We start from the raw sequence: 110,538 nt of genomic DNA, 5'->3' as shown, positions 1-110,538 counted from the left end.
GTCGAAGCCCCGAACCTGGGCTTCGTCTCCGTCGAGCCCACCGGATCCGTCGAGTTCCTGCTCGTCCTCGAGCGCGCGTAGGGGCGCGGCGAGCCTGGCCCGTCGGCCGGCTGGCCGACTCCCCCACCGCGCTCATCCGCTGACCAGCTTGCGTGACGAGACCGGCTCCTCCGGGCCAGACCCAGCCCAGAAGCCCAGATCGTCACGCAAGTTGGTCAGCCCGGTGTACGGTCCGGCGGGCTAGCTGTCTGGCTGTCCAGCAGCACTGTCTGCTTGGCCGGCCAGGCAGACGCGGGTGACGGCGTCGACCCCAGGCCGACGGCATTGTTCAGGTGCGGGTTTCGAGGGCGTCGATCTTGCCCTGCAACACATGACGCTGCTGCTCGTTTGCGGTGAGCTCGACCGCGACGCTCAGCTCCGATCTCGCCTCGTCGATCCTCCCGAGCTGCGCGAGCAGCTCACCGCGGACGCTCGCGAGGAGCGGGCCACGGGCGAGGGCACCGGATGCGCCGAGCCGGTCTACGATGGCGAGCGCGGTTGCCGGTCCGGTCGCCATCGAGACGGCGACGGCCCGGTTGAGTTCGACGATGGGGCTCGGGGCCAGGCGTCCGAGGACCTCGTAGAGCACGACGATCTGCGGCCAGTCGGTGTCCTGCACGGAACGGGCCACTGCGTGCCGCTCGGCGATGGCGGCCTGCAGGCAGTAAGTGCCGCGCCCCTTGCCGAGGGCGTCGGCTCTGGCCAGGAGGGCGCGACCGCGGAGGATCGCCGAGCGGTCCCAGCGTCGCCGATCCTGGTCGGCGAGCAGGATGGGGGTGCCGTCGGCCGACTCACGCGCCGCGAAGCGCGAGCTCTGGAACTCCATGAGTGCGACAAGTCCGAGCACCTCGGGCTCTCTGGGGAGCATGCTGGTGAGCGCCCGGCCGAGGCGGAGGGCTTCCGCAGCGAGGTCGGATCGCAGCCAGCGGTCTCCGGAACTGGCCGCGTAGCCCTCGGTGAAGATCAGGTAGATGACGGCGAGGACGCCGCCGAGGCGCGGGGTCCACTCGCTCGGGTCGGGCGTCTCGAAGGGCACCCTGGCGGCGGCGAGGCTCTTCTTGGCCCGCACGATGCGCTGCTGCACGGTCGCGACCGGGATGAGGAAGAGGCGCGCGATCTCGTCCGTCGTGAGGCCACCGACGATGCGCAGCGTGAGCGCGACTTGCGCCTCGCGGGAGAGCGCGGGGTGGCAGGCGACGAAGATGAGTCGGAGGACGTCGTCGCTGATGGGCACCCAGGGGTCGCTGGCGGTCGCATCCGCGTCGCTCAGGTCGCGTGCGATGGCGCTGTAGCGGTCGTCGAGTCGCTCGCGGCGCCGCCACCTGTCGATGGCCTTGCGTTTGGCGACGGCGGTGAGCCAGGCGCCCGGGTTGGCCGGGACGCCTGACTCTGGCCACTGGGTGAGCGCGTCGGCGACGGCTTCCTGTGCGAGGTCTTCGGCAACGCCGACGTCGCCGACCATCCTCGTGAGGGTCGAGACGATGCGGGCGCTCTCGATGCGCCAGACGGCGTCGATGGCGGCGGCGGTCGCGGGCTGGCCCGACGGTCGAGCGGCGACATCGTCGTTCTTCTCTCCGTGGCCGTCGCCGGGCCCTGCCGAGATCATCGCCGTATCCTCTGCCCGCGTCCGTGTTCGGGTGCGCTCAGGCGCCGGCCTGCTGCTCGCGCCAGCCCTCTTCCTTCTGGATGAATTCGTTGTCTTCGTGGCCGGCGAAGTCGCTCATGTCGGTGACGCGGCGCACTTCGAGCTTCGAACCCGGCCCCTGGAGTGGGGCTCGGGAGGCCCACTGGATGGCTTCGTCGCGGGTGGTGGTCTCGATGATCCAGAAGCCGTTGAAGAGCTCGTGGGTCTCGCCGTATGGGCCGTCGGTGACGACGGGCTGCTCGCCTGAGAAGTCGACGACGAAGGCGGTGCTGAGGTCGTCGGCGAGGCCCTCGCCTGCGAGGAGGACGCCGGCTTCCATCATGGACTCGTTGTACTTGCCCATGGCGTTGATGATCTCGGTGAAGTCGGTGTTCTCGTAGGCGGCCTTGGCGTCGTCGGTGGCACGCATGATGAGCATGAACTTCATGATGATTCTCCTTGTCTGCAGCCCCGCAGGGCCGGTTGCAGGGTGCCGATCAGCACCCGTCTACTATGGCGTCGAACGGCGGTCGAGGAAATCGACACGTGCCGTGAATTTTCTTGAGAATCTTTTCGGGAGGCCGGTCGGCGCATCTTCAAGTCGGCTTGCTAGCTTCCGGGCATGACGAGCGATTTCGAACCACGGGTCGACCGAGTCTCGAGAGTGCTGCCGGCGAGCGCATCCAAGATCTACGCGGCGCTTCTCGATCAGCGCGCGCTGGAGACCTGGCTGCCGCCGGCGGGGATGACGGGCAGGTACACGCGTTTCGAGCCGCGCGTGGGCGGGCGCAGTGTGCTTGAGCTCACGTATGCGGAGGTTCCGGTTGGTGGTGGGAAGACTGCTGAGTCGCGGGATGTGTCTGAGTCGGTGTTCGTGGAGCTGGTGGAGGACGAGCGGGTCTCGCAGCAGGTGGTGTTCGAGTCGGACGATGCGCGGTTTGCGGGGACGATGACGATGGTGTGGGAGTTGGCGGAGTTTCCGGGCGGCACTCTGGTGACGGTGTCGGCGTATGACGTGCCGAGTGGCATCAGTCAGGCGGATCACGTGGAGGGCATCTCGTCGTCGTTGGAGAACCTTTCGGCGTTTGTGGGTCGCTCGTGAAGCAGCAGGTGAACTTCGTGACGTTCGCGACTCGCGATCTCGACGATGCGCGGCGCTTCTACGTCGATGCGCTCGGGTGGGAACCGCTGCTCGATGTTGAGGGCGAGATCGTGTTCTTCCAGTTGGGGGCGGGGCAGGTGCTCGGGTTCTTCGATGCGGAGAAGTTCAACCGCGATCTGGGGACGGGTGAGGATCGTTCGCAGGTGTCGGGTGTGACGTTGGCGCACAACGTGGGGAGCCGCGAGGAGGTCGTCGCGGTGGTCTCGGCGATGGCGGCTGGTGGTGGGGTGACGTTGAAGGTGCCGCAGGAGGGTGATTTCGGCGGTGTGTTCCACGGTTTGGTCGAGGATCCGAATGGTGTCGTCTGGGAGGTGGCGCACAACCCTGGTTGGAGTGTGCTCCCCGACGGGTCGGTTGTGTTCGGGGAGGGCGAGTAGGGGTTCGGGGCGGTGGTCCACGGCTGGTGTGGTCTGCGTGGGCCGGGCGCTGGTTTGGCGAACTTGTCCGGTTGCGCGCGTCAACAGCGGGGCTGCTGGGGATGCTCGTTGCAGTCGCCGACGGTGATGACGGTGTCGGCGGTGAAGAGTTCGAGGGTGACGGTGGTCGAGGCGCGGTCGAGCGTTCCGGTGACGGGGATGTTCGTGCCGTTGGCGAGGGTCACGATGGCCGTGTAGACGACGGTGACGGATGCCTGAACGGACATCTTCTCGGTGTAGACGTGGCTCGTCTCGGTGGCGGTGAAGTCCTCTTGCCCGAGTGCTTCCCAGGGTGAGCCGGGTGTCGTCGTTTCCTGCGTGGTGCCGTCGCCGTAGTCCCACCGGTATGAAACTGGGGTGAAGGTCACGGTGATCGGGTGGCCGAGGACGCTCCCGGCCGCGCTGTGCTGGGCGGCCGCAGTGTAGAAGTTGGTGTGGGTACCGACGATGCTCCATGTCGAGGGCTCGGCCGTGAGGGTTACTGCGGCGGGCGCGAGGGTGAGCACGTCGCTGATCGTGAAACTCGTGGGTGGCCTCGGCGCGGTCGTGGTGGTGCCGCCTCCCCCGCCGCCACCGCACCCCCTGCACTGCACTGCCGCTGGCGCGACGAGGGAGCTCACAGGGGATGCGAGCGCGCTCGCGTTCGGTATGAACGGAGGCGGGCCGCCACCGCCGCTCGTATCGTCTCCTGAGCCTCCGCCGTCAACCCAGCTGTCGTCGGACGAGGAGTCATCCCCGGAGCCCCCGCCGTCGTACGAGTCGGAGGGACCCGGGTCACCCACGTACGTCTCCTCGACGTTGATGCTCACGCCGTTCCCGTCGTTGGAGACACTGCCGCAAGCACCCAGCAAGAGTTCGCTAGAGTCGCAGGCTGCACGGGGCAGAGCTCCTGAAGGGGCAGCTATGCCGTTGACGATTGCCGCGCTTATGAGCAGAAGCTGGCGCCAGACCATGGTGCACTCCCATTGGACTTAAAGCCGTCCTGGCTACTGACAATCTCGAACACGACAGAGAACCGGTCAGGAACGTCAGGCGCCCGGGCACTGATTCCAGCAGCGTCGACAATGTTGAAATGGGAAACGTCGTAGCACCCGTAGGCGGCGATAAGCACTGACCCGTCGGCGGCGCTCACGCTCTGGACGCCGAGGTTCGACACGGTCGCGGCACCCACGACTGTCTGCCCAGCACTTTTGATTTCGTCCGCCGACTCACCAATCGACGTTCGGTGCTCTTCGGTGGCGACCGGACTGAGGCTCTCGACTCCGGCTTGTCCTGACAGGACCGCCGCTTCCGCCGCCAGGAACTTCGGCACCAACTCTTCCACGATCGCGAGGGCTTCCTCGTTGCTGGGAAGGACCGGAGTTGAAGTCACAGTGATGGGGCTGGGAGGCGGGCTTGGTGCGGTGGCTTCGGGCTCGCATCCGCTTAGCCCGACGGTCGCCCCGAGGCTGAACATCATCAGCAGAACGGTGCCGATGGCCCGCCTGCGCTTCCCCCTTGGTTGCATGGCCGTCAAGGTAGCCGCTCTCGAAAATGTTCGCAGAAGTTATCCACAGATCGACGGTTTGGGCCGCGTGCTGGGTAGCATCGTCGCGTGACGAGCCCCAGCGATTGGATCGAGCATCGCCGTGGAGACGGTGAGCTCCTCGGTTGGATGCGCCCGCACGGCGATGGTTTCGTGGTCATCGACCTACTCGGACGGGAATGCTCCGGGGAACTCGACTGGTTCGAAGCTGAGACGCTTCTGGATGATCTGGGAATCGGGTATCTCGCCGACGCCTATGAGCTGCGCCTGGAGAACGGCGCGTGGCTGCGCGTGCGCATCACTGAAGTGTCGACGGTCAGCGTCCGCGTGAAGCGGGACGACTGGGGAGACATCACGGTGCCCAACGTCGAGTTCACGCTGTCGTTCCCACCGAACGACGAGCTCCGCCCGGTTCGCGCGACTCGCGACCAGCGCGGTCACGCAATGTAGATCTCAAAGATATAGACCCTCTTCGATCTCAGGCACCGTTCGTCGAGGATCTGGTCGTTCAGCATGTTGGAGACGAGATCGGAACCGCCACGTTCCGAGCGCGCGCGGTCAGCCTGTTCAGCGTTCGCCGTCGAGTTCCCTAGGCTGGCCCCATGCCCCGCACTCTGATCCTGCTCCGTCATGCCAAAGCCGAGCATCCGATGACGATCGACGACCGCCAGCGTTCGCTCGCTGACCGTGGCGTGCGTGAGGCCGCGGAGGCCGGGGATTGGCTGCGCGAGCATGCGCCGAAGGTGGACCGTGTGCTCTGCTCCCCCGCCGCGCGCACGCGGCAGACGCTGGAGACTGCTGAGATCCTGGCTCCGGCCGAGTTCCCGAGTGCCCTGTACATGGGTGGCGAGGACGACTACCTCGAGCAGGTCAAGGAGACCGGCGCCGAGGTGCAGACGCTGCTGGTCATCGGACACGAGCCGACCGTGTCGGGCACGGCGATCGCGTTGGCCGCCGACAAGGAGTCGGACCTGGCGCGGGAGATCCGCCATGGCTACCCGACATCAGGGATCACCGTGCTGACGTTCCACGGCGAATGGGAAGCCCTGCGCTGGAATTCGGCCAATATCACGGCGTTCCACGCACCCCACTAGGCGCGTCTCGCGCGGGGGCTCGCATCCACACGACGAACGCGGGTTCGTTCGCCACCGGAGCGTCATCTGCCGTGTGGATGCCCGGCCCCGCGCCGCGGGTCAGGTGGACGCGCGCGACGTTCGCCGTGCGTCCGCTGGCCGTAGCGTCATGCCGACGAGCGGAAAGAGCAGCACGGAGAGCATCCCGGCGCCCACGAGCGACGAGGCGAGGGCGGGGTCGAGGACCTTCTCGTCGACGCCGATGGCGGTCACCGCCACGATGATCGGAAGCGCCGTCGCACTGAGGAGCCCAAGGCTCGCCCGCTCGCTCGGCGCCGCGCCCTTCGGCGCCACCAGCTGCGCGGGAACACCTCTGATGACCAGCAGCAGCACGAGGAACACGGGGAGAAGGATGAGCGCCTGCGTGCTACCGAGCAGCGCGTCGAGGTTGAAGGTGACGCCCGTGTAGATGAAGAAGAGCGGCACGAGGAAGCCGAACGCGATCGCTTCGATCTTGCTCTCGACCTGCTCCAGGTCTTCCTCGGGCGCGCTGCGCATCACGATCTGCCACATGACGCCCGCGGCGAAGGCGCCGAGGAGGATGTCGAGGTCGAGGAGCGCGCTGAGGGCGACGAGGCTGGCGAGCGTGAAGATGACGACTCGCACGGCGAACTGCCCGGACGTGTGGAGGCTGGCGCTGACGAGCCTGTGCAGGTGCCCGTGCTGCATGCGGATGGCGACGAGGATGGCGGCACCCGTGATGACGACGAACAGCGTCAGCACCAGCACCGAGAGGCCGGGCGAGCGGGTGCCGAGGAAGACGGAGATGGCGACCAGGGGCCCGAATTCGCCGACCGCGCCCATAGCCGTCGTGGCCTTCCCGAACGGCGATCCGAGCTCGCCGGCATCCCGGAGGATGGGGATGAGCGCGCCGAGCGCCGTGGAGCTGAGTGCGATCGCGATGATCACGGCCGCTTCACCCGGCGCGATGAGGAACCCCGCGGCGAGCCCCATGGCGAGACTCCCCACCCAGGCGAGTGAGGCCCTGCCGAGGAGTCCGCTGCCGAGGCTGCGGAAGCGGATCTCGTTGCCGGCGACGAAGAACAGCGCGGCGAGCCCGAACTCGGAGAGCCAGTTGAGCAGGTCAGACTTGTCGACCCAGCCGAGGAGGCTCGGCCCGACGGCGATGCCGAGCAGCAGTTCGAACACGACGATGGGCACCTTGACCCAGGCGGAGATGCTGCGCGCGAAGAGGGGAGCCAGCACCGCGAGGGCCGGGATGAGGAAGACCCCGGGTTCCGACACGCGCTCAGCGTAACAGCGGCGCGGGAGGCGACCGGAGCGTCGCGGCGGACGTTTTTGTGCGTCGGGCGCGTAGCGTGAGATCGGGCCGCGCCCCGCGTCCATCGCCACGGCCCGCTGGGAAGGACCCCATGAAGCTGCACACGATCACCACCGGCGACGGCCCGAAGAAGGTCGCGTTGGTGCACGGCATCGGTGCGAGCGCTGAACTGTGGGGGTCGCTCGCCGAGCGGATCGCGGCGTCTGGCGAGTACACGGCGATCGCCGTCGACCTGCGCGGCCACGGGGAGAGCCCTCGGGCTCAGAGCTACCGTCTCGGCGAGTTCGTCGACGACCTCATCGAGACCCTGCCTGGCGACCTGCACAGCGCAGTGGGTCATTCGCTCGGTGGCGCACTGCTCGTGCGCGCCGTGCCCCGCCTGCTCCCGCACCGGGCGATCTACCTCGACCCTGGCTTCAAGCTCGGGCTGCCGAGCGAGGGCGCGGGTGCTCGCGTCTTCTGGGCACTCTCCGGGGTGACGCTGCCGCTCGTGATGCTGGCCAGCGCCGCGACGGGCACCGGGGACAGCAAGCGCTACTCGGAGGCGACGCGGGTGCTGGACAAGCGCGCGAAGCGGCGCTTCGACAAGAAGATGACGGTCGGGATCTTCGACCAGATCACCCACGCTCCCACCGCCTCGGCGGCCTCGGTCGTGCCGTCGACGCTGGTGCTCTCGGCGGAGGGCAAGGCGGTCGTGCCTGCGCCGATCCCGGCCGAGCTCGAGGCGCTGGGATGGGATGTGCGTCAGCTGCCGCAGGTCGGGCATCCGTTCTGGCTGCACGACGCCGATGCGACGCTCGGCGCGATTCGCGACGTGCTCTGAGGCACGACCGGCGGACGGGTGCCACCGTCACGATTGGCGGGATGCTTGCGACGGCACGGTGCGCACGACGACGGATGCGCGCGGCCAGTTCTCCTCGGAGCGAACTCGGAGTTACTGCGGACCGCTCCCCTAGGCTGAGCGGCACGTCGATGAAGGGGTGCGCATGCTGTCCATCGAGTTCCCGAGAGATGTCATCTTCACTGCGGCCATATTCGGCTTCGCGACGTTCGTCTGGGCCGGATGGGCGCAGGAGCGTCCGCGGCACTGGGCGTGGCGGATCGTGTTCGGCGTGCTGAGCCTCGCTGGCGTCGCTCTCGTCGGCATCACCTTGCCGACGGCGATCAGGAACTGGTCGAGCGCGACGGCGTTGCAGGTGGATTCGGTGCCCTTCATGATCTACATCGTGATGGTGGCCCTCGAGGTGATCGGCGGTCTGATCGCGGCGCTCATCCTGCTGAGGCGCAAGAAGGGCGAGCTGATGGCGCCCGTCATGCTGCTCATCGTCGGGCTGCACTGGGTGCCGATGATCTGGGTGTTCGAGCAGCCGTTCCTGGCGCCCGTCTCGGTCTGGACGATCGGCGTGGCGATCGCGACGTTCTTCCTGCCGAGCGAGAAGCAGGCGCCGAGCTTCTGGTGCGGCATCCTGACGGCCCCGATCTTTCTGGTGACTGGCATCATCTTCGCGATCGTGGGTCTCAACGAGTTCGCGAGCATGACCTGCGCCTGCTGAGTCGGCGGTGATTGCCCGTTCACGGCGCCTCTTTCGTGCCCGGCTGGTGCTCTAGCATCGGCCGTCATGGAGTTTCTTCCGCTATTCGCGCTGGCCGCGCTCTTCGCCGCCGCCGGAGTTTGGCAGGCCGGTTGGCCCGCATCCGCCGCTTCGACGGGGCAGCGGTGGATGTTCCGCGACCGCGAGCCGAACTGGAGCGACGCGTACCTCGGCTACATCCGGTTCGGCGGCGTGGTGCTGTGCGTGCTGGCGATTGTCGCGACGGGCATGGCGTTCACGTTCACGTTCCGGGCGACGCTCGCCGAGCGGTGCGAGTCGGAGCTGAAGCCTGCACTGGATGCGACGCGGAGCGACGTGGGTTGGACTGCGTCGTCGATGGAGGCGTTCGCGGCCGAGCACGATCTGGATCTGCAGACGGGCACCACGAAGGTGGACCTGCCGGAGCTGCCCGACTTCGGGGCGGTGTACGGGCTGGACACGGAGGCACCTTCGAAGCCGACGCCCCTGGTCACGACGACGTATACGTTCTCGACGATGGGGACGGCGGCCGTGGCCGCGTCGGTGCAGACGGGCGGATACGAGTCGTCGCTGCCGGAGCTGGAGGCGGACTCGGCGGTCTGCATGCCGTGAGCCGCGCATCCGGTGCCCCTCCCTCTGCGAGGTGCGCCGGTTTCGACCCGCTTCGTCGCGCGAACCGAGCGACTTGTTAACCTGGTGGTCAGTACTTCGTCATACGTAACTCGACCAGACATACAGAACCAGGGAACAACAGAACATGAGAATTGCGATCATCGGTGCGGGCCCGAGCGGCATGGCACAGCTTCGGGCGTTCGAGTCGGCGGCTGAGCAGGGGCGGGAGATCCCTGAGATCGTCTGCTTCGAGAAGCAGGCTGATTGGGGCGGCCAGTGGAACTACACGTGGATGACGGGCCTCGATGAGCACGGCGAGCCCGTCCATTCGAGCATGTATCGCAATCTCTGGTCGAACGGACCGAAGGAGGCCCTCGAGTTCGCTGACTACAGCTTCGATGAGCACTTCGGTCGACCAATCTCGTCGTATCCCCCGCGCCCCGCGCTGTGGGATTACATCTCGGGCCGCGTCGAGCGGGCGGGCGTGCGCAAGCACGTGCGTTTCAGCACGGTGGTGCGCTGGGTGGACTTCGATGAGGCGACGCAGCAGTTCACCCTGGTGAGCGAGGACCTGGAGTCGAAGAAGACGAGCCGTGAGGTGTTCGACCGCGTCATCGTCGGATCCGGGCATTTCTCGTTCCCGAAGATGCCGTCGTTCGAGGGCCTCGAGACGTTCCCAGGCCAGGTGAGCCACGCCCACGAGTTCCGTGGTGCGGAGAACCTGCGTGGCAAGGATGTACTGGTGATCGGGTCGAGCTATTCGGCGGAGGACATCGGCAGCCAGGCGCACAAGATGGGTGCGCGGTCGGTGACCGCGAGCTACCGGACGGCGCCGATGGGGTACGACTGGCCGCTGGGCTTCGAGGAACGTCCGCTGGTGACGAAGTTCGACGGCTCGACGGCCTTCTTCGCGGATGGCACCGAGAAGGAGTTCGACGCGGTGGTGCTGTGCACGGGGTATCTGCACAAGTACCCGTTCCTGCCGAACGAGCTGGCGCTCGACTCCCCCAACAACGTGTATCCGGAGGGCCTCTACAAGGGAGTCGTGTGGGAGCAGAACCCGCACCTGTTCTACCTTGGCGCGCAGGACCAGTGGTTCACGTTCAACATGTTCGACGCGCAGACGTGGTTCGTGCGCGACGTCATCCTGGGCGATGTCGTGCTGCCCGGGGTGGATGCGCGGCAGTCCGACATCGACGCGTGGCTCGAGCGTTTCCACGCGATCGGTGGGGCTGCGGATGAGATCCGCTTCCAGGCCGACTACGTGCGCGATCTCATCGAGGCGACGGACTACCCGATATTCGATCTGGACGAGGTCGTGGAGATCTTCCTCGAGTGGAAGCACGACAAGGCCGAGGACATCATGGGGTACCGCGACCGCGCGTACCGGTCCGTGATGACGGGCACGATCGCGTCCACGCACCACACGAAGTGGGTGGATGAACTCGACGACAGCCTTGCTCGGTACCTTGCGCCGCTGCCGCCTGCTGGTGCTGCTTCTGGCTCTGCCGCTGGCTCTGCCGCTGGCGCGACGGCGGATGCTGCTGGCGCGCCTGCTCTCTAGCCTGGCTTTAGGCTGTCGGGATGAAGCTCAGCCGACATGACGCCGCGATCCGTCTCGATATTCCGCTCGAGATGGCGAAGCGGAACGGCCTGCCCCCGTACATCGCCGAGGAGGCGTTGGCGGAGCTGGACGCGAATCCGCCGGCGTGGCTCGCTCAGTCGCGCGCGAACCGCACGGGCAAGCGTCCGGTGTGGGCGACGTTGACGTGCGAGGTGTGCGGGACGGTTGAGAAGGTGCGACCGAAGAAGTGGTGGCCGGAGTTCACGTATGTGTCGTGCGACAACCATGATCTCGACGAGTTGCCGGAGCCTGCGGCTGGAACGACGCGGGAGTTTTCGTACGGCATCGGCACTCGCTTCACGGGTGTCGTCGACGCGTAGGCATATCTGAATATTCAGATACTCGAGTAGTATCTGAATATTCAGATGGGAGTCCGCCATGACTGCACGCGCGCGGCTCACAGCACCCGCCGACTTCGGCTTGGCCGTGCAGCAGGCGCGCCTCGAGGCCGGTCTCAGCCAGGCTGAGCTCGCCGAGCGCCTGCAGTTGTCGCAGAGTGCGGTGAGCGAGATCGAGAGCGGGAAGACGACGATTTATCTGCGGCGCCTCTTCGATCTGATGCACGAGCTGGGCATTGAGTTGTCGGCGAGCTGGGAGCAGCGGGCAGACGAGTCGACGGGGCCGCGCTGATGCGATTGGCGGCCGACGCCGAGCGGACTACGACTCGCTGTTGGCCGGCCGCCACCCGCCGTTGGCGGAGAGCAGGTGCAGCTCTCGGCCGATGGAGGCGTACTGCGTGAACTTGGTCGCCGACATGTCGTTCCAGATGGACCCGATGATGCGGTCTTCCGCGGTGTAGTTGGCGATGAGTTCCATGAAGAACGTGTCGTGCTGGATGAAGTCGTCGTGGAAGTCGGAGGCGAGCCAGAACCGTTCGGTGTCTGCGGTCAGGCCGGGGCCCAGGCCGCAGGGTACGTCGGTGAACCAGTCGCGCTCGGGCAGGTACTCGGCCCACTGGTAGTGCGGTGCACCGGCAGCCAGGTCCGGGCCGCGGCCTGCAGCCGGGGCCTTAGACACGACCGCTTGTAGATACTCGGTCACCCAGACGGGCCGGTCTGTGCGGAGTTGGGTCTGGATGGTCATCGAGATCGCGTAGCTCACGCGACCACCCTACTGACCGGGGATTCGGCCGGATCTTCGCTGGTCTGCAGATCAGGCGCCGTGGTCTCGAGACCGGCCGGAGAACGGCTGGAGGCACGGGGACCCTTCTCTCGAAACCACTGAACGGTGTTCACGGCAAACGGTGCAGTGGTTTCGAGAGGGGCCGGTCGCCCAAAGTCCGCGTGCTGGGTCTCCGGCTCAGGTGCTCAAGGTTCCGGTCGCGCAGCCTGCCGTCGCCTCGTGGACCTTCGTCGCGGAAGGCGCGACGCTCGCGCTTCCGGGCGACGCAGGTCGCGCATTCGCTTGGGGTCTCCCCCGCTTTCGTCAGCCAGTGGCCGACTGCGTTGGCGAAGTCGCCGTTCTCGTAGGCGTCGGGAATCACTCTCCAGTCACCGGGGCGAAGATGACCTGCCCGGTAGCCGATCCTGCCCTGCTCGAAGCCGGCGCGTTTGAGTGCCTTCTTCGGTGAAGTGGTGTTCGGATCCTTCTCGTGCGCGTCCAGTTGTAGCCGCGCCAGGTTCTGCGCCGTGACGTTGAGCAGCAGGAACAGCATGGGTGAGAAGCCGAGCTGGAGCCATTGCCCCGCGTACTCCTGCCAGTCGGGTTTTGTGTCGAGCTGTCCCTTGCGGAACATGCCAGAGAGGAATGCCATTGCGAAGGTCGGGGTGGCGTGCGAGTGCGGCGGCCAGCGCAGCACGGCGAGCAGCCACTCGCGGCGCAGTTCGTGGGGCAGTTCTCGGAACGCGGCGAGGGCGTCCGGGGCGAGCTCCGCATCCCAATCGTGCTTCGCTTGGATCAGGGAGACGCCGCTCTGGTTGTGGCCGGTGTCGTCGGTTGGGGCTGATGTTTCGGGCATGGCTACGGTCCTCAGAGGTACGCCACGCGGCCAGCGGATGCGCGGCGCGGGGTTCCCCGAGCTCGGCACCGCTAGGTGCGTGAACTGACTTGTCGCACACCGGACGGTGTCGACCCGTTCTTCCCCTGGGGCACCCCACTCAGGTGGAGGGTTGCCGTGCAGCTAGCCAGGTACTTGACGCTGCAACTCGTGAACGTGGGATGGAGGTTAGCACGCGGGGCTCCAGCGCTCACGCAGACGAAACGGCCGCCCGAGTTCCTTCGAGGCAATCGCCCTGTGTCTAGATTCCCCTGATCTCCGGGGAGGTTTATCGATTCAATCAGGCAGTTCTAGGCTTATCGGACCCCCAATCTCTGGAGACCTGATGTCCTTCTATCCCGCCCCGACGCAGCGCCCTCAATCAACCTGGCGTTCTCGCATGACGACCTTCTCCTGGGTTGTGGCCGGCGTCATGGCGCTACTCCTGCTCGTCGCGGCGATCAACGGGGGCGTCGGAACATTCCTGGCGCTTGCCGGCCTGATCGGATTCCTTACAGGGCTCTACGTCTTGATCACACGAAGAAGCAGCTGGGCGGGCCTTCCGCGCTCACGCAAGATTGGCGCCATCGTCCTTGGTGCGGGACTCGTCGTGAGCATCGTCGGCAGTTCGATTGGAGGAGCGCAGACTCCTCGTGAGGCACCAGTTGCCGAGCCGGCCCCGACAGTCACCGTGACTTCGACCGTCCAGGCGCCCACGGAGACCGTGTTCGTCACTGTCACCGCCGAGCCGGTTGTCGCTCCCGTCGCCGAAGCAGCCCCCGTTGCCGATCCGGCTCCGGTGGCGGAGCCGGAGGCGGACGCGGCGCAGACTGCCCCCGCTCCGCTCTATGCAGCACCAGAGGCCGCTCCCGCGGCCCCCGAGCCTGCGCCCGAGCAAAGCGTCTCCTTTGCCAACTGCACCGAAGCACGGGCCGCAGGAGCCGCGCCCGTGTACGTGGGCGATCCAGGGTACGCCTCACACCTCGACCGCGATGGTGATGGCGTCGGTTGTGAAAACTGACCACTCGTTGGATCAGTAGGACACACTGTCTACGTGAAGTCCACACGCAAGCCACCGCTGATCGTTGTCGCTGGTGTCTTTCTGCGCGGTGACGAAGTCCTCGCTTGTCGACGCTCCCAGAACAAGAGCGCGGCCGGGCTCTGGGAGTTTCCGGGGGGAAAGGTGGAACTCGGGGAGGCGCCTGAAGCCGCACTCGTCCGTGAACTTCTCGAAGAACTGAAGATTCGCGTCCGTGTGTTGGAGTTGATCGATAGATCCGTTACGCGGCTCGATGACATGACCATCGATTTGAGCTGCTACCTGGTGGATGCGAGCGGAGTTGCACCGATCGACAGCACCGATCATGATCTTCTCCGCTGGGTTCGACGCGCTGACCTCGCCGCCCTGGACTGGGCAGGCCCAGATCTGCCGGCAGTTGAGGCCCTGATGTCTCGCTGTCCGTAGTGCCCTGTCCCGTCCCGCTTACCAAGCACTCTCACGGAACACGTTGCCATCTCTCGTATGAACTCGCACGTTGAGCCGCTGACAGAGGTCGTTGAGGTCGTCTTCGGTCCGTCCCGGAAGCAGAATCGCCGGCTTCGCATGAATGCCCACACGTCGTGCGTTGTTCGCGTAGTCGAGAGATTGCCCAATCGCCATTCGGACGTACGATCTCGCGGTTGACTTCTTCGCCTCGATGACTTCACCCGCCGTGCTGTCGTAGATGTCGGGGCGGATACGTGTGTTTCCTGCGGGCAACGACAAAGCGTGCACCACGTGGTGCTTCGACTTCAGCCAGTTGCCGAATGAAGCCTGCAAATCGAACTCGACTCGGGACATTTCGATCTCGCGCGGTTGGAGGTCGATCGTGAACCCTCCGCTGTCAGGCTGGATCCAATCAGCGATCACGGGTTGAAGAAGCTGTGGCCCGTCGCGCACGACGAGCCGAGCAACATCCGCATCGACTGGCGCCAGCAGGAAGATGATGCCTCGGCGCATGGCACCGTCAACGTCCGGAATCTCTTTGTACTCGAACGGAGGATCAGCGAGCGTGAAGGCTCCCACGTATGTCGCGTCCACGCCTTGGACGGTGAAGAGTCTGATCAGTCGACCGTCCTTGACAGAAGAAATGAGCGCAGCATTCCCTCGGAGGAACTGTTGGTCTCCGCGGGTCCCCTCGCCGGTGTACGCGTATATTCCGTCAGTTCTCAGGCCTTCGTGGAGGTCGTAGCCGTACCGCTGGCCCTTATGCGGGTCCGTGAAGATGAGGATGTTGGGGTTTCCCCTCGGCGTTGAGATCCCCTGTTGCTGCTGCCCGCCGATGAGTTCATGCACTCGTCGACGACGAAGAGTTCCGCCAATCGGTATCGGCCACGTCGAATCCATGTTTGCAGACTAGTGAAGCACCGGGTGTCCACCTGGATGCGAGGCCCAGTACCCGCGTACGGGTGCGTGCGGGTCTCCGGGGTGACGCCCTTGCGTCCGTTCCCCACTAGCGTCGTCCTCGACGAAAGGCGTTGACGCTCATGGACATCACGATCGACCAGATGGTTCGACGGCTGCGCGAATCACGAAACCCCGCGCCGAGGCCGCTGACGCGGCTCGAGTGGATTCTGCTCGCCGTCGCGACCGCCGCACTCTTCGCCGTGTCCGTGTCGATCCTCGGCGCCGTCTACGGAGTACACGTCGGATTCGCGTTTGGAATCTCCGCCCTCAGCACCGCCGGCCTGCTCCTCGCGCCAGTCCGACCGCGCCTCGCGATCCTCCTGCATTTCGCCGGAACAGCGCTCTTCCCGTTCCCCTACGCGATCTACGCCGAGGCTTGGCCGCTCCCGGTGCCCCAGCTCATCTCTCTCAGCCTCCTCCTCGCCATCATCGCGCTCCGCGAGACACTGACACTCTCGATCGCCGCCTGGCTCCTCAACCTCGCCGCGCCGGCACTCGCCCTCATCCTCCTGGGGCTCGCCGCCATGCAGGTCGGCGGCAACGTCATCCCGGAATCGTCGAGCCTCATCGCCATCACGATCTACACGGGCCTGATCGTCGCCACCGGTTACAACCTGAGCCGCCGAAACTGGTCAAAGCGCGAGCTCGTGCAAGCAAAGCGCACCGTTGAAATCGAGCAAGAACGTCGCATGGGGGCCGAAGAGCGCTCCCGCATCGCGCGCGAAATGCACGACGTCGTCGCCCACAGCATGAGCATCGTCCACATGCAGGCCAGTTCCGCCCCCTTCCGCGTCCCGAACCTCAGCGACGAGGCCAAAGTCGAGTTCGAATCCATAGCCGGATCCGCCCGCGCCGCGCTCAAGGAGATGCGGACCCTCCTCGGCGTCCTGCGCCTCGACGAAGACACGGCGCTCGCCCCGCAGCCGCACCTCAGCGACCTGCAAGCGCTTGTCGACGGCAGCGCCAATGGCGGCATCGAAGCCGCACTCCACCTCGACACCGACCGCGACCCGAGCACTCTCCCCGACACCGTGCAGCTCACGGCCTACCGCGTCGTTCAAGAAGCGCTCAGCAACGTCATCCGCCACGCGCCCGGCACCAACGCGGAGGTGTCCGTCATGCTCCTCGGCCCCGAGCTCACCGTGCGGGTGACGAACAGCGCACCACCCGTATCCACTGAAGATAGAAACGGGGCGGAATCAGACTCCAACGGCTCGGGTAGCGACCTGGCGTTGGGCGGTATGGGGATACTCGGGATGCGCGAACGCGTCACCACTCTCGGCGGGCACCTCACCGCGCGCCCGCAGTCGTTCGGCGGCTATGTGGTCGAAGCGCGCCTCCCCGTCGCCGAAGCCGCCCAAACACCCGAACCCACGCAGTCAGCACCCGAATCGGAGCACGCATGACCCGCATCCTGATCGTCGACGACCAGCCCATGTATCGCATCGGGCTCGCCGCGATTCTCGGTGCCCAACAGGACCTCACCATCGTCGGCGAAGCGGGCGACGGTCGGGAAGCCATCGCTCGAACCCGCAGCCTCCAACCCGACGTCGTGCTCATGGACGTCCGCATGCCGAATCTCAACGGCATCGAGGCGACCCGCGCCATCGCCGCAGCCGCCAACGGAGGCGGCCACCCCACCCGCGTCCTAATGCTCACCACGTTCGACATCGACGACTACGTCTTCGACGCCCTCCGCGCCGGCGCCAGCGGGTTCCTCCTCAAAGATGCGACACCGCAGGAGCTCGTGGATGCGGTGCGCACCGTCGCAGGCGGCGACGCACTCCTCGCCCCGAAAGTCACGCGCACCCTCATCGAAGCTTTCGCGCAAGCCCCCGCGAGGCGCAGCATCTCCCCCACCCGATTCAACGAGCTCACCGAACGAGAACGCGAGGTGTTCGAACTCGTCGCAAAGGGATACTCCAACTCGGAGATCTCGAAGACGCTCTTCATCGCCGAGCAAACCACGAAGTCTCACGTCAGCCGCATCATGGCGAAACTGCACCTTCGCGACCGCGTCCATGCGGTCGTGCTCGGCTACGAATCCGGGCTCATTACGCCGGGCGAAGCTCGCGAGCCCGAGGCGCGCTGAGGGTCTTTCAGTAGCAGGAGCGACGTCGCCCGCGTCACACTTACCCCTTGACCGCTCCGGCTGTCATGCCCTTCGCCAGGAACGGCTCCAGGAAGAGGAAGAGGACAACCATCGGGATCGTCGACAGGAGGCCAGTCGCCATCAGGCCGGACCAGTCGACGCTGAACTCCCCGATGAACGACGCAATGCCGACCGTGATGGTCCACCCGTCCGGGTTCGACATCAGCGTCCTCGCAAACAGGAAGTCTCCCCAAGTCAAAATCGCCGCGTAGGTGAACGTCGCAGCGATACCGGGAAGAAGAATCGGCAAAACAACGAGCCGGAGCGCTTCGAGCCGCGAGCACCCGTCGATCATCGCGGCCTGCTCAATCTCCACAGGCACCGAATCGATGAAGCCCTTCATGAGCCACGTCGTGAAAGGAACTGTCGCCGCGATGTTCACCAGAATGACCGACCACAGGTTATTGATCAGATGCGAGGTGGCGAACACCATGAACAGCGGGATGATGAGCAGAGTGCCCGGGAGCACGCGGCTCACGAGGAGGCTGAAGCCCATAGCCTGCTGCCCGCGCGTACGGAAACGCGACAAGCTGTAGCCGCCGAGCGTACTCACCAGCGTCGAAATGACGGCTGCCCCGAAAGTCGAAAGTGCTGAGTTACCGAGCCACGTCAGGATCGGGCGGCCGGCGATGACCTCTCCGTATGCATCGAATGAGACATCTCCGAGCGCGGGAAACAGCGGCGGGTTCTCGGTAAGCAGGGTGCGCGAGGGCACGAGGGACGTCATCACCATCCAGTAGATGGGAAAAAGAAGGATGCCGCTTGCGAGCAGTGCGATGGCAAGGAGCCCGTACCGCTGCGGACGTGAAAGCTGACGCATGGCCCGCTCCTAACTTTGCGTGCGCAATGAGCGCATGAAAACGGCCAACACTGCAGTGGCGATCAGCATGGTGATAACCCCGAGGGCAGCTGCTAGACCGAGTTGGAAATACTGGAAAGCCTCGTTGTAGATACGAATCGCCAACGTCTGGGTCGCGTTGTTCGGTCCTCCCCCAGTCAGCGGGTAGATGAAGTCGAACTCTCGGAAGATCCCGATCGCTGTGATCACGATGGAGAGCGCGGATGCGGTCCTTACTGCGGGCCAAGTGACGTACCGAAACTGCTGCCGAGCCTTGGCGCCATCAAGTTGTGCCGCTTCGTACAGCTCGCCTGGCACACTCTGTAACGCTGCCAAGAGCACCAGGGTGAAGAACGGGTAGTACTTCCAGATCGTCGGGATGATCACCGCAAGCATCGCGGAGTCCGGGTCGGCGAGCCAGGCGATGTTCTCCTGAATGAGGCCGAGGTGTCGAAGGACGGCATTTACGATGCCGTACGAGGCGTCAAGCATCCACGCGAAGGCGGCGCTCACCGCGATCCCCGGAACTGCCCACGGGAGCAGCACCAGCGGTCGAAAGATCCTTCGGCCGGGGAAGCTCCGGTTCAACAGAAGGGCGAGTCCGAGACCGATCAGGAATGCCGGGATGAGAACCCCGAGGGTGTAGACGACCGAACGCCCCAAATCCCCAAGAAGCTGCGGGTCCGTCAAGATGCTGACGTAGTTGTCCAAGGTGAGCGGCAGAGCGCCGACCTCGGTCAGCGACTGTACTCGCCCGCCTCGAAACGACAGGTCAATCGCGACGTAGAACGGGTAGGCCATGAGCAAGCCCACGACGACAAGCGTCGGTGAGAGCGTCAGGTAGGCGAAGAGCCCATCGCGCCGCCGTGATGGCGACCCCTTCTTCCCTGCACCGGCCGACTGCTTCCCCGACTGCTGACGGGCATTCGGTTTTTGCGAAACAGCGACTTCTCTGGTTTGCAGGTCGGTCATGATGCGTTCCCGAATTCCCGCTCAAGTTGCTCCTGGAGTCCACGTGCTATCTCCGCCGTGGGTGTCTCCGTCGTCGTGAGATTGATTGCCGCTTCAGAGACGATCTGACTGAGCCTCGTGAACTCCTCCTTCTGCTGCCCATCCTCGGGATAGATACTCACCGCCTCGTCGGCGAGCTCCTGGAACAGCTCCAACTCTGGACGGTCTTCGAGCGCCTCCTCAGTGATGGAACCAGCGCGGGGTGCCGGCACCGCGGCGAGTTCGGTGTATCGCTGCTGCCATTCGGGGCTCGCCGCCAGCTCTACGAACTTCCAGGCAGCGTCTTCCGTGCGCGGATCCAGGCCAGAAGGAAGGTGGATGCTATTGCTCACACCCCCTGGAATGGTCTCGAACGGTGCGGCGGCCGTCTTCAGCTTCCCCGCGACGCCATCTGCTGCTCCGTCGAGTTCCGCGACGAAGAACGGACCATCGAGAAGCATCGCGATGTTGCCGTTCAGGAAGAGCTCGTTGCGCTGCTGAGTCTGGATTCCGGCGGGTGCCTCACGCAGCGCGGCCCGATACTGCTCCATGCCGGCGATGGCTGCGGGCGTCTCCATGGTGAACTCCGCGCCCTCTGCGAGGGAGCCCCCGTTGCCGGTAATGAACGACATCAGCTCCGTGTAGTTGTCCGGACTCTGCTGTGTTGTCGCCCCGAACCCGTAGACGCCGCCGCCGGTGACTGCCTGCGCGGCCTTCACGACCTCTTCCCCTGTCGTCGGCACTGCGACCCCCGCCGATTCCAAGAGCTCGGCGTTGTAGTAGAGGGTGTAGCCGTATCCGAGGAGGAGTACGCCGTAGGTCTCTTCCTGCCAGTTCATTTCTGCCTGCAACGGTGTCCAGGTCTCCGCGATGTCCGTCGCCTCGAGCCTCGTGTTCAGCGGCGCGAGCCAGCCGCGGCTCGCGAACTCCGAGGCATTGCGTGCGGGCAGGTGCACGATCTCGGGCTGATCGTTCGCAGCGAATCGCGTCGTCAACTGATCAACGTAGCTGCCGAACGGGACCTGGTAGAAGTCAATCGTGACGTCGGAGTGCTGCGATTCGTACTCAGCAATAACCTCCTTCCACCACGCGCCGAACGCTGGATCCTCGGCCTGCCAACTCGGAAACTCCAAGGTGATGGGTGCGTTCGGGTCCGGTGGTGCGTCGGATACGCAGGCCGTCAACCCGAGTGCGGACGCGACCGCAAGGGCGAGAAGAGTGGTCTTTCGAGTGCGTTGCATACTGCGACACTTCCTTGTGTGCTGGTGTGAGTGGATCGGGCTTGGCGCCCACTAGTTGCGCTGCGGCAGTTGCGAGGAGCTTCGGGGACCGAGGTATCCCATGCCCGTGCTGATGGAATCGGCAACCTCGATCGCCCGCTGCGCGATCTCAAGTTCGCGTGAACTCAAATCCAGTGCGCTGAGCGGTCCAGAGATCGAGATCGCCGCCACGATGAGGCCGCCGGAGTCGCGGATGGGAGCGGCCACGCACGATCTACCGAGAGCGAGTTCTTCTCGCTCAGTTGCGTAGCCACTCCGGTCGACGGCCGTCACTGCGTCGTCGAGCGCCTCGTGGTCGACGATCGTTCGGACGGTGAAGGGTTCAAGGTCAGGGAGCAGTTCCCGGCGTTCCGGACCAGAAAGTTCCGCCAGGAGACATTTCCCGAGGGCGGTCGAGTGCAGCGGACTGCGCTGCCCCATGAGCGTGAAGTTCTTCGGCGCAAGCGTTCCTTCGAAGTTGCAGAGGTAATACAGCTCATTTCCGCGACGGATGGCCACATTCACTCCCAGTCCGAGGGCCGCTGCGAGCTGTTGGCCCGGCTGCCTTGCGTGACGGAACACCGACTGCTCGTTGAGGGCCGAGCCCGCCATCGCAAGGAAGATCAATCCGAGCCGATACGTTCCCGCATCCGGATCTCGGACCACGTACTCGAGGCGCTCGAGCGCCGTGAGCAGCCTCGACACCGTTGATTGGCTGAGGCCTGTCTCAGTGACGATGTCTGCGACGCGAGAGGGGCCGCGCCGAGTGATTGCCTCGAGCACGGACGCCGCCCGATCGAGCCCCTGGTTTGCTCCGTCTGCCGCCATGACTTCTCCGATCGCTGGACAACCTCATCGATTGTGGATAGCGTAATCCGCACAGTGCATGACCGCAACCACTGATTGGATAGATTCATGCAAATTGCGTCAGTCGAGGTCTTTGTCCTCAAGCTGGAGCACGCCGACAACTACCTTGGCGTCCTCCCGAACGGAGCGGAGATCCCCGCCGGGTACCACGTGCGCGATCCGTGGCGCAGCCTCTACTCGCCGCTGTTCGAGACCGTTCTCGTCAAAATCACCGCCGAAGACGGGACAGCCGGTTGGGGTGAAGGACTCGCGCCGGTCGGACCGGAGATACCTGCCACGATCATCCGTCGCCTCATCGCGCCTCAGCTCATCGGGAAAAGCGCAACCGCGCCAAGGCCCGCTTGGGAACTGACGAGTGCGCTTATGCGAGAGCGCGGACATCTCGTCGGCCATCAGGCGGATGCGCTTGCGGCAGTCGATATCGCACTCTGGGACCTCGCCGCACGCATCCACGACCTCCCGCTCGTCAGCCTCCTAGGAGGCGCCTTCCGAGATCAGGTGCCCGTCTACGTCTCGGGACTTCCGAGGTCGACAGACGATGAGCGCGCGGAACTCGCTCGAACGTGGCAGAACTCGGGCATGAAGGCGGTGAAGTTGCACCTGGGTTTCGGCGTCGACGAGGACCTCGCCACCGTCTCGGCGATACGCAGAGCTGCGCCCGAACTCCGAGTCGCCGTCGACGCCCATTGGGCCTACACGATGCACGAAGCCTTGCGCCTCTCTGCGGGCCTCACCGAACTTGGCGCTTGGTTCCTGGAAGCTCCACTCGTCCCGGAAGACGAACGAGGACACGCGGAGCTCGTGAGAAGAAGCCGGGTCCCCATCGGCATCGGTGAGACGCTCCGCACTCGCTACGAGTTCGAACAGTGGACCGAGAAGAAAGCGCTCGACATCGCTCAACCCGACCTTGGCCGCACCGGCCTCACCGAAGCGCTCGCTATCGCCACGCTCTGCTCGACACGCCACTTGCCGGTTGCACCGCATCACTCAGTGGGGCTCGGGGTGCTGCTTGCCGCGGGAATCCACTTCAGTGCAGCCACGCCCAACCTGCTCGCCTTCGAGTACCAGCCCACGAGCACTGAAATCGGACAGTCGATCCTGACAGGCCCTCTCCTCCCGGACGCTTCATCGTTCCGAATCCCAGGCGGTCCCGGGCTTGGGATCACCGTCAACGAACCATACGTACGCCAACACGCTAAGGAGATCAGCTGATGCCAGCACCCCAGGGACTCATTCCGATTCTCGCCACCCCGTTCGATGTTCACGGCGAGCTCGATCTTCCGAGCCTCCGCCGACTCACAGAGTTCTGCCTCGCGAGCGGAGTCGACGGCGTCGCGATCAACGGCAACGCGAGCGAGGCGTTCGCTCTTACCGCGACCGAGCGACGCACGGTACTCGCGGAGGTCCGCAACGTCACGGCCGGCGAAGTTCCGGTCGTTGTGGGCGTGAACGCTATGTCCACCGTCACAGCTGTCGAGCAGGCAAGCGAGTCGGCCGATCTCGGCGCCGACGTACTTATGGTCCTTCCGCCTTTTATGGTCAAGCCCTCGCCAGGGCAGCTCGTTGATTTCTTCGGAGAGGTGGCTCAAGCCTGTCGAGAGCGCGGAGCCGAGGTCATGCTCCAGGATGCGCCCGGACCTACCGGGGTGCAGTTCCCGGTGGAGACGATCACCGAATTGAGCCGCGTGCCTGGCATCACGTCGGTGAAGGTCGAAGCGCCACCGACCGCCGAGAAGATCGATGCGGTGGTTCGCACGTGCGCATCCGAGCACTTCACGATCCTCGGCGGCAACAACGCGCAGTTGTGCCTCGAGGAGTACGCGAGGGGATCAACGGGAACGATGCCCGCCAGCGAGTTCGTGGATCTCCTCAAGCCAGCGCTCGATGCATGGAACGCCGGAAATCACCACCAAGCGCGCGATCTGTTCGCCGGGTTCCTCCCCCTCATCCTGCTCGGCGTGCAACCCGGAATCGCCTGGAGCGTGCACAAAGAGGTACTGATGCTTCGGGGAATTATCGCTTCGTCCACGGTGCGGGCACCTGCGAAGCCGCTGACTCCGCGCTCGCGTGAGGCGCTGGCCGCCGTGCTCGCCGCGTTGCCATCACCCCTCCTCGTCTAGGTACCTCCACCGCATAGCGACCACCTGCAGGTGGACGGTGAGTCCCTAACCTCATGCAGGGGCTTTTGATACGCCCGTAGGGGTCGCGCGGGTCTGCGGGGTGAGGCTGCCGGGGTCGGTCTCTTTCTACGGTTCGGATTGTCCGAGCCAGTAGAAAGAAGGCCGCCCCGTGACTCAGTTCACCATCCCCCGCACCGCAGCTTCCCCCGAGCCGAGCGGGCGTCGGGGCGCCACCGCATCGCAGCGCGACGCTGCGGTCGACCTCGTCCGCGCCGTCTGCCTCGCCGTGGTCCTGCTGCTCCATATCTCTATGGCCGGCGTCGCGGTGGTCAGCGGCGACATCAGCATCACGAACGCCGTCGAAGACGAGGCCTGGTTCGCTCCCGTCACCTGGCTCCTTCAAGTGATGCCGCTGTTCTTTATCATCGGCGGCTTCGCGGCCCGCGCGCAGTGGATGCGGTTGCGAGCGCGCGGGGGCACTTCGCGTGAGTTCATCGTCAGCCGAACGCGGCGCCTGCTCGTGCCAGCGCTCGCCTTCACGGCCGTCGTGACGCTCACTCTCACGGTCGCCGCCCTGGCCGGCGTAGACACGGCGCTGCTTGCCGAGGCGTCCTTCCGCATGACGCAGCCGCTGTGGTTCCTCGCCGTCTACCTCGGCGTGACCGCGCTCGTACCGCTCATGCTGCGGGCCCACGAGACCGCGCCCCACGCCACGCTCATCGCGCTCGTCTCAGGCGCCGTGCTCGTCGACGCCCTCCGCAAGTTCAGCGGCATGGATGCGGTCGGCGTCGTCAACTACGCCTTCGTTTGGCTCGCAATCCAGCAGCTCGGGTTTTTCTTCTCCGAGTGGCGAACCGGAACGGCCACCGAATCGGCAACCTGGGACGCCGTCGCGAGAGCGCGACGCCGTCGACTGCCGATTGCCCTCATCGTCGGCGGCGCCCTGGCCGTCGTGGCGCTCGTGAACGTCGCCGGCTACTCCCCTGAGCTGCTCCTCGACAACAACAACCCGGCCAGCATCGCCCTCATTGCGCTCGGAGCAGCGCAACTCGGCGTACTCATGCTCGCCCACCCCCCTCTCACGCGCGTCGCTTCCGGTACACGCGGCTCCGCGTTCTCGCGCTTCGTCAACACCCACTCGATGCGCCTCTACCTTTGGCACATGCCGGTACTCGTCGTTGTCACGGCCGGGCTCCTCACCGCCGGGGCGTGGTGGCCAGAACCCCTCAGCCTGGAGTGGTTCGCGACACGACCGCTCCTGATCGCCACCGTCCTCTCCGCAACCGCATTGCTCATGCCCATCGCCGCGCGGCTGGAAGCGCCGACCGAGCGCCTCGTGGGGGTCGCCGCCCGTCGCATCCGAGGAGGACGCCCGAGCGCACCGGCCGCGGTTTGGCTCGGCATCGCGGGCGTCGTCACGCTGCTTGTCTTCGGATTTTGGCCGGCGTGGGCCGGGCTACTCGCCTGCGTGCTCATGATGCTGAGCCTGCGGGTCCGCACGTTCGCGTCGTGAGCATCCACCCGCGCACAGTACATGCCCGTGCCTCGGTTCGGTGCGAAGAGTCGACGACGCGCCCTTCAGCAAGGGCGTCAAGGACGTCGTTGATGTCCTCGAAGGCGGCCGTGGAGCCCACGTAGGAATCGAGCAGCCGTTTACCGGAACCCGCGAACTGCAGGGCCGGCACAACAAGTTGCTGCAGAGGGTGCGGACAACCGACCGAGACCACTGCTCCGCAACGAACGAGCATCTCGAGGCAGGCGCTCATCACATTGGCGTTCCCGACCGCCTCGACCGCGAGGTCAACGCCGCCTGGCACCAGCTCCGCAACAAGCGCGGCCGCGCCCTCCGGGGTGGTGACCGCGTCGGCCCCCGCCCTCAGTGCGAGCCCGTGCTTGTCGGAGTTCGGGTCCACGGCGATCACCACAGCTTCGGGAGCAGTGGCAGCAGACAAACACCCCGCAACCGCGTGTAGCTTTCTCTCACCCCGTGTGAAAAGTTGAGTCAACCAGTGCCGCAGCTTCGCCGGAATCCCCCGTCACGCTTCGCCTGAAGGAGCACCCGATGTCGTTCCCCGCACGCGCATGAGCGCCATCCTCGAGCTGCCGATCATCAACTCGCCGGCGATGTGGATCATCTACGCCGTCGCGGTCGCCTTCACGGTCACGCTGCTCATCCGCAAGGACAGCAAGAGCAAGCACGGCAAAACCAAGAGGTGGCTGCCGCGCGCACTCATCGGCATCGCCGCGGGCGCCATCGTGGGGTTCCTCATCTACCTCGCCGGCAACGCCCTCGACCTGTTCGGCGTGGAGCTGCCAGGCCCCGTCGGCACGTGGGCCGCCGCTACCTTCGCCGGCATCGGCCTCGCCATCGCGTCCTTCCCCCACTCGAAGCCCTGGCGCAAGATCGTCGCGAGCGTCTCGATCCTCGCCTACCTCGTCGCCGGCGCAACCGGCATCAACGCCCTCTACGGCCTCAACCCCACCCTGGGCTCCGTGTTCGGCATCGTCGAAGAAAATCAGATCACGCTCCCCGACTTCAACGCCGACAACCGAGCCGCCCCGACACAACCCCTCGCCTCGACCTGGCAGGCCCCCGCAGACATGCCCTCGGTCGGCGAACGCGGCTCCGTCCCCATCCCCGGCACCACATCGGGCTTCGTCGCCCGAGACGCGGGCATCTACCTGCCACCGGCGGCCCTCGTCGAGAACGCGCCCGCGCTCCCCGTCGTCATCATGATGATGGGCTACGTCGGCAACCCCGACCCCACGATCATCAGCGACGTCCTCGACCAGTTCGCCGCCGACCACAACGGCCTCGCCCCCATCGTCGTCGTCGCCGACCAGCTCGGCGGCCAAGGCGACGTCGACCCCGCCTGCGCCGACTCCGCCAAGTACGGCAACGCCGAAACCTACGTCACCACCGACGTCGTCAACTGGGTCAACGCGAACCTCAACGTCATCCAGGACCCCAAGTACTGGACCGTCGCCGGCTACTCCAACGGCGGCGGATGCGCAGCGAAGTACGGCGCGAAGGACCCGGGCACGTTCAAGAACATCATCAGCGTCTCCGGCGAGCAGTACCCGGGCTCCGAAACCCCCGACGCCGTCCAAGCGGACATCTACGGCGGCGACGCTGCAGCCTTCGAAGCATCGAAGCCCATCAACATCTTCCAGGCCGCCCCAGCCGGCACCTACGCGGGCATGACCGCGATCTTCACGGCAGGCAGCGAAGACCCCGACTTCGTGTCCATGGCCACCACCGTCTCCAACGCCACCCAAGCGCTCGGCATCAACACCACCCTCTTCATCGTGCAAGGCGCCGACCACGGCGGCGACGCCGTCAGCGGCGGCCTCACCGAAGGCTTCAACGTGCTCTACCCGGTGCTGGGACTGTCGACCGGAAGCTGAGTGAGCATCCGCAAAGCGCGGCAGGCTACGCGCGAGGCGTGCCCTCCGGGCCACCGGACGCCGCGACCCGACCCGCGCGACGTCGCACGAGCATCCAGGCGATGCCGAGGATCACGAACCACACCGGGGTCAGCAGTAGCGGGCCGCGAGTGTCCTCGAAGAGGCCGAGCACCACGAGCATGAACGCGAAGAACCCAAGCACCACCCACGTCAAGGGAACGCCGAAGCGTAACCGGTAGGCGGATGCGGCGTGCAGCTCAGGCCGTCGGCGCCGGTACACGAGGTACGACGCGAGGATCATCGACCACACGAAGATGAAGAGGATCGACGACACGGCCGTCACCAACTGGAAGGCGTCGTCGAAGATCAACCCGAGCGAGCCACCCAGCAGCACGACCCCGCACGACAGCAGCAGGGCGTTGCCCGGGACCGCGGTCCGCGTCAGCTTCCCGAAGACCGTCGGCGCCTGCCTCGTCGTCGCGAGGCCATACGCCATGCGGCTCGACGAGAAGAAGCCGCTGTTCGCCGCGGAGACCGCCGAGGTCATGACCACGGCGTTGATGAGCGCGGCCGCGCCACCCAACCCGATGAGCAGGAAGAGCGCAACGAAGGGGCTCTCGCTCGGGTCGATCTCGCTCCACGGCGTGACGCACATGATGACGCCGAGCGCGAGCACGTAGAAGAACAGGATGCGCAGCGGCACCTGATTGATGGCCCTCGGCAGGTTCTTCTCCGGGTCCTTCGCCTCGGCCGCGGTGGTGCCGACGAGCTCGATGCCGGCGAACGCGAAGATCGCGATCTGGAAGCCGCCCAGGAAGCCCATGAAGCCATTCGGGAAGAATCCACCGTCATCCCAGAGGTGCGTGACGCTCGCAGTGTCGCCGTTCGGAGCCGTGAACGACGTGACGATGAGGAAGAGGCCGACCACGATGAGCCCGAGAATCGTCACGACCTTGATGAGTGCAAACCAGAACTCGGCCTCGCCGAAGGCCTGCACCGCGATCAGATTCAAGGCGAGCACAAACGCGACCGCGACGAGCATCGGCACCCAACCCGGCAGGTCGGGCCACCAGAACCTCGCATACGTCTGCACACCGACCATATCCGCGGTCGCGATCGAGATGAGGCAAAGCCAATACGTCCAGCCGATGAAGAACCGCGCCCATTCGCCGAGATAGTCGGCCGCGAAATCCTGGAACGTGCGATATCCGAGATTGGAAAGCAGCAGCTCCCCCATCGCTCGCATCATCACGAACAGCATCGCGCCGACCACGACGTACACGAGCAGGATCGACGGGCCCGCCTTGTGGATGCCGATGCCAGACCCCAAGAACAGCCCGGTGCCGATCGCACCGCCTATAGCGATCAGCTGGATGTGCCGGTTGCTGAGGCCGCGCTCCAGCCCCGTCGCTGGCGGGGAGACGCTTCCGCCGGTGCCGTCTGCAGTTGCGGAAGCGGCGGGTTCTGCGGAGCCTGCGGCTGTCATCGAATCGACAACCGCGGAAGGGGGAAACAGCACACGGTGCTCATGGCCAGAGCTTAGAACTCGTCCGAAGAAAAAGCACCGAAAAAGAATTGGTGGAGGACACTGGAATCGCACCAGACAAGGCGTCTCAAGAACGCATCCCCCAAGGGTTCCGAGTGTATGCGTCGCTTCAGTGGAACGTCAAGGATTCGATCCCCGATTCCCGTGTCGTCCGCTCTCTCGGTGGCGGCGAGGGCGCGAGAGAACGGACGACACGGGTGCGGCTCAGGTCAGGGCCGGCGACGACGACTTGGCGCTGCGCCAGTCGATCGACTTCGCGAGCACGCCGGTCACCGCGATGAGAATCGCAACCGCAAGCGCGACGACGCCGACCAGCGTCGACTCGGGCGCATCCGAGAGCCGCCCGAAGCCGACCCAGGCGACACCCCAGATGATGGCGGCCGAGACGGCGAGGTTCTTCCAACGCCAGATGTAGAACGTCGCAAGACCGAGGACGGCGACCAGTGCGGCCGTCGTGGAGATCTCGCCGAGCGTGCTCTCGGCTTCCACTCCCGTCGAGACGATCGCGGCGCCCAGGTTCGCGAGCGTGGCGACCGACACCCAGCCCAGGTACAGGCCGAACGTGGTGTCGACGGCGAGGCGCTCACCCCAGTTCTCGGCCGGATGCGCGGCGATGCGACTCACGAGCACGATGCAGACGGCGAGCAGCGCCACGATGATGCCGACGCTCACCCAGATGAGGCCGAACTGCGTCACGAGCAGCCACCCGGCGTTGAGGAGCATGGAGAGGGCCGCCCACCAGCCGGTGGCCCGCGCCTTGGCGGAATGCGCCTGCTTCGGCAGCCACTGCCAGACGACGTACGCGAACAGGCCCAGGTAGATGACCGACCAGATCGAGAACGCGGTGCCAGCGGGGGCGATGAGGGTTGCGTCGGCGGAGAGGTTGCCGCTCGACGACTGGTTGACTTCGGTGCCGCCGAACAGGCCCACCCCGAAGAGGGTCCCGACGACGCAGAGGATTCCGGAGACGGTCACGAACAGACGACGAAGCAGATCGGAGGACATGCAAAGAAGCTAAACGATCTAACTGAATGGGCCGTGGGTGTTGACGAGCCCGTGCCCGCACAGACGAGTGGCCCGGCCCCGCTGAGCGCGGGACCGGGCCACCGAAGCCTGACGGAGTTCGACCTACAACTCGACCTTGCCGTTGTCACCCTCGAGCGGCTCGCCCGACACCTTCGACTTGATGAAGCTGAAGGCAGTCGCGATGCGGCCGCCCGGGCTGTCCCAGTACTCGGCGCCGCTCGCCGAGAACTTCAGCACGCCAACGTTCGGGTCCTCCGGTCCGTCCGGGAACCACGCCTCAGCCGCGGGGTTCCACAGCTCGCGCAGCTTCTCCGGCGCATCCACGAGTCCGGCAGTGCCCGACAGCGAGACCCACGAGTCGTTCGAGCTTAGCGACACCCCAGCACGCGAGTCCGCGCCCAGGTTGCGCACCGTGGTCGAGTCCTTCTGGATCAGGAACCACAGGTCGCCGTCGAACTCCGCCTCCTGGATCGTGAGCGGATGCGCGACCAGCGAGCCTGAGCCCTCGATCGTCGTGAGCATGGCGAAGCGGAAGTCCTTCACGAGCTTCGCGATCTTCGCGACCTCGTCGGACTGCGACGCGTTCGAGTGCGTGCCGTGGCCGTCGTGCGTGGTGTGGTCAGTCATGTACTGCTCCTCGGGGTCGGATCCTGCACGCTGAGACGCCCGCTCGGGGCGCTCCCGTTGCCGGGACCCCGCGAACGTACGCACGCGGCATCCGAAGATCCCTCGTGTCGCCCGAGCGCCCGCCGTGCACTCCCGGCGTGCCGCCTGGGAGGACCGCCCAAGCCGAGTGCTAGGGCTCGAGCTACCGCCGGACCCCGTAGCCGACGAGATCCCGCAACCATCCGACGCCGCGCACGCTGGCCCCGACCGCCACTGCACGTTCGCCCAGCGCCCGGTCGCTCGTCGCGACCGTCACGGACTCCCCCAGCGCCACGCGACGACGAGCCTCGTCGACGATCGCGTCATCCCCGGATGCTGTGGCTCGAACCACGCTGACCGCGGAGTTCTTCACCGATTCGCTGCTAGCCGGGCAGCGGGCATCCCGCGCGGCACCCTCGACGACGACAGCGAACTCGGGGAACCAGCGATCCCCGGCCAGCCCGAGGTCCGCGGCGGGGACGCCCACGCTGGTGGCACTTCGGGAGGCTTGCGAGGGAGCGCCCGAGGTCGCCTCGGAGGCAGCGGTCGGGACGCTGGACACTGCGGCTCGCGATCCGGCGAGCGCAAACGCGTGCACCTTCGCGAGCAGACGCTCGGCAGCTCCCGCTCGGTCCCGCCACCAGCCGTCCGGCACCGAGCCGACGACATTCGCCGCGTCGACGATGACCACCGGCCGCACCGCGAGCGCGGACCGCAGCTCGGGCCAGGCGCCAGCGAACCCGTGGTGGAGCGGCAGCTCATCCACGTCGTCGATGGGCACCCACCGCAGCTCGAGGCTCTCCGCGTCTGCGATGACGGGGTCGAACGGGTGGACGACGCGGGCGACGAGCGTCGTGTAGCGCCAGAAACCGAGCTCAAGCACGCTCATGAAGAGCGGAACCACGGCGCCCGCGGGAACTCCGGCCTCCTCGGCGGCCTCGCGCAGTGCGCCGACAGCTGGCAGCTCACCTTCGTGGAGGGCACCGCCCGGGATGCCCCAGGTGCCACCGTGGTGGCTCCACTCGGCGCGGTGCTGCAGGAGGATCCCGCGATGCGGGTCCACCGCAACAAGACCCGCCGCGCCGAACCTGCCCCAGTACCGCTGGCCGGTCTCGGAGTACACCCACGCGTCACCCGGATCGCGAGGGCCGCGCAGGCGTCGCGAGACCTGCTTGCCGGCGGGGGAAGTCGTCACCCAGTCAGCTTCACACGGCGCGGCCACCCTGCCAAGGCCCGCGAGTGACGGGCGTCACAGACCTCGGGCGCCCGTCCACCGCTTCGAACCCGCTTCCACCTACCTTCGCCCGAGCTCGTGCTGCAGACGCTCCGCTCCACTTCGCATGCACGTGGGCTGTGGATGCGGGCCCGTGCACAGCGGGCGAGCGAGGCGGCCGCGTCCCGAGTCGCCGAGCGCAGACTCGTCCCATGACAGCGATCCCAGCCCCGATGACCGAACCCATCACCACCGACGAGGAGGTCCTGCGTCACGTGACCGCTCTCGTCGGACAGGCCTATCGGCGCCAGCTCTGGCTCATGTTCCTCGACGCTGACGACCACGCGCTCCCCGTGCTCATGCCGATCGAGGCCTACCCGCAACGCCCGACCCACCCGCAGCTCGAGCGCATCGCCAGCGTCATCTCCCTCATGATCGACGAGCTGCAGGCCGCGAGCGTCCTGCTCACGTGGGAGAGACCCGGGCCCGGCGACTCGACGTCAGATGAGCGGCTCTGGGCTGCCGCGCTCGGCATCGTCTGCGAGGTGAGAGAGCTGTCCGTGCGGGCGCAGCTCCTCGCGTCCAGGGAGGGCGTGCGCCTGTTCGAGAAAGCCGAGTACTTCGCCGTCGCCGCGTGAGCTCCGCCCTGCAAGCAGGACCTGCCGCGGCGCCGTCATTCCGAGGTCAGCACCACCAGCTGCTGCGTCGCCCTCGTCATCGCGACGTAGCGGTCGACGGCCCCCTCGATGCCTCTTCCGAAGCGGTCAGGGTCGATGAGCACCACAAGATCGAACTCGAGCCCCTTGGCGGTCTCTGGAGTGAGCGAGCGCACCCGCCCGCGGTTGTCGAAATCGCGGAACGAGTCGCTGCCCACCGCTGTGATGACGCACGCGATCCCGTCGAGGTGCTCGTCGAGCCACGCATCCAGCACTCCCTGAAGCTCAGCGACATCGCCGTACATGACCGGAAGACCACTGCTGCGGACCGAGACCGGCACGTTCGCATCCGGGAGCGCCTCGAGGATGACGGGTGCGGCCTCGAGCATGACCTCTTCTGGCGTGCGGTAGTTGATCGTGAGCTGGGCGACCTCGACCTTCGGCAGACCGATGCGCCGCAGCCGCTCCTCCCACGTCTCGCGGAACCCGTGACGCGCCTGCGCCCGGTCCCCGACGATCGTGAAGCTCCTCGACGGGCACCTCGCGAGCAGCATGGCCCACTCCGCATCCGTCAGCTCCTGCGCCTCATCGATCACCACATGCGCGAACGGCCCCGCAAGTTCGTCGGAGTCGACGGGCGGCAGCGAGTCCTCGTCGATGAGCGAGTGCTGCGCATCCTCGACCCGCAGCATCGTGACCAGCCCCTCCCCGTCGTCGTCACCCTCGATGAGGTTGTCGACGACGTGCGACATGTTCTCCTGCTGCGATGCCAGCGCCTCAGCCCGTCGCGCCCGCTGCCGGAACTCGTTCGGGTCACCCGTGAGGCGCCTCGCCGCGTCGATGAGCGGGAGGTCCGAGGCAGTCCAGGCACGAGCGTCGGAGCGCTGCAGCCTGCGCACCTCATCGGCGCTCAGCTCGGGAGCGCACCACTGCAGGTACGCCGGCACCGACCACAGGTCGGCGATCACCGAGGCCGGGTCGAGCAGCGGCCAGGCCTTCGCGAACGCAACCCGCAGCCGCTCGTCGCGCACCAGCGACGCCCGCACCGAGTGCTCCGACGCGCTCGGCGAGCGCTTGTCGACGAGCAGGCGCAGCACCTCCTCCCACACCTGCTCCCGAGCCTCGTTGTGGGTGAGCCCAGGCTCGTACGCCACGAACGCCTCCGCCCAGTCGGCCGCGTCGAGCGTCAGCTCCTGCGAGTCGCTCGTCGTCACCGTGAACGGCGCACGGGGCGGACGCTGGTGGTAGCGCACGGCCTTGCCCACGGCCCGCACGAGATCGAGCGACGACTTCAGGCGCGCGACGGATGCGTCGGCCTCCTCACGCGCATCCGCCCCCTCAGGCAGCAGATCGCGCAGCGTGCACAGCTGCACGCTGTCCTCCCCCAGGCTCGGCAGCACGTTCGCCACATAGTTCAGATACGGGCGGCTCGGCCCCACGAAGAGCACCCCGCCACGGCCCTGCTTGAAACGCGGGTCAGAGTAGAGCAGGAACGCGGTGCGGTGCAGGGCGACCACCGTCTTGCCCGTTCCCGGTCCGCCATCGACGACCAGCGCGCCACGCGAACCCGCCCGGATGATCGCGTCCTGGTCGGCCTGGATCGTGCCGAGCACATCCCGCATCTCCCCAGACCGCGCAGAGCCGAGGCTCGCAATGAACGACGACTGGTCGTCGAGCGCCACGCGGCCGGCCATCTCCTCGGGAACGAACACCTCGTCCCAGTAGTCGACAACCCGCTCCACGTTCCACCGGTACCGCCGCCGACTCGCCAAGCCCAGCGGATTCGCGTGCGTCGCCGCGAAGAACGGCTCGGCCGCCGGCACCCGCCAGTCGATGAGCAGGCGCCGCCCATCCTCATCCGCCAGGCCGAAGCGCCCCACGTAGATATCCGGAGACCCGTCCGCCGGCGTCATACGCCCCAGGCACGCATCCACCCCGAACCGCTCGAGCCCGCGAAGCTGCCGCGACAGGCGGTGGATCTCAGTATCCCGATCAAGCGCCTGCTGCCCCGACCCACCATCGGTGAGCCGGAGCTCGTCAAGGCGCGCCGCCAGCTCACGCTTCTGGCGCGACAACGCCCCGGCGATCGCCGCGAACTGATTGACATCCTCACCGACGAGTTCCGGGTCCGATTTGAACGACAGGCGCGGCGGCAGGGCAAAGACTTCAGCAGGAGATGTCACGATCGCTCATTCTGGTGCCTCGACGGGGTCTTGCGGCAAGCCCCCTGGTGATCTCTACCTTGGAAGAGGCAGGTGACCCCGGTCTGCCAGGCAGTTCCTCGCCTCACACGTCGGCCCGTGGCTCCCGCTCCGCGGACAACACGCGCCCTCACCTGGCCTGCGTCTCGGTCGCCGGCTCGCGCGACCACGGCCGCCACTCGAGCACCACCGCGATGCCGATCGCGACCGCCACCCCGATGGCCGTCTCCACTCCGCGCTCCAGCAGCAGCTGGCCCGCAGAGACGTCACCCGCGAGCCGACCCATGACCAGCACAAGCGGCGTCAGGAACAGCAACCCGATCGTGTAGTTGCGCACGATGAAGAGCTCGACTCCGCCCTGCAGGACGATCACCAGCAGCACCACCACAAGCCCACTGGGCTCGAACGCCAGCAGCACCGCCGCCACGCCAAGACCCAGCACGGTGCCTACAAGTCGATGCGTGGCCCGCAGCACCCGGTGGAACCCAGTCGCCGCCGACAGCCCCGCGATCGCAGACACCATCGCCCAATACGGATGCCCGATGCCGATCAGCAACGGGATGGCGCCGGCGATCAGGGTGCCGACCGCGAACATCCCCGCCCGACCCACCGTCGTGGAACGCACGGGACGCACCGACCGAATCGAGCCCGTCGCCGGCGCCAGACCAGAACGCCCCGTACCCGCGGCACCAGCACCAGCATCCGCGGCCCCAGCGCGTGCAGGATCGACCCCAGCGACAGTGGTCCCAGCGGCGGCGGCTCTCGTCGGCCCCGACGTCTCGGCCCCGGTGCGCGCACGCGCCCGATCCACGACGACACCGACAGCGCCGAACGCGAGCCCGAGCAGCAGCGACCATGCTGCCGTCGCAACCGCGACACCGATGCCGACCAGCAGCACCTCGCCACCCACCGCGAGCGCCGCGATGGCGGCCAGCGCGAAGATCTGGAACATCGGCCCTGGCGGAGCCCACCGCACCCGGTCGCCGAGGAGCGACATGAGGAACGCCCAGACCGTCGCAGCGGGCAGCACGAGCAGAGCTCGCTCGGGCGACAACGCGATGACGGCGCCCACCCCGACCGACGCGAGGAGCGAACCCGCCGCGATCGACTGCATCCGGAACCGTCCGAACACGCTGAGCCCACGGCCGTAGACGCTCGTGAACGCCCCGAAGACGGCGAAGATCGCGAGCGGCATCGACCCGGTCGCCCACAGCAGCACAAGGGGCACCCCGATCGCCAAGGCGACTCGCAGCGCCACCCAGTGGTCTCGGCGGTAGGGGCCCATCGTCGTGAGGTCACGCCAACCGGGGATCATCGAAGGACGAGGAGAAGGCATTACCCCATTGTCTCGCGCCTGTCTCGCTCCGGGCACTTCTCCCCCGAACTCGGCTCAACCTCGCCCGACGCCGCCCCGGAACTTAAGATAGGCTCGCCTTACTCGAAGCCGAGTCGCGCTGGATGATCAGCACGATTCGCAGGCTTGGCCCGTCCGCCCCGAAGCGCCCGTGCGGCCCCTGCAGCGGCTTCACATCCGTGCCCGAAACACCACCTGTGCGCGAAGCACAGCCCATCCCCGAACCGAGGATCCGCCATGCCCAAAACGCTCACCGCCCCAACCCGGCGCACCGCCGCACGTATCCAGGGAGCCGGCCTCCTCGCCATCTCGGCGCTCCTGCTCGCCGGATGCGCCCCCGCCGACTCCGCACCGGCCGCCGACGCAGACGCGGCGGCAGCAGCATCCGGAACCGTCACGATCACCGACAACCACGGCGAGATCGAAGTGCCCGTGAACCCGGAGCGAGTCGTCGCCCTCGACAACACCACGTTCCAGACCCTCAGCGACTGGGGCATCGACGTCGTCGCAGCCCCCAAGCCGCTCATGGAGAGCGTCTGGCCGGACCTCGCAGGTGGCGACGAGGTGCTCGACGTCGGCCTCCACCGAGAGCCCGACCTCGAGGCCATCATCGAGGCAGACCCCGACCTCATCATCGGCGGCTACCGCTTCCAGGACTACTACGAGGACCTCAAGGCGATCCAGCCGACCACGATCGAGATCAACGCCCGCGACGGCGAAGAGGCGACCAGCGAGCTGAAGCGCCAGGTCGAGATCCTCGGCCAGATCTTCGACAAGGAAGAAGAAGCCGCCGAGACGATCGCCGCCTTCGACACGGCCATCGCAGACGCCAAGAGCGCCTACAACGGCACCGACACGGTCGTGGGCCTCATCACGTCCGGCGGCGAGATCGCCTACGCGGCACCGGGCGAGGGCCGCGGCGTCGGCCAGCTCTTCCCAACGATCGGCCTCACCCCGGCCATCGACCAGGCCGCTGAAGACGCCTCCCACGGCGACGACATCAGCGTCGAGGCCATCGCACAGGCCAACCCCGAGTGGATGATCGTGCTCGACCGCGACGCCGGCACCGGCGAAGAGGGCGCAACCGCGGCAGCCGACCTCATCGCAGGCGCCGAGGCCCTCCAGAACGTGCCGGCCGTGCAGAAGAACCAGATCGTCTACCTCGACCCGACGTTCTACCTCGACGAGGGCATCCAGGCCTACACCGGCCTCTACGCCGACGTCGCCGCGGCGTTCGCCGGAGCCAGCAGCTAGGCAGCGCACCCCGCCCTGTGCCCCGCCGCTCGGAAGGCGCCCCCACGTCGTCCGGGCGGCGGGGCACAGCGCAGCAGACCCAGCACAGCACAGCACCCAGCCCGCCAGCCCATGACAGCGAGCGAATGACAGCAACAGCCCCACCCCCGGCCGCATCGGCGCCGCGGGCCACTCCCGTACCCCGCGTGCCGCTCCTCAACCGCCGAGGCGCCCTCCCGGTTGGCATCGCGGTGGTCCTCGGCCTCGCCGTGCTCTCCCTCTTCGTGGGCGCCTACGACATCGCGGGCAACGAGTTCGGCGGCGAGATGATCTGGATCTCCCGCGTCCCCCGCACCGTCTCCCTCGTGCTGGCCGGATGCGCCATGAGCGTCTCCGGCCTCATCCTGCAGCTCCTCACCCAGAACCGCTTCGTCGAGCCCACCACGACGGGCACCACCGAGTGGTCGGCGCTCGGCCTGCTCGTGAGCTACATCCTCGTCCCGGCAGCCGGCCTCACGACGCGCATGGTCATGGCGAGCGCTTCCGCCTTCATCGGCACCATGGTGTTCCTCGCCGTGCTGCGCCGAGTCGCCCTCCGCTCGGCCCTCATCGTGCCCCTCATCGGCATCATGCTCGGCGCCGTCGTCTCCGCCTTCACCACCTGGCTCGCGATCGAGACAAACTACCTGCAGATGCTCGGCACCTGGTTCATGGGCAGCTTCACGAGCGTCGTGCGCGGCCGCTACGAGGTGCTGTGGATCGTCGCCATCATCGTCGTCATCGCCTACTTCGTCGCCGACCGCTTCACCGTCGCCGGCCTCGGCAAGGACATCGCCACGAACTTCGGCGTCAACTACAACCTCGTCATGTTCATCGGCACCGCGCTCGTCGCCATCGCGACCGGCGTCACGACCGTCGTCGTCGGCTTCCTTCCGTTCCTCGGGCTCATCGTGCCGAACCTCGTCTCCATGGCCCGCGGCGACAACCTCAGGTCGAACCTGCCGTGGGTGTGCGTGCTCGGCGTCGGCATCATCATCGTCTGCGACATCATCGGCCGCGTCATCCGCATGCCCTTCGAGCTGCCCGTCTCGATGATCCTCGGCATGGTCGGCGCCGCCGTCTTCATCACCCTCCTGCTCCGGATGCGGCGCGATGGCTGACACCGTGCCCCGCTTCCCGAGATCTACGTCCCGCCGCGTCGGCGACAAGGTCAGCGACGCCTCCAAGCCCGCCAAGCCTCCCCGCCCGTGGCTGCGGTTCAGCATCCTCGGCGCGCTCGTCGTGCTCTCGGCCGTCGGCGTGCTCACCTACGACATCGCCATGGAGCCGGGCAGCCGCGGCTTCTGGCTCGCCGTGAACCTGCGTGTCGTCACGGTCGCGACCGTCATCATCGTCGCCGCCTGCCAGGCCGTCGCCACGGTCCTCTTCCACACCGCGACCGGCAACCGCATCCTGACCCCCTCGATCATGGGGTTCGACGCGATCTACGTCGTCTTCCAGACCGCCCTCGTGTTCTTCCTCGGCGGTGCCGCACTCGCCTCGACCGACGGCCTCCCCAAGGTGTTCCTGCAGAGCTTCCTCATGGTCGGCTTCGCAACCGTGCTCTACACGTGGCTCTTCTCCGGCAAGCGCGGCAACCTGCACATCATGCTGCTCATCGGCGTCGTCTTCGGCGTGGGCTTCGGCTCGCTCTCGACGTTCATGCAGCGCCTCCTCACGCCGAGCGAGTTCGACGTGCTCTCAGCGAAGCTCTTCGGCAACCTCAGCAACTCGAACCCCGAGTACCTGCCGTGGGCGGCGATCATCATCGCGGTCGTGCTCGCCTTCATCTGGCGCACCAGGAACACCCTCGACGTGCTCGCCCTCGGCCGCGACACCGCCGTCAACCTCGGCGTCGCCTACAAGCGCAAGGTCACGGTGCTGCTCATCCTGACGGCCGTGCTCATCTCCATCTCGACGACCCTCGTCGGCCCCATGACGTTCTTCGGCTTCATCGTCGCGACCCTCGCCTACCAGCTGACCGGGTCGTCGCAGCACAAGCACGTCATCCCGTTCGCGATGCTCCTCGGCATGCTCACCCTGCTCGGCGGGTACTTCGTGCTGCGCCACGTGTTCTACGCGGCCGGCACCCTCTCGATCATCATCGAGTTCGTCGGCGGCCTCTTCTTCATCTGTTACCTATTACGTAAAGGTGCGCTGTGACTCCGCTTAGCTACCTGCTCCGAAAGGGCGCCCTGTGATCTCGCTCTCGAACGTCACCAAGACCTACGGCAAGGCGACCGTGCTCGGGCCCGTCACGCTCGACATCCCCGCCGGCGGCATCACCGCCCTCGTCGGCCCGAACGGCGCCGGCAAGTCGACGCTGCTCACGATCGTCGGCAGGCTGACGGATGCGAGCACCGGCACGGTCACGGTCGGCGGCCACGACGTGACGAAGGCGAAGAGCCGCGACCTCGCGAAGGTCGTCTCGATCCTCCGCCAGGAGAACCACTTCGTCACCCGCCTCACGGTGCGCGAGCTCGTCGGCTTCGGCCGCTTCCCCCACTCGCAGGGGCGGCTCACACCAGACGACAAGCAGCACATCGACCGGGCCATCGAGTTCCTCGACCTCACGGCCCTCGAGAACCGCTACCTCGACCAGCTCTCCGGCGGGCAACGGCAGCGTGCCTACGTCGCCATGGTGCTCGCACAGGACACCGACTACATCCTCCTCGACGAGCCGCTCAACAACCTCGACATGAAGCACGCCGTCGCCATGATGGGCCAGCTTCGTCGGGCCGCGGATGAGCTCGGCAAGACGTTCGTGATCGTCATCCACGACATCAACTTCGCCGCCGCCTACGCCGACAACATCATCGCCCTCACCGACGGGCAGCTCGCGCACTCCGGCAGCCCGAAGGACCTCATGACGACCGAGACCCTCGAGCACGTCTTCGGCACCCCCATCGAGGTGCGCCACGACGGCGACTACCCGCTCGCCGTCTACTACCGCTGAGCCGCGGCCCACCCAAACCGCACTCGACACGCAGCGATCCACCCCATCCACCTCCACGGAAGTCGACTCCCATGCACTCATCCCCGACACGGAGGGCATCGGCCCTCATCGCCTCCGCCACCCTCACCGGCCTGCTCCTCGCCGGATGCGCGACCGGCGCCGCGGAGACCCCCGCATCCGGGGACAACGAGGGCGGAGCATCCGCGACCCGCTCCGTCGAGCACGCCAGAGGCACGGCCGCGGTCCCCGCCGACCCGCAGCGCGTCGTGGTCCTCGAGCCCGTCGAGCTCGACACGGCCGTCGCGCTCGGCGTGACCCCGGTCGGTGCGGCCGTCGCCAGCAACGTCGCGGGCATCCCCGAATACCTCGGCGTCGACGGCGTCGAACCCGTCGGTACGGTGCCGGAACCCGACCTCGAGGCCATCGCCGCTCTGAAGCCCGACCTCATCCTCGGCACCGAATCCCGCCACTCGAAGCTCTACGACCAGCTCGGAGCCATCGCGCCGACCGTGTTCATGGCCACGCAGGCCGACCCGTGGCAGGAGAACGTGCTCCTCATCGGCGAGGCGCTGGGACAGCAGGACGAGGCCCAGGAACTCCTCACCGGCTTCAACGACCGCTGCGAGGAGATCAAGAGCCAGACGGGATCGGCAGGGAAGACCGCCAACCTCATCCGGCCGCGCGACGAGACGATGCTCAGTCTCTACGGCCCCACGTCGTTCGCTGGCGGGGCGCTCGAATGCGCCGGGCTCACCATTCCCGAGCAGCAGTGGGAGGACGGACTGCAGGCTGACATCTCGCCGGAGAACATCCTCGAGGCCAAGGCCGACTACGTCTTCGTGACGACGGCAGACGTCGAGGACGCGTCGACCGTGCCGACCGCGATCACCCAGAACGCCACCGAGTTCCCGTCCGTCACCCTCGTCGACACGAGCTACTGGGTCTCCGGCGTCGGCCCCAAGGGTGGAGCCCTGGTGCTCGACGACATCGAGCGCTTCCTCGCAGCGCAGCAGTGACGCTCGCCCACGCCGACCACGCGCCGAGGCCGCTCGGCGTGAACGGGCGAAGCCGAGCATCCCTCGGCCTCGCCGCCCTCGCGGTGCTGCTCGTGATCTCGGTCGTGCTCTCCCTCATGGTCGGCTCGAACTCGCTCCCGCCGCACGTCGTCCTCGACGTGCTGCGGGGCGGCGGCTCCTCCGAGGCCCGCTACGTCGTCGGCGAGCTCCGGGTGCCCCGCACAACGACGGGGATCATCGTGGGCGTCGCCCTCGGCGTCGCCGGCGCGCTGATCCAGGCGTTCACCCGCAACCCGCTCGCGGACCCCGGCATCCTCGGCGTCAACGCCGGAGCCGCATTCGCGATCGCCATCGGCGTCGCCGTCTTCGGTCTCCGCGACATCTCCTCGTTCGTGTGGCTCGGCTTCCTCGGCGCGCTCGCCGTGACCCTCGCCGTCTCCCTCATCGGTTCCGCCGGACGCGGACCCGCCGACCCCATCCGCCTCACCCTGGCCGGCGTCGCCATCGGCGCCGTCTTCTCCGGCATGACAACGGGCATGACCCTGAGCAACCCGGATGCGTTCGACCGGATGCGCTCGTGGAACGCTGGCTCGCTCCTCGGCAGGGGATTCGACGTCCTCCTGCCGGTCCTCCCCTTCATCGTCCTCGCGCTGATCGGCGCGCTGCTGCTCGCCCCCGGGCTCAACGCGCTTGCGCTCGGCGAGGACGTCGCGCGCGCGCAAGGAGCGAACGTCGCAGCCATCCGCGTGGGCGTGATCATCACCGTCACGGTGCTCGCCGGGGCCGCGACGGCTCTGGCCGGGCCGATCGCCTTTGTCGGCCTCATGGTGCCGCACGTCGCGAGGTGGGTGTTCGGCGTCGACCAGCGCGTGATCCTCACGATCTCCGTCGTGCTCGCCCCGGTCATCGTGCTCCTGTCGGATGTGCTCGGTCGAGTCCTCATCGCGCCAGCCGAGATCCCCGTCGGCATCGTCACCGCGTTCGTGGGCGCGCCCCTGCTCATCACCCTCGCACGACAGCGGAAGGCGAGCACCCTCTCATGAGCACCACCCGCATCCCGGACCGCGTCGACGTCGGCTACCGGCAGCTGCTCCTCACGGCCGGGCCCCTCGCGGTGCCCCTCCGCGTGCGGACCCTCGTCGTCGGCGCACTCACTGCCGCCGTTCTTCTCGTGCTCGGCATCGTCGCCCTCGGCCTCGGCACGTATCCGCTTGCCCCGGACGCCGTCGTGCGCGCCCTGCTCGGTGGCGGGGATGCGCTCGACCGCACGGTCGTCTACGAATGGCGCATGGCCAGGGTGGTGGCGGCCATCGTGCTCGGCGGATTCCTCGCGATCGCCGGAGCCCTCTTCCAGACGGTCACCAGGAACCCCCTCGCGAGTCCAGACATCCTCGGCCTGTCCAACGGCGCATTCACCGGGATGCTCGTGAGCGTCGTCGCCTTCTCAGCCTCGTGGCCGCTCGTGACCGCGGGCGCCGTGCTCGGCGGACTCGTCACGGCCCTCCTCATCTGGGGGCTCGCGCACGGGGGCGGCGCGCAGGGCTTCCGCCTCATCGTCATCGGCATCGGAATCTCGGCCATGCTCGCGTCCGTGAACACGTGGATGCTGCTCGAGGTCGAACTCGAGACCGCCATGTTCGCCTCCGCATGGGGAGCCGGCACCCTCAACGGAGTGACGGGTCCACCCCTCGCCGGTGCGATCGTCTGCGGCGTCCCGCTCCTCGCACTCCTCCTGCTGATGGCTCCCCAGCTGCGCCAGCTCGATCTCGGCGACGACGTGGCGGCCGCGACGGGAGCTCGGCCGCAGCTCGTGCGCGCCGTCGTGCTGCTCGCAGCCGTCGGCCTCGTGTCGATCTCCACCGCCGTCATCGGCCCTGTCGCCTTCGTCGCCCTCGCCGCCCCGCAGATCGCCCGCAGGATCGCGCGGACGCCGTACCTCTCCCTGCCACTCTCCGCGCTCGTCGGAGCCCTGCTGCTCCTCGGCTCCGACCTGATCGCACAGCACGTGCTTCCCGTCACGCTGCCCGTGGGCGTCGTCACCGTGTCCGTCGGCGGCCTCTACCTCATCGTCACCATCGTTCAGGAGATCCGCCGTCGTGCCTAGCCACCAGACCCCAGCTCCCGGTAGCCGAGACGAGCGCACACCGACCGACGCCGCCACCCCGGCTCGGGGCGCGCCACGCCTCGAAGCCGTGGACGTGACCCTCGGCTACGACGGCTCGCCCATCATCAGCGGGCTCAGCGCCGAGATCCCAGACGGATCCTTCACCGTCATCATCGGCCCGAACGCGTGCGGCAAGTCGACCCTGCTGCGTGGCCTCTCGCGGCTCCTCGCCCCCGAAGCCGGTCGGGTCGTGCTCGACGGCAAGGCGATCACGAGCATGCCGGCGAAGGACGTCGCGCGACGCCTCGGCCTCCTGCCGCAGTCGGCGCTCGCCCCGGACGGCATCACCGTCGCCGACCTCGTCGGACGCGGCCGGTTCGCGCACCAGCGCCTCCTCCGCCAGTGGACCTCAGCCGACGAGCGCGCCGTCCGCGACGCGCTCGACGCGACCGGCACCCTGCCGCTCGCGGCGCGACGCGTCGACGAGCTCTCCGGCGGCCAGCGGCAGCGCGTCTGGGTTGCCATGGTCCTCGCGCAGCAGACCGACCTCCTCCTCCTCGACGAGCCGACGACCTTCCTCGACATCGCCCACCAAGTGGAGCTCATGGAGCTCTTCGCGCACCTCAACCGCAGCGGCCGTACCATCGTGGCCGTGCTCCACGACCTCAACCACGCGGCGCGCTACGCCGACCACATCATCGCGATGCGCGACGGCCGCATCCTCGCGTCGGGAACGCCGAGCGAGGTGGTGACGAGCTCGCGGGTCGAGGAGATCTACGGCCTGCCGAACGTCGTCATCGAAGACCCCGTCACGGGTGGCCCACTCGTCGTGCCGCGCGGGGTGCCGTTCTCCCGGGAAGTGCGCGGCGCCGATGCGACCGGCGTACCGGCCTAGGAGCGCTCGAGCTCATCGATCCAGGCGCCGACGACGCCGCGCGCGGCGTCCGTGAGGCGGGGCGCGAGCTCGAGCGCATCCGCCCTGATCTCCCGCGGGTCGAGGTCGTGCATCGCCAGCTCGTAGGCGTTCGCGATGAGCCACGTCTCGACCATCTGCGGGTCGACCTCGAGGTGGAACTGGAGACCGAGCAGGTTCGGGCCAGCGGCGAAGGCCTGGTTCGGAAAGCCAGGGGTCTCCGCCAACCGGTCGGCGCCGGCGGGGATCTCGAACTGGTCGCCGTGCCAGTGCAGCACCGGCACGTCGCGCAGCCCTTCGAGCACCGATCCTGCTCCCGCTTCCGTGAGCGTCAGCGGCGAGAAGCCGATCTCGACCCCGCCCGTCGGCGCAACGGCGACCCCCATGGCCGCCGCCATGAGCTGGGCTCCCAGGCACACGCCGAGCGTCGGGCGGTTGGCCTCGACTCGCGCGGTGATCGCCGCGATCTCCGGCGCGAGGAACGGGTAGCGATCCGCATCCCCCACCCCGATCGGCCCGCCGAGCACCACGACGAGGTCGGCCGCGAGCAGCTCCCCCGCCGTGATCTCGTCCTGCCCGGCTTCCAGGTAGCGGATGCCGTACCCGCGCTCGGTGAGCACCTCACGGAGCAGGCCGAGGTCTTCGAAGACCACGTGGCGGACGACGAGGGCGGTGGGCGACACGGCGGGCTCCTTCAAGGGCGGTTCGGGGTGGAACGTTGGATGCACCGATTCGCTCGGCGCGGCAGAGCGTCGGACGCGATGTTCGGATCAGATCGTCGGCTCAGGCGCGATGCGCGCGTAGGCGGCCAGCACGGTGCGCTCCGACCGCACGAGGTACTCGTCGAGTGCCTGCGCAGCGCCTTCTGTATCTCCCGCGGTGTGGAGCTCGAGCACACGCTGGTTGAGCTCGATGTACGGGGCGTGCAGGTACTCGAGGTCCTCGAGGAACCCGAACGCGAGACGCAGCTCGGCGGAGACGTTCGCATAGACGCGGTCGAGCCGCTCGCTGTCCGCGAGCCCGACGATCGCCGTGTGGAACTCCATGTTGGCGGTGCCGACGGCGGCCCAGTCGCCGGCCTCGCGCCCCACGAGCGCACGTTCGACGGCCTCGCGCATCCGCGCGCCCGCCGGGTGTCGGCCGGGGGCCGCGCGCAGGGCCTGCACCTCGATCATGCGTCGCACCCGGTAGATGTCGAGGATGGATGCGAGCGAGGGGATGGCGACGAAGACGCCGGCATTGGGGCGGCGGGTGAGCAGCCGCTCCGCCGTGAGCATGCGGAACGCCTCGCGGAGGGTGTTGCGCGAGACCTCGAGCCGCTCCGTCATCGCGCTCTCCGAGAGGCGCTGGCCGGGGGCGATCTCGCCCGCGACGATCATCTGGCGGAGGCTCGAGGCCGCCCGTTCGGCCCTGTCGAGGGTCTCGTCGGCTGCGTTCACGCTTCGAACTCTACCGGCGAGCTCGGGCCCCGAGCTCGTCGATCTGACTCCGGAAACAACCCCGATACATCTTGTAACAAGACATTTACGCGTCTATCGTTGAACAATCTGTTGCTCAGCGTTGAACAACCGTAGGGTTGCCGCAATCACTCGCTGCTCCCCTACCGAACTGGAACGAGTCATGTCCTCTACACCTCCTCCCGCATCATCGGCCTCCCCCGCCAGCTCTGCCGCCGCCGCCGACGAGGCGAGCACCCCCGAGAAGCTCAAGCACTACGCGAAGGCGCGCCGCAACTCGCTCATCGGCGCCCTCTTCCTCATGGCCACGTCGGCCATCGGCCCCGGCTTCATCACGCAGACCGCGACCTTCACCCAGCAGCTGGGTGCCGCCTTCGCCTTCGGCATCCTCATCTCGGTGCTCATCGACCTCGCCGTGCAGCTCAACATCTGGCGCATGATCACGCTCTCCGGGAAGCGCGCGAGCGACCTCGCGAACGACGCCCTGCCGGGCAGCGGCTACGTCCTCGCCGTGCTCATCGTCATCGGCGGGCTCGTCTTCAACATCGGGAACATCGGCGGCGCTGGGCTCGGCCTCAACGTGCTGCTCGGCCTCGACGTGAAGATCGGCGCCGTCATCAGCGCCGCCATCGCCATCGCCATCTTCCTCATCAAGCGCGCCGGCATCGTGATGGATCGGGTCGTCATCGTCGCGGGCCTCGCGATGATCGTGCTCACGGTCATCGTCGCCATCGTGGCCCAGCCGCCCGTCGGCGACGCCCTCCGCCAGACGATCCTCCCCGACACCATCAACTTCGCGACCATCACGACGATCGTCGGAGGCACCGTCGGCGGCTACATCGTCTACTCGGGCGCTCACAAGCTCCTCGACTCCGGCAACGCCGGCCCCGAGCACATCAAGCAGGTCAACCGCGCCGCCGTGACCGGCATCGTCATCACCGGCATCATGCGCTACGTGCTGTTCCTCGCGATCCTGGGCGTCGTCGCAAGCGGCGTCGTCCTCGACACGACCCTCAACCCCGCCGCGGACGCCTTCCAGGCCGCCGCCGGCGAAGCCGGCTTCCGCATCTTCGGCGCCATCTTCTGGCTCGCCGCCCTCACGAGCATCATCGGCGCCGCCTACACGTCGGTGTCGTTCCTGCCCGTCTTCTCGAAGCGCATCGCCGGCCGCGCCGCCGACTTCTGGACCGTCGGCTTCATCGTCTTCTCGCTCGCCGTCTACCTCTCCATCGGCACGCCGCCGGCCACCCTGCTCGTGTTCGTCGGCGGCTTCAACGGCCTCATCCTGCCCATCGGCCTCACGCTGTTCATGTACATCGGCTGGTTCCGCCCGTCGAAGCTCGGCGGCGCGAAGTACCCGAAGTGGCTGCTCATCATCGGCACGCTCGCGACGGTCATCACCTGGTACATGGCGGTCAACGCGGTCGGACCGATCTTCGACCTCCTCAACACCTGATCCGCATCCCCGAGCGAAAGGCTGACCACATGAACGCACGTGCCATCGACCTCAACAGCGACCTCGGCGAGGGCTTCGGCCGCTGGACCCTCGGCGACGACCAGGAGATGCTCGGCATCGTCACGAGCGCCAACGTCGCCTGCGGCTTCCACGCCGGCGACCCCCGCGCCATCCGCTCCACCGTCACGGGGGCGGCGGATGCGGGGGTCGCGATCGGCGCCCACGTCGGCTACCGCGACCTGGCCGGCTTCGGGCGGCGCAACATCGACGTCGCCTCCGACGACCTCGTGGCCGACGTCATCTACCAGATCGGCGCGCTCCAGGCCCTCGCGGCAGCCGAGGGGACCAGCGTCAGCTACGTGAAGCCGCACGGTGCCCTCTACAACACGATCGTGCACGACGAGCGTCAGGCAGCCGACGTCGTCGAGGCCGTGCGCCTCGTCGACCCGACCCTCGTGCTCCTCGGCATGCCGGGATCGGCCGTGCTCCGACTCGCGACCGAGGCGGGCATCCCCACCGCGATCGAGGCGTTCGCCGACCGCGCGTACACGCCGCAGGGCACCCTCGTCTCCCGACGGGAGCCGGGTGCCGTGCTGCACGACGTCGACGAGGTCGCGAAGCGCATGGTGCGCCTCGCGACCGATGGCCTTCTCGAGGCCATCGATGGCAGCATGCTCGAACTTCGCGCCGACTCGATCTGCGTGCACGGCGACAGTCCGGGAGCCACCGACATGGCCAAGCAGGTGCGGCTTGCGCTCACCGAGGCCGGCGTGGAGCTGCGCCCCTTCGCGGCGGCGGCCGCGGCCACCACGTCCACGACCGCGAGGAGCTGAGCTCACCCCATGAGAGTCCTCACCGCCCGCGACGACGCGGTCCTCATCGAGTGCGACAGCCTCGACGAGACGATCGCGCTCTTCGATGCCATGACCGCCCTGCGCATCCCCGGAGTCGGCGAGATGGTGCCGGGTGCCCGCACCCTGCTCGTCCCGTTCCGACCCGCACGGGTCACCGCCCAGGAGATCGAAGCCGCCGCCCGCGCGGCCGACCTCAGCGGCGTGCGAGCGGGCACGCCGCGACGCCTCGACATCCCGACGCGGTACGACGGTGAGGACCTCGCGGAGGTCGCCGAGCTCCTCGGCATCTCCGCCGACGAAGTCGTGCGTCGCCACACGAACTCGACCTTCACGGTCGGGTTCGTGGGCTTCGCGCCCGGCTTCGCCTATCTGACGGGAGACGACCCGCTGCTCGACGTGCCGCGCCGGTCGACACCGCGCACCCGCATCCCCGCCGGCTCGGTCGCCCTCGCAGGCACCTACAGCGGCGTCTACCCGCGCGAGAGCCCCGGCGGCTGGCAGCTCATCGGCACCACGGAGGTCCCCATGTGGGACCTGGCACGGGACCCCGCCGCCTTCATGGCACCGGGCGACGTCGTCACCTTCAGCGTCGACCCCGCGACGGAGCGGGCCCGCTCGACCGTGAGCGCTGAACACGCGAGCGCACCAGAGCCGGCCGAGCTGGCGCAACCCGAAGCCGCCGACCGCGCTTCCGCCCTCGAAGTGCGCTCCCCCGGCCTGCAGACCCTGTTCCAGGACCTCGGGCGAGACGGCTACGCCAGCATGGGCGTCTCGGCCTCCGGCGCACTGGATGCGCCCGCCCACCGGCAGGCGAACCGACTCGTCGGCAACAGCCCGGGCGAACCGACGCTGGAAGTCGCATACGGCGGCTTGCGCCTGCGGGCGCACGGACCGCAGGTCGTGGCCATCGCCGGTGCCGAGGTCGAGGTCACGGTCGACGGCGCCCTCCCGCGCACCGTGCCGTTCGGCGCCGCCTTCGCCCTCGACGACGGTGACGAACTGCAGCTCGGCTCGCCCACCGCCGGCGTGCGCAGCTACCTCGCGGTGCGCGGTGGATTCGATGCCAAGCCCGTGCTGGAGAGCCTCGCGACCGACCTGCTCGCCGGACTCGGCCCCGACCCGCTCGCGACCGGTGACGTCCTCGGCGTCCGCGACCCCGCGGCCCCCCTCGCCCCGGTGACGTCCGTCGCCGACGAGATGCACCAGGACCTGCCTGCAGCCGGTGGCGACAGCATCGAGCTGCGCATCGTGCTCGGACCGCGCGACGACTGGTTCTCCGCCGAGGAGATCACCCGCTTCACGAGCCAGGAGTGGCGCGTGACACCGCAGTCGAACCGCGTCGGCGTGCGCCTCGAGGGCGACGCCCTCACCCGCGCCAAGAGCGGCGAGCTGCCAAGCGAGGGCTGCGTCAGCGGGGCCCTGCAGATGTCGCCGAGCGGGCAGCCCGTGCTCTTCCTCGCCGACCACCCCCTCACGGGCGGCTACCCCGTGCTCGGCGCCGTCATCACCGACGACCTGCCCCTCGCTGGCCAGCTGCCCGTCGGAGCGACGGTGCGTTTCCGCATCGTCGACCCGCGCACCCACCAACCACGCACCCACCCTCCACGCACCCAGACCTCAGGAGAACTCCGATGACCCGCATCAGCAAGGTCCTCATCGCGAACCGCGGCGAGATCGCGGGGCGCGTCGCCCGCGCCTGCGCCGACTACGGGGTCGCATCCGTCGCCGTCTACGCCGACTCCGACGCCGACGCCCTGCACGTGCGCCTCGCCGACGAGGCCGTGCCGCTCGAGGGCGCGACCTCGAAAGAGACCTACCTCGACGCCGAGAAGCTCCTCGCCGCGGCCAAGGCGACGGGTGCCGACGCCGTGCACCCCGGCTACGGCTTCCTCTCGGAGAACGCCGACTTCGCGCGCGCCGTCGAGTCCGCCGGCCTCGTCTGGATCGGGCCGCCGCCAGCGGCCATCGAGCTCCTCGGCGACAAGATCTCCGCCCGCCGCCTCGCCGAGCGGGTCGGCGCGCCGCTCGTCGCCGGCACGAGCGGCCCCGTCGACTCCCCCGCGGAGGCGAGCGCCTTCGCCGAGGAGCACGGCCTCCCCATCGCCATCAAGGCCGCGTTCGGCGGTGGCGGCCGCGGCCTCCGCGTCGCGCGCCGACTCGACGAGGTCGAGGAGCTCTTCGCTGCAGCAGGTCGCGAGGCCGTCGCCGCCTTCGGCCGCGGCGAGTGCTTCGTCGAGCAGTTCCTCGAGTCCCCTCGACACATCGAGGCCCAGGTGATCGCCGACGAGCACGGCAACGTGGTGGTCGTCGGCACGCGCGACTGCTCGCTGCAGCGCCGCAACCAGAAGCTCGTCGAGGAGGCCCCAGCCCCCTTCCTGACCCCCGAGCAGCGGGAGCGCATCCACACCTCGGCCCGCGACATCTGCGCAGAGGCCGGCTACCGCAGTGCAGGCACGGTCGAGTTCCTCCTCGACGCGAACGGCGTCATCTCCTTCCTCGAGGTCAACACGCGCCTGCAGGTCGAGCACCCCGTCACCGAGGAGACCGCAGGCGTCGACCTCGTCGTGCAGCAGCTGCGCATCGCCGACGGGCTCGCGCTGGAGGCGTCCGAGTTCGAGCCGCGCGGGCACGCATTCGAGTTCCGCATCAACGCGGAGGACCCGGCGCGCGGCTTCCTGCCAGGGCCAGGCACCATCACGCTGTTCCGCGCGCCGTCTGGTCCAGGCGTGCGCATCGACACCGGCGTCGAGACCGGCTCGGTGGTCTCGGGCCAGTTCGACTCGATGCTCGCGAAGCTCATCGTCACAGGGGCCACCCGCGATGAGGCCCTGCGCCGCGCGCGCCGCGCGCTCGCCGAGTTCGAGGTCGAGGGCGTGCCGACGGTGCTGCCCTTCCACCGCGCCGTGCTCGACGACCCCGACTTCATCGGCGGCGAACGCGCCGACGGAGCGCCCGGCTTCGGCGTGCACACGCAGTGGATCGAGACGACCTTCGCCGAGCGAATCCCAGAGCAGTCGCTCTCCGTCGAGCCGACGGACCCATCCGTCGTGTCGACCTGGATCGAGCTCGACGGGCGACGCGTCGCCCTGCGCCTCCCGGCGACGCTCTTCGCTGCCGGTGGCTCGGCTGCCGCGACGTCGCCCGCCAGCACGGCAGGTCCTGCAGGGGCAGCGGATGCTGGCGGCGAGTCGGGCTCGTCGGTCACGGCCCCCATGGCAGGCACGCTCCTGCGCTGGCTCGTCGATGACGGCGCTGAGGTCGAGGCGGGCACCGCGGTCGCCGTGGTCGAGGCCATGAAGATGGAGACGCCCGTGCAGGTGAAGGATGCCGGCACCCTCCGCCACCGCACCGAGGCTGGCAGCCCGATCGCCGCCGGCGAGGTGCTCGCGGAGGTCGCCCAGGCGAGCTGAGCTCCGAGCTGCCGCGCCCGCGCCCACCATTCGATCGACTACCTCGAGTTCGGCGTCACCGACCTCGCCGTGGCCAAGCAGTTCTACGGCGACGCCTTCGGGTGGACGTTCAACGACTATGGCCCCGGCCCCACCTACGTCGGCATCCGTCGACCGGGTGGCGAGGAGACCGACGAGGTGGGCGGCTTCCGCCTCGACCCCCAGGTCACGCCAGGTGGCGCGCTTGTGCTCCTCTACTCCGAGGACCTCGAGGCGAGCGTCTCCCAGGTGCGTGCGGCGGGTGGGGAGATCGTCAGCGGACCGTACGAGTTCCCCGGCGGCCGACGCTTCCACTTCACCGACCCTGCTGGCAACGAGCTTGGCGTCTGGTCGACCTCCTAGCGCGTCCCGGTCGAGCTCTCGGGGGGGGATCGCTCGAGCTCGCTAGAGCGATGCCGCCTGCGCGGTGATGCTGGCTCGCACCTCGTCGAGCACCGCCATGATGGCGACCGACTCGTCGAGCGGCATGCGCGGGCTCTCGAGTTCTCCGGCGTGCAGGCAGCGCTCCACCTCGAGCGCCTGGAACTGCATGCCGCGACCAACGTGCTGCGGTCGGTCGAAGCGCAGCAGCTCACGCTGCGGCCTACCGCCGTCGTAGACCGTGAACGAGGTCGACGCGTAGAAGACCGCATCGATGTCGATCCACCCGTCGGTCCCGACGATGGCCGCGCGGTTCGAACCCGGTGCGTCCATGCGCGTGAGCGTCGCCGAGCTGCGACCAGCGCCGTGGCGCATCAGCACGGAGGCAGCGAGGTCGACCCCGAGGTCGGAGGCCTCGCCGTCGACGAGGATAGACGTGGCCGGCCCGAGCAGCTGCGAGGCCATCGAGATGCCGTACACCCCGAGGTCGGCCATGACTCCGCCGCCGAGCGAGGGGTCGCCGTGCCGGCTCCTCGGAGACACGTCGAGGTTCTGGAAGTGCGAGCTCGTGAAGCTCACGAGCTCGCCGATCGCCCCGCGCTCCAGCGCGTCGCCGATCGCGTCCGCTGTCGGCAGGAAGCGGGTCCACATCGCCTCCATCGCGAAGACGCCCTTGGCACGGGCGGCCGCGACGACGCGCTCCGCCTCAGCGGCCGTGCTGGTGAACGACTTCTCGACGAGCACGGGCTTGCCTGCCCCGATCGCGAGCAGCGCCTGCTCCGCGTGGAGCGTCTGCGGCGTCGCGATGTAGACCACATCCACGTGCGGGTCGGCGACGAGGTCCTCATAGCTGCCGTGAGAGGCGGGGATGGAGAACTGGGCGGCGAACGCAGCCGCCTTCGCGGCATCCCGCGAACCGACCGCGGCCACTTCGAGCCCCTGCGCCAGCAGGTCGGCCACGAAGGTCTTCGCGATGTTGCCTGCCCCGAGAATTCCCCACCGAACGCGCCTGGTCATCACCGGGAAGACTCTAGCGGCGCGACCGGCGAACCCGCCAGAGCTCGAGCCACGATGCCACACGCGAGAGCCGTCGTCCACGTTCTCCTGCTGGCCTCCGACCTAGCCGGAAGTGATCTAGCATTTCCCCGGGTTCGCGCAGGCGCGAATCGATCGCACGCCGTCAGGAGAATCCAATGCGCCAGCTCATCGTCACCGCCTTCGTCTCCGCCGACGGGGTCATGGAAGCCCCCGGAGGTGAAGAGGGCTACCGCAATTCCGGGTGGACCTGGCAGGGCATCGAATTCGACCCGGCCGCGTACACGATCAAGGGCACCGAGCAGCTCGAAGCCGGCGCGCTCCTCCTCGGCCGCAAGAGCTACGAGGCCTTCGCGCCGGTCTGGCCCGGCATGACCGAGGAGTTCCCGAAGTACAACTCGATGCCCCGCTACGTCGTCTCGACGACGCTCGAGGCTGACGACCCGCGGTGGCCCGCGACCGTGCTGCGCTCCATTGACGACGTCGCCGCGCTGAAGGAGGGCGACGGCGACCCGATCATCGTGCACGGCAGCGCCGAGCTCGGCCAGGCACTCGCCGACGCCGGACTCGTCGACCGTTACAACCTGCTGGTCTTCCCACTGCTCCTGGGTGGAGGCAGGCGGCTCTTCAGCGAGACCGACAAGGCCACCCAGCACCTCGATCTCGTCGAGCACGAGGTGTACTCGAACGGCATCCAGAAGCAGGTCTTCGACGTCGTCCGGTAGGGCGAGCGGATGCGTGCGGGACTCAGTCCGTGAGTCCCGCACGCCTCGCGAGCACCGCGGCCTCCATGCGCGACGCGACGCCGAGCTTCGCGAGCACACGGGAGACGTGGGTCTTCGCGGTCGACGCGCTGATGTGCATCCGCTGACCGATGCCGACGTTCGAGAGCCCCTCGCCGAGGGCGGCGAGGACCTCCCGCTCTCGGCTCGTGAGGTGCTCGATGCCGGCCACCGCCGGTGGCTCGGCGACCAGCGGGTCGCGCGTCTCCGCGAAGCGGTCGAGGAGGCGCCGCGTGACCTCAGGCGAGAGCGCACCGTCGCCCCTCGCCACCGCCTCGACAGCAGCCTGCAGCGCCGCGCCTGTCGTGGACTTCAGCAGGAACCCCGCCGCGCCGGCACGGACCGCGCCGAAGACGTACTCGTCGAGGTCGAAGGTGGTCAGCACGAGCACCTCAGACAGCGCGTCCGAGACGATCGTCCTCGTCGCCTCGATGCCGTCGGTGCCTGGCATGCGGACGTCCATGAGCACCACGTCTGGTCGGAGCGCCCGCGCGTTGCCGACCGCTGAGGCTCCGTCGGCGGCCTCGCCCACGACCTCGAAGCCGTGGGCCTCGAGCAGCAGCCGCAGGCCCGCCCTGATCGCGGCGTGATCGTCCGCGATGAGCACGCGCACTCGAGCCGCGCCGGCGTCGCCTCCCTGGCCTGCCCGGCCTGCCCCGGCGGCTCGGTCTGCTTCCCTCGCCCGATCTTCCTCGACCGGCCCGCCTGCTTCGTTCATGGCGCCCTCCCCGTGCGTGCATCGGCCCCGCGCTCCGCGTCCCCGGCGTTGCGGGGCACTCGTGCGCTGACGCGCCACCCTCGGCCGTCCGCGATGGGCCCAGCCTCGAGGCGCCCGCCGAGACGCTCGGCCCGCTCGCGGATCAGCCCGAGCCCGTTCCCGGTGCCCGGGGCGCCGTCGATGAGCGTGCCGCCCGTTGAGGTGACGACGACCGAGACAGCGTCGGCGTCCTCCGTGAAGCGCACCTCGAGCGCGGCACCCGGTGAGTGGCGCTCGGCGTTCGCGACCGCCTCTGCCACGACTCGCGCCAGCGCCTGCTCGGTCGCGGCGGATGCGCTCGGCACGTCCCCGACGAGGGTCGCGTCAACCGCCGCGACCGCTGCGACGATGGCGGGCACCTGGGCGAGGCGCGGCGCCGCCGTCACCTCACCGCCGAGGCCGGGCTCGCCGCTGCGCAGGATGAGGATCATCGACCGCATCTCGTCGAGTCCCTCAAGTGCGGAGGCGCGGACGGCATGCAGCGCGTCGGCCTCCCGGGGAGCCACCTCGGGCCCCGCGAGCGCCGCCTCCGAGGTGATCGCGATCGCCGAGAGATTCGCGGCGACGACGTCGTGGAGGTCGCGGGCCATGCGCTCGCGTTCAGCGCGCACTGCTTCTTCGCGTTCCAGCACGAGCAGGCGCTCGGCGTCGTCGGCGCGCGCCTCCTGCACGCGCGCCAGTTCGGCGCTCTGACGCACCGAGCTCGCCCACCACAGCGGGGTGCAGAGGATGGCGAGGGCCTGCAGACAGAAGAAGACCGCCTCCCGGAGCGATGCCCCGAGCAGCAGGGGCAGGGCGAACGCCGCCAGCACCGCCGCGCTGACGATCCCCTGCACGACGCGGAGCGCGCCCCTCGAGGCGAACCTCCCCACGACATACAGCGCGTCGAGCACCAGCACGACCACACCGAGCGCGCCGCCGACGACGAGTGTGAGCGTGGCCAGCACAACGCAGACGGTGAGCACGGCCACCGGAAACCTTCGCTTCTGCGTGAGCGCTGCCGCGCCGATCGCGATCGCGCCGAGCGTCGGACCGAGCTGCTCAGCGGAGTCGAAGAGCGCCAGCACGACGGCGATCGCCACGACGACAATGGTCGACGTCGTGTCCTCGTCGAGGTGCCGGATGCGCGTCTTCGCCGCTGCGAGCGTCCCGCCGGGTTCCGTCATGCGACCATCCCAGCACACGCCCACGCGCGCCGTGTCACCCGAACGATGTACCCGGTCGCCCGAGTGGACTTCGTTCGGGCGACGCGGCCCCGCACTCGTGCGAGGAATGGTTGCTGCATGACCACGGAACTGCTGCTCTCGCTCCTCGGACTCGCGCTCGTCGACAGCCTGAGTGCGGGCACGCTGCTCATCCCGATCTTCTTCCTGCTCGCGCCCGGCCGCGTCCGCCTCGGGCGCATGCTCACCTACCTGGGCACGATCGCCGGCTTCTACTTCGTCGTGGGGCTGGCGCTCACCGCGGGCGCATCCGCGTTCCTCGAGAGCACTGCCGCGGTGCTCGAGACGCCGACGGCCTACGCCGTGCAGCTGGTCCTCGGCGCGGGCCTGCTCGCGGTCGCCATCCTCATGCCGACGAAGAAGAAGGAGCCGCAGCGAGCGTCCGCAGAGGTCGCCCCTGCCGGGAGCGGCGCTCCTCCCGCACGCCCGACCCCGCAGTCCGGGCCGGCATCGGCCGTTCCCGGTCGCCTTGGTCGCTGGCGCGAGCGGGCGCTCGGCGGTGGCTCCCCGGCGACCGTCATCGTGCTCGCCCTCGCGGCTGGTCTGATCGAGCTGGCAACGATGATCCCCTATCTCGCGGCCGTCGGCCTGCTCACGAACTCGGGACTCGGCGTCTCCGGGTCGACGCCGCTGCTCGCCGCCTACTGCGTCGTCATGATCGTCCCGGCGCTGCTGCTCCTGCTGGGACGAGTCGCAGCGCGCCGCGTCGTCGAACCCACCCTGCGGCGACTCTCGGACTGGCTGAGCCGCAACGCCGCCGAGAACACCGCCTGGATCATCGGCATCGTCGGCTTCCTGCTTCTGCGCGACGCGCTCTCGCACTCCTCGGGCTTCGAGTTCTGGCCCTTCAACTCCTGACGCCGCCAACGATGCGGAGGATCAGCGAAGGCCTCCGCGGGAGGGTCAGCGCACGCTGAGCTCGATGAGCTGCGCCTCCACCGACTCTCGCAACGGCGCCCCGTCGAAGCGGCCGACCCGGTTGCCGTCGGCGTCGAGGAGCAGCACCGTGGGGGTGACGACGATGTCGTACGGCAGCACGAGCTCCGGGCGGATGCTCGTGTCCACTTCGGCGAGCACAACCCCCGCCGAGGTGGCGGCGACATCCTGCAGCATCCACCGCGTCACGGCGCATTCGGGGCTGTCCGGGGCGGTGAAGAGCACGATGGTCGCGCGGCGACCGGGGAGCACGCCCTCCGGCAGCAGTTCGAGGTCGATCTCGGACTGCTCGAGCTCCGGCTCCCCTTCGCCGTCGAAGCGACTCACGCCGCGTCTGGCGACCCAGCCGACCACGGCCACGATGAGCACAAGCGCCATGATCACGAGCAACACCACTGATGCGTCCACGCGGACAGCCTCGCATATCCGGAGGTCGAACGGTCGAGATTCCGAGCGCCCGACGCGGACACCCAAGCTCGAGAGCCAGCCACCCAATGGCCCCATCAGGTCGTCGATACCCCCTGCCAAGAATCCTGATCGGGTCGCGCGGCGCGAACGCGCACACTCGTCAGCGACCAGGCGAACCCCAACCAGAGAAGGACCCCATGTCTCGCATCCTCATGATCGTCACCGCGGCCGACAGCCTGCAGCTCTCGGACGGAAGCAGTCATCCGACCGGCTTCTGGGCGGAAGAGCTCGTCGTCGCGCACCAGCGCCTCTCGTCCGCCGGCCACAGCATTCGGTTCGCGACGCCAGGTGGGGCGGCCGCGCCCGTCGATCCGGGCTCCCTCCTGCCGAGCAACACCGGCGGCATGACACGAAGCGAGGAGCTCAGCTCCTACCTGGAGGGAATCGCGGACGCCCTCGCGCATCCGGAGGCGCTGGCCGGCATCGACGCGAGCGACTTCGATGCGCTGGTCCTGCCGGGCGGCCACGGTCCCATGGCCGACCTCGCCGACGACGAGGACCTCGGCCGACTCCTGACCGACGCCGATGCGGCGGGCACCTTCATCGCACCGTTCTGCCACGGCCCGGCCGGACTGCTCAGCGCGATCCGCGAGGACGGGACGTTCGTCTTCACCGGCCGAAACCTGACGGTGTTCACCGACGAGGAGGAGCGGACCGGCGGAACCGGCGCCGCCACTCCGTGGTTCGTCGCGACCCGCCTGGCCGAACGGGGAGCGGTGCTCTCCAACGGCCCCTCCTGGAGCAGCTTCGTGGTGCGTGACGGCAACCTGATCAGCGGACAGAATCCGCAGTCCAGCGACGCCGTCGCCGACGAGCTCCTCAGCGCACTGGCCGGCTCTTGACCAACTCGACCAGTGCGGCCGCGAAGCGCTCGACCGCGGGCTCTGTGGCTTCCGCACCGCGGCGCAGCGCGACGTAGACCGAGTTGAGCGGCGCGTAAGCGGGCTCGTGCAGGACCGCAAGCGTGCCCTGCTCGAGTTCGCGCCGGACAAGGTAGCCGGGCAGCACCGACATGCCAGCCCCGGCGAGCAGCGACGACCGGATCGCGACCAGATCGGGGACGATGGCTGCCACCGTCAAGGCGTCCGGCCTGCGGTCGAACACGGTCCGCCAATAGCGGCGCACGATCGGCAGGTGCCCCGCGTAGGCGATGAGCGGGATGCGCTCGAGCTCGACGAGCGCATCCCCGCTTGAGCTGGGCCGCCAGGACGGCGCTCCGACGAGCAGGAAGTCCTCGTCGAACAGGTGGAGGGCTCGAATCGTCTTCCCATGTGGGCGAACGGCGCTCACGACCACGTCGAGCTCGCCGGCCGCGAGCGCCTCCAGGAGTTCCTCGGCGAGGCCGAATCGCAGACTCACCGACGCTTCCACATTCGCGAGCAGCCTTGGCAGGCTCGGCGCGACGACCTCGCGGAGGAACTCGGCGGCGCCCCCGACCCGAAGCACGGCCGCACGGGCGTCGGCCAGCGACGGGTACAGCAGCTCGTCGAGGGCATCCACATGCGCCCCGGCCGTTCGGGCCAGTTCATGCGCCGCCGCGGTCGGCACGAGACGGGCGGACTCCCGATCGAAGAGCCGAATCCCCAGCTGGTCCTCCACGCTGCGAAGGTGCGCCGAGACGGTCGGCTGAGACAGGCCGAGCCACCGCGCCGCCTCCGACATCGAACCAGCCCGATACACCGCGACGACTGCTCGAAGATGGTCCAGACTCTGCGGCTTCATAGTTGAGATGATGCCAGCATGAAGACCTTCACACTCCCGCAGACCGACGTGCGCGCGTCCAGCATCGTCCTCGGCCAGATGCGCATCATGGACCTCGACGACGAGCAGCTGCGCACCCTGGTCGGCACGGCCCTCGACGCCGGCGTCAACGTCATCGACCACGCCGACATCTACGGCGGCGAACGCCACGCTTGCGAGCGTCGCTTCGGCGAAGCCATCCGCTTCTCCCCCGCCGAACGCGAGAACGTGCTCATCCAGTCAAAGGTCGGTATCCGCGAGGGCTACTTCGACTTCTCGGCCGAGCACATCATGCGCACCGTCGACGAATCGCTGGAGGCTCTCGGCACGGAGTACCTCGACGTGCTCCTCCTCCACCGCCCTGACACGCTCGTCGAGCCCGACGAGGTCGCGACGGCCTTCAGCGAGCTCCACAACCGCGGCAAGGTCCGCCACTTCGGCGTCTCCAACCACACGCCCGGGCAGGTCGAGCTGCTCAAGTCGGTCGTCGCGCAGCCGCTCATCATCAACCAGGTGCAGCTCAGCGTCACGCACGCCCCCATCATCGCGTCGGGTATCGCCGCCAACATGGTGGGCCTCGACCAGTCCATCGACCGAGACAACGGCATGCTCGACTACGCGCGCCTGAACGGCATCACGCTGCAGGCCTGGTCGCCGTTCCAGAAGGCGTTCTTCGACGGCGTCTTCATCGGCGACCGCGAGAACTTCGCGGACCTCAACGACGTCCTGGATGCGCTCGCAGAGAAGTACGGCGTCACGCCGACGGGCATCGCAACGGCCTGGATCACCCGACACCCCGCGAACATCCAGGTGGTGCTCGGCACGACGACCCCATCGCGCGTCGCAGAGTCGGCGGCTGGCTCCGACGTGCACCTCACGCGCGAGGAGTACTACCGCATCTTCACGGCGGCCGGCCACACGCTGCCGTAGCCAGCTCCGCCCGCGCGAGGCCTCCCGGGCCACCTGACGCCGCCGACGGCGCGAAGAGTTGTGGCCTGTTGCTGTTCCCGACTCCGGGAACAGCAACGGGCCACAACTCTTGCGAGGTGGGTGCGGCGCGGGAGCGCGGCAGAACGTGGGCGGGTGCGCGGCGCGGGAGCGCCGCCTCAGTCGACGGCGAGCGCGGCGACCGGGGAGACGCGCGTCGCCCGCCGCGCGGGCAGCAGCGACGCCGCGACGGTGATGAGCAGCGTCACCAGCAGCACACCCGCGACGGTGACCCACGGGATGCTCGGCATCATGATGCGCCCCACCAGGGACCCGAAGGTGGCCTGCGCGCCCACCCAGCCGTAGAAGACACCGAGCAGCAGGCCGAAGATCGCCGACGAGGCGATCATGGCGACGGCCTCGGTCACGATCATCCGCCGCACCTGCCCCGCCGTGAACCCGAGCGCCCGCAGCAGGCCGAGCTCGCGCCTGCGCTGCATGACGCTGAGCGACAGGGTGTTGACCATGCCGACCGCGGCGAGGAGCACCGAGAAGCCCAGGAGCACGCTCATGATGGCGGTCGTGACGTCGATGACCTGCTCGAACGCGGCGTACATCTCGGGCTCCATCTCCCCGAACTCGAGGGTGATGGTGCGGAACGTCTCCGTGGCGACGGCAAACATCGTGACGAGCGTGATGCCGATGACGAGGCCGATGACCGCCCTGCTGCTCCGCGACGGGTTGCGCACGGCGTTGGCGGCCGCGAGCCGCGGCACCGGGCCGCGCCCCAGCGCCCTCCCGGCGAGGCTCATGAGGGGCGGGAGGATGACCGGCGAGCCGATGACGACGCCGACGAACGACAGCATGCCGCCGCCGACGCTCACGAGCACACCGGTCGGGCTGGCGAGGCCCAGGAAGACACCGCCGACGAGCATCGCGACGCCCAGGACGATGAGGATGACGGCCGTGACGCTCCGCCCGCGCCCGGCGCGCAGCTCCTGCATGGTCGGCTCAGCCGTGGATGAGGTCGCCGCGATCGGGGACACCGACAGGACTCGGCGGGAACCCACCCAGGACGCGATGATCGTCGCCGCGGTGACGGCGATGACGGGGGCGAGCACCGCGGGATGCACGATGGGGAAGGTGAACGGCTCGAGTGCGCCGTTCATGATCGCGAGCTGCGCGCCGAGGGCGGTCAGCCCGATGCCGAGGACGGCCCCGGCGAGCGCGCCCGATGCTCCCTGCACGAGTCCTTCGCGGACGGTCCGGGATCGGAGCGACTTCCCCGATGCGCCGATGAGGCGCAGCAGCGCGATCTCCTTCGTGCGCCCGGCGATGACGGTCGCAACCGAGTTGGAGGTGACCACGGCGCCCACGAAGAGGGCGATCGTGAAGAACAGGGCCGCGACGGTGCCGAGCACCGTGGCGAGCTGGCCGATCTCGCTGAGGCCCATGGCGTCGAAGTAGGCGGCGAGGTCGGCGACGATCATGATGAGCACCGTGCCGAAGGCGGCCGACAGCGCGGACACCAGCACGACAGCCGCACCTCCGCTGTTCTGCTGCGACTCCGGGGCGCGCCGTGGCTTGCCGGCGCTCCGGGTCCCCGCACTGCTCGCGGCGGTCGCGGTTCCGGCGGCGCTCATGCTGCCGTCTCCATGGAGAGCATGAGGTTGGAGATCTCGGCGGCGCTCGTGCGGGGCCGGTCGGCGACGACCTTGCCGTCGGCGAGGAACACGACACGATCGGCGTGGCTGGCGGCGATCGGGTCGTGCGTCACCATCGCGATCGACTGGCCGTACTGGCTGCTCGCCGTGGAGAGCAGCGACAGCACCTCTCGCCCCGTCTTGGAGTCGAGGTTTCCCGTCGGCTCGTCGGCGAAGATCAGCTTGGGCCGCGTCGCGAGGGCTCGCGCGATGGCAACTCGCTGCTGCTGCCCACCGGACAGCTCGTAGGGGCGGTGCGCGAGTCGCTGCGCCAGGCCGAGGGTCTGGATGAGGTGCGTGATCCACTGCTCCTCGTCGCGGGAGACGGACCGGCCGTCGAGGTCGAACGGCAGCATGATGTTGCCGCGCACATCCAGCGTGGGCACGAGGTTGAAGGCCTGGAAGATGAAGCCGACCGCTCGGCGTCGGAGCACGGTCAGCTCGGCGTCGTTCATGCCCGTGATCTCGGTGTCGCCGAGGAACACGCGGCCGGAGGTGGCGCCGTCGAGCCCCGCCATGACGTGCATGAGCGTCGATTTGCCGGAACCGCTCGGGCCCATGATCGCCGTGAACTCGCCGCTTCGGATGCCGAGGCTGACGCCATCGAGGGCCGCGACGCTGCCGTGGGTGCCGTAGATCTTTCGAACGTCGACGACGCTCGCGACAAGGGAGGATGTGGTGTTCATGTCGACGACGCTACGGATGGCAGCGCGCACGCCGCGTCCGCCCCTGGTCTCGCCCGCATGGTCCTCTGGGATGACACTGCCGCGCCTCGCGTCCAGCCTCCGACCGAGGTTCGAGCAATAGCCTGACCGCATGGCCTCCCCAACGCTCGTCTGGTTCCGTGACGACCTGCGCCTCCACGACCACCCGGCTCTGCACCTTGCCCTGGAACGCGGCGGGCCCGTCATCGCGCTGTACGTGCTCGATGAGGAGTCCCCCGGTGTGCGCGCGCTCGGAGGCGCAGCCAAGTGGTGGCTGCACCACAGCCTCGATGCCCTGCGCGCGAGCCTCGAAGACATCGGTGGGTCACTCGTGCTGCGCCGCGGGCGCGCCGAGGAGGTCGTGCCGAGCGTCGCCGAACAGGCAGGCGCGGGCCTCATCGTCTGGAACCGCCGCTACGGCGGGGCCGAGCGCGACATCGACGCACGCATCAAGCAGGGCCTCATCGATGGCGGTGCCGAGGCCCGCAGCCTCCCCGGCTCGCTCCTCACGGAGCCGTGGCAGATCCAGACAGGGCAGGGCGAGGCGTACCGGGTGTACACGCCGTTCGCCAACGCCTGCCAGAGCCGCTTCGACCACGAGCCCCCGCGGCTGCCTCTGCCAGCACCGGAGGCGCTCCCCCACGGTTCGAGGGCGACCTCCCTCGACTCCGACGCGCTCGACTCGTGGCAGCTGCTGCCAACCAGGCCCGACTGGGCCGAGGGACTGCGCGAGGAGTGGACGCCGGGTGAGCAGGGCGCCCACGACCGGCTCGAGGAGTTCCTCGACGGAGTCGTCGACGGCTACAAGGCGGACCGAGACCGGCCGGACCTCGTGGGAACGAGCCGGCTGAGCCCGCACCTCCGCTGGGGCGAGATCTCTTCCGCGCAAGCCTGGCATGCACTCGACGGGCTGACCGGGGAAGGCGCGGCGACCTTCCGGCGTGAGCTCCTCTGGCGGGAGTTCGCCTGGCACACCCTGTACAGCTTCCCCGAGCTGCACACGCGCCCGTGGCGCGCGTCCTACGAGGACTTCCCGTGGCCTGAACTCGACCGCGACGCCCTCGAGGCGTGGCAGCGGGGCAGCACCGGCATTCCCATCGTGGATGCGGGGATGCGGGAACTGTGGCGCACCGGCAGCATGCACAACCGCATCCGCATGGTCACCGCCTCGTTCCTCACCAAGCACCTGCTGACGGACTGGCGTCGAGGGGAGGAGTGGTTCTGGGACACGCTCGTCGACGCCGACCAGGCGTCGAACCCGTTCAACTGGCAGTGGGTCGCCGGTTCTGGAGTGGATGCCGCCCCCTACTTCCGCGTCTTCAACCCGGAGCGACAGGCCGAACGCTTCGACCCGCACGGGGCGTACGTGCAGCGCTGGGTGCCGGAGGCCGGGACAGAGGACTATCCGGCACCGATCGTCGGACTCAAGGAAGGCCGGGAAGCCGCCCTCGCGGCCTGGCGGGAGGTTCGCTGACGCCGAGCCCGCTGCGAGCGACGTATCTCTCCGAACTGTCGGAGGCCGGTGCTACATTGCCCGCACGCTCAGGTCGCAGGGAAGTCGAGCGACGCACGCTGACGAACACCAAGGGGAACATCATGGTCGAGTACCGCATCGAGCTCGTCGGCCTTCCGGTCGCCGACGTCGACCGCTCGCGAGCCTTCTACGGCGACACACTGGGATGGCCGGTCGACCACGACCAGGTCGTGAGCGACGAGATCCGCTTCGTTCAGGTCACTCCTCCTGGCTCCGCCTGCTCCATCGCCTTCGGCAACGGCATCAGCGAGATGCAGGCCGGTTCGCTGCGAGCCCTCCAGTGCGTTGTCACCTCCATCGAGGAGGCGCACGCCGACCTCAGCGGCCGCGGTGTCGGGGTGAGCGACATCGACGACCAGCCCTGGGGCCGGTTCGTGTACTTCGCCGATCCTGACGGCAACACCTGGTCGATCCAGGAGCTGCCCGACTACTCGAAGATGGCCGCCTCACAGGAAGAGCACGGCATCGACGCGCCACGTTGACCAGCGTCTCTCACCCGCCCAGCGCACCGGCCAGCGGACTCCCGCAACCCGCGGGTCCCGCACCATCCGTCGGTCTTAAACCATCCGCTAGTCCCACACCACTCGAAAGAAGGACGCAGAACATGACTGAGAAGAAGAACGGCTACGAGGAGTTCAAGGTCTCCGGCGAGAACCTGCTCGGCAAGGTCAAGGAGCTCATCCACGAGGGCAACGTGCGTCGGGTGTTCATCAAGAACGACGACGGCACCACCCTCCTCGAGATCCCGCTGACGGCGGGCCTCGCGGTCACCGTCGTGGCGGCTGCGCTCGCCCCCGTCCTGGTGGCTGTTGGCGCCATCGCAGCGCTCGTCACGCAGGTCACGGTTGGCGTTGACCGGCGGGAGCCTGGCTCGGCTTCCGACGCGGACGAGAGCCCCGTTGGCGCCGACGGCGTCCCGAGGAGCGACGTCGCTGCCCCGGCACCCTCAGCGCAGGCCACCGACCCCGACCTCGGCCCGACCACGTCGTAGCTGCGAGTCACCGGGGGCCCGTGGCGCCAGGACACCTGCCGCCACGGCCTCCGGCCCCCAGGGGTGTGAAGCTCGGGCTTGCTACGCTCTGTGGATCCCCAGAGTCGAGAGGCGCGTGCAGAGTGCCAGAACCAGAGACGCTCACCCCGAGGTCGGCCGCCGAGCTGGCGGCCGTCACAACGCTCACGGAGCAGTCGGGAGACGCCGCCGAGCTCGGCGCGCGACTGCGTGCGCTCCGCGAGGAGGCCGGGCTCTCGCTGAGGGAGCTGGCTCGACGACTCGACATCTCCGCGAGCGCCGTATCGCAGATCGAGCGGGGCGTCATGCGCCCGAGCGTCAACCGGCTCATCGCGATCGTCGGTGAGCTCGGCGCATCCATCACCGACGTCTTCGCTGGAGGCACGAGCTCCTACGCGGAGCGCTCGAGCTTCGGCAGCTACAGCCTGCTCCGCAGGGGCGAGATCGCGGCGGTGACGCTGGAGAGCGGCGTCGTCTACCGGCGACTGTCCGGCTCGCGCACCTCGGGCATCGACCACTTCGAGTCGACCTTCCCGCCCATGACGTCCGCGAGCGCCGGCGACTCCGCCTCGTTCGCCACCCACGCGGGGGTCGAGTCAGGGGTCGTGATCTCCGGGGAGCTGACGGTCGAGGTGCACGGCGACACCGTGACGCTGCGCCCTGGTGACTCGATCACGTACTCGTCGGAGACCCCGCACCGGGTGAGCAACCGCAGCTCGCAGCCGTGCGTCGCGAACTGGGTCATCGCTCGCGCGCCGCAGTCCGATCCCAGCAATCCGCTCTTCTCGGAGGCGCGCGCCTCCCACGGCTAGCCGGTTCGCCGCGTCGTCGCCGCGAGCGGCTTCTGCTGTCGCGCCTGCCGCCGCCTCCGTTCCCGAAACGCACCGAAATCTCGCTTTTACCTCGCTGAAATCTCCCGCCGGGCGTGAAGGGATAGCTTTACGGCTAGCCACCACGGAGGGAAACCAGCTTTGCTCATCAGCGAATACAACCGGCTCGGCGAAGCCAGCGCCATCGACTTCGCAGCGACGCTCGTCGCGATCCCCAGCTTCACGGCCGCGCTCGCCAGCTCTCGCCCGTTCGCGTCGAAAAGCGAGCTTCGGGAACGTGCCGCCGAGGCCGCCGCCGCCTGGGACGACGAGGAGGTGGAGCTCGCCCTGGCCGGCCACCCGCGCATCGGCGAGCGTCCTGACCGATCCGAGCCAGGCGCCGAGCACTCGGCGCGCGAGCAGGGAGCGGTGCAGGGGGCGGAAGCGGATGTGCTCGCCCGCATCGCGGAGGGCAACCGACGCTACGAGGCTCGCTTCGACCGCATCTTCCTCGTCAGAGCCGCAGGCCGCACGCCAGCCGAGATCCTCGCGCAGCTCGAAGAGCGCCTCGGCAACGACGATGCGACCGAGCTCGCCGTCGTCGCCTCCGAGCTGCGCGACATCACTCTCCTGCGACTCGACGAATCGGTGACAGAGTGACCAGCCAGATCACGAGCCACGTGCTCGACAGCTCCGTCGGACGTGCCGCCGAGGGCGTCCGCATCCACCTCCGAGCCCTCGGAGGCCAAGAGCTGGCGCGGGCCGTGACGGATGCGGACGGTCGCGTCTCCGACCTCGGCCCGGCCCTCCTGCCCGCCGGAACCTACGAGCTCGTCTTCGAGACCGGCGCCTACTTCGCGGCGCGCGGCGTGGACACGTTCTACCCGCACATCACCGTCGCGATCGAGATCACCAGCGCCGACTCGGGGTCCGGCGACGAGACCCCACCGCACTTCCACGTGCCACTCCTGCTCAGCCCGTTCGCGTACTCGACCTACAGGGGGACCTGACCATGACCGATGTCACCGTGAGCCTCGGCGCCAACAAGTACGGCAAGGCGGAGAACCGCCTCGTCAAGATCACCCGAGACACCGACCGCCACGAGATCGAGGACCTCAACATCACGAGCCAGCTCCGGGGCGCAGCGCTCGTGAGCTCCTACCTCGAGGGAGACAACTCGCTGGTCGTGGCGACCGACACCCAGAAGAACACCGTGTACGCGTTCGCACGCGAGCACGGCGTCGGCTCACCCGAGAGCTTCCTGCTGAAGCTCGGCGCGCACTTCGTCGACGCGTTCGAATGGATCGACGGCGGCCTCTGGCAGGCGGAGCAGTTCGCCTGGGAGCGCATCCTCGTGGACGGCGACGAGCACGACCACGCCTTCGTCCGCAAAGGGCAGGCGACCAGGCTCGCGACCGTGCAGAAGATCAACGGCACGACCCACGTCACGGCAGGCCTCAAGGACCTGACGGTACTCAAGTCGACGGGCAGCGAGTTCCACGGCTTCCCACGCGACAAGTACACGACGCTCGTGGAGACGACCGACAGGATCCTCGCGACCTCGGTCACCGCCCGCTGGCGCTACACCCCAGAGGCCGTCGAGGCAGAGCCCGACTACAACGCTCTCTACGAGGGGATCTCGGCCGCACTCGTCTCCACCTTCGCGACCGTGCACTCCCTCGCACTGCAGCAGTCCCTCTGGCAGATGGGCAAGGCCGCGATCGAGCAGTTCCCCGAGATCGCCGAGGTGCGCTTCGCGATGCCCAACAAGCACCACTTCCTCGTCGACCTCTCGCCGTTCGAGCTCGACAACCCCGGCGAGGTGTTCTTCGCCGCGGACCGCCCGTACGGCCTCATCGAAGGAACCGTCATCCGAGACGGCGTCGCACCGGCGCCCGAAGCGTGGACCGACACGCCCTCGTTCATCTAGCACCCGCAGCAGCGCACCACACCCCCGCTCAACACGGTGGCGCTGTCTGTCGACCCCAAGAGAGGTCACCTCATGTCTCCAGAACCCAACATCCCGGCAGCGTCCGAAGCGGCAGCTGCAACAGCCGCGACCAAGTCATCGGCGGCCGCGACCCGCCCGGAGGACGAGCGCCTGAGCCCGGCGACGACGATCGGCTACGGCGTCCAGCACATCCTCGCGATGTTCGGCGGCGTCATCGCGGTACCCCTCATCGTGGGCGGCGCGGCAGGCCTCGACGTCGGCCAGAAGGCGCTCCTCGTGGCCTGCGCACTCTTCGTCAGCGGCGCCGCGACCATTCTGCAGACCATCGGCGTGCCCTACTTCGGCTCGAAGCTGCCGCTCGTCCAGGGCATCTCGTTCGCCGCCGTCTCGACCATGCTCGCCATCATCGGCAACAACGGCGAGGCCGGCCTGCAGACCGTCTTCGGCGCGGTCATCGTCGCCAGCGCCATCGGCCTCATCGTCGCGCCGTTCTTCGCCAGGATCGTGCGCTTCTTCCCCTCCGTCGTGACCGGGTCCATCATCACGGTCATCGGCCTCTCCCTCATGCCTGTCGCCGGGAGGTGGGTGACCGGCTCCGACCCGACCGCAGAGGGCTTCGCCTCCGCTGACAAGATCGGCCTGGCGCTCTTCACCTTCGCGGTGGTCCTCATCCTGAGCAAGATCAGGGCGCTCTCCCGTCTCGCCGTCCTCCTCGGGCTCGCCATCGGCACGGTCGGCGCGCTCCTCATGGGGCAGGCCGACTTCGATGCCGTCGGGTCGGCATCCGTCTTCGCGTTCCCGCAGCCCTTCGCGTTCGGCATGCCCATCTTCGAGATCGGTGCCATCGTCTCCATGACCATCGTGATCCTCGTCATCATGGTCGAGACCACGGCCGACGTGCTCGCCGTCGGCGAGGTCGTCGGCACCAAGGTCGACTCCCGCCGAGTCGGCGACGGACTCCGAGCCGACATGGTGTCCTCGCTCATCGCGCCCGTCTTCAACTCGTTCCCCGCGACGGCCTTCGCCCAGAACGTCGGGCTCGTCGCCCTCACCGGCATCAAGAGCCGCTTCGCCGTCGCGGCCGGCGGCGGCCTCCTCGTGATCCTCGGCCTCTCCCCGATGGCCGCGGCCGTCTTCAGCGTCATCCCGAGCCCCGTGCTGGGAGGCGCCGGCATCGTGCTCTTCGGCAGCGTCGCGGCGAGCGGCGTGCGCACCCTCTCCAAGGTCGACTACACCGGCAACAACAACATGATCATCGTCGCCTCGTCGCTCGCCTTCGGCCTCATCCCGGTCGTCTCCCCGCAGTTCTGGCACGCCTTCCCGGACTGGTTCGTGACGATCTTCGACTCCGGCATCAGCTCAGCGGCTATCGTCGCCGTCGTCCTCAACCTCTTCTTCAACGTGTGGCTGCCAGGCACACCGAGCACGCCGTCGAACCTTGCCGCGGCCCCGGCGATGCGTGTCCAGACCGAGGAGCTCCGTGTGCTGAAGTCCGGCGGCTCCCTCGACGAGCACTCCTACGAGCCGGACACTGCACCCGTCGAGCACGGGACCCGGGCGCGAAAGGCGGGGCCAGAAGAGAGCTGAGCACCCGGCGGGGTGCGGCGCCGTCGGAATGCTGCCAGCCCCGCCGCGGTTGCACTGCTGTGTCACGGGGTGACAGCCCACTTCGACACGACGGAAGGCGATCACATGAAGGTGTTTCTGACCGGGGCGACCGGCTACATCGGCTCCGCAGTCCTGCGGGCGCTCCTCGCGAACGGCCACGTCGTGACGGCGGCCGTGCGCAACGAGGAGAAGGCGGCCACCGTACGCGAGGCCGGCGCGAAGGCCGTTGTCGTCGACCTGCGCGACCGCGCAGCGCTCGCCCCGCTGCTCCGCCAGGCCGAGGGTGTCATCCACACCGCCTCCGGACCCGAGGTGGACCCGGTCTTCGTGCCTGCCGTGCTCAACGAGCTCGTGCACTCCCCCACGCAGTTCGTCCACACAAGCGGCATCTGGCTCTTCGGCGACAACCCCGCCATCACGGAGGAGTCGGAGCCGAACCCGCCCGAGATCGTGTCCTGGCGGGTCGCGATCGACCGCCAGGTCATCAACAGCAACGTGAACACGGCCATCGTGGCGCCAGCGGTCGTGTACGGCGGGCGGGGCGGCCTCACCCAGCTCCTCGCCGGTGACGGCTCCGCACCGATCCCGCTGGTCGGCGACGGCACGCAGCGCTGGACACTCGTGCACGTCGACGACCTCGCCGACCTCTACGTGCGGGTCCTCGAGAAGGGCGCGGCCGTCGGCTACGTCATCGCCGCCGGCGGCGAGAACCCGACGGTGCGGGAGATCGCAGCGTCGGCCTACCGGGGCATCGAGGAGATGCCGGAGCTCGTCGAGGAGACGGCCGACGAGACCCGCGCACGACTCGGGTCCGACCTCGCGGGGGCGCTCCTGCAGGACCAGGCGGCAACCGGTCGGTACGCGCGCGAGGCCTACGGCTGGGTGCCGACCCCGGCGGACTGGCTCGGCACCGACCGCAGCTGAGCCGCGGACGCCAGACTCCGTAGGCTTGGCCCGTGAGCACCCTCGATGTGCCGGACGTCGACCGGCGGAGCCTGCCCCTCTACGAGGCGGGCTCCGTCGACGTTCCATACGTCATCGACGGCATGGACGAGTCGATCCAGCGCAACACGTTCTGGGAGGAGCACTCCCACCCCACGCACGAGCTCATCTGGAACACGCGGGGCGCCTCGTCGCTGACCGTGGGCTCGCGCACCTGGACCATCACACCGTCAGTCGGCCTCTGGATTCCCGCCGGTGTGCGCCACACAGCGTGGACCCCAGCTGGCACCTGGTACCGGACCGCGATGTTCAGCGTGCAGACCACCGTGCCGATCGCCGACGAGCCCGTGGCGGTCGACGTGACCGACCTCCTGCGTCTCCTCCTCGACCGACTCGTCGAGCCGGGTCTCCACGCCGCGTCCCGGGCCACGACCGAGGCGATGGTGCTCGACGTGCTCGCGCCGTCTCCGTACGAGCTGCTCACGCACGTCCCCGCCTCGGAACTGCTGGCACCGATCGTCGCGGCGGTGGACGCCGACGTGCGAGCTGCCGGCACCCTCGACGAGTGGGCGGCGCGGCTCGGAGTCAGCGCGCGCACCATCACGCGCCAGTTCCAAGCGGAGACGGGGCTCGGCTTCAGCCGCTGGGTCGCCGCGTCCCGCATCCAGCGCGCGATCGTGCTGCTCACCGAGGGCGAGCGCATCGACGATGTCGCGGCGGCCGTCGGCTTCCGCTCGGCGAGCGCCTTCGGGACGGCGTTCCGGCGGGTGACCGGTTCGAGCCCCGGGCGGTTCCGCGCGCAATGAGCCCGGTGCTCCCGCACCTGCTCCACCCGTGTCCGTTTCGCGAAGGATCGTGTCGGTTCGCCTCGATTGCAAACCAGGCGCGCGTCCCTTAGCTTTGGTAAGGCACGCCTAACAGGGAACGATCTCGAGCCCGGCCGGCTGCCGCTGACTTCGACGCCTCGCCCCGCCTCTCCGCCGCCCGCCGGCGATGATCGGCGCGCGGCAAATGCTTCAGCTCCGCCCCCGAAAGGACACCATGCCCCGCGCCTCCAAGCTCGTCGCGCTCGCCGCGACCGCGTTGCTCACCGCAGGCCTCGCCGCCTGCTCGACCTCCCCGGCCGCCGACACCGGTGCGGAGCCCGGCTCGGCGAGTGGCGACTTCACGCCGATCACCATCGAGCACGCGCTCGGCACGACCGAGATCACCGAGAAGCCGGAGCGCATCGCGACCGTCAACTGGGCGAACCAGGAGGTCCCCCTCGCGCTCGGCGTCGTCCCCGTCGGCATGGCCCGCGCAGACTTCGGCGACGACAACGGCGACGGCATCCTCCCCTGGGTGAGCGAGAAGCTCGACGAACTCGGCGGCGAGACGCCAGTTCTCTTCGACGAGACTGACGGCGTCGACTTCGAGGCAGTCGCCGACACGAACCCCGACGTCATCCTCGCCGCCTACTCGGGCCTCACGCAGGAGGACTACGACACGCTCTCCGAGATCGCGCCGGTCGTCGCCTACCCGGAGACAGCTTGGGCGACCTCGTGGCGCGACATGATCCGCCTCAACAGCCAGGGCATGGGCCTCGAGACCGAAGGCGACGCGCTCATCACCGAGCTCGAGGGCGAGATCGAGGCCACGGCCGCGAAGTACCCGTCCATCCAGGGCAAGAAGACGATGTTCCTGACGCACGTCGACGAGACCGACCTGAGCCAGGTCAGCTTCTACACGACGCACGACACGCGGAGCGCCTTCTTCGAGGACCTCGGCATGACCTTCCCGCAGAGCCTCGTCGACGCCTCCGCGAGCACCGACCAGTTCTCGCAGACGATCAGCGCCGAGCAGACCGACACGCTCGCCGACGTCGAGATCATCGTCACCTACGGTGGCGAGGAACTCGTCCAGACCCTCCAGGGCGACCCGGTCCTCTCGCAGATCCCCGCCGTCGCGAACGGCTCGATCGTCAACCTGCCAGGCACCGAACCGCTCGGCACGGCCGCGAACCCGACGCCGCTCTCCATCTCGTGGATCCTCGACGACTACGTCGCACTCCTCTCGCAGGCAGCCGACAAGGTCCAGTGACCCTCACCGCTCCTCCCGCAGCCGCCGGGGGTGTCGCCACCGTGCGACGCCCCCGGCGGCTGCGGGCGCTGTGGTTCATCCTCGCGCTCGCCTCACTGGGAGCGCTGGTCGTCGTCTCCGTCATGATCGGCTCACGCGACGTCAGCTGGGCGGATGCGGTTGCCGCGCTCGGCGGCTCGACCAACGGCTTCGACGAGGCCGCGGTCGCGAAGCGCATCCCACGAACCTTCCTCGCCGTCGCGGTCGGTGCCGCGCTCGGCGTCTCCGGCGCCGTCATGCAGGGCGTGACGCGCAACCCGCTCGCAGACCCGGGCATCCTGGGCGTCAACATGGGGGCATCCCTGGCCGTCGTCACCGGCATCGCCTACTTCGGCCTGACGTCGGCGTCCAGCTTCATCTGGGTCGCCATCACCGGCGCCGCCTTCGCGGCCGTGTTCGTCTACGTGGTCGGCTCCCTGGGCAGAGGCGGCGCGACCCCGCTCAAGCTCGCACTCGCCGGGGCGGCGACCTCGGCAGCCCTCGCGTCCTTCGTGACCGCCATCATCCTGCCCCGAGGCGACATCAGCCAGAGCGCCAGATCCTGGCAGATCGGCGGTGTCGGCGGCGGAACCTGGGACAGCATCTCGCAGGTGCTGCCCTTCCTGATCGTCGGGTTCCTCATCAGCCTCCTGTCGGCGAAGGGGCTCAACTCGCTCGCACTTGGCGATGACCTCGCGGCGGGCCTCGGCGAGAAGGTCGCGCTCACGCGCGGCGCCGCGGCCCTCGGCGCCGTCATCCTCTGCGGCGCGGCGACCGCCGTCACCGGCCCCATCGCGTTCGTCGGCCTCGTCGTGCCGCACGCCTGCCGCCTCATGTTCGGCGTCGACCACCGCTGGGTGCTGCCGTTCTCGGCCGTCGTCGGGGCGTCGCTGCTGACGGGCGCAGACGTCCTGGGGCGCATCCTCACCCGCCCCTCCGAGATCGACGTCGGCATCATCACCGCCATCATCGGAGCCCCCATCTTCATCTGGATCGTCCGCCGCTCGAAGGTGCGTGCCCTGTGACCGCAACGCGCGCATCCGACCGTCGCTCCCCCGCCTCGTCGCCGAAGTCGCTGGCCCCCTCCTCACCCAACTCGGCGATCGAGGCGACAGCACGCGCCGTCGCCGCCAGCCGCGGCCGACGCTCCGCGCGCCGCCGCCTGCTCATGCTCGTGCTCGTCGCGCTCATCGCGGTCGTCTTCGTGTTCTCGCTCATGTTCGGGCAGACCTTCTACGGCATCGACCAGGTCATCGCCGTCATCATGGGCCAGGACGTGCAGGGAGCGACCTTCACGATCGGACGCCTCCGGCTCCCCCGCGCCGTGCTCGCGATCCTCGCGGGCCTCTCCTTCGGCCTCGCCGGCGTCACCTTCCAGACGATGCTGCGCAACCCCCTCGCGAGTCCGGACATCATCGGCATCTCCTCCGGCGCCAGCGCAGCCGCCGCGTTCGGCATCATCACCCTGTCCCTCGGCGCGAGCGAAGTCTCGTTCTTCGCGATCTTCGTCGGGCTCGGCGTCGCGATCCTCATCTACGTGCTGTCGTTCAAGGGCGGCGTCACCGGCACGAGGCTCATCCTCATCGGCATCGGCATCGCGGCGATGCTCGACAGCATCACCAACTACGTGCTCTCGCAGGCCGCGCAGTGGGACCTGCAGGAAGCGCTGCGCTGGCTCAACGGCAGCCTCAACGGTGCATCCTGGAACGCCATCACGCCGGTGGCCATAGCGATCGTCGTACTCGTGCCCATCCTCCTCGCGCAGAGCCGCAACCTCGCCGCGACGCAGCTCGGCGACGACACGGCGGCCGCGCTGGGGGTGCGCGTCAACCGGACGAGACTCGTCGTCATCGTCACAGCGGTCGGCGTGCTGTCCTTCGCGACCGCCGCCGCCGGACCCATCGCGTTCGTCGCATTCCTCGCCGGCCCCATCGCCGCGCGCCTCTTCGGCGGGGGCGGGTCGCTCCTCATCCCCGCCGGGCTCGTCGGCGCCCTGCTGGTGCTCGTCGCCGACCTCGTCGGCCAGTTCCTCCTCGGCACCCGCTACCCCGTCGGCGTCGTCACCGGTGTGCTCGGCGCACCGTTCCTCATCTACCTGATCATCCGCACGAACCGCGCGGGAGGCTCACTATGACCGCAGACCACACCCTCCTCGTCGAGAAGCTGAGCCTCGGCTACGGCGACCGAGTCGTCATCGACGAGCTCGACCTGCTCGTGCCGCCCGGCAAGGTCACCGCCATCGTCGGCGCGAACGCGTGCGGGAAGTCGACGCTGCTGCGCTCCATGTCGCGGCTCCTCTCGCCGCGAGACGGGCACGTGCTCCTCGACGGCAAGGAAGTGCACAAGACACCGGCGAAGCAGCTGGCGCGGCTACTCGGACTCCTCCCGCAGTCGCCGATCGCCCCAGAGGGCATCACGGTCGCCGACCTCGTGGGCCGCGGCCGCCACCCGCACCAGAACCTCCTCTCCAGGTGGAGCCACGACGACGACCTCGCCGTCGCCGCCGCCCTCGAGGCGACCGAGACGACGGCGCTCGCCGACCGGCACGTCGACGAGCTCTCCGGCGGGCAGCGTCAGCGCGTGTGGATCGCCATGGCGCTCGCCCAGCAGACCGACCTCCTGCTGCTCGACGAGCCGACGACCTTCCTCGACGTCAGCCACCAAGTCGAAGTGCTGGACCTCCTCACCGACCTGAACCGCTCGCGTGGCACCACGATCGTCATGGTGCTGCACGACCTCAACCTGGCAGCCCGCTACGCCGACCACCTCATCGCGCTCGCCGACGGCGGACTCCACGCTGCCGGTCAGCCCGGCGACGTGCTCACGGTCGACACCGTGCGCGCCGTGTTCGGACTCGAGAGCCTCATCGTCGACGACCCCGTCTCCGGCCGACCGCTCATGGTGCCGATCGGGCGACACCACTCGCCGGGCGCATCCGTCACGCACTCCGAAGGTTCATCCGCGACAATTGGTGCTCGCACAACCGTGTGATGCACGCGCGCCAGCACCGGCCCGCCTGCCAGACGAAGGACAGGAGGCGGCGCATGAGCGATGCAGGCGTCGAAGTCCTCGCCTCCGTCTCGCCGCCCGCTGAGGGCGCGAGCAGCTCGGAGTCGCCCGCGCCGCTCGCGGAACGTGCCGAGGAGGCCGTGCCCGCCGGCTTCCCGTCGCCCGCGCAGGGCTACTACACCGGGCCAGTGGACCTCAACCGGCACCTCATCAACGACCCCGCGGCGACCTTCATCGTGCGCGTCAGCGGCGACAGCATGATCGGAGCCGGCATCTTCGACGGCGACGAGATCATCGTCGACCGCTCCCTCGAACCGCACGACGGCAACGTCGTCATCGCCGTCGTCGACGGTGAGCTCACCGTCAAGCGCCTCCGCTTCGACCACGGCCGCGTTCGACTGGTCCCCGAGAACCCCGCCTACGCCGACATCGTGCTCGAGGAGCAAAGCGAGCTCACCGTGTGGGGCGTCGTCACGAGGTGCCTGCACCGTGTCTGAGCCAAGCCAGCCTCATGACGCCCCGCAGTCAGCGATCGCGATCGTCGACGCCAACAACTTCTACGCATCCTGCGAGCGCATCTTCGACCCGAGCCTCGAGGGGAAGCCCATCGTCGTGCTCTCCAACAACGACGGATGCGTCATCGCGCGCTCGGAGGAAGCGAAAGCGGCGGGAATCCCGATGGGTGCTCCCTGGCAGGCCATCGCGCCAGAAGCGGCGATGAAGGGCGTCGTCGCCCGATCGAGCAACTACGAGCTCTACGGCGACATCAACGCGCGCACCATCGAACTCCTCGGCCGGTACACGCCGTCGCAGGAGGTCTACTCGATCGACGAGAGCTTCATCCGCCTCCCGGGCAGCCGTGCGGAGGCGCTCGCCGTCGCGCGGGAGATCAGGGTCGCCATGCGCAAGCTCATCGGCATTCCCGTGAGCATCGGCATCGCGCCGAGCAAGACCCTCGCCAAGCTCGCGAACCGCGGCTCCAAGTCCGAGCCCTCGCTCGGCGGGGTCTGCCACCTCGACTCCTACGGCCGGGAGCAGCTGAGCGGCATCCTCGGCACGATCGACGTCGGAGACGTGTGGGGCGTCGGCCGCAAGATGGCGGCGAAGTACGTGGGCCTCGGCATCCGCACCGCCCTCGACCTCCGAGAGTCGTCGCCGACCGCGATCCGACGACGCTACGGGGTCGTGCAGGAGCGAGTCGTGCAGGAGCTTCGCGGCGTCGACTGCCTCCCCATGGATGAGGTGCCGTCGGAGCGCGAGCAGATCCAGTTCTCGAGGTCGTTCGCCGTGCCCATCTCGACCGTGCAGGAGCTCGAGGAGGTGCTCTCCGTGTACACGCAGCGCGCCTCGGCGCGACTGCGGTCGCAGGGCTCACTGGCCCGGGCGATGAGCTGCTACGCGGCCACCTCCCCCTTCCGAGAGGGGCACGAGTCGCACGCCGTGTCCGTCGCCTTCCCAGAGCCCACCGATGACCCGGTCGTCCTGTTCCGAGCCGCCGCAACGGCCCTGGGCCCGCAGCTGCGCAGCGACCTGAAGTACGTGCGGGTGGGCGTCTCGCTGTTCGAGTTCGTCGCTCGGGACTCCTATGCCGCGCTCGACATCTTCGGCGAGCGCAGCGAGGACCGGCGCGTGGGGGAAGCCCTCGACGCCGTCGCCGCGAAGTTCGGGCAGGAGTCGCTCGGCCTGGGCATCGCGGGACTGCGCGGCGGCCGAAGCTGGACGATGCGGCGCGAGATGATCTCCCCGCGCGCCACGACGCACTGGGATGAGCTGGCGGTCGTCAAGGCGGAGTGAGTTCGGGGACTCGGCGGCTGGGAATAGCTGCGAACGGGGGCCTGTTGCATTGCGTGTGACGACAGCAGCGCAGAACGCACCCCAGACCTCTCCGCAAGCCAGCCCAGAGCAGGCACCGATCCGCATCGACATCTGGTCGGACATCGCGTGCCCCTGGTGCTACATCGGGAAGCGGAAGCTGGAGAGCGGCATCGAGCAGTTCTCCGCGTCGGGCGATGCCCCGGCCGTGGAGGTCGAGTACCACAGCTACGAGCTGTCGCCGGATACGCCCATCGACTTCCACGGGTCGACGACCGAGTATCTCGCCGAGCGCAAGGGACTCCCCCTCGTGCAGGTGGAGCAGATGCTCGACCGTGTGACCGGCATCGCAAAAGACGTCGGCCTCGACTACGACTTCGACTCCGTGCAGCACGTGAACACTGTGCGCGCCCACGAGCTCATCCACTTCGCCAAGGCGAACGGCCGCCAGCTCGAGGCCAAGGAACGCCTCCTCAAGGCCTACTTCGTCGAGGGGCAGGACCTCAGCGACATCGCCGTGCTCGCCGACCTCGCAGAAGAACTCGGTCTCGACCGGGCCGCCGCAGTCCACGCTCTGGAGGAGCGTGTGCACCACGACGACGTGCTCGCCGATCAGCAGCAGGCGCAGGCCTACGGCATCCAGGGCGTGCCCTTCTTCGTCATCGACGGCAAGTACGGTGTCTCCGGCGCCCAGGAAGCCGCGACCTTCGCCGACGTCCTCGCAAAGATCACCAGCGACCGCGAGGAAGCGAACGCATGAGCAACGAGACCGGCCTGAGCGACGCCAGCACGACTGCGACCACGATGCTCGACGAGCTGCCAGGAGCAGAGGCAGAGGCCCCGACCGACGGGGCGGCTCCGGCCGCCGGCGGTTTCACGATGCTCGGCGCAGCGGGGACCGCCTGCGAAGGCGACTCATGCCTCATCTGAACGTCACCTCGGCTCCGGTGTGATGGACTCTCCCGCATGGGATTCACGAGTTTCGCGGCCGTCGGAGACAGCTTCACCGAGGGTGTCGGCGACGAGCTCCCGGATGGACGCGTCCGTGGGTGGGCCGACCTGGTCGCGCAGGGGCTCGCATTCTCGTCTGCGGAACCGGTCAGCTACGCCAACCTCGCGATCCGCGGTCGCCTGCTCGACGCGATCCTCGAGGAGCAGCTTCCCGCCGCCATCGCACTCAAGCCACAGCTCCTGAGCCTCAACGGCGGCGGCAACGACATCCTGCGCCCGCGCGTCTCCATCGACGCCGTCGCCCAGCGCCTCGTCGACGGCGCCAAGCAGGCCCTCGACGCGGGCATCCACGTGATCCTTCTCTCGGGCGCCAACCCCTCCGACCACCTGCCGATGGGCAAGCGCATCAGCGCCCGCGGCGACGCCCTCGCGGCCGCCGTCCACGCGAAGATCCCCGCCCAGCCGGGCCTCACCTTCGTCGACAACTGGGCCGACCCCGAGCTCAGGCACCTCGACTACTGGTCGCGCGACCGGCTCCACATGGGCGTCAGCGGGCATCAACGAGTGGCGGCCAACGTGCTCGCCGCCCTCGACGTTCCCGCCCCGGACTTCGGCCCCCGCGCCCCGAGCATCCAGCGCCCCCGCAACTCCGCGTACTGGCGCGAATACGTCCTCCCCTGGATCGGCCGGCGCCTCACCGGGAAATCGTCGGGCGACACCCGCACGGCCAAGTACTCGACCCTCGAACGCGTCGTCACGGAGTAGCGAGACGCTGCGAGGGAGAGCGCAGGGCGCAGCACGCAGGTTGAGAGCGCCGTCCCACAGCTCGCGGGTCTCGCCGGCTACTTGTAGAACCCTTCGCGGAGACGGATACCGTGCTCGAGCCACACCTTCATGGCCGCGAGCATGCCCGTCCACCCCATCGAGTTGCCGAAGGCAGCCTTCGCACCGGCATCGCTCAGGCGCCAGGCCGACTCGCTGATGCGCACCCTCGTGCGGGAGCCGTCGTCCACAGGATCGAACTCGAACGTCGTCGTCGTGTACCCCTGCCCCGCGCTGTCCTCCTCGGCCTCCCACCGGACGACGATGCGGCTCGGTGCAACCGCCTCGATGACGTCGACGGGGAACGCCCCGGGGAAGTCCGCGAAGTCCCACTGCACCTCCGCTCCGGCCTCGAGCCGCCCCTTCGCGCCTCCCGTCGTGAAGTACTCGGAGAGGACGGCGGGGTCGGCGACCGCCTCGTAGACCTCGCGCACCGGCTTCGAGATGAAGCCCGAAACCGTGAAACCAAGCTCCGTCACCTCACCGCTCTCGCTCGCGCCGCCATCCTCGCCGACGCCGCTGTTCGTGTCATCGCTCATAAGAAAACTCTCTCACTCAGGCTTTGTGCCGTATAGTCGTGGAGTCGACGCATGATCACCCCGCTTCTCGCGGACATTCCAGATCTTGCCAGTCGCCATCCGCGCCACCGGATCCGTGGCCACCAGGACCCAAGTCCGAGACGCCCAATCTGCCCGAGAGCACGAATCCACTGCTCGAAAGCACGAATCGGCTGACCAGCACGCGCCCCACTCCGGCGCTCACATGCTTGAAATACCGCGCCCTGCCAACGCAGGCGGGCTGCGCCGCAACGAAACGAAGAATCGCATCACACTCGCAATACCATTCACCCTGCCCACACCCCGAGTCTCTTGGCGACAAGCCGACGACGACGTGTACGCGGCGACCATCAGCGACGAGTTCGCTGGCTTCATCACGATCGCAGACACCGGTCTGCACACGCTCCAGGGCCCCCAGGGGCAGAGCATCGGAGACTACGGAACGCTCGACGAAGCCCAGGAGGCACTCGCCGAAGCCCTGTTCCCCGTCGAGCACGACCAGTCCGACGTGGCAGCGGCACGACCACGTCGCCGTCGCACCGGACGGCGGGGCGTCGTCAGCGCCCTCGCCGCCGGATAACCCTCACTCCGCCGAGGTTCCGTTCCGGAGCCCCGGCGGGGCCGCAGCCTGCGGCCAGCACCACGAGACTCAGTCGCCGTTGGCATCCGCGTCGTCCTCCGGCCCCGCTACGGCCGCTGCCGGGTCGGGCTGCCAGCCGTGTGGATGAAAGTGCGTGCTCTCGCCGGAGCCGCCCTCATCCCTCCAGCGTTCCTCGCCCTCCGGAACTCCCTCATCGAAGTTGACTTCACCCATGATCGTCGCCGCCTCACTGCGCTCGGATCGATGCGGGCAGCTGACTGCCGCCCTCCTGCCTCTCACGTAAGCACTGAAGTCTTCGAGCAGGGTGCACGCCAGGCGAGTGGTCGCTCCGCATCCGCTCCATTTCGCACACTCGCACCGCGGGTCCTCCTGCGCCCCGAAGCGCTCTGCCCCCTCCCTGGTCGTCGCCCACCACGGGCACTGCACCTCCGCCCAGGCATGCGGTCAAGCAGCAGGCGTTGACGCGAGTTCCGGCCGCTTCTTCAGCGCCTCGCCTCCCCGCGAGGCACGCCGGAGCTCACCGCCGGGCATGACGCCGGCGATCACCAGCGCGGCGAGCCCGGCAAGCGTCACCGCGGCTCCGGCCCAGAGCGGCGAAGCGTAGCCGAGCCCGGCAGCGATGGTCATCCCTCCGATCCAGGCGCCGAAGGCGTTGCCGACGTTGAAGGCGGCGATGTTCGCGCCGGAGGCGAGCATCGGGGCGTCGCCAGCGAAGTTCATGATGCGCATCTGCAGTCCGGGGACCGTCGCGAACCCGAAGCCGCCCATGAGGACAAGCAGCACCAGCGTCGCGACCTGGCTCGACGCGAGCAGCGCAAACGCGACGAGGATCACGATGAGCCCGACCAGCAGAACCAGCAGGGTGCGCCCGAGGTTCCGGTCGGCGGCCCTCCCGCCGACGATGTTGCCGACGAAGAGGCCGACGCCGAAGAGCACCAGGAGCCAGGGCACGGTGGACGCGGCGAACCCGGACACCCCGGTCAGCGTGAAGGCGATGTAGCTGAACGCCCCGAACATGCCACCGTAGCCGAGCACTGTGATGGCCATCGAGGCCCAGACCTGCCCGGAGCGGAAGATGCGGAACTCGGCGAGGACGCTGCCGCCGCCGCGCCCGGCGGACGCGGGGATCAGCACCGCCATGCCGACGAGAGCGACGACGCCGATCGACGCGATCACCCAGAACGTCGAACGCCACCCCGTGGCTTGTCCGATGAACGTCCCGATCGGCACGCCGAGCACGTTAGCGACCGTGAGACCCGCGAACATCAGCGAGATTGCCGCGGCCTTCCTGTTCGCGGGAACAAGGTTCGCGGCGACGACCGCGCCGATCCCGAAGAAGGCGCCGTGGCTGAGGGCCGCGACGATGCGTCCGAGCATCATCACCTCGTAGCTGGGCGCCAGCGCCGAGAGCACGTTGCCCGCGATGAAGATGACCATGAGCCCCACCAGCGCCTTCTTGCGGTCCAAGCGGGTGAGAGCGACCGTGAGTCCGATCGCGCCGACCGCCACCGCCAAGGCGTAGCCGGAGATCAGGTAGCCGGCGACAGACTCCGAGACGGCGAAGTCGGCCGCGACCTCGGGGAGCAACCCCATGATGACGAACTCGGTCAGACCGATCCCGAACCCGCCGAGTGCGAGCGCGAAGAGCGCGATTGGCATGTTTCCTCCAGCGATATACGGCGCGTGCAGTAGTTGCACACGCAACGAAGAAGATCGTTGCACACGCGCTATATGCGCGCAAGTGGAGTAGCATTGGCAGTCACGCACCTGAGGAGGGCACATGGGAATCGCCGACGACGCCGTGGAGATCCGCGCCAGAGGCTGGCGCACGCTCGCCGCTCTCCACGGACTCATCGAGATGGAGCTCGAGCGCTCCCTGCAACGCGAGCACAAGCTCTCGGTCGTCGAGTTCACCGTCCTCGACGCCCTGAGCCGCCAGGACGGATGGCACATGCGGATGCGCCAGCTCGCCCGCGCCGCCGCACTCTCGAGCAGCGCGACCACTCGCCTCGTGACCCGCTTGGAGGACCGAAAGCTGCTGACGCGCATCCTGTGCGACGACGACCGACGCGGCATCTACACCGAGCTGACGCCGCTCGGCCGCGACCTCCTCGAGCGTGCACGCCCCACCCACGATTCAGTGCTCGAGCAGTCCTTGTCCGAGGCAGCGGATGTGCCTGAGCTCGCACCACTCGTCGGAGCCCTCCACGCCGACACCCTCGTGTAGCCACTCCCGCCGCAAGGACCAACGGCGGGGGCTCGATACCGAGCCTCGGACCACTGGCCCGGAACCGAGGCCGCGACCGGGCGTTGCCGGGGACGCCGTCACCGCGCAGGGCCGGAGTGAGCGACCATAGAGCAATGACCGCAACCCTCGTCGCCAAGGACCTCGCCGGTGGCCACGACCATCGAACGCTCTTCTCCGCCCTCGACCTCGTCGTCGCCCCGGGTGACGTCGTCGGCGTCGTGGGCGCGAACGGCGCCGGCAAGTCGACGCTCCTGCGCCTCCTCGCCGGCATCGACGAGCCTCAGGAGGGCAGCGTCTCGCTCGCGCCCGCCGACGCCTTCATCGGCTGGCTGCCCCAGGAGCACGAGCGTGTCGCGGGCGAGACCGTCGCGCAGTACGTGGGCCGCCGAACCGGAGCCACCGCGGCGACCAGGGACATGGATGCGGCCGCCGAAGCCCTTGCCGAAGAGGCGAAGCCCGGCGCCCCCGACCCCGGCGAGACATACGCCGTCGCCCTCGAGCGCTGGCTCGCGAGCGGGGCCGCCGACCTCGAGGAGCGGATCCCCGCAGTGCTCGCCGAGCTCGGGCTCGAACTGAGCGCCGACGCCCTCATGACCTCCCTCTCCGGCGGACAGGCTGCTCGAGTCGGCCTGGCGGCGCTGCTCCTCTCACGCTTCGACATCGTGCTCCTCGACGAGCCGACCAACGACCTCGACCTCGACGGCCTCGATCGCCTCGAGGCGTTCATCCAGGGACTTCGCGGCGGAGTGGTCCTCGTCAGCCACGACCGCGAGTTCCTGGCCCGCAGCGTCACGCGTGTGCTCGAGCTCGACCTCGCCCAGCACAGCAACCGCGTCTACGGGGGCGGCTACGAAGCATTCCTCGAGGAGCGCGCCACCGCGAAGCGGCACGCTCGCGAAGAGTACGAGGAATTCGCGGAGAAGAAGGCAGACCTCGTGGGTCGCGCGCGCACGCAGCGCGAGTGGTCGAGCCAGGGCGTGCGCAACGCCATGCGCAAGGCACCGGACAACGACAAGATCCGCCGCAAGGCATCCACCGAGTCCAGCGAGAAGCAGGCGCAGAAGGTGCGTCAGATGGAGAGCCGCATCGCCCGCCTCGACGAGGTCGAGGAGCCACGCAAGGAATGGCAGCTGCAGTTCACGATCGGCTCGGCTCCGCGGTCGAGCACCGTCGTCTCCACCCTGTCGCGCGCGGAACTCCACCTGGGCGAGTTCACGTTCGGCCCCGTGTCCGTGCAGGTCGACGCGGGTGACCGCATCGGCATCACCGGCCCGAACGGGGCAGGCAAGTCGACCCTCCTGCGACTCCTCCTCGGCCACATCGAGCCGGACTCAGGAACCTCGAGTCTGGGCTCGAGCGTCGCCATCGGCGAGATCGACCAGGCGAGGGCCGCCCTCGCGGGGCCCTCACCGCTCGCCGAGCAGTTCGAAGCGCAGGTGCCCGACTGGCCGACCGCAGAGGTGCGCACCCTCCTCGCCAAGTTCGGGCTGAAAGCCGACCATGTCGGACGCAGCGCCGACGAGCTCTCGCCCGGCGAGCGAACCCGGGCGGGCCTCGCCCTCCTCCAGGCCCGCGGCGTGAACCTGCTGGTGCTCGACGAGCCGACGAACCACCTGGACCTCGTCGCCATCGAGCAGCTCGAACAGGCGCTCGAATCCTACGACGGCACCCTCCTGCTCGTCACCCACGACCGGCGGATGCTCGAGACGGTGCGGCTGAACCGGGCCTGGCACGTCGAAGGCGGGCAGCTCACCGAGCGCTGACGCCGCGCAGGGACTTCCCGTGGCGCACCGATTAGGGTGACTCGCATGGCCACCGTCATCCTCGTCCGCCACGGACGCACCACGGCGAACGCGAGCGGACTCCTCGCGGGACGCACCCCGGGAGTCCTCCTCGACGAGACCGGGCGGGCGCAAGCCGCCGCGACCGGGGCGAGAATCGCGTCGGTGCCCCTCGCCCGCCTCGTCACGAGCCCACTGGAGCGATGCGTCGAGACCGCGGCCGCGATTCGCGCGCAGCAGCCGACCGCTCCCTTCGACGACCCGCACATCGACCCATCGCTCGACGTCATCGACGAAGACCTCACCGAATGCGGCTACGGCGCCTGGCAGAACCGAAGCCTCGCCGACCTCGCGAAGGAAGACCTCTGGACGACCGTCCAGACGCAGCCGTCCGCCGTCACGTTCCCCGACGGAGAATCGATGGCCGCCATGCAGGCGAGAGCAGTCGCCGCTGTCCGCCGGCACGACGCCGACGTCGAGCGCGAGTTCGGCCAGGGTGCCGTCTGGGTCGCCGTGAGCCACGGCGACATCATCAAGGCCGTCCTCGCCGACGCCCTCGGGATGCACCTCGACCTGTTCCAACGGCTCGCCGTCGGACCCGCGTCGACATCGATCATCAGCTACGGCAAGGCACGCCCGAGCGTCCCCATCATCAACTCCGACGCCGGAGACCTGTCCTGGCTCGCCCCCTCCCGCTCTGCCGCGGCGGGCGGCTCCCAGACCGGAGACGCGACCGTCGGCGGCGGCGCGGGCAGAGCCTCCTGAGCATAGGCTTGAGACCATGACGACCCTCGTGCACGAATTCGACTGGCCGGACCGATTTGTCGTCGGCACGCTCGGCAAGCCCGGCGAGCGAACCTTCTACCTGCAGGCACGCGACGGCTCCCGCGTCGTGAGCGTCATCCTCGAGAAAGAGCAGTCCGCTCTGCTCGCCGAGAAGGTCGACGAGATCCTCGACCAGCTGATGCTCGAAGACGGCAACCGCTACAGCGTGCCCAGCTCGACCCCCATCGAGCTCATCGACGAGGAGCCGCTCGACACCCCGGTCGACGGCCGCTTCAGAGTCGGCACGATCGGCCTCGGCTGGGAGCCGGCGACCGCGCAGGTCGTCCTCGAGGTGATCCCCGTCGTCGAGGTCGAGCTCGAGATCGACGCCGACGTGGACACCGAGGCTCTCGAAGCCGAGCTGGCCCGCATGGCCGGCCTCGACGAGCTCGTCGAAGCCGCCGAACCCGAGGAGCTGCTCCGCGTTCGCATCCCCGTCGGGTCGGCACGCGCCTTCGCGAAGCGCACCCTCGAGATCGTCGGCGCCGGCCGATCGCTGTGCCCCCGCTGCGGCCTCCCGATGGACCCGGAGGGCCACGACTGCCCGGCAGACGACGGCCTGTGACCGAGACCGAGCCGAACGGGGACACCGCGGGGGCGGCTCAAGCGCCCGACTCCGAGGCGTCGACGGCGTCCACCACGAGCGCCTCCGAACCGGGTGACTCCGATCCGGGCGATGCCGCCTCGGGTGACACCGCTGCAAGCGCCCAGACGCTCGAGCTCACCGCCCGGCTCATGAGCGCGTCGAACGCGACCTTCGTCGGCACCTACACGGTCCCAGGTGCCGACCCGGTCGACGTCGTCTACAAGCCGTCCCGCGGCGAGAAGCCGCTGTGGGACTTCCCGAACAACGACCTCGCCAATCGCGAAGTCGCCGCGTACCTCGTCTCGGAATCCCTCGGCTGGAACATCGTGCCGCGAACCTGGCTCGGCGACGGCCAGTTCGGGCCAGGGATGCTCCAGCTGTGGCAGGACATCGACGAAGCTCAAGACCCCGTCGATCTCGTCGAAGCGAGCGAGGTACCGGGAGACGGTTGGCGGACGGTCCTCAGCGGCGAAGACGAGACAGGTCGCGAGGTCGTCCTCGTCCACGAGGACTCCCCCATCATGCGGCGCATGGCGATCTTCGACGCCATCGTCAACAACGCTGATCGCAAGGGCGGCCACGTGCTCGCCATGCCGGACGGGCACCGCTACGGCGTCGACCACGGCCTCTCGTTCCACGTGGAGCCGAAGCTGCGCACCGTCCTGTGGGGGTGGGTCGGCGAGCCGATCAGCGACGACGAGACGACGAGCATCCGGAGGCTCCACGAGGCCCTCGCCGACACGCGTGACGGCGGCCTCGGAGCCAAGCTCGCCGAGCTGCTCTCGGTCGCCGAGCTCGAGCAGCTCGCCGCCCGCACCGAACGCCTCGCGGCCGAACGCGAGTTCCCGGCCCCGGAGGGCGACATGCCCGCGGCGCCCTGGCCGCTCTTCTGAGACGCGGACCCTCGGCCGCGTTCCGGCGCGGCGCGGCGCCCAGTCACCACCGACGACGCAGCAGCCGCTGGCGCTGTCGAGGAGATTCCAACCCTGGGAACCTAGCCTTGCGGCAGCCCGACGAGCTGGCCACGCCGAGGCCAGCCGCGACGAGATCCGCGAAGACGCTGCATCGTGAGCACGTAGCGTCGACGAGGACACTGCGCGGACGAGGACACAGAGCCGACGAGGACACACCGTCGACGAGGACACAGAGGAGCCAGCCATGACCAGCCCGGAGACCGTCGCACAGCCGGAGTTCAGCCTGAGCCGCACCGTCGCCGCACCTCGCGAGCGCGTCTGGCGCGCGTGGACGGATGCCGACGAGCTGAGCCACTGGCATCATCCCGTGAAGGTCTCGACGCCTCGGGAGACGATCGACCTCGATGTCCGAGAAGGCGGCACCTACGCCTACACGATGGTCAACGACGAGACGGGTGACGAGTATCCGACGGCGGGCATTTACCTGCTGGTGGCCGAACCGGGACGCCTCGTCTTCACGTGGGGCTCGCCCGACGACGATCCAGCGGCGTCCCCCGTCGTCAGCGTCGACCTCACGACGGGCTCCCGAGAGACCGGGACCCACGTCGCCCTGCACGTGCGGGGAATCCCCGGCGAGCCCGGTGACGACAACGTCTACGACGGCTGGATGCAGGCGCTCGACAACCTCGCCGCCCACCTCGCCCGATAACCACATCAGGGTCCTCACCACACCAGGGTCGATCGAGGCGCCGAGGTGAGCATGGACAGGTGAACGTGTCGCGTTTTCGCGTCCTCCTGCTGTAATCTATCGAAAGTCGATAGAAAAGCATCGCTAGTCAGCAGGAGGTCACCCATGGGCACCGTCACCATCTTCGTACTCAAGGCCGTCATCGCGGTCTCGCTCCTCGGGTCGCTCGCCGTCCAGATCCTGCTCCTGCCGCTCGCCTGGGCGGACCTCGCGGGCGTTCCGACACCGGCCCGGGTCGCTCTCGTCGCGCTCGCCGCGATCTTCGTGCTCACCCTGCAGGTCAGCGCTATCAGCATCTGGCGTCTTCTGACGATGGTCCGCCGAGGCTCCGTCTTCTCCGCAGGGGCCTTCCGCTACGTCGACACGATCATCGGCGCGATCGCCGTCGCCTCACTGACCATCCTCACGCTGGCCATCCTGCTCGCTCCGGGACCCGCGGCGCCCGGCCTGATCGGCCTTCTCTGCGGTGCCGCGCTCGTCACGGCCGGCGGCGCCCTCCTAATGGTGGTGATGCGGATGCTGCTGCGTCTCGCCACGAGGCGTGAGGCCGAGGCCGAAGCCCTCCGCGGCGAGCTCGGCGAGGTCATCTGATGCCGATCGCCATCGATATCGACGTCATGCTCGCGCGGAGGAAGATGTCCGTGGGCGAGCTCGCGGAGCGGGTCGGCATCACCCCGGCCAACCTCGCCGTCTTGAAGAACGGCCGAGCCAAGGCCGTTCGCTTCACGACGCTCGAGGCGCTCTGCGTCGCCCTCGAGTGTCAGCCGGGCGAGCTCCTCCGCTGGGAGCCCGCCGCGGCCGAGTGACTCCTCTGGACGAGGGTCAGCCGCGCGGCTTCAGCACGACCTTGATGCAGCCTTCGGCCTTCTTCTGGAACACCTCGTACATCCGGGGCGCGTCCTCGAGCGGCATGCGGTGCGTCACGAGATCCTCCGTGCCGAGCGGGTCGCTGCGGTCTTCGACGAGCGGCAGCAGCTCCGGGATCCAGCGCTGCACATTGCACTGGCCCATGCGCAGGGTCAGCTGCTTGTCGAACATGGTCATCATCGGCATCGGGTCGGCCGTGCCCGCGTACACACCGCTCAGCGACACCGTGCCGCCGCGGCGGACCGCGTCGACGGCGAGCATGATCGCCGACAGCCGGTCGACACCGGCGGTCTTGATGACCTTCTTCGCGACGGCGTCCGGGAGCAGGCCGGCACCCTTCTGCGCGAGCTCCGCGAAGCCGGAGCCGTCTCCGGAACCGTGCGCCTCCAGGCCGACCGCATCCACGACGGAATCGGGGCCACGCCCGTCAGTGGCGGCGCGAAGCGCGTCCGCGGTCTCGTCGTCGTAGTCGAAGACCTCGACCCCGTAGCGCTCCGCGAGCGCCCGACGCTCGGGCACCGGGTCGACGCCGAGCACCCGGTAGCCCAGGTGCTTTCCGATGCGGGCCGCGAACTGGCCGACCGGTCCGAGGCCGACGACGGCGAGCGTCCCGCCCTCTGGCACAGCGGCGTACTTCACGCCCTGCCAAGCTGTCGGAAGGATGTCGCTGAGGAAGAGGTACCGTTCGTCGGACAGCTCGTGCCCGACCTTGATGGCGTTGTTGTCGGCGAGGCGCACCCGCAGGTACTCGGCTTGCCCGCCGGGCACCGAGCCGTAGAGCTCCGTGTACCCGTAGAGGTCGGCACCGGTGCCCTGCTCGGTGTTCTGCGTCACCTCGCACTGCGTGGACAGCCCGGAATGGCAGGCCACGCAATCGCCGCAGGCGATCACGAAGGGCACGACGACTCGGTCGCCCACACTCAGCTTCGTCACGCCGGACCCGACTTCCTCGACGATGCCCATCGTCTCGTGGCCGAGGATGTCGCCCTTCTCGAGGAACGGCCCGAACACGCTGTACAGGTGGAGGTCGGAGCCGCAGATGGCCGCGGACGTCACGCGGATGACGGCGTCACCCGCCTCTTCGATCGTCGGCTTGGGGACCGTCTCGACGGACACTTCGCCGGTCGACTGCCAGGTGAGCGCGCGCATGGGGATTCCTCTCGTCGGGGTGGCGCCATCTTCGAGCGGGCACCAGACATTCGGGGGTACGCCTCGAGGCTACGAAGGAAGGCGGCCCGGATGCGCGGGGTTGACTTCACAGCCGCGCCCGCGGCTCGCCGACGGGGCGTCGACGCGGTAGCGTCGGCACTGTGAGTCGACTGGGAGCGCACTGGAGCATCGTGCACGCAGAACGCGCGGCGCTGATCGCCGACCTCCGGAACCTCGACGACACCGACTGGGCCACCTCGTCGCTCTGCACGGGGTGGACGGTGCACGACGTCCTCGCGCACCTCGTCAACGATGCGACGACGACGCGACTCGGCTTCGTCGCGCAGCTCGTGGCCGCGCGCTTCGACTTCGACGCCCTCAACCAGCGAGGCGTCGAGGCAGAGCGTCGAGCGCACCCGCGCGACACACTCGCCCGGTTCCGTGAAGTCGCCGACCGCACCTCGAGCGCCCCGACGCCGGCCGCGACGCGCTACGTCGAAGCGTTCGTGCACGGCGAGGACATTCGCCGCCCCCTTGGGATCGCCCACGACTATCCGCAGGGCGCTGTGCTCGCCGCGATCGCCCATCAGCGGAAGACCCCCGTCTCGATGGGTGGCGGTCGCGAGCTCGCCGCCGGCCGCACCCTCATCGCGACGGACGCGGGCGACACCGCCGGAGAGTCCCTCTCCCTCGGCGAAGGCCCGCCCGTCCGAGGAACCGCCATCGACCTGCTCCTCTGGCTGAGCGGTCGCGACATCGCACCGGAGGCGATCTCATGAACGAACGTGCAGCACCCACCGAGGACACGCAGAACGATGCGAAGCACGACCCGATCAGTGCAGACCCGGACCACGCCCGCGCGGGGACGGCAGACGCGAGGATGAACGACGCTGCTGACGGGAAGCTGGCGAGCGTGCTCGTGATCGGCGAGGCGCTTGTCGACCTGCTGCCCGGTGACGCGCATGCACCGGAGGGGCGGGCCCTCCCCGGAGGCTCCCCCATGAACGTCGCCGTCGGCCTGGCCCGGCTCGGCCACCGCTCTCAGCTCGCCGCACGGCTCGCCGACGACGAGCTCGGCGGGCTCGTGATCGCCCACCTTGCGGAGTCCGGCGTCGAACTGGTCGACGGCGCACTCGACGGTCAGCGCACCTCGACCGCGAGAGCGACCCTCGACGAGAACAGCAGCGCGAGCTACGAGTTCGATCTCGACTTCTCGCTGCCCACGCCAGACCTCACGGGCATCGACGTGCTGCACACGGGGTCCATCGGCGCGGTCGTCGACCCCGGAGGCGCGGTCGTCCGAGCCGTGTTCGCGGAAGCGAGGAACCGCGGCGGCATCCTCACGAGCTACGACCCCAACGTTCGCGCCGCCATCATGGGCGAGCGCGAGGCGGTCGTCGGACGCGTCGAGGCCCTGGTCGCCCTCAGCCACGTCGTGAAGCTCAGCGACGAGGACGCCGCCTGGCTGTACCCGCAGCTCAGCCCCTCCGAGGTGCTCCTTCGCTTCACCGAGCTCGGCGCCCGCCTCGCCCTCATGACGCGCGGCCGCGACGGCGCCCTCGCACGCACCGCTGAGCGAGCGTTCGCCGTGCCAGCCCCGTCGGTCCGAGTCGTCGACACCGTCGGCGCGGGCGACGCCTTCATGTCGGGCCTCCTGCACGCCGTCTCCGCACCGAGCATCCGGCGAGCACTCCTCGGCGGCGATGCCGGCAGCACCGCTGACGGCAGCACCCTCGACGGCAGTGCCTTCGACGACTCGTGGGTGGATGCTGCCCTCGCGACAGCCGCACGGAGCGCAGCCATCACGGTGGCCCGCGCCGGCGCGAACCCGCCGTGGCCGGAAGAGCTCGCCACGGCGTGACGCCGAGCCGAGGCGTGACGGGGCCGAATCCACCTCCGCCACGACGGCGATTGTCGTCACGACAGGACAAGGACAGCCCCGGCCCTAGACTCGACAGGTGCTCGACCTGATCCCCCAACTCCCCACCCTCGGATGGGTCCTGCTCGCAGTGGCCGCCTTCGCCGTCGGAATCTCGAAGACGGCGCTGCCCGGCGTCACAACCCTGTCGGTCGCGACCTTCGCGGCCGTGCTCCCGGCCAAGCAGTCGACCGGGGCCCTGCTGGTGCTGCTCATCGTCGGCGACATGTTCGCGCTGTGGACCTACCGGCGGCACGCCGACTGGTCGACGCTCGTCAAGCTCATCCCCGCCGTCGCGGTCGGTCTGCTCGCGGGCGCCGCCTTCCTCGCCTTCGCCGACGACAACTGGGTGCGCCGCGTCATCGGCATCATCCTGCTCATCCTCGTCGCCATCACCGTGTGGCGCCGGTACCGCACCCCGGAGACGCCAAGCGACCGCGCCGCCAAGATCGCACGCGTCGGCTACGGATCGCTCGGCGGGTTCACGACGATGGTCGCCAACGCCGGTGGTCCCGTGATGGCGATGTACTTCCTCGCCGCCAAGTTCCCCGTCAAGGCGTTCCTCGGAACGGCAGCCTGGTTCTTCACGATCGTCAACATCGCCAAGCTGCCGTTCTCGATCGGGCTTGGCCTCATCACGCCGAGCACGCTGGTGCTGGATCTGCTGCTCGTTCCGCTCCTCATCGGCGGCGCATTCCTGGGGCGCTGGCTCGCCCCGCGGCTGAGCCAGCAACTCTTCGACCGGATCGTGCTGGTGCTCACGATCGCCGGCGCCGTCTACCTGCTCGTGTGAGGGCGCGCCGGCGCTGCGCGAGGCACCGAGTGGTGCGTGCGGGCAGCGCCGGGGCTCGAGACGCCGTCTACTTCCCGCGGCGGAAGAACGACTTCAGGCGCGACACGTGCCGGTCGGTGAAGTCGTTCGAGAGCCTCATCGTCTCGGCGGTGAGGTTGCCGCCGGACATGATCGAGCGCAGCGTGGCCTCAGCCCGCTCCTGCTGCGTCAGCTCGAGCGGCCCCGCAGGGGTCGGGGCGGCTGAGTCCACAGCCGAGTCCTCTGGCCTGTACTCGAAATCGCCCTCAGCGTCGTGCCCGGGAGCGCGCTCACGTCCAACCCCCTGCTCCCGCTCGCTCGGGACCTGCGCTGCATCAGCCATGTCGGCCAGGCTACACAGGAACGGAAGCGCCCCGACCCGCGGCGACAGCACCAGCATCACGCCGCCCCTGCAGCGCTCCCCTCGCAGACTCCCCCGTACTCGCGCAACCACCTGATACCCGCCTCGCGGGTGCGCGTCACGCCCTTGTACTCGGCCATGTCGGCTGGCAGCTCCTCGAGCACCTCCGCCGTTCTCGCCGCCCACTCTGGCACGGTCGCCAGGGCCGCGAACGGCAGCAGGTAGCTGCGGATCAGGAACATGATGGCGTTCGACTCGGGGAGGCGGATGAGGTGCTGCACCTCGGTCCGCAGGTGCAGCCTGTCGCCGACCGCGGCGAGCGGGCCGTCCACAAGCGTGGTCCGGTCTGGCCCCCACTCGGGGTACGTCTCCGTCGACGTGTCCAGCTTGCCGTCGACGGTGAGCGTCCAGTTGGTGCGCCGGTAGCTCTGCCCGGGCTCGAGCCGCATGAGGAAGGCCTGCGCCCGCGGGATGACCCCCTCGTCGTGCACCCGCGGCACGGGCCCGTGGATCTCGAGGAACGACATCCCGACGTCGAAGCCGAACGACCAGTCCGCGGCGAACGTCACGAGGCCGGCGTCGGCCCACAGCTCGCCGTCACGCTGCTCGAGCAGCACGATATCCTCCTGCAGCTGCTGGCCGATGAACCCGAGGGGTCCCTCCGGCATCGACGAGGTCTCGCCGACCGCGAAGCACCGGTCGATGCCGAGGAGACCGTTGTGCCAGTGCCAGCCGCCGCCCTCCCTGGTGAGGCTCATGTGCTGCGGGTACGCGTCGGCGAGCTGCTCCATGAGCACGAACATCGCGTCCCACGCGGCCGGCACCATGTGCGGCAGGCACTGCAGTCTCGAGGGGTCGGCGCTCAGGATGCGGGCCCGCTCGGCGAGCTCATCGCGATAGGCGTGGTCGATGTCGACCGGATGCTCGCCCCAGGAACCTGCCGCCGTCGGCCGTGGTACCGAGGCCGGCTCCACGTTGGTGCTGTAGCGGTACGTCTCTTTCGGGAAGGGGAACGGGAAGCCGGCGACGGCGACGGAATGGTCGGCCTTGCCGGTGGCGGGTGCGGTCACAGTTCGAGCTCCAGGGTCTCGCCTCTCGGGCGGGAGACGCACGGCATGAGGCAGTCGCCGCGGTCCTTCTCCTCATCGGTGAGGAAGCTGTCGCGGTGGTCGATCCCCGCGGGGCCGCGCGCGTCTGCACGGCGCGAACCGGACGGTGCTCGGACGGCGACGCGGCATTCGCCGCACACGCCCTGCCGGCAGAGGTTGGGCACCGGCACGTTCTCGGCGAGCAGCGCGTCGAGCAGGGTGACGCCCGAGTCGACTCGGATGGTCCGGCCGAGGCCGAGGAGCCGCGCCTCGAAGGGCTCGCCCGGGTCGAGGGTGGGCGGGGTGAACGCCTCGGCGTGGATGCGCGACTCGGGCCAGCCGGCCGCGCGAGCGGCTGCCTGCACCGCGCCGATCATGGCGACCGGACCGCAGACGTAGAGGTGTGCGCCGAGCGGCTGGTCGAGCAGGGCCGACGCGAGGTGGGCCTGCAGGGCGGCGCGGCTCCCGCAGACAGTCATCCGGCCCCCGCTCAGGCGCTCCAGCTCGTCCCGGTGCGCTCCCCCGCCCTCGCCGTAGGCGTACACGACGTCGAAGGAGCGCCCCCACTCGGCCGCGGCCCTGGCGTGCGAGAGGATCGGGGTGACCCCGATGCCGCCCGCGATCAGCAGATGGTGGCGCGCCGAGAGCACAGGCGGGAACGCGCTGGACGGCGCGCTCACCGCCACCTCGTCGCCGACGCTGAGGCCGTGCATCCACCGCGAGCCGCCTCGGCCTGCGTCGTCGAGGCGCACCGAGATCGAGTAGTGGTCTGGGCGTCGCCCGCTGCCGGTCAGCGAGTACGAGTTGCGGCCGCCGCCGCCGAGCTGCACCGCGATGCTGCTTCCCGGCGCGAACGACGGAAGTGAACGGCCAAGCGGGTCGCGAAGCGTGAAGGAGCGGACGCCCCGGCTGAGCTCCGCGATCTCGGAGACGATGAGGTCGAGCGCCGCGCCGCCCACACGCGCGTCGGCAGCGGGCGGGCGAGTCGTCGCGGCGCTGGCCGCGGGAGCGCCGCTCACGCGAGCACCGGTTCGCTCTGGCGGCGCTCTGCGGCCACGATTCTCGCGCGGATGCCGGCAGCGGAGTCCACGTCGGGCTCGGTCAGCTCGGCGTCAGCGAAGTACCCGAGGTAGGCGCCCTGGCGGCGGGAGAAGTGGGGGTACACGGTGAGGTGCAGACCGCATCCCGAGCACGGCACGCTTCCGCCTGTCGGCGCACTCGTCTTCGCCTGGCAGTGCCCACAGTGCACGGGCACCTCGGCGACGCCTGGCTCCGGGGCCGTGAGCACGAACTGGATCTCCTCATCGAGCACGCCGGCGTCGTGCAGGACCGCCCGAAGCGGGCCGAGCGCGAGCTCGTCGCCGACGACCCGGAACCGCCACCCCGTGCGCGCGACCCGGAGCGCCTCGAGGATCCGGGCTCGCGACGCGGTCGAGGTCGCGTCGTCGAGCGCGACCAGAGCCCCTTCGCCTGGCCCTGGCTGGCCATCGCCGGTGGGCTCCGCGCTTCTGGACACTGCGGCGCCACGCGCGACCCCGCTCGACGCCGTGTCATCGGGCACGCCACCGATGGACGCGGTGGATGCCGCACCGACGAGGAACGTCATGGTGCGCGCGGGCGCGACCGACCCCGACCATGAGTCGGTCGCCGCACGGCCACCCGCTTCGAGCAGCCGCCGCCACCGAGCCGAACTGGTGGCGGTTGCGCTCACGCCCGGTCCAACCCCGGCCGGTTGCATGGAGGACGTCGCCATGGCGGTCAGGGTGCGACGGAGCGGTGGCCGACGTAGAACGCGAGCGCCGCATCCTCGGTGCTGAAGAGGATGCGCGACCCCTTCGGGAAGAAGATGGCATCCATCGGGCCCGCGTACGACACCTGCCCGGTGTCGACGTTCTCGAGGCGGAACGTGCCGGAGATGACGACCTTCATCTCGTCGTAGTCGTAGAAGTAGTCGAGCGGGGCATCCGTGTGCGTCAGGGCGAAGTAGCCGGCCGACATGGCCGATCCGTCCGGGTTCGAGTACACGTCCGCGATGTAGCCCTCGGTGCCCGGATACTGGTCGAGCGGCATCCTCGGCAGCTGCGCCCAGAAGTCGGGGGTCACGCGGAACGGCGGAACGGCGGTGGCCACTGCATCGGTGCTCATGAATTCTGTGCTCATGGACCAAGTATTCAGTGAACACAGTTTCCTGGGTGTAAACACTGGTGGTCGATCGTGTGCCACAGCGACTCGCCGTGCTCGACGGCGTCAGGCGCCCTCCGGGGCCGCCCCGTCGAGCCCGTCGAGCTCCTCAAGTGCCTGGCGGGCCCGCTCGAGTCGAGCCGCCTCCGACTCCTCCCACCAGCGCGGACCGCGCTCGCCCAGCCCGTGCTTCGCGAGGCCGACGCGCTTGCGCGACGCCGCCACGGCGGAGTCGTCACCCCGGCGCTTCGCGGTGCCCACGCCCGATCGCCCGCGGCCGAGATGCGATTTCAGCCGTTCGACCATGCCTGCAGGAAGACTCGGATCGGTACGCCGCCAGCGCCGGCCATTGACCACGAGCCAGCGCTCGTCGTCGACGTGCTCTTCGCCGGCGGACCCATCGTCGGGCCCACCCGCGGTGCCGGCTCCGCCCCCATCGACGCCCCCGCCAGCTGCCTCACCCGCATTGCCTCCGTCACCCATAGGCGCCGAGCCTACGCGGCGTGCGAGCTCCCGTGCCCCGGGATGGCGTCGATGAGCTTTCGCGTGTAGGGCTCCTGCGGCTTCATGAGGATGTCACCGGTCCTGCCCAGTTCGACGAGCACGCCGTTCTTCATGACAGCGACACGATCGGAGATCTGCGCGACGACCGCCAGGTCGTGCGTGATGAACAGGTAGGTGAGGTCGTTCTCCTGCTGCAGCTCGGTGAGCAGGTCCAGGATCTGCGCCTGCACCGACACGTCGAGCGCCGAGACGGCCTCGTCGAGCACGATGAACTCGGGCTCGAGGGCAAGCGCCCTCGCGATCGCCACACGCTGGCGCTGGCCACCCGACAGCTCGTCAGGCCCGCGGTTCAGGAACAGCTGCGGCAGCTGGACCTGGTCGAGCAGCTCCCGCACCCGCTCGGCGCGCGACTTCGAGTCGCCCAGCTTGAACGACACCAACGGTTCGGCGATGAGCTGCTGGATGGAGAAGCGCGGGTTCAGCGACGCGTACGGGCTCTGGTAGACCATCTGGAACCTGCGGCGAAGGGCTCGCAACCGCTCACCCTCGAGGTCCGTGATGTCCTGGTCATCGAAGACGATGCGGCCGGAGGTGGGCTTCTCGAGGCGAAGCACGAGGCGCGCCGTCGTGCTCTTGCCGGACCCCGACTCCCCGACGACCGCGAGCGTCTCACCGCGATGCAGGTCGAAGCTCATGTCGTCGACGGCGGTCAGCGTGCGCTTGCCGCCGCGACCGCCGGGAAGTGCGAACTCCTTGGTGAGGTTCTCGACCCGCAGCAGCGGCGAGGTGATGTCCGGAGCCCCGTCACGCGCATCCGCCGCTCGACTCGACGCCTTTCCCGTCGCCTTGTCGGTGACGAGCACCGTGCGGGCCTCGTGGCTGTGCAGGCTCGGCGCGGCACGCAGGAGCTTCTTCGTGTAGTCGTGCTGCGGCCGGAGCATGACGTCGTCGGCTGTGCCCGTCTCGACGATCTCACCCTTGCGCATGACGATGATGCGGTCGGCGCGGTCAGCCGCGACGCCGAGGTCGTGCGTGATCATCAGCACGGCCGTGCCCAGCTCCTTCACGAGGCCGTCGATGTGGTCGAGGATCTGCTTCTGCACCGTCACGTCGAGGGCACTGGTCGGCTCGTCGGCGATCACCATCTCCGGCTGGCCTGCGAGCGCCGTCGCGATGAGCGCGCGCTGCTTCATGCCACCCGAGAACTCGTGCGGGTACTGCTGAGCACGAGCCGCCGGCTCGGTGAGGCCTGCCATGTCGAGGAGTCGCACCGCCTCGGCGTGCGCGTCCTTGCGGCTCGCGAGTCCGTGGATGAGGAGCGGCTCGGCGACCTGGGCTCCGACCTTCGTCGTCGGGTTGAGGGAGAGGGCCGGGTCCTGCGGGACGAGGCCGATGCGTCGACCGCGGATGCCCCGCCACTGCGCGTCACTGAACCCCTGGATGGGCTCGCCGTCGAACTTGATCTCACCCGAGGTGACCGTCGCGTTCGGCGCGAGGAGGTTGATGAGCGCGTGCGCCACCGTGCTCTTGCCGGAGCCGGACTCGCCGACGACCGCGAGCACCTCGCCGGCGTACAGCTCGAACGAGACGTTCCTCACCGCGTCGACAGCGCGTCCGCCGATGCCGTAGGAGATGCAGAGGTCGCGCACCGAGAGGAGCATGGCCTTCTCCACTTCCTGGTCGGGTCGAGCCTTGCCGGGTTGAGCCTGGCCGGCGACGGTCTCATCGTTCGGGGCCACCTCGGCCTGGCGTCCGGCCTGTCCTGCCGTCGCGGCCAGTTCGTCGGCCTGGAGCTGCTGCTGCTTCATTCGCTGGTCCATTCTCACACCTCGTCGTGTTGGATTGGTTGCTCTGGAGTGCCTGTGCCGTGTCCGCTAGGCGCGGATGAGGGCAGGCCGCTTCGGGTGGAATGCCCACTCGGGCATGAAGGTCTTCATCGCGAACGCGTCGTCGCGCGCCGAGCTCTCGAGGCTCAGGTAGAGCTCGTGGGCGCGGCTCACCGCGGCGTCGTCGAGGGTGACGCCGAGGCCGGGTGCCGTCGGCACCTGGATGACGCCGTCCTCGATCTTCGGGGCGGCCGTCGTGAGCTCCTCGCCGTCCTGCCAGATCCAGTGCGTGTCGATCGCCGTCGGCGTTCCAGGGGCCGCCGCGGCGACGTGCGTGAACATCGCGAGGCTCACGTCGAAGTGGTTGTTCGAGTGCGAGCCCCACGTGAGGCCGAGCTCGTCGCACAGCTGCGCGACGCGCACGGAGCCGCTCATGGTCCAGAAGTGCGGGTCGGCGAGCGGGATGTCGACGGCCTGCGAGCGGATCGCGTGCCCCAGCTCGCGCCAGTCGGTCGCGATCATGTTCGTGGCAGTCCGCAGGCCCGTGGCGCGGCGGAACTCCGCCATCACCTCGCGCCCCGAGTAGCCGTTCTCCGCGCCGACCGGGTCCTCGGCATACGCGAGCACGCGCTTCAGGTCGGGGCCGAGGCGGAGCGCCTCGTCGAGCGGCCATGACCCGTTCGGGTCGAGCGTGATGCGCGCATCGGGGAACTCGGCGGCGAGATCGGTGACCACGGCGGCTTCGACGGCCGGTTCGAGCACGCCGCCCTTGAGCTTGAAGTCGCGGAAGCCGTATCGCTCCTGCGCGGCCTTCGCGAGCCGCACGACGCCCTCGCTGTCGAGGGCACGCTCGCGGCGCACGCTTCCCCACGCGTCACTCGTGTCGTCGCCGCGCAGGTAGTCGAGGCCGGTCGCGTCGGGGTCGCCGACGAAGAAGAGGTAGCCGAGCACGTCGACGGCCTCGCGCTGCCTGCCGTCGCCGAGGAGCGACGAGATCGGCAGACCGAGCTGCTGCCCGAGGAGGTCGAGGAGCGCGCACTCCCAGGCGGTGACGACGTGCACGGTCGTGCGGAGGTCGAAGGTCTGCGCGCCGCGGCCGGCGCTGTCCTGCCAGGAGAATTCCTCGTTGATGCTGCGCAGGATCGCGCGGTAGTCGGCCACGGGCTTGCCGACGATCAGCTCGGCGGAGGCGACGAGCGTCGATCGGATGCTCTCGCCGCCGGGAACCTCGCCGATGCCGACGCGCCCCTCGCTGTCGGTGAGCTTCACGAGGTTGCGAGTGAAGAGGGGCGCGTGGGCTCCGCTGAGGTTCAGCAGCATGCTGTCGTGGCCCGCTACTGGGATCACGTCCCACGTCTCGACCGTCACCTGGTTCATAGCTCCGCCTCCATCGCCGCGCTGGGTGGTCACACGTGGCTCTGGCCACGGTGCCGTATTGCCACTCTAAGGAGCCGCATCCATTCGATCGAGAGCGTATTCGGCATGACCGGATGCGCGTTCAGCATCAATAGCGGCGTGCGACCACGGTCACGCGTTGCGCTGCATGAGCTCGACGACCGCCGCAACGAGCGGATTGTCGGAGTCCTCGCGCCATGCGATGTCGAGGTGCACTCGGTTGTATGGCTCCGATCGGTCACCGTCGGCAACCGGCCGGCAGATGACGCCGTCGGGCGCGAGCTGCGTCGCGGACTCGGGGATGAGCGCGACGCCGATGCCGGCGTTCACGAGCGCGAGCAGCGCAGGCACCTGGCCCGCGTACTGCACGATGCGCGGATGACTGGATGAGGCGACGAACATGCTGAGGAGCAGGTCGTGGAAGTAGCGAGCACCACCAGGCGAGTACATGAGGAGCGCCTCATCGTTGAGGTCGCTCAGGAAGATGGGCCCCGTGAACTCGGCGAGCCGCGAGCCCCTCGGCAGCGCCAGCACCAGGCGCTCCGTCAGCACCGTCGTCGACTGGACGCCTGGGCGGTCCCGCATGGGACGCAGGAGGCCGATGTCGACCGTGCCGCGCTCGAGCTCGTCCATCTGGTCGACGGTCACCGATTCCTGCAGGATGAGCTGCAGCCCGGGCAGCTCCTCCGCCGCCGCCCGCAGCAGCTTGGGGAGCACGCTGTGCGCCGCGACCGCCGTGTACCCGACCGTCAGCGTGCCGGTGGCCCCCTCGCCGACGGCGCGCACATCGGCCGCGGCCTTCGCCGAGAGGTCGATGAGCTTGCGCGCGCTGGGCAGGAGGGTGCGCCCGGCCTCCGTGAGCGCGACCCGGCGGCTCGTCCGGACGAACAGCTGCGTGTCGAGCTCGCGCTCCAGCTGCTGGATCTGGCGACTGATGGGCGGCTGGGTCATGCGGAGGCGCTCGGCGGCCGCACCGAAGTGCAGTTCCTCAGCGACGGCGACGAAGCACTCGAGCTGGACCAGGGTAAACATCAATTCACTCCCAACATTGATTCATCCACACTTTAGTTTGTTTGCGCATCCATAAGACCATAGCGTCGCAGATAGCCGGGCAATCAACTCGGAACAGCCGCACCGTGCAACGACGCACCGCGGAGACACGCAACTAAGGAGATCGACGTGCTCGACAGAATCCTCTTCTTCCCGGTCACCCCCTTCACGGCCGACGATGCCGTCGATGTCGCAGCCCTCGCGCAGCACCTCGAACAGGGGCTCGCCCACGAGCCGGGCGGTATCTTCATCGCCTGCGGCACCGGCGAGTTCCACGCGCTCAGCCTCGACGAGTACACGACCGTCGTCGACACGGCCGTCACGACCACCAAGAAGGCAACGCCGGTGTTCGCCGGGGCCGGCGGGACGCTCGCCGACGCCAAGGCGCAGGTGCGCAGCGCAGAGGCGGTCGGGGCGGACGGCATCCTCCTCCTCCCGCCGTACCTCGTCGCGGGTCCAAGCGAAGGCCTCGTCGCGTACGTCGAGCAGGTCGCGGGTGCCACGACGCTGCCCGTCATCGTCTACCACCGCAGCACGGCCCGGTTCGACGAGCACACCGCCGTCGCCGTCTCCCGCATCCCGAACGTCATCGGCCTCAAGGACGGCGTCGGCGACATCGACCTCATGTCCCGCATCGTGCGCTCCGTCACCGACGAGACGCAGTCGCGCGGCGAGGACTTCCTCTTCTTCAACGGCCTCCCCACGGCGGAGATCGCACAGGAGGCCTACAAGGCGATCGGCGTCCCCCTGTACTCGTCGGCCTCCTTCGCCTTCGCCCCCGACATCGCCCTCGCCTTCTTCGACGCCGTCGAATCCGGCGACAAGGAGCGCCTGGCTGAGCTCAACCGCAGCTTCTACCACCCCCTCGTCCGCCTCCGGAACTCCGTGCCCGGGTACGCCGTGTCGCTCGTCAAGGAAGCCACCAAGCTCGCCGGCATCAACGCCGGCCACGTGCGCGCGCCGCTCATCGACGCCAAGCCCGAGCACGTCGAAGAGCTCAAGAAGCTCATCTACGACACCAGGGCCCTCCTCGCGAAGCGCGCAGGCACCCCCGCCGAGCAGGACCGCGTCGCGGCACCCGTCGCCTGAGCCTGAGCGCGCCCGGTTGCGCTGACGAAGCGCGACCGGGCGCGCCTCACCCTGCTGAGCAACCGGCCCCCGAGCAGGCCGAACGTTCCGTTCAGCAACGAACACGGCGTGCTCGACACCGAGCACAGCGCCCGCAACGACGAACACACCTCGTTCAACGACGAACACAGGGAGACGACATGACCGCGCAGAGCACGTCCACCGCATCCGGATTCGCACCAGCCGCAGCTGCAGGCGCGACACCGGTGGAGCCCTTCGACCGGAGCACGCAGAATGAGATCGCCGCCGTCACGATCACGCCGGTCGCCTTCAAGGACCCACCCCTCCTCAACACCGTCGGGGTGCACGAGCCGTACGCGCTTCGCGCGATCGTGCAGGTCACGACCCGCTCGGGCCTCACCGGCCTCGGCGAGACCTACGGCGATGCCCCTCACCTGCACCGCCTCTCCCTCGCGGCAGACGCCGTGGTCGGCATCAACGTCTTCGACACCAACCGCCTGCGCTTCGCGGTCGCGCAGGCGCTCACCGCCGACACCTCGCAGGGCGGCCACGGGATGAGCGGGATGGTGACCGGCTCGAGCACCGCCGATCGGGTCCTCTCCCCCTTCGACGTCGCCGCGCTCGACGTGCAGGGCAAGATCCTCGGCGTGCCTGTGAGCTCACTCCTCGGAGGCGCGATCCGCCCCGAGGTCGCGTTCAGCGGCTACCTGTTCTACAAGTGGGCCGGCCACCCCGGATCCGGCTCCGACGAGTTCGGCGAGGCACTGACACCGGAGGGCATCGTCGAGCAGGCGCGTCAGCTCGTCGACGGCTACGGCTTCTCCGCGCTCAAGCTCAAGGGCGGCGTCTTCGAACCCGACCAGGAGATCGCCGCGATGCTCGCCCTCGCGGACGCCTTCCCCGACCTCGGGCTGCGCCTCGACCCCAACGCCGCCTGGAGCGTCGAGACCTCGCTGCGCGTCGCGAAGGCCCTCGAATCGTCCCTCGAGTACCTCGAGGACCCCACCCCCGGACTCGCAGGCATGGCCGAGGTGCGACGCGGCACGACCCTCCCCCTCGCGACGAACATGTGCGTCGTCAGCTTCGCCGACGTGAAGCCCGCCGTCGAGCAGGGATCGATCGACATCGTGCTGTCCGACCACCACTTCTGGGGCGGCCTCACCAGGTCCCGCACCCTCGGCGGCCTCGCCGAGTCGCTCGACTGGGGCCTCTCGATGCACTCCAACTCGCACCTCGGCATCAGCCTCGCGGCCATGGTGCACCTCGCCTCCGCGACACCGTCGCTCAGCTACGCGTGCGACACGCACTGGCCCTGGAAGCAGCCAGACGAGGACGTCGTCACCCACGACCTCTCCTTCGTCGACGGCTCGGTGCTCGTCCCGACCGGGCCAGGCCTCGGCGTCGAGCTCGACGTGGACGGCCTCGCGAAGCTGCACGAGCAGTTCCTCGAGAGCGGCATCACGCAGCGGGACGACACGGGCTACATGCAGCGCTTCCAGCCCGACTACACCGTCGCCAGCCCCCGCTGGTAGCGGCAGAGCTCGACTTCCCCGCCCAGCCGCCGACCCACCCCCGGAGAGAGTCAGAGACTCGGCATGCGCATCCTCGTCACCGACCCGATCATCGCCCGCTTCGCGGAGCTCCTCACGCAGACCAAGCGCGCGCACGAGTGGAGCTTCGCCGCCGAGCTGGGCCCCGCGGAGCTGGACGACGCGCTCCGCGGGGCCGACATCGTCATCGCCTCCGTGCTCACTCCAGAGCAGGCTGCGTCCCTTCGCCCGGACGCGCTGCTGCACGTCACAGGTGCCGGCGCCGACCGCGTGAGCGTCGATGCGCTGCCGCCTGGCGTGACGATCTGCAACACGGGTCACCACGGGGCGGCGATCGCGGAGCACGTCGTCATGACGGCGCTCATGCTGCGCAGGCGCGCGCTGGAGGCGGATGCGCAGATGCGCGCCGGCGAGTGGCGCACGATCGGCAACGACGCGAGCGTCACCTTCCATCCCATGCTGCGCGGCACGACGATGGGGCTCCTCGGCCTCGGTGAGATCGGCACGGAGGTCGGGCGCCTCGCGCAGGCCCTCGGCATGCGCCTCACCGCGCTCCGGCAGCGACCGGATGCGCCCAGTCCAGACGGGCTCGACGTCGCCGAGGTCTACGGCCCCGACCGCATGCTCGACTTCGTGGCGGGGGCGGACGTGCTCGTCGTCTCCATCCCGCTGTCTGATCACACGCGCGGCACGATCGGCGCCGCGGAGCTCGCTGTCGCGAAGCCGGACCTGCTGCTCATCAACGTGGCGCGCGGCGGAGTCGTCGACGAGGACGCGCTCTTCGACGCGCTCTCCGAGGGCCGCATCGGCGGTGCAGGGATCGACGTGTGGTGGGGCGCCCCAGACTCGCAGGGCCGCGTTCCCGCATCCGTCGACCGCTTCTCACCCCTCGCCAACACCGTGCTCACGCCCCACTACTCCGGCCACGCACGCCAGGTCTTCGAGCTGCGCGCCGCCGACATCGCGCGCAACATCGACCTGCGGGCGGACGGCCAGCCGCTGGAGCGCGTCATCCGCTAGCCGGCACCCGCGCTCGCCATCCGCCCCGCCCGGCGCACAGACATGCGAGCGATGCAGGTTCGTTCCTCAACGAACCTGCATCGCTCGCATGTCTGACCCGCCACTGCAGACAGGGCGCGGGTCTTCGGCCCAGCAACTGCAGGTTCGTTCTTCGACGGGCCTGCAGTTCTCGTGTGCGTGCGCCGCGACCAAGGCAGGCCGGTGAGGCGCTGTTCAGCCCAGCAGCTGCACGAGCTGCGTCGCGACGAGCAGCGCGCAGCCGAGCAGCGATGCGCCGAGCGCGAGCCGCTTCGTGCGGGTCTTGTCGAGGTGCGGGGTGATGAAGCGGCTCGCGACGAAGCCCAGCAGGACGACGGGGACCATCCACAGCACGACCGTCCAGGTCTGCGGCGCGACGGCCCCGAAGGCGAGCAGCAGTCCGAACGAGATGATCGACCCGACGAGCAGGAACGCCGAGAGCGTGCCGCGCAGCCTGGCGGAGTCGGAGCCCTGCCAGATGATCGCCATGGGGGCCCCACCGATCGACGTGGTCGTGCCCATGACGCCGGAGGCGGCCCCGGCGACGATCTGCGACCAGCGCGTGACCTTCGGGGCCCAGCCGCGCAGCGAGAAGACCACACCGGTGACGACGGTTGCGACGACGACCCACGAGAGCACGGCGGGCGCCATGACGGTCACGAGCAGGGCCCCCGCGACGCTGCCCGGCACGCGTCCGACGAGCGCCCAGCCGGCACCCCTGAGATCCAGCGAGTCCTTCTCCGCCACCGTCACGATCGAGGTGAGGAGGATCGACATGATGATCACCGTCGCCGGCAGCAGGGCCGGGTCGATGAGCGCGATGAAGGGCGCCGCGAGCATCCCCATCCCGAAGCCGATGCCCGCCTGCAGGCAGGAGGCCGCGAAGAAGATGACCGCGAGGGCAGCCCAATCGGCCGGAGTCATGCTGCGACTCCGGCCGATCGGGCGTTCCCGGTGCGTGGCACCGGAACGTGGTGCTGCGGGAGGATGAGGGTCACACCTCGCCGGCGGGCTCGCGCGTCGGGAGCGACGGGCGGAGCTTCACCTTCGCGGACTTCTGCATGAGCCGCCACTTCTGGTTCGGATCGGTCGCGATGCGCAGCCAGGAGGCGAGCACGTTCGCGGCGACGGCCGTGATGACGATCGCGAGGCCGGGGAGCACCGAGAGCCACCACGCCTGCTGCAGGTACTGGCGCCCCTGGGCGACCATGAGCCCCCAGCTGACGTCGGGCGACTGCACGCCGATGCCGAGGAAGCTCAGCGAGGACTCGGCGAGCATCACGTAGCAGAACTCGAGCGTCGCGAGCGTGACCAGGGTGGGCACGACGTTCGGCACGATGTGGCGGAAGATGATGCTGCGCGGCTTCGTGCCGAAGTTGGTGGCCGCGTCCACGAACATCCGCGACCGCAGCTCGGCGGCCTCGGCCCGCGCCGTGCGCAGGTAGATCGGGATGCGGGTCAGCGCCAGCACGGCGACGATGTTCGCGAGGCTCGGGTTGAAGACGTACAGGATGACGACCGCGAGCAGCAGCGACGGGAAGCTCATGATGATGTCGGCGATGCGCATCGACACCGACTCCCGCCAGCCGCGGAAGTAGCCGGCCCAGACGCCCCAGATGGATCCCACGATGAGGGCCACGAGGACGGCGGGGACGGCGACGCCGAGGGTTGTGCCCGTCGCGATGACGAGGCGCGCGAGCATGCTGCGCCCCAGCGAGTCGCTGCCGAGGATGAACGCCCAGCCGTTGTCGAGGCTGAACGGGGCCACGTTGATGGCCGTGAGGTCCTGCTTGGAGGCGAGCTCTCCCACGAGCAGCGGCCCGAAGACGGCCACGAGGGCGATGAAGGCGAGCACGGCGGCCGCGACCGTCGCGACCTTGTCCTTGAGGAGCAGCGTGAAGAGCGTGGGGCGCTCGGCGACGTTGCGCTCGCGCTTCTCCTTCTGCAGGAGCACGTTCGTCGTCGCGGGCGGCTGCTGCGGGGCGGCGCCCGTGCTCGGGCCGCCGGGGACCTGTGGGTTCTGCGGGTCAGACATGCGCCTTGCCCTTCTCTGCGTCGCTGCTCTCGATGCCCTTGGCGGCTGACTTGCGTGCGGCCGCGCCGGCGGCGTCGCGCTTCGCATCCTTGTCCGTGGGACGGATGCGCGACTGCTTCGCCACCGGTCGCACCCGCGGGTCGAGGAGCGCGTAGCCGAGGTCGATGAGGATGTTGAGGATGAAGATGGACAGTGCCGTGATCAGCACCGCGGCCTGGAGCACGGCGAAGTCGCGCTGCAGGATCGAGTCGATCATGAGCTTGCCGATGCCAGGCCAGCCGAAGATCGTCTCGACGACCACCGCACCGTTGATGAGGCCGACCGTGAGGTCACCGGCGACCGTCAGTGCGGGAGCCGCGGCGTTGCGCAGCGCGTGCTTGAACACGACGCGCAGCTGACCCGCGCCCTTGCTGCGGGCCACCTTGATGAAGGGCTGCCCGAGCACGCTCACCATGGAGCCTCGGACGATCTGCGTGAGCACGCCGACGGGCCTCAGCATGAGCGTCGCGATCGGCAGGATCCAGGAGAGCCCGCCGCTGTCGACGCCCGAGGTGGGCAGCCAGCCGAGCGTGATCGCGAAGATCCAGATGCCCATGATGGCGAGCCAGAAGTCCGGCACGCTGGCGGCGGCCATCGAGAAGAAGCTCGCGATGCGGTCGGCGACGCCGTTCGGCTTGAGTGCCGCCCAGCTGCCGATGATGATCGCGAGGACGACCGTGAGGAGCATCGTGACGCCGGCGAGCTGCAGCGTGGCCGGGAAGGCCCGCAGCACCATGGCCGCTGCGGGCTCTCCCGTGCGGAGCGACTCGCCGAAGTCGAAGCGCGCCACCCCGGAGAAGTAGTTGACGATCTGCATCCACAGCGGCTGGTCGAGCCCGTTGCGGACCGCGAAGTCCTCTTTCATCTGCTCCGTCGCGTTGAGCGGGAGGTACAGGCTCGCCGGGTTTCCGGTGAGGCGGGCCAGCACGAACACGCCGAGGACGACGGCCACGAGTGGCAGCAGACTGGAGACGATTCTGGTTCTGAGATAAGTCCACATGAGCGGCTGCTTTCTCCAGGGTGGCGGGCGGCCGTCAGGCCGCTGGCTTCACCTCGGCGATGCGCAGCTCGTCGCCGCTCGCCGAGTTCGGCTCGTAGGTGATGCCAGACGCGATGCCGAGGAGGCCCGTCTGGTGCGCGATGTGCGCGAACTGCACGATCTCCTCGTTCTGGTCGGCGAAGATCTGCTCGTAGGCCGTCTGTCGCTCGTCGCCGGAGGTCTTGGCCGCGTCGTCGAGCTTCTGGTCGAACTCGGGCGTGCCGAACGTCGACTGCGCGCCCGTGGAGCTCATGTACTGGTCGACCGTGAACTGGGCGTCACCGGCCTGGTTGCCGTGCTGCACGAGCAGGGCGATGGGGCCCTCGTTCGTGACGAACGGGCGCAGCTGGTACTGGAGGTGCTGCGTCGTGTCGACCATGCGGAGTTCCACGTTGAGGCCGGCCTGGCTGAGCTGCTCCTGCAGCACCTGCGACAGCTCGTTGACCTTGGGGAACTGCGCCGTGCGGGTCACGAGGGTGATCTTCGTGTCGACGGGAACCCCGTCGGCCTTGGCTTCAGCGACGAGCGCCTTCGCCTGCTCGAGGTCGAACTCCCACGGCTCGAGCGAGTCGTTGTGCCCGACGACGCCCTCGGGGATCAGCTGGGATGCGACGACGTCGCCGTTCGGGTAGAGAGAGGAGATGATGCCGTCCTTGTCGATGGCGAAGTTGATCGCCTGACGGACGCGGATGTCATCGAGCGGGGCGATGTCGCCGGAGAAGCGGAGCGCGATCGTCTCGTTGTTCGGGTAGCTGACACCGTTCTCCCCGATGCCGTCGTCCGGGCTGAGACCCATGGCGATGTCGGCTTCGCCACCGGTGATCATCGCCGCGCGGACGGTGCCCTCACCGCGCCACTGGTACTCGACCGACGGGTAGGCGGGAGCGTCTCCCCAGTAGCCGTCGTAGGCGCCGAGGGTGAGCTTCGTGCCCACCTCCCACTGGTCGATCTGGTACGGGCCGGTGCCGATGGGCTCGCGCACCTTGTCCGTGGTGCTGGTCGAGGTGGGGACGATCTCGATGAACGAGAGCTTGAGGGGGAGGATGGGGTCCGGTTCCGGCGTCGTGACGGTGAGGGTCGTCGCGTCGACCGCCGTGACCTCGAGGTCGGACTCGCCGAACACGTAGCCCTCGACGTTGCAGCCGAGGTCGCTGTTCACGGCCCGGTCGATCGAGAAGGCGGCCGCTTCCGCGTCGAAGGGGGTGCCGTCCTGGAAGGTCACGTCGTCGCGGAGAGTGAAGGACCACTCGTTGTCGCTCGTCTGCTCCCACTCGGTGGCGAGCAGCGGGTCGAGGTCGCCCGTCGTCGGGTTGCGCTCGATGAGCGGCTCGGTGATGTTGGAGCGCACGACGACACCGGTCGATGTGAGGTTCGCCTCGCACGGCTCGAGTGTCGGCGGCTCCTGCTGCAGGACAACACGGAGTGCGCTGGCCGCTCCGCCGCCGCCTCCGCCTCCGGAGGCCCCGTCGGAGTTCGCGACGGCGCAGCTGCTGAGGAGCAGCGCGGCGGCACCGACGGCCACCGCCTTGGTGACGGATGCGAGGGGTCGGCGCGCTGGGGACGGCCTGTTGGATGCGGTGCGCCCGAGTGTCGGGGATGGTTCGTGTGAAGAAGACATCGTTGTTCCTCCGGTGTTGTGAACTCGAGGGCCGAGCCCTGAGTCAGTGGTTCTCCTCGTTGAGACGCCTTCAGCTTGGGCGCGTCGATTCGACTGCGTCAACACGACTGAGCGAGGGAGCCGCGGGGGACGGCGGGAGGCGCGGGGCCGGAGTCAACCCTAGCGACCCGCGTGCCCTAGTGATTACTGGCAAGACCCGCATCAATGCGCCGAGTGGATCAATCAATGCAAAGTGCATCTTGGACCAGCATCGGTCGTGCGACCTACGATCCAGACATGGAATCCCCTCTCGCAACGACGCCAGATGCCGCCCCCACCAGCCCTGCCGCGGGCACCGCCGCTCCGCCGGCGACCACCGCCACCCCCACCGTGCTGCGTGTCGGCCCCCTCATGCCGCAGCTCGAGCAGGAGCTCATCGCCGAGTTCGATGCGCCGGTCATCTCCGCGGTCGCGAGCGAGCTCACCGGCGAGCGGGAGGCGGAACTCGCCGATGTGCGCGTCGTCGTCACGGGTGGCCGCTTCGGCGTCTCTCGCGCCCTCATGGACCGGCTCCCCTCGCTCGAGGCGATCGTGAACTTCGGCGTCGGCTACGACACCACCGACACGAGCGCCGCTCGCGAGCTGGGCATCGCCCTCAGCAACACCCCGGACGTGCTCAACGACTGCGTTGCCGACACCGCCATGTCCCTGCTCCTCGACGTGTACCGCGGCATCAGCGCCTCCGACCGCTACGTGCGCGCGGGCTCGTGGAAGGCGTCCGGCAGCTTCCCGCTCACCACGAGGTTCACCGGCACGCGCGTCGGCATCGTCGGGCTCGGGCGCATCGGAAGCGCCATCGCCAAGCGCCTGTCGGGCTTCGACTGCCCCATCAGCTACCACAACCGACGCGAAGTGCCCGGCTCCCCGTTCCGGTACGTCGACTCCCTCGTCGAGCTCGCTCGGAGCAGCGACGCGCTGGTCGTGGCAGCCGCCGGCGGCGCGGACTCGCAGAAGCTCATCTCCGCCGAAGTCCTCGAGGCGCTCGGGCCCAGCGGCGTGCTCGTGAACATCTCCCGCGGTTCCGTCGTCGATGAGGACGCGCTGGTGTCGGCGCTGCAGGCTGGCACGATCCGGGGCGCAGGTCTCGACGTGTTCGCCGACGAGCCGAACGTGCCAGATGCGCTCATCGGACTCGAGAACGTGGTGCTGCTCCCCCACCTGGGCAGCGGTACGCGGGAGACTCGCGACGACATGCGGCAGCTGGTCGTCGACAATCTCAGGTCGTGGCTGGCACACGGAACGCTCGTGACGCCGGTCGAGCTCTAGAAGCGCAACAAGCTCCGTCTCGGGAGCGCACCGGCAGCTCTCGCCGAGCGAGTGCCGCACGGACACCACGCGAAGGAGCTCACCCGAGCGGGTGAGCTCCTTCGATATTCAACGCGCCGCGATCGGCGCCTGGCGCCTGGCATCAGGGGCCTGGGACCGGGGCCTGGCAGCCTCGAGGCCTGGCGGTCGGCGCCCAACGAAGCGGGTCAGCGCTTCGTCGGGCACCGGGGGTCAGTACCCGCTCGGCAGCTGGATGCGTCCCTCGACGAGGCGCGGCACGCCCCATTCGTTCGCGTCGCGCAGCGCCTCGGGCAGCAGCGCGTCCGGCACGTCCTGGTAGGCGACGGGGCGCAGGAATCGTTCGATGGCGAGCGCCCCGACCGACGTGGAGCGCGCATCCGACGTCGCCGGGTACGGCCCGCCGTGCACCATCGAGTAGCCGACCTCGACGCCCGTCGGCCAGCCGTTGAAGAGGATGCGGCCGACCTTGCGCTCGAGCACGGGCAGGAGTGCGCGGGCGTCGTCGGTGTCGTCGTCGGTCGCGAGGACGGTCGCGGTGAGCTGGCCTTCGAGCTGCTCGGCGAACTCGCGGAGCTGGTCGGCGTCGTCGTAGCGCAGCACGAGCCCGGCGGCGCCGAAGATCTCGCCCTCGAGCGCCTCGCCGAACGCCTCGACGGCCTCGCTGAAGACGATGGGGGCCGGCGCGTTCGCGGCCGGGTCGCCCTGTCCCCTCGCCACGACGGTCGCCCCGGACGCCTCGCGTTCCGCGACGCCCTCCCGGTAGGCGTCGCCGATGCCGTGCGTGAGCATCGTCTGGCCATTCGCCTGGGCGATGCGCTCGCCGACCTCGCGCAGGAACGCGTCACCCGCGTCGCCGCCCGGCACGAGCACGATGCCGGGGTTCGTGCAGAACTGTCCGGAGCCGAGCGTGAGGGAGCCGACGTAGTCGGCCGCGACCTTCCCGGGGTCGGCCGCGAGGGCGGCCGGAAGCACGAAGACCGGGTTGACGCTGCTCATCTCGGCGTACACGGGAATGGGTTCGGCCCGCTGCTGCGCGATGCGAACGAGCGCGAGC

118 protein-coding genes and 1 riboswitch (2 of these 119 only partly in view) are annotated in these 110,538 nt (G+C 68.8%); of the genes, 72 read left to right on the top strand and 46 right to left on the bottom strand.

Going from position 1 to position 110,538, the window contains the following annotated elements; all coding sequences use genetic code 11:
* Nucleotides 1-81, top strand: partial view of a YceI family protein gene (locus F8O03_RS07580; protein WP_151423337.1) — the end only. Its footprint begins 621 nt before the window's first position; the window shows 81 of its 702 coding nt (coding positions 622-702); its start codon lies beyond the left edge, outside the window; it ends in the stop codon at nt 79-81.
* A gap of 247 nt (nt 82-328) precedes the next feature.
* On the opposite strand, the gene F8O03_RS07575 is transcribed toward F8O03_RS07580, so the two are convergent.
* Entirely contained in the window at nt 329-1,645 is a 1,317-nt protein-coding gene (locus F8O03_RS07575) for an RNA polymerase sigma factor (protein ID WP_151423336.1), read from the bottom strand.
* A gap of 37 nt (nt 1,646-1,682) precedes the next feature.
* Entirely contained in the window at nt 1,683-2,111 is a 429-nt protein-coding gene (locus tag F8O03_RS07570; RefSeq protein WP_151423335.1) for a YciI family protein, read from the bottom strand.
* Between the two features lie 174 nt (nt 2,112-2,285).
* Between F8O03_RS07570 and F8O03_RS07565 the strand changes: the two genes are divergently transcribed.
* Together F8O03_RS07565 and F8O03_RS07560 are read left to right on the top strand one after the other, a co-directional pair.
* Nucleotides 2,286-2,765 carry an SRPBCC domain-containing protein gene (locus F8O03_RS07565; RefSeq protein WP_151423334.1) on the top strand — a complete coding sequence of 160 codons (480 nt, stop codon included), beginning with the start codon at nt 2,286-2,288 and terminating at the stop codon, nt 2,763-2,765.
* Nucleotides 2,762-3,202, top strand: a complete 441-nt coding sequence (locus F8O03_RS07560) for a VOC family protein (RefSeq protein ID WP_151423333.1) — start codon at nt 2,762-2,764, stop codon at nt 3,200-3,202. The genes F8O03_RS07565 and F8O03_RS07560 overlap by 4 nt, the downstream gene beginning before the upstream one ends.
* Before the next feature lie 80 nt (nt 3,203-3,282).
* Here F8O03_RS07560 and F8O03_RS07555 read toward each other — a convergent pair whose 3' ends face one another.
* Nucleotides 3,283-4,050, bottom strand: coding sequence for a hypothetical protein (locus F8O03_RS07555; protein ID WP_151423332.1), 768 nt, complete (start codon nt 4,048-4,050; stop codon nt 3,283-3,285).
* 116 nt (nt 4,051-4,166) lie between these two features.
* Nucleotides 4,167-4,700, bottom strand: coding sequence for a hypothetical protein (locus F8O03_RS07550; protein WP_151423331.1), 534 nt, complete (start codon nt 4,698-4,700; stop codon nt 4,167-4,169).
* 135 nt (nt 4,701-4,835) lie between these two features.
* Between F8O03_RS07550 and F8O03_RS07545 the strand changes: the two genes are divergently transcribed.
* On the top strand, nt 4,836-5,216 hold the full coding sequence (locus F8O03_RS07545; protein ID WP_151423330.1) for a hypothetical protein: 381 nt from the start codon (nt 4,836-4,838) through the stop codon (nt 5,214-5,216).
* 152 nt (nt 5,217-5,368) lie between these two features.
* Complete coding sequence (locus F8O03_RS07540; protein ID WP_151423329.1) at nt 5,369-5,860, top strand: SixA phosphatase family protein; 492 nt, start codon at nt 5,369-5,371, stop codon at nt 5,858-5,860.
* Between the two features lie 99 nt (nt 5,861-5,959).
* On the opposite strand, the gene F8O03_RS07535 is transcribed toward F8O03_RS07540, so the two are convergent.
* Entirely contained in the window at nt 5,960-7,144 is a 1,185-nt protein-coding gene (locus tag F8O03_RS07535; protein WP_244296045.1) for a cation:proton antiporter, read from the bottom strand.
* A 128-nt stretch (nt 7,145-7,272) separates the two neighbouring features.
* Between F8O03_RS07535 and F8O03_RS07530 the strand changes: the two genes are divergently transcribed.
* From F8O03_RS07530 to F8O03_RS07505, 6 genes are all read left to right on the top strand, one after another.
* A complete protein-coding gene (locus F8O03_RS07530; protein WP_151423328.1) occupies nt 7,273-8,004 on the top strand; it encodes an alpha/beta hydrolase in 732 nt (243 codons plus the stop codon).
* 163 nt (nt 8,005-8,167) lie between these two features.
* Nucleotides 8,168-8,734, top strand: coding sequence for a hypothetical protein (locus F8O03_RS07525; protein WP_151423327.1), 567 nt, complete (start codon nt 8,168-8,170; stop codon nt 8,732-8,734).
* A 66-nt stretch (nt 8,735-8,800) separates the two neighbouring features.
* Entirely contained in the window at nt 8,801-9,364 is a 564-nt protein-coding gene (locus tag F8O03_RS07520) for a DUF6199 family natural product biosynthesis protein (protein ID WP_151423326.1), read from the top strand.
* Between the two features lie 145 nt (nt 9,365-9,509).
* Nucleotides 9,510-10,928: an NAD(P)-binding domain-containing protein gene (locus F8O03_RS07515; protein ID WP_151423325.1), complete on the top strand. Its 1,419-nt coding sequence runs from the start codon at nt 9,510-9,512 to the stop codon at nt 10,926-10,928.
* Between the two features lie 20 nt (nt 10,929-10,948).
* A complete protein-coding gene (locus F8O03_RS07510) occupies nt 10,949-11,308 on the top strand; it encodes a hypothetical protein (protein WP_104241063.1) in 360 nt (119 codons plus the stop codon).
* Nucleotides 11,309-11,366: 58 nt separating this feature from the next.
* Nucleotides 11,367-11,618, top strand: a complete 252-nt coding sequence (locus F8O03_RS07505; RefSeq protein WP_151423324.1) for a helix-turn-helix domain-containing protein — start codon at nt 11,367-11,369, stop codon at nt 11,616-11,618.
* A 27-nt stretch (nt 11,619-11,645) separates the two neighbouring features.
* On the opposite strand, the gene F8O03_RS07500 is transcribed toward F8O03_RS07505, so the two are convergent.
* Nucleotides 11,646-12,089, bottom strand: coding sequence for a hypothetical protein (locus F8O03_RS07500; protein WP_151423323.1), 444 nt, complete (start codon nt 12,087-12,089; stop codon nt 11,646-11,648).
* 130 nt (nt 12,090-12,219) lie between these two features.
* A complete protein-coding gene (locus F8O03_RS07495) occupies nt 12,220-13,014 on the bottom strand; it encodes a hypothetical protein (protein WP_151423322.1) in 795 nt (264 codons plus the stop codon).
* Between the two features lie 11 nt (nt 13,015-13,025).
* A riboswitch (SAM riboswitch) is annotated at nt 13,026-13,140 on the bottom strand.
* A gap of 223 nt (nt 13,141-13,363) precedes the next feature.
* Here F8O03_RS07495 and F8O03_RS18245 point away from each other — a divergent pair.
* Both F8O03_RS18245 and F8O03_RS07485 read left to right on the top strand, forming a co-directional pair.
* Nucleotides 13,364-13,984 (top strand): excalibur calcium-binding domain-containing protein, encoded by a 621-nt coding sequence (locus F8O03_RS18245; RefSeq protein WP_208851821.1) that lies wholly within the window; start codon nt 13,364-13,366, stop codon nt 13,982-13,984.
* Between the two features lie 33 nt (nt 13,985-14,017).
* Nucleotides 14,018-14,428, top strand: a complete 411-nt coding sequence (locus tag F8O03_RS07485; protein WP_104252742.1) for a (deoxy)nucleoside triphosphate pyrophosphohydrolase — start codon at nt 14,018-14,020, stop codon at nt 14,426-14,428.
* 18 nt (nt 14,429-14,446) lie between these two features.
* Here the strand turns inward: F8O03_RS07485 and F8O03_RS07480 are convergent, their stop codons facing one another.
* Complete coding sequence (locus F8O03_RS07480; protein WP_151423321.1) at nt 14,447-15,349, bottom strand: SRA domain-containing endonuclease; 903 nt, start codon at nt 15,347-15,349, stop codon at nt 14,447-14,449.
* A gap of 140 nt (nt 15,350-15,489) precedes the next feature.
* Between F8O03_RS07480 and F8O03_RS07475 the strand changes: the two genes are divergently transcribed.
* Together F8O03_RS07475 and F8O03_RS07470 are read left to right on the top strand one after the other, a co-directional pair.
* Nucleotides 15,490-16,815, top strand: a complete 1,326-nt coding sequence (locus F8O03_RS07475) for a sensor histidine kinase (protein ID WP_151423320.1) — start codon at nt 15,490-15,492, stop codon at nt 16,813-16,815.
* Nucleotides 16,812-17,501 carry a response regulator gene (locus tag F8O03_RS07470; protein WP_151423319.1) on the top strand — a complete coding sequence of 230 codons (690 nt, stop codon included), beginning with the start codon at nt 16,812-16,814 and terminating at the stop codon, nt 17,499-17,501. Before F8O03_RS07475 ends, F8O03_RS07470 begins: the two co-directional genes overlap by 4 nt.
* Before the next feature lie 40 nt (nt 17,502-17,541).
* Here the strand turns inward: F8O03_RS07470 and F8O03_RS07465 are convergent, their stop codons facing one another.
* The 4 genes from F8O03_RS07465 to F8O03_RS07450 are packed head-to-tail and all read right to left on the bottom strand — an operon-like array spanning nt 17,542 to nt 21,476.
* A complete protein-coding gene (locus tag F8O03_RS07465; protein ID WP_151423318.1) occupies nt 17,542-18,381 on the bottom strand; it encodes a carbohydrate ABC transporter permease in 840 nt (279 codons plus the stop codon).
* 9 nt (nt 18,382-18,390) lie between these two features.
* Entirely contained in the window at nt 18,391-19,371 is a 981-nt protein-coding gene (locus F8O03_RS07460; protein WP_151423317.1) for a carbohydrate ABC transporter permease, read from the bottom strand.
* A complete protein-coding gene (locus F8O03_RS07455; RefSeq protein ID WP_151423316.1) occupies nt 19,368-20,630 on the bottom strand; it encodes an ABC transporter substrate-binding protein in 1,263 nt (420 codons plus the stop codon). The genes F8O03_RS07460 and F8O03_RS07455 overlap by 4 nt, the downstream gene beginning before the upstream one ends.
* Nucleotides 20,631-20,681: 51 nt before the next feature.
* Nucleotides 20,682-21,476: an IclR family transcriptional regulator gene (locus tag F8O03_RS07450; RefSeq protein WP_151423315.1), complete on the bottom strand. Its 795-nt coding sequence runs from the start codon at nt 21,474-21,476 to the stop codon at nt 20,682-20,684.
* Between the two features lie 87 nt (nt 21,477-21,563).
* On the opposite strand from F8O03_RS07450, the gene F8O03_RS07445 reads away from it, so the two are divergent.
* The 3 genes from F8O03_RS07445 (at nt 21,564) to F8O03_RS07435 (ending at nt 25,148) form a co-directional block, all read left to right on the top strand.
* Nucleotides 21,564-22,727 (top strand): mandelate racemase/muconate lactonizing enzyme family protein, encoded by a 1,164-nt coding sequence (locus F8O03_RS07445; protein ID WP_151423314.1) that lies wholly within the window; start codon nt 21,564-21,566, stop codon nt 22,725-22,727.
* A complete protein-coding gene (locus F8O03_RS07440) occupies nt 22,727-23,635 on the top strand; it encodes a dihydrodipicolinate synthase family protein (RefSeq protein WP_151423313.1) in 909 nt (302 codons plus the stop codon). The genes F8O03_RS07445 and F8O03_RS07440 overlap by 1 nt, the downstream gene beginning before the upstream one ends.
* A gap of 169 nt (nt 23,636-23,804) precedes the next feature.
* Complete coding sequence (locus F8O03_RS07435) at nt 23,805-25,148, top strand: acyltransferase family protein (RefSeq protein ID WP_151423312.1); 1,344 nt, start codon at nt 23,805-23,807, stop codon at nt 25,146-25,148.
* Here the strand turns inward: F8O03_RS07435 and F8O03_RS07430 are convergent.
* Nucleotides 25,108-25,548 (bottom strand): zinc-binding dehydrogenase, encoded by a 441-nt coding sequence (locus F8O03_RS07430; protein ID WP_244296042.1) that lies wholly within the window; start codon nt 25,546-25,548, stop codon nt 25,108-25,110. The genes F8O03_RS07435 and F8O03_RS07430 overlap by 41 nt on opposite strands.
* Nucleotides 25,549-25,717: 169 nt before the next feature.
* On the opposite strand from F8O03_RS07430, the gene F8O03_RS07425 reads away from it, so the two are divergent.
* Complete coding sequence (locus F8O03_RS07425; protein ID WP_151423311.1) at nt 25,718-27,043, top strand: alpha/beta hydrolase; 1,326 nt, start codon at nt 25,718-25,720, stop codon at nt 27,041-27,043.
* Between the two features lie 25 nt (nt 27,044-27,068).
* Here F8O03_RS07425 and F8O03_RS07420 read toward each other — a convergent pair whose 3' ends face one another.
* The 4 genes from F8O03_RS07420 to F8O03_RS07405 all read right to left on the bottom strand — a co-directional run bounded on the left by F8O03_RS07420 (nt 27,069) and on the right by F8O03_RS07405 (nt 31,455).
* Nucleotides 27,069-28,529 (bottom strand): amino acid permease, encoded by a 1,461-nt coding sequence (locus F8O03_RS07420; protein WP_151423310.1) that lies wholly within the window; start codon nt 28,527-28,529, stop codon nt 27,069-27,071.
* Nucleotides 28,530-28,793: 264 nt separating this feature from the next.
* Complete coding sequence (locus F8O03_RS07415; RefSeq protein ID WP_151423309.1) at nt 28,794-29,594, bottom strand: tryptophan-rich sensory protein; 801 nt, start codon at nt 29,592-29,594, stop codon at nt 28,794-28,796.
* A gap of 123 nt (nt 29,595-29,717) precedes the next feature.
* A complete protein-coding gene (locus F8O03_RS07410; RefSeq protein WP_151423308.1) occupies nt 29,718-30,242 on the bottom strand; it encodes a pyridoxamine 5'-phosphate oxidase family protein in 525 nt (174 codons plus the stop codon).
* Between the two features lie 181 nt (nt 30,243-30,423).
* Nucleotides 30,424-31,455: an NUDIX domain-containing protein gene (locus F8O03_RS07405; protein WP_244296037.1), complete on the bottom strand. Its 1,032-nt coding sequence runs from the start codon at nt 31,453-31,455 to the stop codon at nt 30,424-30,426.
* Nucleotides 31,456-31,685: 230 nt separating this feature from the next.
* On the opposite strand from F8O03_RS07405, the gene F8O03_RS07400 reads away from it, so the two are divergent.
* Nucleotides 31,686-32,111, top strand: coding sequence for a hypothetical protein (locus F8O03_RS07400; RefSeq protein WP_151423307.1), 426 nt, complete (start codon nt 31,686-31,688; stop codon nt 32,109-32,111).
* 35 nt (nt 32,112-32,146) lie between these two features.
* Here F8O03_RS07400 and helR read toward each other — a convergent pair whose 3' ends face one another.
* Nucleotides 32,147-34,312 (bottom strand): RNA polymerase recycling motor ATPase HelR, encoded by a 2,166-nt coding sequence (gene helR, locus F8O03_RS07395; protein WP_208851820.1) that lies wholly within the window; start codon nt 34,310-34,312, stop codon nt 32,147-32,149.
* Nucleotides 34,313-34,460: 148 nt separating this feature from the next.
* Nucleotides 34,461-35,666 carry an FUSC family protein gene (locus F8O03_RS07390; RefSeq protein WP_151423305.1) on the bottom strand — a complete coding sequence of 402 codons (1,206 nt, stop codon included), beginning with the start codon at nt 35,664-35,666 and terminating at the stop codon, nt 34,461-34,463.
* A gap of 255 nt (nt 35,667-35,921) precedes the next feature.
* Here F8O03_RS07390 and F8O03_RS07385 point away from each other — a divergent pair, with 255 nt between their 5' ends.
* The 8 genes from F8O03_RS07385 (at nt 35,922) to F8O03_RS07350 (ending at nt 43,927) form a co-directional block, all read left to right on the top strand.
* Nucleotides 35,922-36,938: a siderophore ABC transporter substrate-binding protein gene (locus F8O03_RS07385; RefSeq protein WP_151423304.1), complete on the top strand. Its 1,017-nt coding sequence runs from the start codon at nt 35,922-35,924 to the stop codon at nt 36,936-36,938.
* Nucleotides 36,939-37,063: 125 nt separating this feature from the next.
* The gene (locus F8O03_RS07380; protein ID WP_151423303.1) at nt 37,064-38,077 is read left to right on the top strand and encodes an ABC transporter permease; all 1,014 of its coding nucleotides are present in this window, start codon (nt 37,064-37,066) and stop codon (nt 38,075-38,077) included.
* Nucleotides 38,070-39,119 (top strand): iron chelate uptake ABC transporter family permease subunit, encoded by a 1,050-nt coding sequence (locus F8O03_RS07375; RefSeq protein ID WP_151423302.1) that lies wholly within the window; start codon nt 38,070-38,072, stop codon nt 39,117-39,119. Before F8O03_RS07380 ends, F8O03_RS07375 begins: the two co-directional genes overlap by 8 nt.
* Nucleotides 39,120-39,153: 34 nt before the next feature.
* The gene (locus F8O03_RS07370; RefSeq protein WP_151423301.1) at nt 39,154-39,912 is read left to right on the top strand and encodes an iron ABC transporter ATP-binding protein; all 759 of its coding nucleotides are present in this window, start codon (nt 39,154-39,156) and stop codon (nt 39,910-39,912) included.
* Nucleotides 39,913-39,983: 71 nt separating this feature from the next.
* Nucleotides 39,984-40,928: an ABC transporter substrate-binding protein gene (locus F8O03_RS07365; RefSeq protein ID WP_151423300.1), complete on the top strand. Its 945-nt coding sequence runs from the start codon at nt 39,984-39,986 to the stop codon at nt 40,926-40,928.
* Nucleotides 40,925-41,971, top strand: a complete 1,047-nt coding sequence (locus F8O03_RS07360) for an iron chelate uptake ABC transporter family permease subunit (RefSeq protein ID WP_244296031.1) — start codon at nt 40,925-40,927, stop codon at nt 41,969-41,971. Before F8O03_RS07365 ends, F8O03_RS07360 begins: the two co-directional genes overlap by 4 nt.
* Entirely contained in the window at nt 41,968-43,032 is a 1,065-nt protein-coding gene (locus tag F8O03_RS07355; protein WP_151423298.1) for a FecCD family ABC transporter permease, read from the top strand. The genes F8O03_RS07360 and F8O03_RS07355 overlap by 4 nt, the downstream gene beginning before the upstream one ends.
* Complete coding sequence (locus F8O03_RS07350) at nt 43,025-43,927, top strand: ABC transporter ATP-binding protein (protein WP_208851819.1); 903 nt, start codon at nt 43,025-43,027, stop codon at nt 43,925-43,927. The genes F8O03_RS07355 and F8O03_RS07350 overlap by 8 nt, the downstream gene beginning before the upstream one ends.
* On the opposite strand, the gene F8O03_RS07345 is transcribed toward F8O03_RS07350, so the two are convergent.
* Both F8O03_RS07345 and F8O03_RS07340 read right to left on the bottom strand, forming a co-directional pair.
* On the bottom strand, nt 43,924-44,628 hold the full coding sequence (locus tag F8O03_RS07345) for a glutamine amidotransferase (RefSeq protein ID WP_151423297.1): 705 nt from the start codon (nt 44,626-44,628) through the stop codon (nt 43,924-43,926). The two genes, F8O03_RS07350 and F8O03_RS07345, sit on opposite strands and share 4 nt — an antisense overlap.
* Nucleotides 44,629-44,715: 87 nt before the next feature.
* A complete protein-coding gene (locus tag F8O03_RS07340; protein ID WP_151423296.1) occupies nt 44,716-45,384 on the bottom strand; it encodes a GntR family transcriptional regulator in 669 nt (222 codons plus the stop codon).
* Between the two features lie 181 nt (nt 45,385-45,565).
* Here F8O03_RS07340 and F8O03_RS07335 point away from each other — a divergent pair, with 181 nt between their 5' ends.
* From F8O03_RS07335 to F8O03_RS07315, 5 genes are read left to right on the top strand one after another with little or no spacing between them, the layout of a single operon-like run.
* The gene (locus tag F8O03_RS07335; RefSeq protein ID WP_151423295.1) at nt 45,566-46,858 is read left to right on the top strand and encodes an NRAMP family divalent metal transporter; all 1,293 of its coding nucleotides are present in this window, start codon (nt 45,566-45,568) and stop codon (nt 46,856-46,858) included.
* Nucleotides 46,859-46,887: 29 nt separating this feature from the next.
* Complete coding sequence (locus F8O03_RS07330) at nt 46,888-47,691, top strand: LamB/YcsF family protein (protein ID WP_151423294.1); 804 nt, start codon at nt 46,888-46,890, stop codon at nt 47,689-47,691.
* 9 nt (nt 47,692-47,700) lie between these two features.
* On the top strand, nt 47,701-49,347 hold the full coding sequence (locus tag F8O03_RS07325; RefSeq protein WP_151423293.1) for a 5-oxoprolinase subunit B/C family protein: 1,647 nt from the start codon (nt 47,701-47,703) through the stop codon (nt 49,345-49,347).
* Nucleotides 49,344-51,122 carry an acetyl/propionyl/methylcrotonyl-CoA carboxylase subunit alpha gene (locus F8O03_RS07320; RefSeq protein ID WP_244296028.1) on the top strand — a complete coding sequence of 593 codons (1,779 nt, stop codon included), beginning with the start codon at nt 49,344-49,346 and terminating at the stop codon, nt 51,120-51,122. Before F8O03_RS07325 ends, F8O03_RS07320 begins: the two co-directional genes overlap by 4 nt.
* Nucleotides 51,123-51,155: 33 nt before the next feature.
* Entirely contained in the window at nt 51,156-51,503 is a 348-nt protein-coding gene (locus F8O03_RS07315; protein ID WP_151423292.1) for a VOC family protein, read from the top strand.
* A gap of 42 nt (nt 51,504-51,545) precedes the next feature.
* Here F8O03_RS07315 and F8O03_RS07310 read toward each other — a convergent pair whose 3' ends face one another.
* A complete protein-coding gene (locus F8O03_RS07310) occupies nt 51,546-52,538 on the bottom strand; it encodes a Gfo/Idh/MocA family protein (RefSeq protein WP_151423626.1) in 993 nt (330 codons plus the stop codon).
* 176 nt (nt 52,539-52,714) lie between these two features.
* On the opposite strand from F8O03_RS07310, the gene F8O03_RS07305 reads away from it, so the two are divergent.
* Nucleotides 52,715-53,281, top strand: coding sequence for a dihydrofolate reductase family protein (locus F8O03_RS07305; RefSeq protein ID WP_151423291.1), 567 nt, complete (start codon nt 52,715-52,717; stop codon nt 53,279-53,281).
* Nucleotides 53,282-53,303: 22 nt separating this feature from the next.
* On the opposite strand, the gene F8O03_RS07300 is transcribed toward F8O03_RS07305, so the two are convergent.
* Both F8O03_RS07300 and F8O03_RS07295 read right to left on the bottom strand, forming a co-directional pair.
* A complete protein-coding gene (locus F8O03_RS07300; RefSeq protein WP_151423290.1) occupies nt 53,304-54,056 on the bottom strand; it encodes a response regulator in 753 nt (250 codons plus the stop codon).
* Nucleotides 54,053-55,261 (bottom strand): sensor histidine kinase, encoded by a 1,209-nt coding sequence (locus tag F8O03_RS07295; RefSeq protein ID WP_151423289.1) that lies wholly within the window; start codon nt 55,259-55,261, stop codon nt 54,053-54,055. Before F8O03_RS07295 ends, F8O03_RS07300 begins: the two co-directional genes overlap by 4 nt.
* 117 nt (nt 55,262-55,378) lie before the next feature.
* Here F8O03_RS07295 and F8O03_RS07290 point away from each other — a divergent pair, with 117 nt between their 5' ends.
* Complete coding sequence (locus F8O03_RS07290; RefSeq protein WP_151423288.1) at nt 55,379-56,176, top strand: GAP family protein; 798 nt, start codon at nt 55,379-55,381, stop codon at nt 56,174-56,176.
* 45 nt (nt 56,177-56,221) lie between these two features.
* On the opposite strand, the gene F8O03_RS07285 is transcribed toward F8O03_RS07290, so the two are convergent.
* On the bottom strand, nt 56,222-56,662 hold the full coding sequence (locus F8O03_RS07285) for a thioredoxin family protein (RefSeq protein ID WP_104252705.1): 441 nt from the start codon (nt 56,660-56,662) through the stop codon (nt 56,222-56,224).
* 197 nt (nt 56,663-56,859) lie between these two features.
* Between F8O03_RS07285 and F8O03_RS07280 the strand changes: the two genes are divergently transcribed.
* Nucleotides 56,860-57,564, top strand: coding sequence for a type 1 glutamine amidotransferase domain-containing protein (locus tag F8O03_RS07280; protein WP_151423287.1), 705 nt, complete (start codon nt 56,860-56,862; stop codon nt 57,562-57,564).
* Here the strand turns inward: F8O03_RS07280 and F8O03_RS07275 are convergent.
* On the bottom strand, nt 57,542-58,444 hold the full coding sequence (locus tag F8O03_RS07275; protein WP_151423286.1) for a LysR family transcriptional regulator: 903 nt from the start codon (nt 58,442-58,444) through the stop codon (nt 57,542-57,544). The genes F8O03_RS07280 and F8O03_RS07275 overlap by 23 nt on opposite strands.
* Before the next feature lie 18 nt (nt 58,445-58,462).
* Here F8O03_RS07275 and F8O03_RS07270 point away from each other — a divergent pair, with 18 nt between their 5' ends.
* Complete coding sequence (locus F8O03_RS07270) at nt 58,463-59,392, top strand: aldo/keto reductase (protein WP_151423285.1); 930 nt, start codon at nt 58,463-58,465, stop codon at nt 59,390-59,392.
* Nucleotides 59,393-59,568: 176 nt separating this feature from the next.
* Here the strand turns inward: F8O03_RS07270 and F8O03_RS07265 are convergent, their stop codons facing one another.
* Both F8O03_RS07265 and F8O03_RS07260 read right to left on the bottom strand, forming a co-directional pair.
* Entirely contained in the window at nt 59,569-61,032 is a 1,464-nt protein-coding gene (locus tag F8O03_RS07265) for an ABC transporter permease (protein WP_244296020.1), read from the bottom strand.
* On the bottom strand, nt 61,029-61,778 hold the full coding sequence (locus F8O03_RS07260) for an ABC transporter ATP-binding protein (protein ID WP_104252958.1): 750 nt from the start codon (nt 61,776-61,778) through the stop codon (nt 61,029-61,031). Before F8O03_RS07260 ends, F8O03_RS07265 begins: the two co-directional genes overlap by 4 nt.
* 130 nt (nt 61,779-61,908) lie before the next feature.
* On the opposite strand from F8O03_RS07260, the gene F8O03_RS07255 reads away from it, so the two are divergent.
* The 19 genes from F8O03_RS07255 (at nt 61,909) to F8O03_RS07170 (ending at nt 78,283) form a co-directional block, all read left to right on the top strand.
* Nucleotides 61,909-63,270, top strand: coding sequence for a cryptochrome/photolyase family protein (locus tag F8O03_RS07255; protein WP_151423284.1), 1,362 nt, complete (start codon nt 61,909-61,911; stop codon nt 63,268-63,270).
* A 122-nt stretch (nt 63,271-63,392) separates the two neighbouring features.
* The gene (locus F8O03_RS07250) at nt 63,393-63,812 is read left to right on the top strand and encodes a VOC family protein (protein ID WP_151423283.1); all 420 of its coding nucleotides are present in this window, start codon (nt 63,393-63,395) and stop codon (nt 63,810-63,812) included.
* 122 nt (nt 63,813-63,934) lie between these two features.
* Nucleotides 63,935-64,321, top strand: a complete 387-nt coding sequence (locus F8O03_RS07245; RefSeq protein ID WP_104252700.1) for a DUF4342 domain-containing protein — start codon at nt 63,935-63,937, stop codon at nt 64,319-64,321.
* A 122-nt stretch (nt 64,322-64,443) separates the two neighbouring features.
* On the top strand, nt 64,444-65,151 hold the full coding sequence (locus F8O03_RS07240; protein WP_208851818.1) for a helix-turn-helix domain-containing protein: 708 nt from the start codon (nt 64,444-64,446) through the stop codon (nt 65,149-65,151).
* Between the two features lie 159 nt (nt 65,152-65,310).
* Nucleotides 65,311-65,808 (top strand): 2-oxo-4-hydroxy-4-carboxy-5-ureidoimidazoline decarboxylase, encoded by a 498-nt coding sequence (gene uraD / locus F8O03_RS07235; protein ID WP_151423282.1) that lies wholly within the window; start codon nt 65,311-65,313, stop codon nt 65,806-65,808.
* The gene (uraH, locus tag F8O03_RS07230; RefSeq protein ID WP_151423281.1) at nt 65,805-66,158 is read left to right on the top strand and encodes a hydroxyisourate hydrolase; all 354 of its coding nucleotides are present in this window, start codon (nt 65,805-65,807) and stop codon (nt 66,156-66,158) included. Before uraD ends, uraH begins: the two co-directional genes overlap by 4 nt.
* A gap of 2 nt (nt 66,159-66,160) precedes the next feature.
* A complete protein-coding gene (pucL, locus tag F8O03_RS07225; RefSeq protein ID WP_151423280.1) occupies nt 66,161-67,078 on the top strand; it encodes a factor-independent urate hydroxylase in 918 nt (305 codons plus the stop codon).
* A gap of 72 nt (nt 67,079-67,150) precedes the next feature.
* On the top strand, nt 67,151-68,686 hold the full coding sequence (locus tag F8O03_RS07220; protein ID WP_151423279.1) for a nucleobase:cation symporter-2 family protein: 1,536 nt from the start codon (nt 67,151-67,153) through the stop codon (nt 68,684-68,686).
* Between the two features lie 105 nt (nt 68,687-68,791).
* Complete coding sequence (locus F8O03_RS07215; RefSeq protein WP_151423278.1) at nt 68,792-69,631, top strand: NAD-dependent epimerase/dehydratase family protein; 840 nt, start codon at nt 68,792-68,794, stop codon at nt 69,629-69,631.
* Between the two features lie 32 nt (nt 69,632-69,663).
* The gene (locus tag F8O03_RS07210; protein ID WP_244296018.1) at nt 69,664-70,455 is read left to right on the top strand and encodes a helix-turn-helix domain-containing protein; all 792 of its coding nucleotides are present in this window, start codon (nt 69,664-69,666) and stop codon (nt 70,453-70,455) included.
* Nucleotides 70,456-70,690: 235 nt separating this feature from the next.
* Complete coding sequence (locus F8O03_RS07205; RefSeq protein ID WP_151423277.1) at nt 70,691-71,728, top strand: iron-siderophore ABC transporter substrate-binding protein; 1,038 nt, start codon at nt 70,691-70,693, stop codon at nt 71,726-71,728.
* Nucleotides 71,725-72,771 carry a FecCD family ABC transporter permease gene (locus F8O03_RS07200; protein ID WP_151423276.1) on the top strand — a complete coding sequence of 349 codons (1,047 nt, stop codon included), beginning with the start codon at nt 71,725-71,727 and terminating at the stop codon, nt 72,769-72,771. The genes F8O03_RS07205 and F8O03_RS07200 overlap by 4 nt, the downstream gene beginning before the upstream one ends.
* A gap of 50 nt (nt 72,772-72,821) precedes the next feature.
* Nucleotides 72,822-73,880, top strand: a complete 1,059-nt coding sequence (locus F8O03_RS07195) for a FecCD family ABC transporter permease (protein WP_416375788.1) — start codon at nt 72,822-72,824, stop codon at nt 73,878-73,880.
* Nucleotides 73,877-74,737 (top strand): ABC transporter ATP-binding protein, encoded by an 861-nt coding sequence (locus F8O03_RS07190; RefSeq protein WP_151423275.1) that lies wholly within the window; start codon nt 73,877-73,879, stop codon nt 74,735-74,737. Before F8O03_RS07195 ends, F8O03_RS07190 begins: the two co-directional genes overlap by 4 nt.
* A gap of 53 nt (nt 74,738-74,790) precedes the next feature.
* A complete protein-coding gene (locus F8O03_RS07185) occupies nt 74,791-75,252 on the top strand; it encodes a LexA family protein (RefSeq protein WP_104252691.1) in 462 nt (153 codons plus the stop codon).
* Nucleotides 75,245-76,549 carry a Y-family DNA polymerase gene (locus tag F8O03_RS07180; RefSeq protein WP_151423274.1) on the top strand — a complete coding sequence of 435 codons (1,305 nt, stop codon included), beginning with the start codon at nt 75,245-75,247 and terminating at the stop codon, nt 76,547-76,549. Before F8O03_RS07185 ends, F8O03_RS07180 begins: the two co-directional genes overlap by 8 nt.
* Before the next feature lie 55 nt (nt 76,550-76,604).
* Nucleotides 76,605-77,327 carry a DsbA family oxidoreductase gene (locus F8O03_RS07175; RefSeq protein ID WP_244296016.1) on the top strand — a complete coding sequence of 241 codons (723 nt, stop codon included), beginning with the start codon at nt 76,605-76,607 and terminating at the stop codon, nt 77,325-77,327.
* On the top strand, nt 77,324-77,497 hold the full coding sequence (locus F8O03_RS18050) for a hypothetical protein (RefSeq protein WP_167516515.1): 174 nt from the start codon (nt 77,324-77,326) through the stop codon (nt 77,495-77,497). Before F8O03_RS07175 ends, F8O03_RS18050 begins: the two co-directional genes overlap by 4 nt.
* Nucleotides 77,498-77,533: 36 nt before the next feature.
* Complete coding sequence (locus F8O03_RS07170) at nt 77,534-78,283, top strand: SGNH/GDSL hydrolase family protein (protein ID WP_151423272.1); 750 nt, start codon at nt 77,534-77,536, stop codon at nt 78,281-78,283.
* Between the two features lie 77 nt (nt 78,284-78,360).
* Here F8O03_RS07170 and F8O03_RS07165 read toward each other — a convergent pair whose 3' ends face one another.
* Entirely contained in the window at nt 78,361-78,879 is a 519-nt protein-coding gene (locus tag F8O03_RS07165) for an SRPBCC domain-containing protein (protein WP_151423271.1), read from the bottom strand.
* Between the two features lie 352 nt (nt 78,880-79,231).
* Here F8O03_RS07165 and F8O03_RS07160 point away from each other — a divergent pair, with 352 nt between their 5' ends.
* Complete coding sequence (locus F8O03_RS07160) at nt 79,232-79,477, top strand: hypothetical protein (RefSeq protein WP_151423270.1); 246 nt, start codon at nt 79,232-79,234, stop codon at nt 79,475-79,477.
* Nucleotides 79,478-79,546: 69 nt separating this feature from the next.
* On the opposite strand, the gene F8O03_RS18045 is transcribed toward F8O03_RS07160, so the two are convergent.
* Together F8O03_RS18045 and F8O03_RS07155 are read right to left on the bottom strand one after the other, a co-directional pair.
* A complete protein-coding gene (locus F8O03_RS18045; protein ID WP_167516514.1) occupies nt 79,547-79,711 on the bottom strand; it encodes a hypothetical protein in 165 nt (54 codons plus the stop codon).
* 231 nt (nt 79,712-79,942) lie between these two features.
* Nucleotides 79,943-81,157: an MFS transporter gene (locus F8O03_RS07155; RefSeq protein ID WP_151423269.1), complete on the bottom strand. Its 1,215-nt coding sequence runs from the start codon at nt 81,155-81,157 to the stop codon at nt 79,943-79,945.
* Nucleotides 81,158-81,278: 121 nt separating this feature from the next.
* Between F8O03_RS07155 and F8O03_RS07150 the strand changes: the two genes are divergently transcribed.
* The 8 genes from F8O03_RS07150 (at nt 81,279) to F8O03_RS07115 (ending at nt 87,406) form a co-directional block, all read left to right on the top strand.
* Complete coding sequence (locus F8O03_RS07150) at nt 81,279-81,725, top strand: MarR family winged helix-turn-helix transcriptional regulator (protein WP_104252684.1); 447 nt, start codon at nt 81,279-81,281, stop codon at nt 81,723-81,725.
* Between the two features lie 134 nt (nt 81,726-81,859).
* Nucleotides 81,860-83,509, top strand: a complete 1,650-nt coding sequence (locus F8O03_RS07145; RefSeq protein ID WP_151423268.1) for an ABC-F family ATP-binding cassette domain-containing protein — start codon at nt 81,860-81,862, stop codon at nt 83,507-83,509.
* Between the two features lie 45 nt (nt 83,510-83,554).
* Complete coding sequence (locus F8O03_RS07140) at nt 83,555-84,292, top strand: MSMEG_4193 family putative phosphomutase (RefSeq protein ID WP_151423267.1); 738 nt, start codon at nt 83,555-83,557, stop codon at nt 84,290-84,292.
* A 16-nt stretch (nt 84,293-84,308) separates the two neighbouring features.
* Entirely contained in the window at nt 84,309-84,917 is a 609-nt protein-coding gene (locus F8O03_RS07135; protein ID WP_151423266.1) for a DUF3090 domain-containing protein, read from the top strand.
* Nucleotides 84,914-85,831, top strand: coding sequence for an SCO1664 family protein (locus F8O03_RS07130; protein WP_280115568.1), 918 nt, complete (start codon nt 84,914-84,916; stop codon nt 85,829-85,831). The genes F8O03_RS07135 and F8O03_RS07130 overlap by 4 nt, the downstream gene beginning before the upstream one ends.
* Before the next feature lie 265 nt (nt 85,832-86,096).
* Nucleotides 86,097-86,561, top strand: coding sequence for an SRPBCC family protein (locus F8O03_RS07125; protein WP_151423265.1), 465 nt, complete (start codon nt 86,097-86,099; stop codon nt 86,559-86,561).
* Nucleotides 86,562-86,705: 144 nt separating this feature from the next.
* On the top strand, nt 86,706-87,191 hold the full coding sequence (locus F8O03_RS07120) for a DUF2975 domain-containing protein (RefSeq protein ID WP_151423264.1): 486 nt from the start codon (nt 86,706-86,708) through the stop codon (nt 87,189-87,191).
* Nucleotides 87,191-87,406, top strand: a complete 216-nt coding sequence (locus F8O03_RS07115) for a helix-turn-helix domain-containing protein (RefSeq protein ID WP_104311697.1) — start codon at nt 87,191-87,193, stop codon at nt 87,404-87,406. Before F8O03_RS07120 ends, F8O03_RS07115 begins: the two co-directional genes overlap by 1 nt.
* A 16-nt stretch (nt 87,407-87,422) precedes the next feature.
* On the opposite strand, the gene F8O03_RS07110 is transcribed toward F8O03_RS07115, so the two are convergent.
* Complete coding sequence (locus F8O03_RS07110) at nt 87,423-88,616, bottom strand: zinc-dependent alcohol dehydrogenase (protein ID WP_151423263.1); 1,194 nt, start codon at nt 88,614-88,616, stop codon at nt 87,423-87,425.
* A 161-nt stretch (nt 88,617-88,777) separates the two neighbouring features.
* Between F8O03_RS07110 and F8O03_RS07105 the strand changes: the two genes are divergently transcribed.
* From F8O03_RS07105 to F8O03_RS07095, 3 genes are all read left to right on the top strand, one after another.
* Nucleotides 88,778-89,395: a maleylpyruvate isomerase family mycothiol-dependent enzyme gene (locus F8O03_RS07105; protein WP_341872789.1), complete on the top strand. Its 618-nt coding sequence runs from the start codon at nt 88,778-88,780 to the stop codon at nt 89,393-89,395.
* Nucleotides 89,392-90,477: a carbohydrate kinase family protein gene (locus tag F8O03_RS07100; protein WP_208851817.1), complete on the top strand. Its 1,086-nt coding sequence runs from the start codon at nt 89,392-89,394 to the stop codon at nt 90,475-90,477. Before F8O03_RS07105 ends, F8O03_RS07100 begins: the two co-directional genes overlap by 4 nt.
* A gap of 97 nt (nt 90,478-90,574) precedes the next feature.
* Nucleotides 90,575-91,327 carry a sulfite exporter TauE/SafE family protein gene (locus F8O03_RS07095; protein ID WP_151423262.1) on the top strand — a complete coding sequence of 251 codons (753 nt, stop codon included), beginning with the start codon at nt 90,575-90,577 and terminating at the stop codon, nt 91,325-91,327.
* Between the two features lie 67 nt (nt 91,328-91,394).
* On the opposite strand, the gene F8O03_RS07090 is transcribed toward F8O03_RS07095, so the two are convergent.
* From F8O03_RS07090 to F8O03_RS07050, 9 genes are all read right to left on the bottom strand, one after another.
* Entirely contained in the window at nt 91,395-91,688 is a 294-nt protein-coding gene (locus F8O03_RS07090) for a hypothetical protein (protein ID WP_151423261.1), read from the bottom strand.
* A 56-nt stretch (nt 91,689-91,744) separates the two neighbouring features.
* On the bottom strand, nt 91,745-92,776 hold the full coding sequence (locus F8O03_RS07085; RefSeq protein WP_208851816.1) for a heme-dependent oxidative N-demethylase family protein: 1,032 nt from the start codon (nt 92,774-92,776) through the stop codon (nt 91,745-91,747).
* Nucleotides 92,773-93,813 (bottom strand): PDR/VanB family oxidoreductase, encoded by a 1,041-nt coding sequence (locus F8O03_RS07080; protein ID WP_244296010.1) that lies wholly within the window; start codon nt 93,811-93,813, stop codon nt 92,773-92,775. Before F8O03_RS07080 ends, F8O03_RS07085 begins: the two co-directional genes overlap by 4 nt.
* A complete protein-coding gene (locus tag F8O03_RS07075; protein WP_151423259.1) occupies nt 93,810-94,505 on the bottom strand; it encodes a dimethylamine monooxygenase subunit DmmA family protein in 696 nt (231 codons plus the stop codon). The genes F8O03_RS07080 and F8O03_RS07075 overlap by 4 nt, the downstream gene beginning before the upstream one ends.
* Nucleotides 94,506-94,552: 47 nt before the next feature.
* Nucleotides 94,553-94,954: a cupin domain-containing protein gene (locus F8O03_RS07070; protein ID WP_244296008.1), complete on the bottom strand. Its 402-nt coding sequence runs from the start codon at nt 94,952-94,954 to the stop codon at nt 94,553-94,555.
* An 87-nt stretch (nt 94,955-95,041) separates the two neighbouring features.
* Nucleotides 95,042-95,458: a biopolymer transporter Tol gene (locus tag F8O03_RS07065; protein WP_425280949.1), complete on the bottom strand. Its 417-nt coding sequence runs from the start codon at nt 95,456-95,458 to the stop codon at nt 95,042-95,044.
* An 11-nt stretch (nt 95,459-95,469) separates the two neighbouring features.
* Complete coding sequence (locus F8O03_RS07060) at nt 95,470-97,299, bottom strand: dipeptide ABC transporter ATP-binding protein (RefSeq protein WP_244296006.1); 1,830 nt, start codon at nt 97,297-97,299, stop codon at nt 95,470-95,472.
* Between the two features lie 54 nt (nt 97,300-97,353).
* The gene (locus F8O03_RS07055; protein WP_151423258.1) at nt 97,354-98,682 is read right to left on the bottom strand and encodes an enolase C-terminal domain-like protein; all 1,329 of its coding nucleotides are present in this window, start codon (nt 98,680-98,682) and stop codon (nt 97,354-97,356) included.
* 150 nt (nt 98,683-98,832) lie between these two features.
* Nucleotides 98,833-99,732, bottom strand: coding sequence for a LysR family transcriptional regulator (locus F8O03_RS07050; RefSeq protein ID WP_104311687.1), 900 nt, complete (start codon nt 99,730-99,732; stop codon nt 98,833-98,835).
* Between the two features lie 147 nt (nt 99,733-99,879).
* Here F8O03_RS07050 and F8O03_RS07045 point away from each other — a divergent pair, with 147 nt between their 5' ends.
* The 3 genes from F8O03_RS07045 (at nt 99,880) to F8O03_RS07035 (ending at nt 103,409) form a co-directional block, all read left to right on the top strand.
* Nucleotides 99,880-100,839, top strand: a complete 960-nt coding sequence (locus F8O03_RS07045; RefSeq protein WP_151423257.1) for a 5-dehydro-4-deoxyglucarate dehydratase — start codon at nt 99,880-99,882, stop codon at nt 100,837-100,839.
* A 179-nt stretch (nt 100,840-101,018) separates the two neighbouring features.
* On the top strand, nt 101,019-102,371 hold the full coding sequence (locus F8O03_RS07040; protein ID WP_151423256.1) for an enolase C-terminal domain-like protein: 1,353 nt from the start codon (nt 101,019-101,021) through the stop codon (nt 102,369-102,371).
* A 63-nt stretch (nt 102,372-102,434) separates the two neighbouring features.
* Complete coding sequence (locus tag F8O03_RS07035; protein WP_151423255.1) at nt 102,435-103,409, top strand: 2-hydroxyacid dehydrogenase; 975 nt, start codon at nt 102,435-102,437, stop codon at nt 103,407-103,409.
* 213 nt (nt 103,410-103,622) lie between these two features.
* Here the strand turns inward: F8O03_RS07035 and F8O03_RS07030 are convergent, their stop codons facing one another.
* From F8O03_RS07030 to F8O03_RS07015, 4 genes are all read right to left on the bottom strand, one after another.
* Complete coding sequence (locus F8O03_RS07030) at nt 103,623-104,351, bottom strand: sulfite exporter TauE/SafE family protein (RefSeq protein WP_151423254.1); 729 nt, start codon at nt 104,349-104,351, stop codon at nt 103,623-103,625.
* Between the two features lie 70 nt (nt 104,352-104,421).
* Nucleotides 104,422-105,462: an ABC transporter permease gene (locus tag F8O03_RS07025; protein ID WP_151423253.1), complete on the bottom strand. Its 1,041-nt coding sequence runs from the start codon at nt 105,460-105,462 to the stop codon at nt 104,422-104,424.
* A complete protein-coding gene (locus tag F8O03_RS07020) occupies nt 105,455-106,501 on the bottom strand; it encodes an ABC transporter permease (protein WP_104252664.1) in 1,047 nt (348 codons plus the stop codon). The genes F8O03_RS07025 and F8O03_RS07020 overlap by 8 nt, the downstream gene beginning before the upstream one ends.
* A gap of 34 nt (nt 106,502-106,535) precedes the next feature.
* Complete coding sequence (locus tag F8O03_RS07015; RefSeq protein ID WP_151423252.1) at nt 106,536-108,158, bottom strand: ABC transporter substrate-binding protein; 1,623 nt, start codon at nt 108,156-108,158, stop codon at nt 106,536-106,538.
* A gap of 276 nt (nt 108,159-108,434) precedes the next feature.
* Here F8O03_RS07015 and F8O03_RS07010 point away from each other — a divergent pair, with 276 nt between their 5' ends.
* Nucleotides 108,435-109,463 carry a 2-hydroxyacid dehydrogenase gene (locus F8O03_RS07010; RefSeq protein ID WP_151423251.1) on the top strand — a complete coding sequence of 343 codons (1,029 nt, stop codon included), beginning with the start codon at nt 108,435-108,437 and terminating at the stop codon, nt 109,461-109,463.
* A 231-nt stretch (nt 109,464-109,694) separates the two neighbouring features.
* Here F8O03_RS07010 and F8O03_RS07005 read toward each other — a convergent pair whose 3' ends face one another.
* Nucleotides 109,695-110,538: the 3' portion of an aldehyde dehydrogenase (NADP(+)) gene (locus F8O03_RS07005; protein WP_151423250.1), read on the bottom strand. It continues 737 nt past the right edge of the window; the window shows 844 of its 1,581 coding nt (coding positions 738-1,581); the start codon falls outside the window, past its right edge — the gene reads right to left on this strand; the stop codon is at nt 109,695-109,697.

The sequence above is a fragment of the Pseudoclavibacter terrae genome, from assembly GCF_008831075.1.
GTDB classification, from domain to species: domain Bacteria; phylum Actinomycetota; class Actinomycetes; order Actinomycetales; family Microbacteriaceae; genus Pseudoclavibacter; species Pseudoclavibacter terrae.
This window is presented reverse-complemented; position numbering and strand designations above follow the sequence as displayed.

Coding starts and splice junctions, on each gene's coding strand:
- F8O03_RS07090 (WP_151423261.1), bottom strand. CDS start 91,688: ATGGCTGATGCAGCGCAGGTCCCGAGCGAGCGGGAGCAGGGGGTTGGA.
- F8O03_RS07140 (WP_151423267.1), top strand. CDS start 83,555: ATGGCCACCGTCATCCTCGTCCGCCACGGACGCACCACGGCGAACGCG.
- F8O03_RS07465 (WP_151423318.1), bottom strand. CDS start 18,381: ATGCGTCAGCTTTCACGTCCGCAGCGGTACGGGCTCCTTGCCATCGCA.
- F8O03_RS07525 (WP_151423327.1), top strand. CDS start 8,168: ATGCTGTCCATCGAGTTCCCGAGAGATGTCATCTTCACTGCGGCCATA.
- F8O03_RS18050 (WP_167516515.1), top strand. CDS start 77,324: ATGAGCAACGAGACCGGCCTGAGCGACGCCAGCACGACTGCGACCACG.
- F8O03_RS07385 (WP_151423304.1), top strand. CDS start 35,922: ATGCCCAAAACGCTCACCGCCCCAACCCGGCGCACCGCCGCACGTATC.
- F8O03_RS07265 (WP_244296020.1), bottom strand. CDS start 61,032: ATGAGCGCCGCCGGAACCGCGACCGCCGCGAGCAGTGCGGGGACCCGG.
- F8O03_RS07065 (WP_425280949.1), bottom strand. CDS start 95,458: ATGGGTGACGGAGGCAATGCGGGTGAGGCAGCTGGCGGGGGCGTCGAT.
- F8O03_RS07335 (WP_151423295.1), top strand. CDS start 45,566: ATGTCCTCTACACCTCCTCCCGCATCATCGGCCTCCCCCGCCAGCTCT.
- F8O03_RS07055 (WP_151423258.1), bottom strand. CDS start 98,682: ATGAACCAGGTGACGGTCGAGACGTGGGACGTGATCCCAGTAGCGGGC.
- F8O03_RS07270 (WP_151423285.1), top strand. CDS start 58,463: ATGAAGACCTTCACACTCCCGCAGACCGACGTGCGCGCGTCCAGCATC.
- F8O03_RS07445 (WP_151423314.1), top strand. CDS start 21,564: ATGCAAATTGCGTCAGTCGAGGTCTTTGTCCTCAAGCTGGAGCACGCC.
- F8O03_RS07380 (WP_151423303.1), top strand. CDS start 37,064: ATGACAGCAACAGCCCCACCCCCGGCCGCATCGGCGCCGCGGGCCACT.
- F8O03_RS07330 (WP_151423294.1), top strand. CDS start 46,888: ATGAACGCACGTGCCATCGACCTCAACAGCGACCTCGGCGAGGGCTTC.
- F8O03_RS07305 (WP_151423291.1), top strand. CDS start 52,715: ATGCGCCAGCTCATCGTCACCGCCTTCGTCTCCGCCGACGGGGTCATG.
- F8O03_RS07165 (WP_151423271.1), bottom strand. CDS start 78,879: ATGAGCGATGACACGAACAGCGGCGTCGGCGAGGATGGCGGCGCGAGC.
- F8O03_RS07450 (WP_151423315.1), bottom strand. CDS start 21,476: ATGGCGGCAGACGGAGCAAACCAGGGGCTCGATCGGGCGGCGTCCGTG.
- F8O03_RS07245 (WP_104252700.1), top strand. CDS start 63,935: ATGACTGAGAAGAAGAACGGCTACGAGGAGTTCAAGGTCTCCGGCGAG.
- F8O03_RS07475 (WP_151423320.1), top strand. CDS start 15,490: ATGGACATCACGATCGACCAGATGGTTCGACGGCTGCGCGAATCACGA.
- F8O03_RS07020 (WP_104252664.1), bottom strand. CDS start 106,501: ATGTGGACTTATCTCAGAACCAGAATCGTCTCCAGTCTGCTGCCACTC.
- F8O03_RS07185 (WP_104252691.1), top strand. CDS start 74,791: ATGAGCGATGCAGGCGTCGAAGTCCTCGCCTCCGTCTCGCCGCCCGCT.
- F8O03_RS07150 (WP_104252684.1), top strand. CDS start 81,279: ATGGGAATCGCCGACGACGCCGTGGAGATCCGCGCCAGAGGCTGGCGC.
- F8O03_RS07460 (WP_151423317.1), bottom strand. CDS start 19,371: ATGACCGACCTGCAAACCAGAGAAGTCGCTGTTTCGCAAAAACCGAAT.
- F8O03_RS07480 (WP_151423321.1), bottom strand. CDS start 15,349: ATGGATTCGACGTGGCCGATACCGATTGGCGGAACTCTTCGTCGTCGA.
- F8O03_RS07170 (WP_151423272.1), top strand. CDS start 77,534: ATGGGATTCACGAGTTTCGCGGCCGTCGGAGACAGCTTCACCGAGGGT.
- F8O03_RS07060 (WP_244296006.1), bottom strand. CDS start 97,299: ATGGACCAGCGAATGAAGCAGCAGCAGCTCCAGGCCGACGAACTGGCC.
- F8O03_RS07375 (WP_151423302.1), top strand. CDS start 38,070: ATGGCTGACACCGTGCCCCGCTTCCCGAGATCTACGTCCCGCCGCGTC.
- F8O03_RS07255 (WP_151423284.1), top strand. CDS start 61,909: ATGGCCTCCCCAACGCTCGTCTGGTTCCGTGACGACCTGCGCCTCCAC.
- F8O03_RS07115 (WP_104311697.1), top strand. CDS start 87,191: ATGCCGATCGCCATCGATATCGACGTCATGCTCGCGCGGAGGAAGATG.
- F8O03_RS07455 (WP_151423316.1), bottom strand. CDS start 20,630: ATGCAACGCACTCGAAAGACCACTCTTCTCGCCCTTGCGGTCGCGTCC.
- F8O03_RS07520 (WP_151423326.1), top strand. CDS start 8,801: ATGGAGTTTCTTCCGCTATTCGCGCTGGCCGCGCTCTTCGCCGCCGCC.
- F8O03_RS07415 (WP_151423309.1), bottom strand. CDS start 29,594: ATGTCCTCCGATCTGCTTCGTCGTCTGTTCGTGACCGTCTCCGGAATC.
- F8O03_RS07570 (WP_151423335.1), bottom strand. CDS start 2,111: ATGAAGTTCATGCTCATCATGCGTGCCACCGACGACGCCAAGGCCGCC.
- F8O03_RS07420 (WP_151423310.1), bottom strand. CDS start 28,529: ATGACAGCCGCAGGCTCCGCAGAACCCGCCGCTTCCGCAACTGCAGAC.
- F8O03_RS07470 (WP_151423319.1), top strand. CDS start 16,812: ATGACCCGCATCCTGATCGTCGACGACCAGCCCATGTATCGCATCGGG.
- F8O03_RS07010 (WP_151423251.1), top strand. CDS start 108,435: ATGGAATCCCCTCTCGCAACGACGCCAGATGCCGCCCCCACCAGCCCT.
- F8O03_RS07325 (WP_151423293.1), top strand. CDS start 47,701: ATGAGAGTCCTCACCGCCCGCGACGACGCGGTCCTCATCGAGTGCGAC.
- F8O03_RS07015 (WP_151423252.1), bottom strand. CDS start 108,158: ATGTCTTCTTCACACGAACCATCCCCGACACTCGGGCGCACCGCATCC.
- F8O03_RS07135 (WP_151423266.1), top strand. CDS start 84,309: ATGACGACCCTCGTGCACGAATTCGACTGGCCGGACCGATTTGTCGTC.
- F8O03_RS07540 (WP_151423329.1), top strand. CDS start 5,369: ATGCCCCGCACTCTGATCCTGCTCCGTCATGCCAAAGCCGAGCATCCG.
- F8O03_RS07125 (WP_151423265.1), top strand. CDS start 86,097: ATGACCAGCCCGGAGACCGTCGCACAGCCGGAGTTCAGCCTGAGCCGC.
- F8O03_RS18045 (WP_167516514.1), bottom strand. CDS start 79,711: ATGGGTGAAGTCAACTTCGATGAGGGAGTTCCGGAGGGCGAGGAACGC.
- F8O03_RS07510 (WP_104241063.1), top strand. CDS start 10,949: ATGAAGCTCAGCCGACATGACGCCGCGATCCGTCTCGATATTCCGCTC.
- F8O03_RS07035 (WP_151423255.1), top strand. CDS start 102,435: ATGCGCATCCTCGTCACCGACCCGATCATCGCCCGCTTCGCGGAGCTC.
- F8O03_RS07440 (WP_151423313.1), top strand. CDS start 22,727: ATGCCAGCACCCCAGGGACTCATTCCGATTCTCGCCACCCCGTTCGAT.
- pucL (WP_151423280.1), top strand. CDS start 66,161: ATGACCGATGTCACCGTGAGCCTCGGCGCCAACAAGTACGGCAAGGCG.
- F8O03_RS07030 (WP_151423254.1), bottom strand. CDS start 104,351: ATGACTCCGGCCGATTGGGCTGCCCTCGCGGTCATCTTCTTCGCGGCC.
- F8O03_RS07155 (WP_151423269.1), bottom strand. CDS start 81,157: ATGCCAATCGCGCTCTTCGCGCTCGCACTCGGCGGGTTCGGGATCGGT.
- F8O03_RS07320 (WP_244296028.1), top strand. CDS start 49,344: ATGACCCGCATCAGCAAGGTCCTCATCGCGAACCGCGGCGAGATCGCG.
- F8O03_RS07515 (WP_151423325.1), top strand. CDS start 9,510: ATGAGAATTGCGATCATCGGTGCGGGCCCGAGCGGCATGGCACAGCTT.
- F8O03_RS07050 (WP_104311687.1), bottom strand. CDS start 99,732: ATGTTTACCCTGGTCCAGCTCGAGTGCTTCGTCGCCGTCGCTGAGGAA.
- F8O03_RS07100 (WP_208851817.1), top strand. CDS start 89,392: ATGAACGAACGTGCAGCACCCACCGAGGACACGCAGAACGATGCGAAG.
- F8O03_RS07300 (WP_151423290.1), bottom strand. CDS start 54,056: ATGAACGAAGCAGGCGGGCCGGTCGAGGAAGATCGGGCGAGGGAAGCA.
- F8O03_RS07310 (WP_151423626.1), bottom strand. CDS start 52,538: ATGACCAGGCGCGTTCGGTGGGGAATTCTCGGGGCAGGCAACATCGCG.
- F8O03_RS07275 (WP_151423286.1), bottom strand. CDS start 58,444: ATGAAGCCGCAGAGTCTGGACCATCTTCGAGCAGTCGTCGCGGTGTAT.
- F8O03_RS07025 (WP_151423253.1), bottom strand. CDS start 105,462: ATGTCTGACCCGCAGAACCCACAGGTCCCCGGCGGCCCGAGCACGGGC.
- F8O03_RS07040 (WP_151423256.1), top strand. CDS start 101,019: ATGACCGCGCAGAGCACGTCCACCGCATCCGGATTCGCACCAGCCGCA.
- F8O03_RS07355 (WP_151423298.1), top strand. CDS start 41,968: ATGAGCACCACCCGCATCCCGGACCGCGTCGACGTCGGCTACCGGCAG.
- F8O03_RS07575 (WP_151423336.1), bottom strand. CDS start 1,645: ATGATCTCGGCAGGGCCCGGCGACGGCCACGGAGAGAAGAACGACGAT.
- F8O03_RS07190 (WP_151423275.1), top strand. CDS start 73,877: ATGACCGCAGACCACACCCTCCTCGTCGAGAAGCTGAGCCTCGGCTAC.
- F8O03_RS07120 (WP_151423264.1), top strand. CDS start 86,706: ATGGGCACCGTCACCATCTTCGTACTCAAGGCCGTCATCGCGGTCTCG.
- F8O03_RS18245 (WP_208851821.1), top strand. CDS start 13,364: ATGACGACCTTCTCCTGGGTTGTGGCCGGCGTCATGGCGCTACTCCTG.
- F8O03_RS07220 (WP_151423279.1), top strand. CDS start 67,151: ATGTCTCCAGAACCCAACATCCCGGCAGCGTCCGAAGCGGCAGCTGCA.
- F8O03_RS07290 (WP_151423288.1), top strand. CDS start 55,379: ATGACCACGGAACTGCTGCTCTCGCTCCTCGGACTCGCGCTCGTCGAC.
- F8O03_RS07280 (WP_151423287.1), top strand. CDS start 56,860: ATGTCTCGCATCCTCATGATCGTCACCGCGGCCGACAGCCTGCAGCTC.
- F8O03_RS07565 (WP_151423334.1), top strand. CDS start 2,286: ATGACGAGCGATTTCGAACCACGGGTCGACCGAGTCTCGAGAGTGCTG.
- F8O03_RS07215 (WP_151423278.1), top strand. CDS start 68,792: ATGAAGGTGTTTCTGACCGGGGCGACCGGCTACATCGGCTCCGCAGTC.
- F8O03_RS07070 (WP_244296008.1), bottom strand. CDS start 94,954: ATGAGCACAGAATTCATGAGCACCGATGCAGTGGCCACCGCCGTTCCG.
- F8O03_RS07365 (WP_151423300.1), top strand. CDS start 39,984: ATGCACTCATCCCCGACACGGAGGGCATCGGCCCTCATCGCCTCCGCC.
- F8O03_RS07250 (WP_151423283.1), top strand. CDS start 63,393: ATGGTCGAGTACCGCATCGAGCTCGTCGGCCTTCCGGTCGCCGACGTC.
- F8O03_RS07295 (WP_151423289.1), bottom strand. CDS start 55,261: ATGACGGAACCCGGCGGGACGCTCGCAGCGGCGAAGACGCGCATCCGG.
- F8O03_RS07205 (WP_151423277.1), top strand. CDS start 70,691: ATGCCCCGCGCCTCCAAGCTCGTCGCGCTCGCCGCGACCGCGTTGCTC.
- F8O03_RS07505 (WP_151423324.1), top strand. CDS start 11,367: ATGACTGCACGCGCGCGGCTCACAGCACCCGCCGACTTCGGCTTGGCC.
- F8O03_RS07390 (WP_151423305.1), bottom strand. CDS start 35,666: ATGCCTTCTCCTCGTCCTTCGATGATCCCCGGTTGGCGTGACCTCACG.
- F8O03_RS07400 (WP_151423307.1), top strand. CDS start 31,686: ATGACAGCGATCCCAGCCCCGATGACCGAACCCATCACCACCGACGAG.
- F8O03_RS07410 (WP_151423308.1), bottom strand. CDS start 30,242: ATGACTGACCACACCACGCACGACGGCCACGGCACGCACTCGAACGCG.
- F8O03_RS07260 (WP_104252958.1), bottom strand. CDS start 61,778: ATGAACACCACATCCTCCCTTGTCGCGAGCGTCGTCGACGTTCGAAAG.
- F8O03_RS07425 (WP_151423311.1), top strand. CDS start 25,718: ATGAGCGCCATCCTCGAGCTGCCGATCATCAACTCGCCGGCGATGTGG.
- F8O03_RS07530 (WP_151423328.1), top strand. CDS start 7,273: ATGAAGCTGCACACGATCACCACCGGCGACGGCCCGAAGAAGGTCGCG.
- F8O03_RS07110 (WP_151423263.1), bottom strand. CDS start 88,616: ATGCGCGCGCTCACCTGGCAGTCGACCGGCGAAGTGTCCGTCGAGACG.
- F8O03_RS07145 (WP_151423268.1), top strand. CDS start 81,860: ATGACCGCAACCCTCGTCGCCAAGGACCTCGCCGGTGGCCACGACCAT.
- F8O03_RS07550 (WP_151423331.1), bottom strand. CDS start 4,700: ATGATGTTCAGCCTCGGGGCGACCGTCGGGCTAAGCGGATGCGAGCCC.